This is a genomic window from Streptococcus sp. ACS2 (genome assembly GCF_000525585.1).
GTDB lineage: Bacteria > Bacillota > Bacilli > Lactobacillales > Streptococcaceae > Streptococcus.
In genome coordinates this window covers 115,344-210,575 of the sequence record NZ_JALT01000012.1, presented here as the reverse complement: position 1 = coordinate 210,575, position 95,232 = coordinate 115,344, and the positions used below count along the sequence as shown (strand labels likewise).

At 40.0% G+C, this 95,232-nt stretch carries 95 protein-coding genes and 1 tRNA gene (1 of these 96 cut by a window edge); 16 read left to right on the top strand and 80 right to left on the bottom strand.

Annotated features, from left to right (window positions below; all coding sequences use genetic code 11):
• Positions 1 to 435 precede the first annotated feature (435 nt).
• On the top strand, positions 436 to 735 hold the full coding sequence (locus HMPREF1517_RS02315) for a YbaB/EbfC family nucleoid-associated protein (protein ID WP_002884818.1): 300 nt from the start codon (positions 436 to 438) through the stop codon (positions 733 to 735).
• 118 nt (positions 736 to 853) lie between these two features.
• Here the strand turns inward: HMPREF1517_RS02315 and HMPREF1517_RS02310 are convergent, their stop codons facing one another.
• The gene (locus HMPREF1517_RS02310) at positions 854 to 1,471 is read right to left on the bottom strand and encodes a hypothetical protein (protein WP_037599168.1); all 618 of its coding nucleotides are present in this window, start codon (positions 1,469 to 1,471) and stop codon (positions 854 to 856) included.
• Positions 1,472 to 2,574: 1,103 nt separating this feature from the next.
• Here HMPREF1517_RS02310 and HMPREF1517_RS02305 point away from each other — a divergent pair.
• Both HMPREF1517_RS02305 and HMPREF1517_RS02300 read left to right on the top strand, forming a co-directional pair.
• Positions 2,575 to 3,276: an ABC transporter ATP-binding protein gene (locus HMPREF1517_RS02305; RefSeq protein ID WP_037599167.1), complete on the top strand. Its 702-nt coding sequence runs from the start codon at positions 2,575 to 2,577 to the stop codon at positions 3,274 to 3,276.
• A gap of 14 nt (positions 3,277 to 3,290) precedes the next feature.
• Positions 3,291 to 5,933, top strand: coding sequence for an FtsX-like permease family protein (locus HMPREF1517_RS02300; protein ID WP_037599166.1), 2,643 nt, complete (start codon positions 3,291 to 3,293; stop codon positions 5,931 to 5,933).
• 50 nt (positions 5,934 to 5,983) lie between these two features.
• Here the strand turns inward: HMPREF1517_RS02300 and HMPREF1517_RS02295 are convergent, their stop codons facing one another.
• The 3 genes from HMPREF1517_RS02295 to HMPREF1517_RS02285 form a co-directional block, all read right to left on the bottom strand.
• Positions 5,984 to 6,712 carry a MerR family transcriptional regulator gene (locus tag HMPREF1517_RS02295; RefSeq protein WP_037599165.1) on the bottom strand — a complete coding sequence of 243 codons (729 nt, stop codon included), beginning with the start codon at positions 6,710 to 6,712 and terminating at the stop codon, positions 5,984 to 5,986.
• A 174-nt stretch (positions 6,713 to 6,886) separates the two neighbouring features.
• A complete protein-coding gene (locus HMPREF1517_RS02290) occupies positions 6,887 to 7,477 on the bottom strand; it encodes a 3'-5' exonuclease (RefSeq protein WP_037599164.1) in 591 nt (196 codons plus the stop codon).
• A 49-nt stretch (positions 7,478 to 7,526) separates the two neighbouring features.
• Entirely contained in the window at positions 7,527 to 8,063 is a 537-nt protein-coding gene (locus HMPREF1517_RS02285) for a DUF536 domain-containing protein (RefSeq protein ID WP_002884601.1), read from the bottom strand.
• Between the two features lie 503 nt (positions 8,064 to 8,566).
• On the opposite strand from HMPREF1517_RS02285, the gene HMPREF1517_RS02280 reads away from it, so the two are divergent.
• Positions 8,567 to 8,926, top strand: a complete 360-nt coding sequence (locus HMPREF1517_RS02280; protein WP_037598415.1) for a metal-sulfur cluster assembly factor — start codon at positions 8,567 to 8,569, stop codon at positions 8,924 to 8,926.
• A gap of 157 nt (positions 8,927 to 9,083) precedes the next feature.
• Here HMPREF1517_RS02280 and ilvD read toward each other — a convergent pair whose 3' ends face one another.
• The gene (ilvD, locus tag HMPREF1517_RS02275; protein WP_198017473.1) at positions 9,084 to 10,802 is read right to left on the bottom strand and encodes a dihydroxy-acid dehydratase; all 1,719 of its coding nucleotides are present in this window, start codon (positions 10,800 to 10,802) and stop codon (positions 9,084 to 9,086) included.
• A 112-nt stretch (positions 10,803 to 10,914) separates the two neighbouring features.
• Between ilvD and HMPREF1517_RS02270 the strand changes: the two genes are divergently transcribed.
• Positions 10,915 to 12,096 (top strand): NAD(P)/FAD-dependent oxidoreductase, encoded by a 1,182-nt coding sequence (locus HMPREF1517_RS02270; RefSeq protein WP_037599163.1) that lies wholly within the window; start codon positions 10,915 to 10,917, stop codon positions 12,094 to 12,096.
• A gap of 109 nt (positions 12,097 to 12,205) precedes the next feature.
• Here the strand turns inward: HMPREF1517_RS02270 and HMPREF1517_RS02265 are convergent.
• From HMPREF1517_RS02265 to HMPREF1517_RS02245, 5 genes are all read right to left on the bottom strand, one after another.
• Positions 12,206 to 12,292, bottom strand: a tRNA-Ser gene (locus tag HMPREF1517_RS02265).
• A gap of 58 nt (positions 12,293 to 12,350) precedes the next feature.
• Entirely contained in the window at positions 12,351 to 12,992 is a 642-nt protein-coding gene (gene trmB / locus HMPREF1517_RS02260) for a tRNA (guanosine(46)-N7)-methyltransferase TrmB (RefSeq protein ID WP_037599162.1), read from the bottom strand.
• Between the two features lie 9 nt (positions 12,993 to 13,001).
• Positions 13,002 to 13,793, bottom strand: coding sequence for a cell cycle regulator CcrZ (ccrZ, locus tag HMPREF1517_RS02255; RefSeq protein WP_002884270.1), 792 nt, complete (start codon positions 13,791 to 13,793; stop codon positions 13,002 to 13,004).
• Positions 13,794 to 13,850: 57 nt separating this feature from the next.
• The gene (locus HMPREF1517_RS02250; protein WP_037599161.1) at positions 13,851 to 14,888 is read right to left on the bottom strand and encodes an ABC transporter permease; all 1,038 of its coding nucleotides are present in this window, start codon (positions 14,886 to 14,888) and stop codon (positions 13,851 to 13,853) included.
• On the bottom strand, positions 14,885 to 15,616 hold the full coding sequence (locus HMPREF1517_RS02245; protein ID WP_037599160.1) for an ABC transporter ATP-binding protein: 732 nt from the start codon (positions 15,614 to 15,616) through the stop codon (positions 14,885 to 14,887). Before HMPREF1517_RS02245 ends, HMPREF1517_RS02250 begins: the two co-directional genes overlap by 4 nt.
• Positions 15,617 to 15,680: 64 nt before the next feature.
• On the opposite strand from HMPREF1517_RS02245, the gene HMPREF1517_RS02240 reads away from it, so the two are divergent.
• The gene (locus HMPREF1517_RS02240) at positions 15,681 to 16,100 is read left to right on the top strand and encodes an HIT family protein (protein WP_037599159.1); all 420 of its coding nucleotides are present in this window, start codon (positions 15,681 to 15,683) and stop codon (positions 16,098 to 16,100) included.
• Positions 16,097 to 16,396: a hypothetical protein gene (locus HMPREF1517_RS02235; protein WP_014634939.1), complete on the top strand. Its 300-nt coding sequence runs from the start codon at positions 16,097 to 16,099 to the stop codon at positions 16,394 to 16,396. The genes HMPREF1517_RS02240 and HMPREF1517_RS02235 overlap by 4 nt, the downstream gene beginning before the upstream one ends.
• A gap of 180 nt (positions 16,397 to 16,576) precedes the next feature.
• Here HMPREF1517_RS02235 and HMPREF1517_RS10550 read toward each other — a convergent pair whose 3' ends face one another.
• From HMPREF1517_RS10550 to HMPREF1517_RS02120, 25 genes are all read right to left on the bottom strand, one after another.
• Entirely contained in the window at positions 16,577 to 16,744 is a 168-nt protein-coding gene (locus HMPREF1517_RS10550) for a hypothetical protein (protein WP_014634940.1), read from the bottom strand.
• Positions 16,745 to 17,318: 574 nt separating this feature from the next.
• A complete protein-coding gene (locus tag HMPREF1517_RS02230; protein WP_002884297.1) occupies positions 17,319 to 17,927 on the bottom strand; it encodes a DUF4230 domain-containing protein in 609 nt (202 codons plus the stop codon).
• A gap of 17 nt (positions 17,928 to 17,944) precedes the next feature.
• The gene (locus HMPREF1517_RS10705; RefSeq protein ID WP_002884447.1) at positions 17,945 to 18,070 is read right to left on the bottom strand and encodes a hypothetical protein; all 126 of its coding nucleotides are present in this window, start codon (positions 18,068 to 18,070) and stop codon (positions 17,945 to 17,947) included.
• A gap of 435 nt (positions 18,071 to 18,505) precedes the next feature.
• Positions 18,506 to 20,611, bottom strand: coding sequence for an AAA family ATPase (locus tag HMPREF1517_RS02225; protein WP_037599158.1), 2,106 nt, complete (start codon positions 20,609 to 20,611; stop codon positions 18,506 to 18,508).
• A gap of 701 nt (positions 20,612 to 21,312) precedes the next feature.
• Positions 21,313 to 21,567 carry a Txe/YoeB family addiction module toxin gene (locus HMPREF1517_RS02220; protein WP_021143706.1) on the bottom strand — a complete coding sequence of 85 codons (255 nt, stop codon included), beginning with the start codon at positions 21,565 to 21,567 and terminating at the stop codon, positions 21,313 to 21,315.
• A gap of 3 nt (positions 21,568 to 21,570) precedes the next feature.
• On the bottom strand, positions 21,571 to 21,825 hold the full coding sequence (locus HMPREF1517_RS02215) for a type II toxin-antitoxin system Phd/YefM family antitoxin (protein ID WP_060971904.1): 255 nt from the start codon (positions 21,823 to 21,825) through the stop codon (positions 21,571 to 21,573).
• Between the two features lie 141 nt (positions 21,826 to 21,966).
• Positions 21,967 to 23,058, bottom strand: a complete 1,092-nt coding sequence (locus HMPREF1517_RS02210) for a nucleotidyltransferase (protein WP_037599157.1) — start codon at positions 23,056 to 23,058, stop codon at positions 21,967 to 21,969.
• A gap of 22 nt (positions 23,059 to 23,080) precedes the next feature.
• Positions 23,081 to 24,838 (bottom strand): ATP-dependent nuclease, encoded by a 1,758-nt coding sequence (locus HMPREF1517_RS02205; protein WP_037599156.1) that lies wholly within the window; start codon positions 24,836 to 24,838, stop codon positions 23,081 to 23,083.
• A gap of 27 nt (positions 24,839 to 24,865) precedes the next feature.
• Entirely contained in the window at positions 24,866 to 25,612 is a 747-nt protein-coding gene (locus tag HMPREF1517_RS02200) for a class I SAM-dependent DNA methyltransferase (RefSeq protein WP_230309987.1), read from the bottom strand.
• A 441-nt stretch (positions 25,613 to 26,053) separates the two neighbouring features.
• Positions 26,054 to 26,404 carry a ribosome silencing factor gene (gene rsfS, locus HMPREF1517_RS02195; protein WP_002891669.1) on the bottom strand — a complete coding sequence of 117 codons (351 nt, stop codon included), beginning with the start codon at positions 26,402 to 26,404 and terminating at the stop codon, positions 26,054 to 26,056.
• Between the two features lie 14 nt (positions 26,405 to 26,418).
• Entirely contained in the window at positions 26,419 to 26,919 is a 501-nt protein-coding gene (locus tag HMPREF1517_RS02190; RefSeq protein WP_037599154.1) for a cysteine hydrolase family protein, read from the bottom strand.
• Entirely contained in the window at positions 26,920 to 27,516 is a 597-nt protein-coding gene (gene yqeK / locus HMPREF1517_RS02185; RefSeq protein WP_037599153.1) for a bis(5'-nucleosyl)-tetraphosphatase (symmetrical) YqeK, read from the bottom strand.
• Entirely contained in the window at positions 27,513 to 28,145 is a 633-nt protein-coding gene (locus tag HMPREF1517_RS02180; RefSeq protein ID WP_037599152.1) for a nicotinate-nucleotide adenylyltransferase, read from the bottom strand. Before HMPREF1517_RS02180 ends, yqeK begins: the two co-directional genes overlap by 4 nt.
• A 107-nt stretch (positions 28,146 to 28,252) precedes the next feature.
• Positions 28,253 to 28,570 (bottom strand): ribosome assembly RNA-binding protein YhbY, encoded by a 318-nt coding sequence (gene yhbY, locus HMPREF1517_RS02175; protein WP_002884193.1) that lies wholly within the window; start codon positions 28,568 to 28,570, stop codon positions 28,253 to 28,255.
• A gap of 238 nt (positions 28,571 to 28,808) precedes the next feature.
• The gene (yqeH, locus tag HMPREF1517_RS02170) at positions 28,809 to 29,927 is read right to left on the bottom strand and encodes a ribosome biogenesis GTPase YqeH (protein WP_002884381.1); all 1,119 of its coding nucleotides are present in this window, start codon (positions 29,925 to 29,927) and stop codon (positions 28,809 to 28,811) included.
• Positions 29,927 to 30,454, bottom strand: a complete 528-nt coding sequence (locus tag HMPREF1517_RS02165; RefSeq protein ID WP_002884676.1) for a YqeG family HAD IIIA-type phosphatase — start codon at positions 30,452 to 30,454, stop codon at positions 29,927 to 29,929. The genes yqeH and HMPREF1517_RS02165 overlap by 1 nt, the downstream gene beginning before the upstream one ends.
• A 137-nt stretch (positions 30,455 to 30,591) precedes the next feature.
• Positions 30,592 to 31,509 (bottom strand): DMT family transporter, encoded by a 918-nt coding sequence (locus tag HMPREF1517_RS02160; protein ID WP_037599151.1) that lies wholly within the window; start codon positions 31,507 to 31,509, stop codon positions 30,592 to 30,594.
• A gap of 76 nt (positions 31,510 to 31,585) precedes the next feature.
• The gene (locus HMPREF1517_RS02155) at positions 31,586 to 31,969 is read right to left on the bottom strand and encodes a hypothetical protein (protein ID WP_037599150.1); all 384 of its coding nucleotides are present in this window, start codon (positions 31,967 to 31,969) and stop codon (positions 31,586 to 31,588) included.
• A gap of 89 nt (positions 31,970 to 32,058) precedes the next feature.
• Entirely contained in the window at positions 32,059 to 33,405 is a 1,347-nt protein-coding gene (gene celB / locus HMPREF1517_RS02150) for a PTS cellobiose transporter subunit IIC (RefSeq protein WP_037599149.1), read from the bottom strand.
• 60 nt (positions 33,406 to 33,465) lie between these two features.
• The gene (locus tag HMPREF1517_RS02145; RefSeq protein ID WP_004183299.1) at positions 33,466 to 33,972 is read right to left on the bottom strand and encodes a hypothetical protein; all 507 of its coding nucleotides are present in this window, start codon (positions 33,970 to 33,972) and stop codon (positions 33,466 to 33,468) included.
• Positions 33,973 to 34,001: 29 nt separating this feature from the next.
• Positions 34,002 to 34,316, bottom strand: a complete 315-nt coding sequence (locus HMPREF1517_RS02140; RefSeq protein WP_003096270.1) for a PTS cellobiose transporter subunit IIA — start codon at positions 34,314 to 34,316, stop codon at positions 34,002 to 34,004.
• 9 nt (positions 34,317 to 34,325) lie between these two features.
• Positions 34,326 to 36,308 carry a BglG family transcription antiterminator gene (locus HMPREF1517_RS02135; RefSeq protein ID WP_198017472.1) on the bottom strand — a complete coding sequence of 661 codons (1,983 nt, stop codon included), beginning with the start codon at positions 36,306 to 36,308 and terminating at the stop codon, positions 34,326 to 34,328.
• A gap of 157 nt (positions 36,309 to 36,465) precedes the next feature.
• Positions 36,466 to 36,780: a PTS cellobiose transporter subunit IIB gene (locus HMPREF1517_RS02130; protein WP_003096262.1), complete on the bottom strand. Its 315-nt coding sequence runs from the start codon at positions 36,778 to 36,780 to the stop codon at positions 36,466 to 36,468.
• Between the two features lie 131 nt (positions 36,781 to 36,911).
• A complete protein-coding gene (locus tag HMPREF1517_RS02125; protein WP_004183305.1) occupies positions 36,912 to 37,151 on the bottom strand; it encodes a SemiSWEET transporter in 240 nt (79 codons plus the stop codon).
• A 54-nt stretch (positions 37,152 to 37,205) separates the two neighbouring features.
• Complete coding sequence (locus HMPREF1517_RS02120; RefSeq protein WP_037599147.1) at positions 37,206 to 38,642, bottom strand: 6-phospho-beta-glucosidase; 1,437 nt, start codon at positions 38,640 to 38,642, stop codon at positions 37,206 to 37,208.
• A 157-nt stretch (positions 38,643 to 38,799) separates the two neighbouring features.
• Here HMPREF1517_RS02120 and HMPREF1517_RS02115 point away from each other — a divergent pair, with 157 nt between their 5' ends.
• Complete coding sequence (locus HMPREF1517_RS02115; RefSeq protein WP_037599146.1) at positions 38,800 to 39,165, top strand: hypothetical protein; 366 nt, start codon at positions 38,800 to 38,802, stop codon at positions 39,163 to 39,165.
• Between the two features lie 101 nt (positions 39,166 to 39,266).
• Here HMPREF1517_RS02115 and gatB read toward each other — a convergent pair whose 3' ends face one another.
• The 11 genes from gatB to HMPREF1517_RS02060 form a co-directional block, all read right to left on the bottom strand.
• The gene (gene gatB, locus HMPREF1517_RS02110) at positions 39,267 to 40,709 is read right to left on the bottom strand and encodes an Asp-tRNA(Asn)/Glu-tRNA(Gln) amidotransferase subunit GatB (protein WP_003018306.1); all 1,443 of its coding nucleotides are present in this window, start codon (positions 40,707 to 40,709) and stop codon (positions 39,267 to 39,269) included.
• On the bottom strand, positions 40,709 to 42,175 hold the full coding sequence (gene gatA, locus HMPREF1517_RS02105; protein WP_037599145.1) for an Asp-tRNA(Asn)/Glu-tRNA(Gln) amidotransferase subunit GatA: 1,467 nt from the start codon (positions 42,173 to 42,175) through the stop codon (positions 40,709 to 40,711). Before gatA ends, gatB begins: the two co-directional genes overlap by 1 nt.
• Positions 42,175 to 42,477, bottom strand: coding sequence for an Asp-tRNA(Asn)/Glu-tRNA(Gln) amidotransferase subunit GatC (gene gatC / locus HMPREF1517_RS02100; RefSeq protein WP_002884769.1), 303 nt, complete (start codon positions 42,475 to 42,477; stop codon positions 42,175 to 42,177). Before gatC ends, gatA begins: the two co-directional genes overlap by 1 nt.
• A gap of 139 nt (positions 42,478 to 42,616) precedes the next feature.
• A complete protein-coding gene (locus HMPREF1517_RS02095) occupies positions 42,617 to 44,089 on the bottom strand; it encodes a glycosyltransferase (protein ID WP_037599144.1) in 1,473 nt (490 codons plus the stop codon).
• A complete protein-coding gene (locus tag HMPREF1517_RS02090) occupies positions 44,070 to 45,368 on the bottom strand; it encodes an accessory Sec system glycosyltransferase GtfB (RefSeq protein ID WP_037599143.1) in 1,299 nt (432 codons plus the stop codon). Before HMPREF1517_RS02090 ends, HMPREF1517_RS02095 begins: the two co-directional genes overlap by 20 nt.
• Positions 45,369 to 45,418: 50 nt before the next feature.
• Positions 45,419 to 46,300 (bottom strand): glycosyltransferase family 2 protein, encoded by an 882-nt coding sequence (locus HMPREF1517_RS02085; RefSeq protein WP_037599142.1) that lies wholly within the window; start codon positions 46,298 to 46,300, stop codon positions 45,419 to 45,421.
• A gap of 3 nt (positions 46,301 to 46,303) precedes the next feature.
• The gene (locus tag HMPREF1517_RS02080; RefSeq protein WP_037599141.1) at positions 46,304 to 47,512 is read right to left on the bottom strand and encodes a glycosyltransferase; all 1,209 of its coding nucleotides are present in this window, start codon (positions 47,510 to 47,512) and stop codon (positions 46,304 to 46,306) included.
• A gap of 218 nt (positions 47,513 to 47,730) precedes the next feature.
• Positions 47,731 to 49,170 (bottom strand): 6-phospho-beta-glucosidase, encoded by a 1,440-nt coding sequence (locus tag HMPREF1517_RS02075; protein ID WP_037599140.1) that lies wholly within the window; start codon positions 49,168 to 49,170, stop codon positions 47,731 to 47,733.
• A gap of 156 nt (positions 49,171 to 49,326) precedes the next feature.
• Entirely contained in the window at positions 49,327 to 49,878 is a 552-nt protein-coding gene (locus HMPREF1517_RS02070) for a cysteine hydrolase family protein (protein WP_014634960.1), read from the bottom strand.
• 65 nt (positions 49,879 to 49,943) lie between these two features.
• Positions 49,944 to 50,729: a GTP-sensing pleiotropic transcriptional regulator CodY gene (codY, locus tag HMPREF1517_RS02065; RefSeq protein ID WP_002884784.1), complete on the bottom strand. Its 786-nt coding sequence runs from the start codon at positions 50,727 to 50,729 to the stop codon at positions 49,944 to 49,946.
• Between the two features lie 267 nt (positions 50,730 to 50,996).
• The gene (locus HMPREF1517_RS02060) at positions 50,997 to 52,211 is read right to left on the bottom strand and encodes a pyridoxal phosphate-dependent aminotransferase (protein WP_004183315.1); all 1,215 of its coding nucleotides are present in this window, start codon (positions 52,209 to 52,211) and stop codon (positions 50,997 to 50,999) included.
• Positions 52,212 to 52,574: 363 nt separating this feature from the next.
• On the opposite strand from HMPREF1517_RS02060, the gene HMPREF1517_RS02055 reads away from it, so the two are divergent.
• Positions 52,575 to 53,027: a universal stress protein gene (locus HMPREF1517_RS02055; protein ID WP_002891687.1), complete on the top strand. Its 453-nt coding sequence runs from the start codon at positions 52,575 to 52,577 to the stop codon at positions 53,025 to 53,027.
• Between the two features lie 78 nt (positions 53,028 to 53,105).
• Here the strand turns inward: HMPREF1517_RS02055 and HMPREF1517_RS02050 are convergent, their stop codons facing one another.
• The 4 genes from HMPREF1517_RS02050 to HMPREF1517_RS02035 all read right to left on the bottom strand — a co-directional run bounded on the left by HMPREF1517_RS02050 (position 53,106) and on the right by HMPREF1517_RS02035 (position 57,335).
• Positions 53,106 to 53,858: a hypothetical protein gene (locus HMPREF1517_RS02050; protein WP_002891688.1), complete on the bottom strand. Its 753-nt coding sequence runs from the start codon at positions 53,856 to 53,858 to the stop codon at positions 53,106 to 53,108.
• 69 nt (positions 53,859 to 53,927) lie between these two features.
• Positions 53,928 to 54,728 (bottom strand): pyruvate formate-lyase-activating protein, encoded by an 801-nt coding sequence (gene pflA, locus HMPREF1517_RS02045; RefSeq protein WP_002891689.1) that lies wholly within the window; start codon positions 54,726 to 54,728, stop codon positions 53,928 to 53,930.
• A 186-nt stretch (positions 54,729 to 54,914) separates the two neighbouring features.
• Positions 54,915 to 55,649 (bottom strand): LPXTG cell wall anchor domain-containing protein, encoded by a 735-nt coding sequence (locus HMPREF1517_RS02040; RefSeq protein ID WP_037599139.1) that lies wholly within the window; start codon positions 55,647 to 55,649, stop codon positions 54,915 to 54,917.
• 354 nt (positions 55,650 to 56,003) lie between these two features.
• Positions 56,004 to 57,335, bottom strand: a complete 1,332-nt coding sequence (locus HMPREF1517_RS02035; protein ID WP_037599138.1) for a hemolysin family protein — start codon at positions 57,333 to 57,335, stop codon at positions 56,004 to 56,006.
• A 109-nt stretch (positions 57,336 to 57,444) separates the two neighbouring features.
• Between HMPREF1517_RS02035 and HMPREF1517_RS02030 the strand changes: the two genes are divergently transcribed.
• Positions 57,445 to 58,227, top strand: coding sequence for an ABC transporter ATP-binding protein (locus HMPREF1517_RS02030; protein WP_037599137.1), 783 nt, complete (start codon positions 57,445 to 57,447; stop codon positions 58,225 to 58,227).
• Positions 58,228 to 58,325: 98 nt separating this feature from the next.
• Here HMPREF1517_RS02030 and HMPREF1517_RS02025 read toward each other — a convergent pair whose 3' ends face one another.
• Entirely contained in the window at positions 58,326 to 59,489 is a 1,164-nt protein-coding gene (locus HMPREF1517_RS02025) for a hypothetical protein (RefSeq protein ID WP_037599175.1), read from the bottom strand.
• Between the two features lie 256 nt (positions 59,490 to 59,745).
• On the opposite strand from HMPREF1517_RS02025, the gene HMPREF1517_RS02020 reads away from it, so the two are divergent.
• The gene (locus tag HMPREF1517_RS02020) at positions 59,746 to 60,066 is read left to right on the top strand and encodes a hypothetical protein (RefSeq protein WP_037599136.1); all 321 of its coding nucleotides are present in this window, start codon (positions 59,746 to 59,748) and stop codon (positions 60,064 to 60,066) included.
• Between the two features lie 90 nt (positions 60,067 to 60,156).
• Here HMPREF1517_RS02020 and HMPREF1517_RS02015 read toward each other — a convergent pair whose 3' ends face one another.
• The 15 genes from HMPREF1517_RS02015 to dinB form a co-directional block, all read right to left on the bottom strand.
• Positions 60,157 to 62,145 (bottom strand): LPXTG cell wall anchor domain-containing protein, encoded by a 1,989-nt coding sequence (locus tag HMPREF1517_RS02015; protein WP_037599135.1) that lies wholly within the window; start codon positions 62,143 to 62,145, stop codon positions 60,157 to 60,159.
• A 150-nt stretch (positions 62,146 to 62,295) separates the two neighbouring features.
• Entirely contained in the window at positions 62,296 to 64,362 is a 2,067-nt protein-coding gene (locus HMPREF1517_RS02010; protein ID WP_037599134.1) for a cation:proton antiporter, read from the bottom strand.
• Between the two features lie 8 nt (positions 64,363 to 64,370).
• On the bottom strand, positions 64,371 to 64,613 hold the full coding sequence (locus HMPREF1517_RS02005; protein WP_002891697.1) for a hypothetical protein: 243 nt from the start codon (positions 64,611 to 64,613) through the stop codon (positions 64,371 to 64,373).
• A complete protein-coding gene (locus HMPREF1517_RS02000; protein WP_037599133.1) occupies positions 64,610 to 65,158 on the bottom strand; it encodes a tRNA (mnm(5)s(2)U34)-methyltransferase in 549 nt (182 codons plus the stop codon). Before HMPREF1517_RS02000 ends, HMPREF1517_RS02005 begins: the two co-directional genes overlap by 4 nt.
• Positions 65,155 to 66,099: a TIGR01212 family radical SAM protein gene (locus tag HMPREF1517_RS01995; protein ID WP_037599132.1), complete on the bottom strand. Its 945-nt coding sequence runs from the start codon at positions 66,097 to 66,099 to the stop codon at positions 65,155 to 65,157. The genes HMPREF1517_RS02000 and HMPREF1517_RS01995 overlap by 4 nt, the downstream gene beginning before the upstream one ends.
• Before the next feature lie 85 nt (positions 66,100 to 66,184).
• Complete coding sequence (locus tag HMPREF1517_RS01990) at positions 66,185 to 67,261, bottom strand: SepM family pheromone-processing serine protease (RefSeq protein ID WP_037599131.1); 1,077 nt, start codon at positions 67,259 to 67,261, stop codon at positions 66,185 to 66,187.
• On the bottom strand, positions 67,239 to 67,736 hold the full coding sequence (gene coaD, locus HMPREF1517_RS01985; RefSeq protein ID WP_037599130.1) for a pantetheine-phosphate adenylyltransferase: 498 nt from the start codon (positions 67,734 to 67,736) through the stop codon (positions 67,239 to 67,241). The genes HMPREF1517_RS01990 and coaD overlap by 23 nt, the downstream gene beginning before the upstream one ends.
• Before the next feature lie 32 nt (positions 67,737 to 67,768).
• A complete protein-coding gene (gene rsmD / locus HMPREF1517_RS01980) occupies positions 67,769 to 68,317 on the bottom strand; it encodes a 16S rRNA (guanine(966)-N(2))-methyltransferase RsmD (protein ID WP_231910681.1) in 549 nt (182 codons plus the stop codon).
• 139 nt (positions 68,318 to 68,456) lie between these two features.
• Positions 68,457 to 69,377: a thioredoxin-disulfide reductase gene (gene trxB, locus HMPREF1517_RS01975; RefSeq protein WP_002884706.1), complete on the bottom strand. Its 921-nt coding sequence runs from the start codon at positions 69,375 to 69,377 to the stop codon at positions 68,457 to 68,459.
• 65 nt (positions 69,378 to 69,442) lie between these two features.
• Positions 69,443 to 69,667: a DUF4059 family protein gene (locus HMPREF1517_RS01970; RefSeq protein WP_002884393.1), complete on the bottom strand. Its 225-nt coding sequence runs from the start codon at positions 69,665 to 69,667 to the stop codon at positions 69,443 to 69,445.
• A gap of 212 nt (positions 69,668 to 69,879) precedes the next feature.
• Positions 69,880 to 70,623, bottom strand: coding sequence for an amino acid ABC transporter ATP-binding protein (locus tag HMPREF1517_RS01965; protein ID WP_014632672.1), 744 nt, complete (start codon positions 70,621 to 70,623; stop codon positions 69,880 to 69,882).
• The gene (locus HMPREF1517_RS01960; RefSeq protein WP_096832659.1) at positions 70,623 to 71,369 is read right to left on the bottom strand and encodes an amino acid ABC transporter permease; all 747 of its coding nucleotides are present in this window, start codon (positions 71,367 to 71,369) and stop codon (positions 70,623 to 70,625) included. The genes HMPREF1517_RS01965 and HMPREF1517_RS01960 overlap by 1 nt, the downstream gene beginning before the upstream one ends.
• Positions 71,370 to 71,965: 596 nt before the next feature.
• Positions 71,966 to 72,796 carry a transporter substrate-binding domain-containing protein gene (locus HMPREF1517_RS01955; RefSeq protein WP_037599129.1) on the bottom strand — a complete coding sequence of 277 codons (831 nt, stop codon included), beginning with the start codon at positions 72,794 to 72,796 and terminating at the stop codon, positions 71,966 to 71,968.
• 216 nt (positions 72,797 to 73,012) lie between these two features.
• Positions 73,013 to 73,903 carry a hypothetical protein gene (locus HMPREF1517_RS01950; protein WP_021143678.1) on the bottom strand — a complete coding sequence of 297 codons (891 nt, stop codon included), beginning with the start codon at positions 73,901 to 73,903 and terminating at the stop codon, positions 73,013 to 73,015.
• A gap of 116 nt (positions 73,904 to 74,019) precedes the next feature.
• Positions 74,020 to 75,126 carry a DNA polymerase IV gene (gene dinB / locus HMPREF1517_RS01945; protein ID WP_037599128.1) on the bottom strand — a complete coding sequence of 369 codons (1,107 nt, stop codon included), beginning with the start codon at positions 75,124 to 75,126 and terminating at the stop codon, positions 74,020 to 74,022.
• A gap of 267 nt (positions 75,127 to 75,393) precedes the next feature.
• Here dinB and pflB point away from each other — a divergent pair, with 267 nt between their 5' ends.
• The 3 genes from pflB (at position 75,394) to HMPREF1517_RS01930 (ending at position 79,291) form a co-directional block, all read left to right on the top strand.
• Complete coding sequence (gene pflB / locus HMPREF1517_RS01940; RefSeq protein WP_004183340.1) at positions 75,394 to 77,706, top strand: formate C-acetyltransferase; 2,313 nt, start codon at positions 75,394 to 75,396, stop codon at positions 77,704 to 77,706.
• A 264-nt stretch (positions 77,707 to 77,970) separates the two neighbouring features.
• Positions 77,971 to 78,753: a carbonic anhydrase gene (locus HMPREF1517_RS01935; protein WP_037599127.1), complete on the top strand. Its 783-nt coding sequence runs from the start codon at positions 77,971 to 77,973 to the stop codon at positions 78,751 to 78,753.
• 85 nt (positions 78,754 to 78,838) lie between these two features.
• Positions 78,839 to 79,291, top strand: a complete 453-nt coding sequence (locus tag HMPREF1517_RS01930; RefSeq protein ID WP_037599126.1) for a GNAT family N-acetyltransferase — start codon at positions 78,839 to 78,841, stop codon at positions 79,289 to 79,291.
• Positions 79,292 to 79,307: 16 nt separating this feature from the next.
• Here HMPREF1517_RS01930 and HMPREF1517_RS01925 read toward each other — a convergent pair whose 3' ends face one another.
• From HMPREF1517_RS01925 to HMPREF1517_RS01915, 3 genes are read right to left on the bottom strand one after another with little or no spacing between them, the layout of a single operon-like run.
• Positions 79,308 to 79,982, bottom strand: coding sequence for a hypothetical protein (locus HMPREF1517_RS01925; protein WP_037599125.1), 675 nt, complete (start codon positions 79,980 to 79,982; stop codon positions 79,308 to 79,310).
• Positions 79,966 to 80,913, bottom strand: a complete 948-nt coding sequence (locus HMPREF1517_RS01920; protein ID WP_037599124.1) for a serine hydrolase domain-containing protein — start codon at positions 80,911 to 80,913, stop codon at positions 79,966 to 79,968. The genes HMPREF1517_RS01925 and HMPREF1517_RS01920 overlap by 17 nt, the downstream gene beginning before the upstream one ends.
• On the bottom strand, positions 80,913 to 81,668 hold the full coding sequence (locus tag HMPREF1517_RS01915; protein ID WP_022495893.1) for a CppA family protein: 756 nt from the start codon (positions 81,666 to 81,668) through the stop codon (positions 80,913 to 80,915). The genes HMPREF1517_RS01920 and HMPREF1517_RS01915 overlap by 1 nt, the downstream gene beginning before the upstream one ends.
• Before the next feature lie 266 nt (positions 81,669 to 81,934).
• Here HMPREF1517_RS01915 and HMPREF1517_RS10150 point away from each other — a divergent pair, with 266 nt between their 5' ends.
• Positions 81,935 to 82,513 carry a CPBP family intramembrane glutamic endopeptidase gene (locus HMPREF1517_RS10150; protein WP_232219553.1) on the top strand — a complete coding sequence of 193 codons (579 nt, stop codon included), beginning with the start codon at positions 81,935 to 81,937 and terminating at the stop codon, positions 82,511 to 82,513.
• 89 nt (positions 82,514 to 82,602) lie between these two features.
• Here HMPREF1517_RS10150 and gla read toward each other — a convergent pair whose 3' ends face one another.
• Positions 82,603 to 83,466 (bottom strand): aquaglyceroporin Gla, encoded by an 864-nt coding sequence (gla, locus tag HMPREF1517_RS01905; protein ID WP_037599123.1) that lies wholly within the window; start codon positions 83,464 to 83,466, stop codon positions 82,603 to 82,605.
• A gap of 120 nt (positions 83,467 to 83,586) precedes the next feature.
• On the opposite strand from gla, the gene HMPREF1517_RS01900 reads away from it, so the two are divergent.
• A complete protein-coding gene (locus HMPREF1517_RS01900) occupies positions 83,587 to 85,854 on the top strand; it encodes a Xaa-Pro dipeptidyl-peptidase (protein ID WP_037599122.1) in 2,268 nt (755 codons plus the stop codon).
• 200 nt (positions 85,855 to 86,054) lie between these two features.
• On the opposite strand, the gene HMPREF1517_RS01895 is transcribed toward HMPREF1517_RS01900, so the two are convergent.
• From HMPREF1517_RS01895 to HMPREF1517_RS01850, 10 genes are all read right to left on the bottom strand, one after another.
• Positions 86,055 to 86,351: a bacteriocin immunity protein gene (locus HMPREF1517_RS01895; protein ID WP_021143666.1), complete on the bottom strand. Its 297-nt coding sequence runs from the start codon at positions 86,349 to 86,351 to the stop codon at positions 86,055 to 86,057.
• Positions 86,352 to 87,119: 768 nt separating this feature from the next.
• The gene (locus tag HMPREF1517_RS10765) at positions 87,120 to 87,521 is read right to left on the bottom strand and encodes a hypothetical protein (RefSeq protein WP_002891731.1); all 402 of its coding nucleotides are present in this window, start codon (positions 87,519 to 87,521) and stop codon (positions 87,120 to 87,122) included.
• 684 nt (positions 87,522 to 88,205) lie between these two features.
• Entirely contained in the window at positions 88,206 to 88,295 is a 90-nt protein-coding gene (locus tag HMPREF1517_RS10415) for a ComC/BlpC family leader-containing pheromone/bacteriocin (protein WP_141760019.1), read from the bottom strand.
• A gap of 389 nt (positions 88,296 to 88,684) precedes the next feature.
• Positions 88,685 to 88,864 (bottom strand): Blp family class II bacteriocin, encoded by a 180-nt coding sequence (locus tag HMPREF1517_RS01880; RefSeq protein ID WP_002891738.1) that lies wholly within the window; start codon positions 88,862 to 88,864, stop codon positions 88,685 to 88,687.
• A 159-nt stretch (positions 88,865 to 89,023) separates the two neighbouring features.
• Complete coding sequence (locus tag HMPREF1517_RS01875; protein ID WP_002891739.1) at positions 89,024 to 90,772, bottom strand: ABC transporter ATP-binding protein; 1,749 nt, start codon at positions 90,770 to 90,772, stop codon at positions 89,024 to 89,026.
• Positions 90,762 to 92,522: an ABC transporter ATP-binding protein gene (locus tag HMPREF1517_RS01870; protein WP_037599120.1), complete on the bottom strand. Its 1,761-nt coding sequence runs from the start codon at positions 92,520 to 92,522 to the stop codon at positions 90,762 to 90,764. The genes HMPREF1517_RS01875 and HMPREF1517_RS01870 overlap by 11 nt, the downstream gene beginning before the upstream one ends.
• A 63-nt stretch (positions 92,523 to 92,585) precedes the next feature.
• Complete coding sequence (locus HMPREF1517_RS01865) at positions 92,586 to 93,032, bottom strand: hypothetical protein (RefSeq protein ID WP_002891741.1); 447 nt, start codon at positions 93,030 to 93,032, stop codon at positions 92,586 to 92,588.
• A 102-nt stretch (positions 93,033 to 93,134) separates the two neighbouring features.
• The gene (locus HMPREF1517_RS01860; RefSeq protein ID WP_037599119.1) at positions 93,135 to 93,662 is read right to left on the bottom strand and encodes a VanZ family protein; all 528 of its coding nucleotides are present in this window, start codon (positions 93,660 to 93,662) and stop codon (positions 93,135 to 93,137) included.
• A gap of 1 nt (position 93,663) precedes the next feature.
• A complete protein-coding gene (gene rlmN, locus HMPREF1517_RS01855; protein WP_096832658.1) occupies positions 93,664 to 94,773 on the bottom strand; it encodes a 23S rRNA (adenine(2503)-C(2))-methyltransferase RlmN in 1,110 nt (369 codons plus the stop codon).
• A 63-nt stretch (positions 94,774 to 94,836) separates the two neighbouring features.
• Positions 94,837 to 95,232, bottom strand: partial view of a YutD family protein gene (locus HMPREF1517_RS01850; protein ID WP_037599118.1) — the 3' portion only. Its footprint extends 333 nt past the window's final position; only the last 396 of its 729 coding nucleotides appear in the window; the start codon falls outside the window, past its right edge; it ends in the stop codon at positions 94,837 to 94,839.

The window sequence follows — 95,232 nt, the reverse complement described above, 5'->3', positions numbered from 1 at the left end:
AGGAGCTTCACTAGTAGCCGGTGTTGTGATTTTAAATTAATAAAGGTAAATAAGCTCATTCCTAAGACTGTAACCAACCCTATAAATAGTCCTACAAAAATCCCTAAAATATTGCTTTTTTTCATCGTCATCTTCTCTTTCTTTTTCTATCTCCAATCGAATTTTTGACCGGATTAACAATAAACCATTGTACACTATTTTTAACAAGTCTCATAATTTAAGGATTGGTGGCTTTGTAACTGAACTAACATTTTTATGAACAAGAAAAATCAAGTCTTAACAAATTCCTCCAATACTTCTCCTTACTTTGTTAATCAAGCTAAACATGGTATAATAGTTAAGATTTTTATACTACTTATTTCTGGGCAGAAGTGGGCAGTAAAATTTAAGAAACAGGGGCTAAACCCTTGGTATGAAAGGAATCTAGAAAATATTATGATGAACATGCAAAACATGATGAAGCAAGCTCAAAAGCTTCAGAAACAAATGGAAAAAAGTCAAGCTGAATTGGCTGCTACAACCTTCACTGGAAAATCAGCCCAAGACTTGGTCGTTGCTGAATTAACTGGTGACAAAAAAGTAGTTAACATCACTTTCGCTGATGCTGTCGTAGATCCTGATGATGTGGAAACACTCCAAGATATGACTGTTCAAGCACTTAACGATGCTCTTGGACAAATTGACGAAGCGACTAAAAAATCAATGGGTGCCTTTGCAGGTAAATTGCCATTCTAAAAAATAAAAAGGAATCTCGCGGTTCCTTTTTCTATATACTCATCTAGCAACTCAGTCATAACATACAAAAGACTTGGACAAGAAATCCAAGTCTTTTTGTGTTAGTCATATAAAAATTTTATTCTTCAACCAAGGCAAGACCTGACTGTGCGTCTTCTTCGTTTGCCAATTTATAACGATTCTTTTGACCTAAGTAAATACTCGCTGAATCCAATGAACTTTCTAAAGTAGGGTAATTCACATCCTCATTCGCTGTTTGGGAAGGTACAGGTCCTGAGATCAATAGTTCATCATCATTCTTGACATAAATCTGGTATTCTCCAACCTCGCTAGTTTGAGCTAAAATCTCATTCAACAAGTCTGGGTCAAGCGTTTGAGCTACTCCATCAACCACTTGATTAGAGTCTTGCTTATGCTCCGACGAATCCACTACCTCGGTGATAACGATGTAGTCAGGAGTTTCCTCATCTGTAGTCTTAGATTCTTCAGTTTCTGGCTGTTTTTGTCCAGGTGTTTCCTGCTTCTTCGTATCCTGAGCTTGCCCATCATGATTCTTCAAGTCCTCATCACTAACGGTTTGAACCTTAGTCATATTGGCATCTAAATCAAGTTTAGGAGTTTCTTTGACGTCAGCCGAGGCCCCACTGGTACCCATGAATAGAGCCAGAGTCCCCAAAGTAGCAATCAAGCTGATTATTGCTTTGCCGATAAAACCATTATCTTTGTTCTTAATCATAAATCCCTCACTATTTATTTGGTTAGCTCTAACTGGCTAACAAGGCGTCCTATTTACTGCTGTAGGAGGCAAAAGGTTGGTTGAGCTGTTTGACCACCCCTTCACCCAGATAACAATATTAGCATGCAATCCCCTTGATTTCAAGCGTTTCTTTAATTTTTAAGCATTTTAAACAAATGACAACTTCATGTCTTAAAATTGGTGCTAATCTATTATCAGATTAGCTTTTTTACGCTATGCAAATGGTAATTTCTTTAAGTAGTACTTAGGGAAATAATAGTTGTTTTTTAGACAGATTCTTCAGAAAGCACTTTTGCTGACTTATCTCCAAAAAAATTTTATCGGATAAGAAAATTTTGTCAAAACACTTTAAATGTAACTATAAAAAAGAATTCTTGAGACAGGAAGTCGAATTCTCAACATCCTAAAATAAGATTAGGAACTATAATTCCTCTATTAGTCAAAAGAATGCCACAACAAAAGGATTTAAGGGTAACTTTATGGAATACCCCATAATAAATAACTAATCCTAAAGATGCACATCTCTCATTTAGATATATATTTTTAAGGTGTTTACAACTTCTTTAAAAATAACTAACACACAAAAAATCATTACGAAAAGCTCTCTATTTCCCCATAAATAACTTTCCCAATATAGAAAATGTGTCCTCCAAATTCAAAAAAATGTCCGTATTCTGGATATGTCATTGCTAGAAACTATGAAAAAACTCTTTATCTATCATCAACTTTGACGGAAAACTAGATCCCCTTTGGCACCCCTATGATGAAGTATTTACCGACCTAAACTCTCCTATAATTATGGAAATTGAAAAAAATAGTATATCCACTCCGTAAAAGACTAAAAATAACCTAACTTTATAACTATTTCACCAAATCTTCACCTTACTCAAAGCTCATTTGAAATAGTATTTTCTCATATGTAAGCGCTTCGTCCACATTTCTGTCACATGTAAGAAGAACTTCTCCACTTTTAAACCTTTTTTTCCCTCAAAACCTAGATATTCCAAGGAAAATCCGTTACAATAGAGTACGGAAAGATAGGTAATTATCAGCATCATTATTTTCGTATGAAAGGGAAATTCATGGCTTATATTCAAATGAAGCATAGCTATAAACGCTATAAAACCGGTGATCTGGAAATTATCGCAAACAACGACGTAAGCTTTGATATCGAAAAAGGGGAGCTTGTCGTTATTCTTGGTGCCTCTGGCGCTGGGAAATCAACTGTTCTTAACATCTTGGGTGGTATGGACACCAATGACGAAGGCCGCGTCATTATTGATGGTAAGGATATCTCTGAATACACAGCCAAAGAACTTACAACCTATCGTCGTGAGGACGTTGGCTTTGTGTTCCAATTTTACAACTTAGTTTCTAACCTTACGGCCAGGGAAAACGTCGAACTAGCATCTGAAATCGTTCCAAACGCTAAAGATGCTACTCAAACACTGGTCGAAGTCGGTTTGGGAGACCGCTTAGACAACTTCCCATCACAACTATCTGGTGGGGAGCAACAACGTGTCGCTATTGCACGCGCCGTTGCCAAAAATCCAAAGATTCTTCTTTGTGATGAACCAACAGGGGCTCTGGATTATCAAACAGGAAAACAAATCCTGACCCTCCTTCAAGAAATGGCTCGCAAACAGGGAACAACTGTTATTATCGTGACCCATAATGCTTCTCTAGCTCCAATTGCCAATCGTGTCATTCGAATGCACGATGCCAAGATTAAGAGTGTGGAACTTAATCCTAATCCACAAAAAATCGAGGACTTGGAATACTAGAAAGGAGCAACGTCATGAAAAAAACAACTTATTGGAAAGATGTTTGGCGAACCTTTGTAGCTTCTAAAGGGCGTATGCTCTCTATTGCCTTACTTATGGCACTGGGATCCTTTGCCTTGATTGGTCTTAAAGTAACTTCTCCTAATATGAAGAAAACTGGAGAACACTTCTTCAAGACTCATCAAACAGCTGACTTGAGCTTAATCAGTACTTACAGTATCAACCAAACCGATCAGGACCTTCTCAATACAATTAAAAAGAAGAATGTAGACATCGAGTATGGTTATTTCAAAGATGCTGTCGTCAAGGGGACGAATACGGCATTTCGTATCTTCTCTAAACCTAAGAAAATCTCCACTTACGACCTTATTGAGGGGAAACTTCCTACCAAGGACGGGGAAATCGCTCTTTCCTCAACTTATAAAGAAGAATATAGCGTCGGAGATAAGATTAACTTTTCTGAGCCAGTAGATAGCTCAGGGCAAAAACAGTTAAAGGAACAAACATATACCATTACTGGTTTTGTTAATTCCTCTGAACTTCTCTCTAGGAACCGTCTTGGTAATGCCAGCGCTGGTACGGGGAAACTAGATGGCTACGCCATTGTTCCAGAGACGAACTTCACCTCTAACGATTACATGATTGCCCGCATCCGCTATAAGGATTTGGAAAATGTTAGTCCTTTTAGTGAGGAATACGCAAATAAGATTTCTGAACGAAAGGCTGAACTTAAGAAACTCTTTAAAGATGAACCTGAGAAACGCCTAACTGAGATCAAGTCTCAGTCTCAAGCTCAAATTACTCAAGCTAAACAAGAACTTGAAACAGCTCTCGCACAGACCCAGCAAATGGCTACAAGCAACGCTGCTGAAGTTGCTAGTGTCAAAGAAGCTACTACCAAGATTGAAGCCAAGCAAAAAGAACTCGAAGAAAGTCAAGCAATGGTTGATAATTTACCAGCGCCTAGCTATCAATTCTACTCACGTCGAGAGATTCCGGGTTCCGAGGGATATGTTGCTTATGAAAGTAATATTAACATCATTCACGATGTGAGTAACATCTTCCCTGTCGCTCTCTACTTTATGGCAGCTTTGGTTACCTTTGTAACCATGGGACGCTTTGTTGAAGAAGAGCGTGGTAAGGCTGGTATTTTCAACGCCCTAGGCTACAGTAATTCGCGAATTATCCATAAATTCGTCATTTATGGTTTGATAACGAGTATTACTGGTACAACCGCAGGTGTTATTACCGGTCATACACTACTTCCGATTCTAATTCACAACACTTATAAGAGCGATTTGCAGCTTCCTGCTTTTGAATTGCACTTCTACTTAGGACTTACCCTTGTGGCCTTCCTTTTAGGTCTCTTATCTGCTGTGCTACCTGCCTTTGTGGTTGCCAAGAAAGAGCTCTGGGAAAAACCTTCCCAACTCCTCCTTCCAAAACCACCTCGAGCAGGAGCTAAGATTGTCCTAGAGCGCATCACACCGCTTTGGAAACGTCTCAGCTTTACGGAAAAAGTTACCATGCGTAATATTTTCCGCTATAAGCAACGGATGTTTATGACCCTCTTTGGTGTCGCAGGTTCTATTGCGCTTCTCTTCGCAGGTTTAGGAATTCGATCTTCTGTATCTAACCTTAACCAGCAACAGTTTGAAGACATCATTCACTATGATATGATTGTTGCCAAGCAACCAAATGCGTCAAGTGCTCTGGATGAGGAACTCACTAAACTCCTCGATAGCAAAGACGTCAAAGAATACTTGAATGTCCATTTTGAAACCTTGCAAAAAATTGCCGGTACCAATAAGGACACCCAAGAAATCTCAACTCTTGTCTTTAACGACCGTGACGAAAAACTCATTGACAGTTACGTTAGCTTACATGACCGAGACCGCAATAAGACTCTCAAGCTATCTAATGACGGAGCAATTATCTCTGAAAAAATGGCAAAACTTCTAAACCTCAAGGTCGGAGATACCATTACTGTGCAAAACAGTCAGGATGAATCTGTCAAGATTAAGATAGCTGGTATCACTGAAATGTACATGGGGCATTTCCTCTTTATGAATGCTAGCTACTACCAAAAAGCTTTTGGGACACCTTCAGTGAATAATGCCAACCTTGTTACTCTCGCTGAACCAACTAAGCAAAATGTTGAAAATATGGCAGCCAAATTCATCAACTTGCCAAATGTTTACGGTGTTGTTCAAAACAACAACCTTAAACTGCAAATTAGCACTATGGTCAATTCATTGACACAGGTTATTGGTATTTTGATAACGGTTTCCATTCTCCTTGCTGTGGTTGTTCTCTATAACCTAACTAACATCAACGTTTCAGAACGTATCCACGAACTTTCAACCGTTAAGGTTCTTGGTTTCTACAATAATGAAGTATCCCTCTACATCTATCGTGAAACTATTTACCTGTCTATCATCGGTATCTTCGTAGGGTTTGGTCTTGGACAAGCACTCCACCAATATATGGTAAGCATCATTCCGCCAGATCGTATCATGTTTGATCCATCTATCGGTTTGGCTACCTACCTTTTACCAGCTGTTCTTATCGGCTTCATTCTTATTATCCTTGGCTTCGTCGTTAACAAACGCCTTGCCAAACTAAATATGCTCGAAGCTCTAAGTTCAGTTGAATAAGCTAAAAACGCCTGAGAAGCAATTCTCAAGCGTTTTTATATTCGATAAATTTATTTCGTTTTAGTCTTAGCCAACTCCAAACAGTAGGTCTTTACATGACAATGAGGACAAGTCAACTTACGAGTCCTTGGTGTATGTCCGGCAATGGCAAATTCTTTAAAACTTGGATCAAAGGTCCTATGACAATTAGGACAGAGGTATTCAAACTGCTTTCTATAGTGAAACATCACTAAATTCACTACTATAATATAAGCAGGACAGACAACAAACAAACCTCTAGGATCCTTAAAATAATAAATGACTATCAGTAGGGCTATGATATAAAGAAGACTCGCTAGACTGATGCTCCCAAATATTCTCAACTGCAAATGACGCCATGATTTTTGATTTTCCATAAGACGTGAAATGTCTGACAAATCTTCTAGTGAAAGTTGACGCCACTTAGCAGTTGCTTTTTGCAAGTGACGGGCACGTTTTAGTTTGACCTCTATTTCCTCTGAAGACTTTTCCAAGCTCTCGATTTGATCTGTCAACAAAAGCTCTAAAACCTGTTCCCTATTCTCCTCTTGCAAGAGTTTCTTGATTTGTTTGATTGAGAAGTCCAAATCTCTTAAGAAACAAATGACTTGCAGGCGTTCCAAGTCTGATTCGTGATAGATTCTCCGGCCACCTTCTGTGACTTCAGATGGCGTCAAGATACCTCTTTGATCATAGTACTGGACAGTCCTAACTGACACTTCTGCTGCTTTAGCCAACTCTCCTGTTGAAAACTGCGACATCTCAGTCACCTCCTTTTAAGATTTTCTATCAAAGGAGGACCTTGGCCACCCTTGATACCTAGATTCTACCTTATAACGCAAGGTAATATGCAAGCCCTAACCCTAGAGGATTTTCTTTTCTTACAGAAAAAGTTAGCTATCACTCTTTACACCCTTTACAGCTTCTGTAAAGCCCTAGTCGAAAAGGCCACCCAAACCTAAGGCAGCAAAAGGATTGTTACTGACTTCTTCCTGTTGCTCCAAAAGTTTGGCATTCTCATCTAATTCGAGAAACTTCTCGTAAATCTGTGCGGTCATACGAGCATCCTCCAAGCTGTTATGACCGTGTCCCTTGATTCCAAAGAAATCTGCCACGCTAGTCAACTTGAGGTTAACAATACCGTTCAAATCAGAAGCACGACGGTCAAAGGCCTCATCGAAAACATCTAAAGCATATTGCTCTTCCAAGTCTAAACCATTTTCAGCTAGAATAGGCAAATCTGATTTAAGAGCATTGTAGCCAATAAGTGGAGTGTCACCAACAAATGATTTAAAATCCGCTAAAACAGACTCTAGCTTTGGTGCCTTGGCAATCTTATCCGCTGTAATTCCAGTCAAACCATTGATAAAGGATTGCAAAGGAACATCCGAATAGACGAAAGAATCAAACTGGCCCACTTCCTCATGCTGATTCAGCTTAACAGCCGATACTTGGATAATATGGCTAATACCATCCACCGTGTTAAACTCCAAATCAAAGGCAATATAAGTTTCTAAATTTTCCATTTTAATCTCCTACAATAGTTAAAGCTGAGACTGAGTCCCAGCTTCTTTTTTATTTTCCAAATAGACGTCCAAAGAAACCTTTTTTAGAAGCTTCTTCTTGTTTGGTCTGGATTTCTTCCACTTGGGCCTTGGCTTCGTCAACCTCAACCTTAGCCTCATCAAGTTCCAGTTTAAGCTCTTCCTTGTCCTTCATAGCAGTCAAGGTCAATTGCTGCTGTTGATCAATTTGCTTGTCCTTTTCGGCAATTTGAACGTCTTTAACACGCAATTGGTCATCCATGTTAGACAACTGCTCGTCCTTAGCTTTCAACTGAGCATAGAGACGGGCAATCTCAGAGTTTTTCTCGTCTACAAGAATCTCCAACAACTCACGTTGTTTTGTTTCTTCATCGATTGGCTCATCGTCAAAGATGGTTTTCTTGTAAATTTCCTCCAACTTAATTAAGCCACTGCGTTTAACGACAGTAACCCCTTTAGCATTTTTTTCTAGATCTTCTTCTGGAAGTTGTTTGACACGATTATTGACTGCTTGACGACTAACACCAAGGATTTCAGCAATCTCGCTGACTGTCTTTTCAATACTCATAATAGCCTCATTTTCTCTTGAAATGTCTTACTATGAGAATATCACAATCACTCCTTTCTGTCAATTTGACTAGTTATTCTGGATATCTGAAGGACTTTTTTCCTTTCACTCTTCAAACAATTTACTTGATTGGAAGCTAAGCTTTTGGTAAACTATGTGTGGGTATAAATGTATATAGAAGGAAAGTCTTTGACTTAAACAATCGGTACTTCCAAATTGGGTTTGGTCGGTATCAGATCTGTTGTATCTAGGAATGGTGGGAACAATTCCACAAGGTTTGGGATTTTCATTCTTGCTCCAATTTTTGATGGTATTCGAGCAACCTTGGTTGCAAAACGACTTGATATTGAAGCATAAATCACATTATCTTCAACGGTTTGACTGTTGGAGTTTTTTTATTGTTACTTTACTCGCTTACTAAAGCCTCATATTGCCATCCGAGATTGAAAAAAGCCCTAAATTATGCCATAATAAACAAAAGCAAAATAGAAAGAATGAGTCCTATGAAAAACTTCCGTGATGATATTAAGGTCAATGATTTGGCCCAGCCCTTCTTAGAGCCAATCGTCGAACAAATGACCACTGTATTCGATCCTGAGATTGAGCTAGACATTTACAACCTTGGTTTGATTTATGAAATCACTGTCGATGAAAATGGCCACTGCTACTTCCTTATGACCTTTACTGATACTGGTTGTGGCTGTGAAGAGACTATGCCTTATGAAATCGCTGAAAAGCTAAAATCCATTGACGGTATTAACTCTGTCAAGGTGGAAACCACTTATTCACCAGTCTGGAAGATGACACGCATCAGTCGTTATGGACGTATCGCTCTTGGTATCTCACCTCGAGGCGGAAAATAAAAGGAAAACCGATTGGACATTTCCAACCGGTTTTTTTGAGGCTAACAGCAGATAGACGATCACTTTTTCATGATGCTGCCATCAACTGTCTCAGGATTTAACACCAAAAAATCACATCGAACAAATGCCCGGTGTGATTTTGTTTTATATCATATCATTAGGCTTTACCTGATTTATCCATGTTCCAGAAGTCGGTAACGGCACCACGTGACGCTGAAGAAACGATGTGAGCGTATTTACCGAGGACACCACGGCTATAAAGTGGTGGCAACTCAGTTTCGGCTTTACGTTTCGCCAACTCTTCGTCTGAAACGTGCATCGTAATTTCTTTGGTATCTTGGTCAACTGTAACCATATCACCTGTACGGAGGTAGGCAATAGGTCCACCAACCTGAGCTTCAGGAGCAATGTGACCAACAACGAGTCCGTAAGTACCACCTGAGAAACGTCCATCTGTCAAGAGGGCAACCTTGTCCCCTTGACCTTTACCAACAATCATTGAAGACAAGGACAACATTTCTGGCATACCAGGACCACCCTTAGGACCTACAAAACGTACAACAACTACATCGCCATCAACGATTTCATCAGAAAGAACTGCTTCAATGGCATCTTCTTCTGAGTCAAATACTTTAGCAGGACCAGTGATGTTACGAACTTTAACCCCTGATACTTTGGCAACCGCACCTTCTGGAGCCAAGTTACCTTTCAAGATAATCAATGGACCATCAGCACGTTTAGGATTTTCAAGCGGCATGATGACTTTTTGACCTGGTGTCAAATCATCGAAGGCCTCCAAGTTTTCTGCAACAGTCCTACCAGTACATGTGATACGATCACCGTGAAGGAAACCATTCTTAAGAAGGTACTTCATAACGGCTGGTACACCACCAACATTGTAAAGATCTTGGAAGACATATTGACCTGAAGGTTTCAAGTCAGCCAAGTGAGGCACACGCTCTTGGAAATCGTTGAAATCTTCAAGTGTCAAATCAACGTTAGCTGCATGAGCAATAGCGAGCAAGTGAAGTGTCGCATTTGTTGAACCACCAAGTGCCATTGTGACAGTGATGGCATCTTCAAAGGCTTCACGTGTCAAGATATCTGATGGCTTAAGACCTAGTTCAAGCATCTTAACAACTGCACGACCTGCTTCTTCGATATCTGCTTTCTTCTCAGCTGATTCTGCAGGGTGAGATGATGATCCTGGAAGGCTCATCCCCATTACTTCGATTGCTGTCGCCATTGTGTTGGCAGTATACATACCACCACAACCACCAGGGCCAGGGCAGGCATTACATTCAAGATCTTTAACCTCTTCTGCGGTCATATCACCGTGGTTCCATTTACCGATACCTTCGAAAACAGAAACCAAGTCGATATCCTTACCGTTAAGGTTACCTGGTGCAATGGTACCACCATAGGCAAAAATCGCTGGAATATCCATGTTAGCAATGGCAATCATAGAACCAGGCATATTCTTATCACAACCACCAATAGCAACAAAGGCATCGACGTTGTGACCACCCATAGCTGCTTCGATTGAGTCAGCGATGATATCACGAGATGTCAATGAGAAACGCATCCCTGGTGTCCCCATGGCAATACCATCTGCAACAGTAATCGTACCAAATTGAACTGGCCAAGCACCCGCGTCTTTAACACCTTCTTTGGCAATTTGACCAAAACCGTGCAAGTGGATATTACATGGTGTATTCTCAGCCCAAGTTGAGATAACCCCAACAATAGGCTTTTCAAAACTATCATCCGTCATCCCAGTCGCACGAAGCATGGCACGGTTAGGTGATTTAACCATGCTATCGTAGACAGATGAACGGTGTTTCATGTTATTTTCAGACACGATATTTTCCTCCATAGTTAATAACTATTCTAATTTAAACTTCTACTCCTATTCTAACATAAATTATCTAAAAAAACTGACCATTTACAAACTATTCTCCCTTTTTAAATTATGCTAAAATAAAGGCATGAAACATTTTGATACTATCGTTATTGGCGGGGGTCCTGCTGGCATGATGGCGACTATTGCCTCAGCCTTCTATGGCCAACAAACCCTTCTGATTGAAAAAAATAAACGTCTCGGTAAGAAACTAGCTGGTACTGGTGGTGGACGTTGTAATGTTACTAACAACGGGACTTTAGACGATCTTCTAGCAGGTATTCCAGGTAATGGCCGTTTCCTCTATAGCGTCTTTTCACAATTTGATAACCACGATATCATTGCTTTTTTCGAGGACAATGGTGTCAAACTCAAGGTTGAGGATCACGGACGTGTCTTCCCTAAGACAGATAAATCACGGACCATCATCCAAGCTCTGGAAAATAAGATTCAGGAACTTGGTGCTAGCATCCTCACCAATACAGAAGTTGTCTCCGTCAAAAAGGTTGATGAGCAATTCCAAGTTAAGTCTTCGGACCAGACTTTTACCAGTGATAAACTCATCGTCACAACTGGAGGAAAATCTTATCCATCGACTGGTTCAACTGGTTTTGGACATGATATTGCCCGCCATTTTAAGCTCCAAGTCACTGATCTTGAAGCTGCGGAAAGTCCACTCCTAACCGACTTCCCCCACAAGGCCTTACAAGGAATTTCTCTTGATGATGTCACTCTGTCCTATGGCAAGCACAAGATTACCCATGACCTTCTTTTCACACATTTTGGTCTATCTGGTCCAGCTGCCCTACGTCTTTCCAGTTTTGTCAAGGGTGGTGAGATAGCTCATCTGGACTTTCTTCCCAACCAAAGCCAAGAAAATCTCAAGGCTTACTTGGAGGAAAGTCGCGAGAAATCTGTCAAAAACACCCTCAAAGCTCTTGTACCTGAGCGTGTCGCTGAATTCCTAGCAGAAGACAAGGCTGATAGCAAGGTTAAACAACTGCATCCCAAAGACTTGGAAAACATTATCAGTCAGCTTAAGGGCATGGAAATTCCAATCACAGGTAAAATGTCACTTGCCAAATCCTTTGTGACTAAAGGTGGCGTTGACCTTAAGGAAATTAATCCCAAGACTCTAGAAAGTAAAAAAGTCCCTCACCTACACTTTGCAGGAGAGGTCCTTGACATCAATGCCCATACTGGTGGCTTTAACATTACTAGCGCCCTCTGTACCGGTTGGGTAGCAGGGATTCAGAGCCCTTGGGACTAAGGATTGAGTCCTCCTATCATAAAAAGCTGTTAAAACCCTCTTCTTTTTAATTACTATACCTAAAAAGTGTCCCTTCTAAAACGGAAGGGACACTTTGTCTATTTCTCAAAGGAGAGGAGGGGATTCGAACCCCCGAGCCCCGTTAAGGACTACACGCTTTCCAAGCGTGCGCACTCGGCCTCTATGCGACCTCTCCACATCAAACGATTAGCCATCAATAGCTTAATCGTTATTTTTAATCAAGTTTTCAATAATTAATCTTTAAACTGAGCCTCTACTCGGTAGATGACCTGACCTTTTTCTGAAAACTTACGCTCGTACTCAGTCATGACATTGCCCTCATAATCACTTGCATGAAGGTCCAACCAAACTTTGTTGAGAACCATTCCATACTGCGAAAAGCTCGCCAAACTGTATTCGAAAAGTCCACGATTGTCTGTCTTAAAGTGAATCTCTCCGTTTTTAGGCAGAATTTGCTTATAAGTATCTAGGAAAGTCTTGTAAGTTAGACGACGTTTCTCATGACGGCTCTTAGGCCATGGATCTGAGAAATTCAGATACATCATATCCACTTCGCCGTCTTCGAAATAATTGGTCAAGGAAGATCCATCCACACGCAAGAGTTTGACATTTTCAGCACCAGAAGCCAAGACCTTATCCAAGGCGTAACTCAAAACAGACAACTGAATATCAATACCAATGTAGTTGATGTCAGGGTTTTGTTGGGCCATACCAGTAATGAAGGCCCCTTTACCAGATCCTACCTCGATATGGACAGGATTATCATTACCAAAAAGCTCATGCCACTTACCTTTAGCAGCTTCCGGCTCAAGAATAACGTACTGAGGATGGTTAGCTAGGTGTTCCTCTGCACCTTTACGTTTTCTAACTCGCATGTCTACTTTCTAATATCTGTGCAAGGTCTCTCTAAATTTACGAAGTTCATAAATCTCTCGGTTGGCATGTTCCATATCACGGCTATCAAAGAATTTTGAAATCTGTGTCAAATATGAAAATTGCCCATACCAGTAAATCTTGTCCATCACAAGGTCATTGTTCTTATAGCCATAGTATGACAACCACTGTGGCCAATGTGCCAATGGGATATAATGGCTGAGGATCTGCGCCACATCATACATACGATCTGTTAGACGTACAGAATCCCAATCAACCAAATAAATCAATCCTGAGGTTGTGATGACAAAGTTACTATGACGAGCATCTCCATGAACAATTGTTGCAATCTCCGCACGAAACTCTGGAAGATGACGTTTCAAATCTCTAACAACGTCTTGAAGGAAGCCATTCTCACGCAATTGGTAAGCAGCGTTTTCCTCCCACTCGTGTAGAAGATCAAAAGGATTTTCAATATGATAATCCAACTGCAAGAGTTGATTAACCAAGTGTTTAGAGCGGTGCAAATTACCAAGAATTTGGATAATCTGTTTACTGTTCATGTCATGTTTGGTCAAAATACGACCATCAAGCCACTCCTGTGCACTCATCATGTCACCATTTCCCAGACGCTTAGCCCACAAGAGCTGCGGTGCAATCTGTTCCTTGGCAAGAGCTGCCAAGATTGGTGTTGTATTCATCTTCACAAAGACGCGATCTCCGTTTGGGTAAGTTCCCATATAGGCCTTACCACTATTTCCTTTGAGAGGAGTCAGGCTCAAATCTTTATCTGTTGATGTCACCTAGGCATCTCCTTTTTCTTTAGTCATTCGTTTCTATTTTAACTTATTTAATAGGTGTTAGTCAATCATCTTCTTAAGCTTGGCTGGTAGGTAAACAAGGCTCAGAACTAGCATCATTCCAACCAAAATCAGACTAAACTTAAGGTCGAAGAGACAAATAGCCTGTACCAAAGTCAGTACAAGTACAATCTGGCTAATCAAGCGCTTAAGATTGCTTACCTGCATGTCTTTTCCAACTGGCATAAGGTTAGCCATTCTCTGATAAGCAAAGTGCGATTTAAGTGCTGTGAGCTGGAAGAGCAAGAGGTAGTCAAAAACAACCACAAGCACCATAGCCAACCATTTTTCAGGAACCAAAAAGATAACTAGAAGCGTTAAAGCAAAAAGTCGTAGGCTAAGGGCAAAGTAATCTCCAGAACGCAAGAAGGCCCTTAGGTAAAGATTGTACCAGGTATGTTCCTTGTCTTTCTTTGTACGTTTGAGAATAGCATCCAAATAAGAACGGCGTTTAACACTCGACGTAATCCCCTTAACATTGGTAAAGAGTGAAAAGAACTTCAGAATCGATTGTTGACGCTTGTTTTCCGCTGCAATAGCCTCAGTCCAATTCAGGCCAGACTGTCTATAAAAAGGTTGGGCCTTTTTCTGGAAAATAAAATACTTAAGAATAGCCATAGCCACAGCTACAAGGATAACTCCCCAAACTGGAAGTCCCAAGGCTAAAAAGAGAGGAATAACCAAAATAAAAATCAGGGTTTGTACTATTACCCAAAATCTAAAAGCACGCCCTGTTGCCTTCTTAACATGGTCTAGCACCTCTTCTTCCTTAACCAAAAGGTAGTGCTTGTCCGCAGGTTCTAGATAAGTAGCAATATTCCCCCAGAAAGGTAATAACAGACACAGCACAAGCAAGCCAAGAATGATTGCCCACGGATTTTTTGGAAAATGCTTCAGCAACTGGCTATACTGAACTAAGACAAAGCCTAGCAGAAAGAGAAGAACCAAGATAAAATGATCATTAAAAACGTAGCGACTATACTTAGCACAGCGGGTATTGAATCGCTTGCTACGCTCCTTAAATAGCTTAGCTATCATGACAATTCTCCCTTAGTTAACTGCATGTAGATATCGTTAAGACTAGCACTATCGTCGCCAAAAGTCTGACGGAGCTCCTCGAGAGTCCCCTGTGCTAAGACTTGACCGTGATGCAAGATCACAAAGCGATCACACATCTTCTCAGCTGAATCCAAAACGTGGGTAGACATGAGAATCGCCTTGCCCTTAGCTTTTTCCTCAGCTAAAAGCTCAATTAGGTCGGAGATTGCCAAGGGATCCAAACCCAAGAAGGGTTCATCAACAATGAAAAGACTGGGGTTAACAATAAAGGCACAGATAATCATGACCTTCTGCTTCATTCCCTTTGAAAACTGAGTCGGAAACCAGTCCAATTTTTCATCTAATCGAAAGAGTTTGAGGTACTTGTCCGCACGTGCCATCCCCTCAGTCACATCAAGACCATAGGCCATCAACACCGTTTCCAAATGTTCACGAAGCGTCAACTCTTCATAGAGACTTGGCGTTTCAGGAATATAGCCAATCTTCTGACGATAACTTGCCGAATCTTGCTGTATGGTCAAACCATCAATAGCAATCTGTCCTCCATAGGGTGTTAAGAGACCAATAATCTCGTTAATTGTTGTTGATTTTCCGGCACCATTAAGACCAATGAGGCCAATCAATTCACCATCAGCCACCTCAAAAGTCACATCTTTTAGGACGGGAATATTAGCGTAACCACCCGTCACCTTTTCTAATTTAAGCATTATCTTTTCTCTCTTTGGTATGATATAATCTATTATAACAAAAACTCATGGAAAGGTCGTTATTATGGATAATTGTATTTTCTGTAAAATTATATCTGGAGAAATCCCTTCATCAAAAGTCTACGAGGACGACAAGGTTCTAGCCTTCCTCGATATTTCACAAGCTACAAAAGGACATACCTTGGTTATTCCTAAAGAGCACGTTCGTAACATCTTAGAAATGTCTGCTGAGACTGCTGAGACTGTCTTTAGCCGTGTTCCAAAAATTGCTCGTGCCGTGCAAAAAGCAACTAGAGCAATCGGCATGAATATCCTTAATAACAACGAAGAAGTTGCTGGACAAACCGTCTTCCACGCTCATATTCATCTCGTTCCTCGTTACGGTGCAGACGATGGTATCCACATGGGATTTGACGAACACGAACCAGACTTCGCTGCCCTGGCTGACCTTGCTGACAGCATCGCTAAAGAGGTAACAGAATGAAAATTGGACGCTTTCTAGCTCTTGGAGCCCTCGCCTACGGTGCCTACTACGCCTATAAACGACGTGAAGACATCAAAGAGGAAATCCTAGACCTCAACCAATCACGAGAAAATATCTCTCACGATCTGGACAATATCAAACGCAACCTTGACATCATCAAGGAACAAAACCTTGTTCTCGCTGACATCAAACAAGACCTTAACTATAAAACACGCGTCTTCAAGAAAAACCTCGAACCCCGACTCAACATCATCCAAGAACGCTTGAAAAAATATCAGGGTGAGGATAAAGAATAAAGGTAAGTAGCCTGTGCTACTTACCTTTTTTATCAATGATGAAAACTTATAAAAAGTTTATGGATAGTGTAATAGTCACTCAATGTTCCTTTTTTTCACAACAGAAAGTACCATTCAATAATAAAAGGCACCACTAATCAGATTAAAGAGAACACTACTAAACCTATTTTCATATAATTACTATTTCTCTTTTAAAGCATTAATAATAGAACGTGTTGCTGATCTCGTTAAGCCTTGATTTTTAGGATGTGTCCTTAAATAGGAATGGACTTTGGTACCAGTATCTGAACGTGTGTAACCATTTGTATTAACAATCTTATTACTTAACAGTTTATCCAATAAATCCATTCTGCATCTCCTCACAATTAGTAATTAAAATTTATACTAAATGAATTCATTGTATCATAGTTACCATTCTGTATATTAGCAGTCCACCCAATATTTTCACCGCTCTTCATTTTATGCTTATAGTAGTTTGCTTTTTTTGCTTTTTCGTCTGATTCCTCAACTTTCTGTCCTGGATTAACTGCAACAAATTCTGATATAGATACTGACTGCTTTCCTTTCGGATCGATACTAGATTGTGACGAACTAAATGGTGTTGCTTCAATACTATTGTTAATTACAATAGTTGATTCAATATTAATTTCTTTATCCGTTAAGTTATCAATAATAATATTTCCACCAGTTCTTGTTATTTTAATATTTTTATCACTATATAGTTCTTCCGTTTTTGCTACTTTTTTTTCGAACCCGTAATACTTTGTCCTACTTTTGACGTATTATTGCCATTAGTAGAATTTTCATTCGAAGAATCTCTAATAGCCAAAAAAATTATTAACAATGTAAATATAAATCCAAAAACTGCAAATACATAAACGCTAACATTAAAAATTTACTTTAACATATCTTTTCCTTACCTTTATTTTTGAGTTTCAATTGTCACTTTTGCCTCGTGGTCCAAAGATTTAATCATTGTAGAGTAGTACTTCTCGGCTGACTCCTTTAATAATTTTTTATTGTCCTTTATAAAACCTTGTTGTTCCTTATTTGAAAAACCTTCTGCAACAGCCTCACCAGTATCTATGTCTTTAGTCGAATAACTAAGAATCCCTCCACTAGTATCGTAGAGTGTATAAGGTTTGTCTTTATCTAATTCAACACCAATAACTTCAAATTTGGGTAATGTAACTTGATAATTATGATTACCATTATCTTTAATGGTTACATCATTCTTAATACCGAATTTTGCCGTATAATTTAGAATAATGAGTGCTTTCTTTTCTGAACCAGGTATTACAAAGTTACTACCAAATAACTTTGTATTATTTTCTATTGACTTAACTTTTTGAATAGATGCATTGAGTAAAACTAACTCACTGACCTTTTCCAAAGATTTTACATTTACTATGATTTCTGTCTTTGGTTTTTGATTACCAGATGACTCACTCCCTTTATATACGCTAAGAAAAATGAATCCTACGACAATCACTAATAAAATCGCTAAAATACCATATATTATCTTTTTCATACTTTTTTCCTATTAACTCATTTCTTCAAAAACAACTGGATTAACAATCCTGCAATCACAATACCAGCTGCAATTAGGGGGTTCAACATTGCTATTCCTACAAGAAGTAGAATAGCCAAAATCCATAAAACTACTTTTAACATTATTTCTCCTTATCAAATAACAAAAGATTGTAATATTAAACCCAAGAAATCACTAACTAAAATTTAATTTTACACAAAAATTATATAGCGATATGAATGCGTTGTCAACGCTTTCTTGAAAATAGAATATATTTTTAACTATTTACCATATTATCATAATTTAAACAATTTTATCTCATTTTATATTTAAGAATAAATATAAAAGTCACAGCTATACACAATACAAGACTTTCCGCTGTGCTAAAAGTGAGAGAAGCAATAATGTTTCCCTCACTCGGAAGATTTGAGACCCAGGCTCAAATCTTAGGAATGGAATCCGCTAGGAAGTCACTTCCGTCCCTAGCACCCAAGGAAAGTCTAAAAAATTTATAAAAAGAAAAGCAGAGACGTTTAACATCTCTGCTTCATAAATAGGATTAGGAGGCTTTATGCTTTTTATTTAGCATCTTTTTCTTTGATAACCAAGACACCATCTTCCATATCAGCTTCTAGGTGTTTAGCATCAAGGTTATCCAAGTGGAAGTCTGTGACTTTGTCACGGATTTGTTGTTCAACCACACGGCGGAGTGGACGAACACCCATGACTTCGTCGTAGCCTTCTTCAGTCATGTATTCTTTAGCAGCTTCGCTAACTGCCAAGTCAATGTCTTTCTTAGAAAGCGTCTTGTTAACTTCAACCAACATAAGGTCTACAATCTTAGAAAGATCTTCTTTGCTCAAGTGTGAGAATTCGATGACAGCATTGAAACGGTTAAGGAATTCTGGACGGAAGTAAGGTTTCAAACGATCCATAAGTTCTGGTTTATCAGCATCTTCTGTCAAGTTAGCTTCGTAACCAAAGCCAGCGTTTGAAGTTGCGATAATCACAGTATTCTTGAAGTTTACAGTGTTACCTTGACCATCTGTCAAACGACCATCATCCAAAACTTGGAGGAGAAGGGTGATGACTTGAGGGTCAGCCTTTTCAATTTCGTCGAGAAGGACGATTGAGTATGGGTTACGGCGAACACGTTCTGTCAAAGTATTGCTATTGTCATCATAACCAACATAACCAGCTGTTGTACCAATCAATTTAGAAACGGCTGTGCGGTCGCTGTATTCTGACATGTCCAAACGGATGATAGCATCTTTTGTTCCGAACATATCAAGAGCCAATTGTTTAGCCAACTCAGTTTTACCAACACCAGTAGGTCCTACAAAGAGGAAGCTACCAATTGGACGGTTACCTTCGTCAAATCCTGCACGGTTACGACGGATGGCACGTGCCACTGCTTCAACGGCTTTATCTTGACCGATAACCTTAGTTTGCAAACGGTGGCCCATATCTTTCAAACGTTCGATATCAGTTGCTCCCATTTGCGATACTGGGATACCAGTCATACGTTCTACAGATTCAGCCACATCGTTAACAGTTGCAGTGACTTTAAGGTCTGCTGTGTGGTTAGCAATTTTCTTTTCAAGTTCTTCAATGCGAACTTTAGCATTTAGAGCTGCTTCGTAGTCTTCTTTGGCAGCTGCAGCTTCTTGTTTAGCTTTTTCTTCTTCGATTTCATGTTCAACAGCATTCACATCAGTCACTGGGTGTTGAGCAGCCAAGTGAGCCGCTGTTACATCGACAAGGTCGATAGCCTTATCTGGCAAGCTACGTTGTGGAATGTATTGGACAGAGAAATCTACTGCTGCTTTCAAGACATCATCTGGCAAGATAACATTGTGGTGTTTTTCATAAAGATCACGAATACCTTGGAGAATCTTGAAAGTATCTTCTGCAGAAGGAGCATTAACCTTAACTTCGTTGAAACGACGAGCAAGAGCAGCGTTCTTCAAGATAGTGTTACGGTATTCATCCTGAGTTGTTGCACCAATCACTGTCAATTCACCACGTGAAAGAGCAGGTTTCAAGATATCAGCAAGACCTTTAGATCCTTGACCATCACCAGTGCTTCCGGCACCAAGAATTTGGTGGATTTCATCGAAGAAGAGAATGATATTTCCAGCTTCTTTGACTTCATTTACCAAGTTTTGAATGTTTTCTTCAAAGCTACCACGGTATTGCGTACCAGCTTCAAGTCCAGAAATATCAATTGAGATGATTTCTTTGTTCTTGATAGCAGCTGGGACATCACCATTTACGATGGCTTGTGCCAAACCTTCAACTACGGCTGTTTTACCAACACCAGCGTCCCCGACAAGGACTGGGTTATTCTTGGTACGACGAGCCAAGATTTCGCAAGCTTCTTGGATTTCTTTGTTACGTCCGATAACAGGATCCAATTTACCTTCGCGAGCTTCTTCAGTCAAGTTACGACCAAGTTTAGCAAGGATACCATCTTGTTTAGGTCCTTTACCTTGGTGTTGAGTTGAGTTCACTGCTTCACCTTCATTACCAGGCAATTGACCTGTTTGACGGTAGATAGCAAATTCTTCAGGTGTCACTTCACGACCGTTAATCATGTAGCGACGGTTTTCTGAACGGTAACCACCCATGTTACCCATCAATTGATTGAAAAGATCGTCCATATTGTTAAAGTTGTTGTTCATATAATTACCTCGTTTTGTGTTTTCTTGTGAAATTTTTTAAGTGTTATTTTTATGTTAATGTGTTTTTTGACTTTTACTGACCAAAACCCTAAAAATTTTTAGTAGCTTCAACTACTCTTCTAATAATTTCAGGTTTTGCTCTTGGTAGGAGACTGAGAACTTTCACAGTCTTAAATAAATTGTCATTTAGCATAAGAGCCACCTTCTTTCTGTGAATCTCTCAATATAGCTAACTTCCAAGCCTCTTTCAGAAAGAAACTTGTAGATTAAGGAAACCTTTTTCCTTATAGCTTTATCATATACCTTTCATTTGACCAGGTCAAGAATTTAGTTTTGACTTTTACTGACCTTTTAGATGAAAATTTTTGCAGACTAGCTGCAATCCTTTTAATTGGTATATGGGCTATTGACACAGCCTTCATAAGGATTTCATTTCCTTATGTTTATATTGTACAACATTGGTCAGTAATAGTCAATAGTTTTTTTGACTTTTTTTGACCTTTGTTGTAAATATTTTTGCAGGCAAGCTATAATTACCTTTTTACAACGATTTAGGCTAGTCCTGCAATCTCATAAGGAAGCTATTCCTTATGAGATTATCATACACCATTAGTCAGTAAAGGTCAATAGTTTTATTTGATCTTTTTTGACCTTTTTGAAAATAATTTACGGAAAGTAAAAAAAGCCTACCAAAGATAGACCTAATAATGATCTTTAAAAGAGAGAAAGGCGACACTCTTACCATCAATCATATAAATCAAACGATTTTCAGCATCAATTCGTCGAGACCAAGCTCCTTGAAAGTCATACTTCAAGGGTTCCGGCTTTCCAATACCAGAGAAAGGATCCCGTTGAATGTCTTTAATCAGCTTATTGATTCGCTTAAGTGTCTTCCTATCCTGATTTTGCCAATAACAATAATCCATCCATGCATCTTCAGTGAAAGTGAGTAACATTTTCTACTCCTTTAGTGCATGTTCTTGAGTCTCTCCAGCACGTACCTGAGCCATTCCTCTTAAAACCTTGTCTGATAGTTCTTTATTTTGAACAATACGCAATGTTTCTTGAATGCTATCCCATTCACTCTTTGAGACCACTACAATATCTTCATCAGGATTTTTATTGACTACAGCTAGAGGTTCAAATTCATCATTAACCTTTTTCATATAATCCTTCAAATGATTTCGAAACGTTGAATAGACGACTGCTTCCATTAGCATACCTCATTTTCCTCTTTTCTTTTATTATATACCAAAAGTATAAACTTGTACAAGTTCCTGACAAGTTTATACTTTCTACAATATTTATTCGAAAAAAGATTTAAAAAGCCTACCAGAGGTAGACCTTCTATAAAACTATTTTACTCTAATCGGTACACGTCCAAAGTTTTGTTCGCAAAGCTCGGGGTTACCTAATTGATAAACATTATCCGCTTGTTGTGTAAGCATATCCCAAGGTTCCCTTCCAATCCGAGCCACTATATCCACAGTCTTTTTCACAGATTTAAGATGAGACTGCCCTTTTTGAGAAAATCCAAGGACATGAACAGCCTGGGGTAAAGGATTGTCCACAGCTCCGACCAGGATATAAGTCAAAATACGACGTACACGTGCTTTGGTGTAGCGTTTGGTTGCTACCTTATCCACCAGTTCCTCCACAGAAGAAACCTCACGGATAGCAGCCTTTAGACGACTAGCAATCTCTTCATTAACCTGGAAAACACTAGTCAAATCAGAGTTTGTAAGAATCTGATAAACCAGCAATTGGAAATAATTATCCCAAGAAACTTGTGGAGAAGTCTGAAAAAGTTTGCTATTTGGCATGAACTTATCCACAAAATCACTATCTTGCTTGTGGAGACGTAGGCTGGTTGCTGAAGCGAAAGATACTTCCTTATCTGAGGAATGATAGCCGGCCCCTTGTCTCTGAATAGGATTCAACTTAATCCCCTTACCAGCACAAGCTTTGGCATAGGCTAAGCCTAGAATATGGTTGGGTGTATTGCCAGTAAAGGCTACACCAGCAAACTTTTCCCACATTTTTTGTGTCTTTTGTGGATAAGATAAGTCACTCGATAAATTTTCCACAAAGGCTTCCATTTCCTCTGACTTTTCAGCATAAACATCTGCGATAGTCTGATAGTCTAGGACTTCTTCCGTGCCAAAGGTAAGGCTATCGATTCCCAGTCGGGACAAGATATCGACGGCACCAGCAGCAAAATAATCGGCAGACTGGACAGATGTCAAGAAGGGCAACTCAACCACAAGGTCTGCTCCATTTTCCAAAGCCATCTGAGCCCTAGTCCACTTATCCACAATAGCTGGCTCACCTCGCTGAACAAAATTCCCAGACATGGCAACGATTTTTACGCCCTCAGCCTGATCCAAGAGATACTTGTGACCGTTATGAAAGGGATTGAACTCAGCAATAATACCTGTAACTGTCATTTTTTCTCCTACTTTTCAACATTTATGTCTCTACACCTTCTATAAGGTCTGAAATTACATTTTTAACATCCTCATGAATCTCATCTTCATTCATTTCTTTAAACACAATATCATTCGTACAATCTTGATTATATTCTTCTTTTATAAATTCATAAAACTTCTTTCTTAGATTTTTACCATTAATCATCGAAATTTTATTTTCAAGTCCCTTATTCCATGAAGAATAAAATAATTCTTCACATTTATCACGAGCCTTCGATGCCTCCCATTTAGGGTTTAATTCTTTTTCATAACCTGTGCCGAGAGAAACTGTTTTATCATAAAATTTATTAAATGTCTGTTCTCGAAAACTATCACAAATTTCTTCTAGTTTTTTATAAAAATTTTTTCTATCATTACTTTTAGATATCCTAAATAAGACTTCTGGAACCAAAAGATAATTTTCAAATTCCTTTTTCGTCCAAATATGGAGTTTTATTACATCTGATGTCTCATCCCTTATTGAATCTAAGTGAGATTCAGGGTAATAGTCCCTATCCAATACACTAATTACACTTATATTCGAATCAATTTTAGAAAATAATTCAGCTACTTTATTGTATTTCTCAAGATTCGAAAATCCTCCTATTTTTTCATAGAATATATTATCGATTGAAAAATCACTATCAGGATACAACTTCTCATAAAATTTCTTCAGTAAAGACATATCATTACCTTCAAGAAACAGTAATTTCTTATAAGTAAACAACCGTATCAAAGACATATTTTGAATACTTCCAATTTCATCTACAACACCTTGAAGCTTAGACAAATTAAGCGTATACTTCAATTTTTTCTTTTTATTACTAACATTCAGAATATTCTCTGAATCGACTTCAGAAATAATTTCTATAGAATGAGTCGCAATAATCACTTGTTGAAAATTTCTACGAACATATTTCAATAATTTTCGTTGCAAATCGGGGTGCATATATATATCTGGCTCATCTAAAATAACCGTCGTTATACCTTGGTTTTTTGATTTAGTAACAAACCACATCATTTGTAACCACATTTGAAGTCCATTACCAACATATCCTAATTCTGTCATAAAGTCATTCTCTCCTACGACTAAAGAGACCAAAGTATTATCTGAAGAGTATTCAAGTTTTGGAGGATTTATTTGCAGATTTTTCCATGTTTGCTTTATTAATGAAGAAAATTCATTAAATACTTTTTCATCATTAGTCATTTCCAAATAAATCTCGTTTCTGAAGTGCAATGATGCTAAATATGTATCTTTATCTTTCATTACTGTTTCTTTCGACAAATATTTTTCAATTTTTTTTAATGGACCTATTTGAGGTAAAATATTTAACTTAGGAAATCCAGAATTATTAAAAGTACCTTTATTAGTAATAAGTTTACCATTCGAGTCATAAATAAGTGCAAATATTAAATCATCATGGAAGTGAACTATAATTTTATAACCATCATCAAATCCTGCAGTGAGTTTTGGTTTAGAATCTTCGTCATAGTTATGAGGAATCGTACTAGTATTGATTTTTAACATCTTACCATTGACAATAATACATTTAGCTTTTCTAGGAAAATCAAGAACCAAACTCTCAGGAATATTTTTAAAAGTTGGTTTGGATAGAGCATAAGAAATTATTCTTAATGCTTCAATAATAGTTGATTTTCCTGCATTATTTTTTCCAACTGCAATTGTTAAATCCTTAAACTCTAGTTTTGTATCTTTAAAGCAACGATAATCTTCTAAATGTAAAAATTTAAGCATCTAATTAGCATCTCCCTTTTCAAATTTTTAAAATAATTTATTACATACGAAAAACCATCGTTTGCTGGTCTTTGTTGGCTCTTTATCTTCAAAGTCAGCATAAAGTTTGAAAGATTTGAAGCCAGCTTGCTCCAACAAGATATCATAAGTCAAGACCTCATAGGTACGCTCCTCATGGACCTCATCATGGCGACTAAAGCTTCCATCTTCCTCTTGGACAAAGAAGGTTAATTCATGAACAATAGAATGCGGTGCCGCATCCTCATAGGTATCCCAAAGCATGGCAAAGTCTTCTGCATTTTCATGGTAAGAATAGCCAGGGAAAACCTCATCCGTTTGATAGGTTGAGTGCACATCAAAGATGAAGACGCCATCTTCATTAAGGGCATTGTAAACCTCCTTGAAGACGTCCCCAACCTCAACTTCGTCCTGCATATAGCAGATTGAATCTGAGTAGCAGGTCACAAAATCATACTTGCCCGCTTGCGATAAATCCAACATGTTGCCTTCAATAAAGTCAATTTTCTGTTTGGCTGAAGAGGCACGCTTCTCAGCAATTTTCAACATATCAGCACTCAAATCGAGTCCAGTTACATCAAAACCAGCTTGAGAAAAGCGAACAGACTGAATTCCAGTTCCACAAGCCAATTCAAGCAATTTCTTTTTGTCCTTAGTCTTTGGCAAATGACGGAGGGAAAAATCCGTCCACAAATCGTAAAGACTATCATCCATAACAGCGTCGTATACCGCCGCAAAAGTTTCATAAGTAGCCATAATTATGATACCAAGTTCGCCCGTAATCGGAAAGGAAATTAGGGGAGTGAGACAGAACGAATTTTCTTAGAAAAATCGTTCGTTGTCTCACCCCCGCAAGGCTGATTAGGTACTCTTCCGAGCTTAAAAAGCGAATGAAGAGTCCAATCAGCTACTGCGCCAAATAATAAATTTTAATATTAATAATTTAACATAGAGCTATCTATTTTCCGACGATTACAGGACGGGTTCAAATCCTTTCTAAGATACAAAGAGCGTCAAAAGCAAAGAGAAAATAGGAAACTTTCTGCCGTATCACCAGATACAAGGAAAGTTTATCTTTTTCTCATGGCTTTTAACTCGTGTTCAGTTGACAAACCAACCAAACACAAGGCTATATCCTTCCTATTAAATCTTTAGTTTAACCAACAAAACCCAGTTGTCGCCAACTGAGTTCAATTTTTATGCCAAATAAGCTGACACATCCACCATTGGTGCTTCGTGCCAGAGTTTTTCAAGGTTATAGTGAGCACGTTCATCTTCTGTAAAGATGTGAACAACGACGTCGTTAAGATCCAAAAGAATCCAACCACCCTTGTTGTCACCTTCCATGTGACTAGCGTCAAGGCCAGCTTCTTTCACTTTCTCACGGATGTTGTCGGCAATAGCTTCCAACTGACGGCTATTCATTGCACTCAAAATAACAAAGTAATCTGTTAGGCTTGTAAGGCCGTACAAATCAAGGGCAACAATGTCTTCAGCTCGCTTTTCATCAGCAGCTTTGACAACCAATTCAAGTAATTCTTCTTTCATTTAATCCTCTTTCATTAAAAAATCGTTTTGTAATCTAAGACATCCGCAAAACACTCATCCCAAATGTTCTCATAAAATTCATTAATTGTTTCTGCCGGAATGTCATCTCCATCAAAGGTTGTAACAGCACCTTCAGGAATTACTAGCTTGTAGCCGTGTTCAAAAGCAACTTTAACGGATGTATCGACACAATATTCTGTTTGCATACCACACAAGACTAGTTGTTTAATTCCTTGTTGCTCCAAGTATTCTTTTAAACCTGTCTCTTTAAACATACTATTGTATTGCTTCTGAAACACCTTTTCATCAGGCTGTCTCTTTAATAGTGGCGATAATTGCCAATCTTCAGAGGTTAGAGCCTCATTTGTTTCAATATGTTGAATGTAGATGATTTCAATCTGCTGTTTTCTAGCCTGATCTTGTAAATAAGAGATTTTCTCTAACAGCTGTTTCGTTTCAAAACCTGTTTCTACTAAGATATTTTGTACATCAATAATGATAAAAGCAGTTTTCACTCATTGATCCTCTTTCAAGTACTTCACAAAAGCATTATAGGTTTCCAAGGTTTGTGGGAAAATCGGTAGAGCTTGATGGGCCAAGTGTTCTACCGTATGGACTGTCTCAAAAGCGACTGCCTTATCCAAGGATTGCTCTGCTACTTGTCTAGCTTCCTCTACCAAAGGGAAATTACGGTTATGCTCAATATAATCAGCCACATAAACAATCTTATCTAGGGTTGACATTTCATGGCTTCCGACGGTATGAATTTCAATACTGCGTAGAATTTCGGGATCAGTCAATCCCAAATCTTCTTGGATTTTGTAAATCCCAACCATGCCATGCCAGACATTATTCCCCCAATTTTTCAATGCAGGATCAAGCTCATACTTATCGATAAGTTCCAAGAATTCCTGATCTGGAAGTTCCTTGGCATAATCATGAAGCAAACCAGCCAATCCGGCTTTCTCAGTATCATAACCGTACTTTTCAGCAAGAGCAATAGCAGCTCGCTCAACACCCAGAACATGATTGAAGCGTTTAGGGCTCATGACCGCTCGAACTTTTTCAAGAAGTTCTTCACGAGAATAGTCTAGATATTTTTCATAGGTCATTTATAGAGCCCCGCTTTCTTGATGTAGGCAAGTACAGACTGTGGTACCATAAAGTTAGGTGTGCGATCCTTCTTAATGTAGGCTCTGACTACACTTGAACTAATATCCATAAGGGGCACATCCACCCAAATAACTGGGTAAGAGGTTCCAGCCTTATACTTAGGACGCTGAACACCAACAAATTGGACCATCTCGATAAGTTCATCAATACGATGCCACTTAGGTAGGTATTCGACCATATCCGCTCCAATAATAAAGTAATAATCCGTATCAGGATTGGCTTCCGTCAAGAGCTTCATGGTGTCATAAGTATAACTGATTCCCTTACGTTCCAACTCAATGGTTTCGATGTCCAATCCTTCGATACCGTTAATAGCCAACATAAGCATATTAAGGCGGTGTTTTTCATCAATGGTCTCTTTTTTATCGACATGAGGTGGCTCATATTCAGGCATGAGAAGAACTTCATCGAGGCCTAACTGCTGACGCACCTGGTCAGCAACAACCAAGTGGGCATTATGAACAGGATTGAAATTTCCACCTAATATTCCCACTTGCTTACGGCCTGTATCTTTGATTTCTTCCTCTAGTTGAACCTTTGTAAATGGGGTTACGAGATCTAATGCCATGTACGTCTCCTCTATCTCAAGCATTATACAACTGACTTAAGGCTAGCTTTAATGCTTCGAAAGTGTTCCTATACCTTAGTTTGTCCTTCACCAAGCAAAATCAGCAACTATTTTTGGATTGCTTTGACCTTTGGTGACAACTTACGATTTTCTTTTTTAGCTGATTCTTTATAGAGAATCAAGATACGTCCAATCTTAAGGACTGTATCACAGCCAATTTCTTCTTCCAAGATTTCAGCAACCTCATGAATATCTTCCATAGTATTTTGGAGTAGGGTTACTTTAATCAATTCACGGGCATCAAGAGCGTTACGAACGCTAGTTTTGATGTGGTCGTTAAGACCGTTTTTCCCGATTTGTACAATAGGTTTAAGGGTGTGCGCTTCCGATTTGAGGAAGGCACGTTGTTTTGATGTTAATGACATGTTTATTCCTTTTAATTTTTTTGCTGTTTTTCTTAGGTGATACGGACGCTAGCAAACCTTCGGTTTCATAGCTAGTTTTTGAGCCTAGGGTCTCAAAAATTCCGAATCCAAGTAACATAAAATGTTACTTGGATTACTATCACAGCGAAAAACACATCGTTTGCTCATGACCTAAATCTAGGCAAACCTCATGTTCATTGAAAAGACTCTTTTTATACTTTTAACTACTTTATTAAGTTTAAATAATCGCTTTTCGTACGACGACGCCAACACCTTCTGGTGCCCAGGCGGCAACGATGGTTGGTTGGTCAGCTTTTCCTTGGACACGAATCCAGCCTAGTCCTGAGAAGACAATATCTGTCTTATCTTTGACAGTAAATTCGTGACGAACAAGTTTTGGAAAATCAGCCAGATCCTTTGGTCCAGGAGGCATGAGAAGACTTCCAACATGCTTATCATAGAAGGCATCTGCGCCTTCAAGTTTAGTACGATGAAGCTTCAAGTTATTATCAAAGAAGGCTGTAAAACCTTGCTTATTCCCATCAATAAAGTCAAATCGTCCAAGACCGCCTAGGAATAGAGTTTGGCCTGCATTTAACTGGTAAGTTTTTGGCTTAATTTCCTTCTTAGGACTAACGTACTTGAGGTCCTTCGCTGACAGATAGTGTGCCATCTGGTGGCGGTGGATGATTCCAGGTGTATCAAAAATATAAGTACCATCATCCAAAGGAATTTCAATCTTATCAAGGGTTGTTCCTGGGAAACGAGAAGTCGTGATAATATCTTTATCTCCTGTAATTTCCTTGATAATCGCATTAATTAAGGTTGATTTACCAACATTCGTCACACCGACAACATAAACATCACGACTCTTACGGAGTTTTTCAATACGCTGAATCAACTCTTTAATGGCGTGATGATTTTGGGCAGACGTCAACATGACATCCACGGGACGCATGCCTTCTTCATGGGCACGTTCTGTCAACCATTGAGTTACTTTACCATCTTTAACAGATTTAGGTAGGATATCCTTTTTATTTCCGACCAAGAGCACATCATTCCCAGAAACAAAGCGTGACAAGCCTGGAATGATTGATCCATTAAAATCGAAAATATCAACAACATTGACAACGAGGGCATCACTGTCTCCAACTTCATGAAGCAATTTTAAAAACTCGTCATCAGTGATGTGGACATCCACAATTTCATTGTAATGACGAAGGCGGAAACAACGTTGACAGTACAACTCACCTGTTTCTTCAGCTTTTTTTATAGAGCTAGCGGGTGTGTAACCAGCCTTTTCTTTATCTTCAGTTTGAATTTGGGCTCCACAGCCAATACAAAATAATTCTTCCATTAAATTCCTTTGTTAAAGGTCATTGGACCATATGCTTTTTCAATCTTTTTCCACATGCGACGCTCACGCCAACGATTAAACTTGGTTACCCAAGCATCTGATTGCACCAAGGGCTTAACCAAAATCGAGCGAATACCAGCTCGGTGGCTAGCTCTGATGTCAGTCATGAGCTGATCTCCCACCATAACGACCTCGTCACGGTTAAAGTGGTAACGCTCAATCGCTTCATTAATCCCTTTCGTAAAAGGTTTCATGGCACGACTCACGAAATCCACATGGAAATTGGCAACCGCACGTTCAACACGTTCATGTTTATTGTTAGAGACCACAACAACTGGAATGTCAGCCTCTGTCATCTCATCTAACCAAGCACGTAGCTCAGGAGTCCCATCAGGGTTATTCCAAGCAATCAAGGTATTATCCAAATCGACCAAGACAGCACGAATACCGTGTTCACGTAGTTGGTCAGGTTTCAAATCATAAACAGCCTCCACCATAAAATGGGGCCTGTAATCGTCTATACTCATTTTCTCTCCAAAATGTTAGTTTACCTCTTATTTTACCATATTTTTAAGGTTTATGTGTGGGACTTAAGTCCTATTTTTTAAGAACATCTTTGACATGAAGGTATCGAAAAAGAACCACAATCACTTGGGCTCTATCTTTATCTTTGAATTTTCTCTTGTTTTTTAAGGGCTACTAAATCCTTAAGCGAAATGAGGATAACAGCAAGAACAATTAAAATCATTCCAAGCACATCAATGGCAAAGAAGTGGTCACCCATGATTAAGACCGTTAAAATGACCGATGCCACTGGTTCTACCGATGCCAGAAGACTTCCTTTTACAGCGCCAACCATGGTTGTTCCCTTGAGGAAAACTGTATAAGCAAAAACTGTCCCGATGAAGACCAACCCAAAGAGTGCTAAAAGATTTCCACCAGTCAAGGGTAACTCATACTTCCAGGCTTGGATAGCAATTGGAAAGACTAGACCACCGAGTAACATTCCTAGACCGATGACAATCAGACTGCCCCACTTTTCAATAGCTTTAGCAGGCAGTAAGATATAGAGTGCATAGGTTACTGCCGAGAAGAGGCCCCAGCACAAGCCAATAGGTGTGATAGCCAACTCTGTCACCTGACCATGCGTGGCGATAATAAAGGTTCCCGCAATAGCCATGATAATCGCCACTAACTCTGAGACCGTTGGAAATCTGCGGTTCTTTGCACACAAAAAAGCCAGAATAAGGACTGGCGTGACATACTGTAAGACTGTCGCAGTTCCAGCGTTGGTGTACTGAATAGCACTGAGATAGGCATACTGATTCAAGACCAGACCAAAGAGAGCAAATAAGGCGATACTTACTAAGGTTTTCCTATCTTTAATGGCTTGTACTAATTTGTCTCGCTGCCTAAAAAAGACCGAAGCCGTTAGTAAGGTCCCAGCTAGAATCAAACGTAAACTCGTCAAAAGATTGACATTAACCCCATGAGCCATCAGGTATTGACCAGAAACCCCTGAGACTCCCCAGGCAATCCCAGCAGTTATGACCATCAGACTACCTTTAAGTTGTTTAGACATGTGTTTTCCTCGATTATGATAATGCCTATTTATTATAACATAGGGAGTTGTATGTCAGAGGATTACTTCAGAAAAATTAAACTGTTTTTCTTGAGGCATTTTCAAGCCACCAACCGACAATCCAGCCAAGGACTAAAAGATAATTCTCAAAAGCTCCAACAGCATTAACAGAGTGATGGTATTGAAGATAGCTAAGGAAATGATTGGTTCCAATACCTAGGCCTCCTAGAATCAAAGCAATCAGAACAGCTCTCAGATAAAACCAATCGTACTTGAGGTTAACGGCAAGGAGGATGACCAGAACCGCCACATTCCAAATACCAATCTCCCTCTGCCATCCAACTGAAATGCCATATCCTGAATGACTTCCCATATAGGTTGGGAAGAATAGCTGAAAAATAATAGCACCAGTCATGGCTAGGATGACAAGGATAAATAGGACTCTTAAGAATTTGTTCATAGGGTTGCTCCTGTTTAAAATATTCTTTATTGAATATCACTAGTATAACAAAAAAGACCTTAACAAACGTTAAGATCTTTAATCATAAATTAAGCTTCTTGTTCTTCTTTTAACAATTTCTTATCGTAAACACGGATGAATGGGAAGTAAACAAGGAAGGCAGCAACTGCACAGACAAGAGCAACCACAACCGCACGGAGGTCTGCAGTTCCTAAGAAGGCTCCGATTCCAACTGGCGTTGGCCATGGAACTTGTGCAATAACAGGATTAATCAAATGTAATGCATTAACAAAGTAGTAAATAGTAGCTGTAACCATTGGCGCCAAGATAAATGGAATTGCTAATGCTGGATTATAGATAATTGGCAAACCAAAAATCAAAGGTTCATTAATGTTGAACAATGCTGGAACAACTGAGGCACGTCCAATCGCTTTTAGTTGCTCTGACTTAGCAGCAAAAGCAATGTATAGACAAAGGCCAAGAGTTGCACCTGATCCACCAGCGATAACAAACATGTTAGAAAATTCACCAGCTACAGCATAGTGTCCACCAGCAGCATTTTCTGCCATGTTAGCAAGTGCGATCGGGTTAACGAAAGCAAAGATAATGTTCGCGCCATGAATCCCCACAATCCAGAGAAGTTGAGTTAAAAGATAAATAATCATTAATCCAATCCATGAGTTAGTTAGGTTAGCAACAAACCCAAATGGAATAGCAATAACTTTAAAGATGTCAGTTCCCAGCGCTACGAGTGCACCATTAATAAAGATAACTACAAATGCAACGACGAATCCTGGAATCAAGGCTGTAAATCCACGTGAAACTCCTTCTGGAACAGCTTCAGGCATTTTAATAACCCAATTACGTTTTACACATGTACGATAAATAAGGACTGTCACAATAGCCATGATAATAGCTGTGAAAATACCAGTAGTACCAAAGCGAGTAACTCCATTACCCATTGCCCAACCGTCAACAACGACTGCACCTTCTTTTAGGCTACCTACAGCCTTCATCATTCCACCGTCAAAAATGATTTGTGGAACTGTCATAATGAAAGCCATGAGCGCAAGAAGAGCACCGTTAAGAGGATTCATATTTAGTTCTTCTTCTTCTGCATAGATTTTGGTTAACTCATAAGCAAGTGAGAGAACAAAGTAAAGTGAGAGAGAACCCATAGTAGCATAGTTAGCAACCATGTATAGAGAAGTAAACTTATCAAATGAAGCTGAGAAAATATCAGCTACAATTGGCCAGAATGAGAAGGCTTGTGGCAAAATACTAAATACCAAGAACATTGAGCCAACAATAGTAAATGGTACAGCTGCCATACCTGCTGCCGTGATTGCACGTACAACTTTAAACTGAGCAAGTTTCCCCATTGGTCCCATGACATGATTTTCAAGGAAACCAAATAATCCGTTTTGTTGATCCATAATCGGACCTCCTTAATAATAATTATAAATTTATTTCAATAGTTATCCTTTTTCAAGGTGCTATAAGGTCACAGAACTCTTTTCTAACTGGATAAAGCGTTGATAAGCCTTATCTTTACGTTCATATATTTCTTGAATTCTTTTAAGATTTAACAAGCATAGGCCAAAACCTAGTAAAAGAATAACGAAAACGAAGAAACGTGCAGCTTGATTATTTTCAAAAATTGGGAAAAGAGTTGTGAACAAACTCGTCCAAGTTAGAACAAGTAGTCCCATCTGAATAACTGCCTGTGAGCGAATAAACATCTGAGTCACCTTCAAACGTTCATCACGCTTGCCATACAATCGAAACTGCTCAACAGTAGCCAAAATCGCTAATACAATTAATGTAATAGGGAGAACAATAACAAAAGAAGGACGAATAAATTGATTCAAAAGCCAATAAATATTGCCAAAAAAGAAGAGTGCTATTGTATAACGTAGAAGAAGATAGCGATTAAAGAAAGTATTTTTTAATGCTGTCTCCCGACGTTGACGCTCGATTTCTAGTTGTTCTTTTTTTGTCATTGTCTTCCTCCTTGTTTAACTATATATGCTTAGCCAACCTTTCTATGAAGAACCAGCATTTCTTTTGCCACTTCCAATAGAGTCATTGTAGTCATTAAATGGTCTTGAGCATGCACCATAATAATTTCAATCTTGATTTCCACACCACTTGCATAGTCTTGCAAAAGTTTTGTTTGTGCATGGTGTGCTTCTAAAATTTCTTCATTTGAATGGTCTAACTTAGCTTCCGCTTCGTCAAAACGTCCTTCTCGCATATCAGCAAACGCTTCATGAATTTCTGTTCTAGCAGTGCCTGAATGAAGAATAATTTCAAAGGCTGCAACCTGTAGTTCTTCTTGATTCATATGAACCTCCTATGTTATTTTTTCAAAAATTGTAATAAAATCTTCAAAATCCTTGCAATTGATTAATTGCTTTTGTAAGTCATCATTTTCTGTTAAGGAAACTATTTTCTTCGTCACATCCTTCAACCCATCATTACCATATAATGATGGTGATAAAAGAAAAACAAGTTGAATATGTGAACTTTGATTATCCCAAGATATAGGTTCTTGACAGATAGCAACTGAGACTTTAACTTCTTTCCCCAATGGTCTAATGGGATGTGGAACTGCAACTCTTTGGGAAAAGACGACAGAACTTAAGTCCTCACGCTGTTTAATTTCGTAAAGTAAAGATTGTTTGAAATCATCTGATTCACCGACAGATAGACCTTCAGCCATTTCTTCCAATAGTCGTGTTTTATCGCATTTCGTCCATACAAAGAAGTTATCTTGACTAAAGTATTGTTTAAAATTATCGTCTTTAATCCGAGCTACTTCTGAACGATTTCCAATTCTCGAAACTTGCATCTGGTCCATAGCCTGACGGATCTGAGATATTTCTTCGGTTTTAAGAAAAACACTCACTGTAAAAACTGGTATCTGAAAGTAAAGGTTTGATAAATCAACAGCCGATACAATAAAATCAATACCGTCTATTTTTTCTTGGTTCAACTCATAGTAACCTATGACATCAACCACCTCTATACGATTCCCAAGCTCAGATTCAAGACGATTTTTAAGCATTTGAGCAGCTCCAAATCCTGTCGCACAAATCGCCAATACTGAAAATTTATGGTTTTCTTTTCGACGTTCGATAGCAGCCAAGAAATGAAGACAGACATAAACTATTTCATCGTCAGATATAGTAGCCTGTGAAAAAGCTTCCATATTTGCAAGAATTTCCTTGGTCATGAAGAATACATCACTATAATTCTGTTTAACCTCATCTACCAATGGATTACTAAGATTAATATGACTGGCTAAACGTACCTGTAAGGTCATCAAATGAGTTATAAGGCTCTCAATAAGCTGAAAATCCGAAGAAAAGTGATATATATCATCTAACCCTAAGGTTTTAAAGCTTTGGACCACCGAGTCTCTCAGTGCCTCTTTAGAAAACTCTGTTTGATTGTTTTGGGGAAACTGACTTTTAGCTAACAGATGTAGGGTAATATAATCAATCTCTTGAACTGGAAATTCCTGATTGGTTACACTACTGACTCTTGAAAGAATCCTCTTAGCAACCTGGCGTTCAATGTCATTGTCTACCATCTGACAGTCTAAGTTACTAATTTCAAAACCAGACTTGATACGACCTATTGCTAATGCTATATGAACAACTAAATTTTGTAAGACAAAATCCGATAACTTCAGATTAGCTTCCTGACATTCTTCTAAAACAATCTTTGCCAACTCCTCTAATGGAAGATTTTGGTCAAAAAAATTTGACTTCACATAAGTATGCAATGCTTTAAAAAACTGATTTTCCAAGAAATAACTCATAATAAAGCGACGTTTGTCACGTTCTTCACCAGAAACATAGACACCTTTATTCGCTCTACTCTCTATAGTTAAGCTATAGTCAGCTAGCATCTGGCGAATCTTTTTAAAATCATTAGATAAAGTTGATCGACTAACATATAGCTCCTCAACTAAATCATCAAAAAGAACCGGAACCTGTTCAAACAAGAGCTTATTTAAAATGAAGGCTAGACGATCATCACCTTGAGACATAGACGTTTTTGTACTATAATCGTTGCCTAATTCATAGATTAGACGAAAGGTTTGGCAAACTTCTTGACTTTCAAAAATTAGTCGATAGCCTTGTCCTTGTTTTGACACTAACCTAACACCTTGGAGATTTAAGGTTTGATCAATTGATTTCAAGTGATTACGTACAGTTCTATCCGAACAGGACAAGTATTCAGCAAGTTCCTTACTTGTAACATAACGTTCCCTGTGCTTTAACAAGAATTGAAGGATGCCTTTTTCTCTAGTATTTGACACTCTCATATCCTCCTAAAAATGATATTCTCACCTTCCATTATAGGATATTTTCACACCTTAAATTCTTTTTATTGAGCATAAGTCATATTATGAATCATTTATAATTTAGTTAATAGATAATATTAATCAAACCTTGTTATTAACATTATTTCTTTATCAAAGATTAGATGTTTTCTACAATTAAATTAGCCATTTTTTCAATTCCCATTGGAATTGGAATATAAGCTTGCGGTGGAATTTGAACAACTGGTTTTCCGACTTTAGCACCTGCTTCTTCAAACTGTTTAAAATACATTTTTGTTTGAGGACTTACAAGGTACAAATCAAACTCTGATGCTGCAATAGCTTTTCCGCCTTCAGTAGCACTAATAGCGTCAACCTCTATATCCTGACCTTTTCCCTTTAGAAACTCCGTTGTTTTCTTCGCCATGAGTGATGAAGACATTCCTGCCGCACAAATAATCAACGCTTTTGCCATAAGATTTTCTCCTTTAATCTAATCCCATCAAATTGATACCTGATTGGGTTATTTCTTATTTACACTTTAATTATAAAGTAAAGCGCTTACAATTACCATTGCTGATTTTTCCTCAACGATACGGAAAATAATTATTTGTACTTCAATTTATAAATCAAAATAATACCAGATAGCAAGAACGAAACACTATTAGCCAAAATCAAAGGTAAGTCACCAATATGAAGGCCATGGGCAAGCCACAAAGCAATACCAATAACCTGCATAACATACATCCCTAAGGCAATTGATTCAGTATCTTTTGTTTTTACCACACGCACAACTTGTGGTAAAAAGGCAAATGTTGTTAAAATTGCTGCAATGCTACCAATTATATTTATTCTCCTATGTTTACTAAAGAAGCTGGGAATACGCCCAGCTTCTTAATTTTATTCTACCGTTGCACCATTAGATGCAATAACTTCTTTATACCAATTAAATGATTTCTTCGGTGATCGTTCATAACTTCCCTGTCCATCATCATCTTTATCCACATAGATAAATCCGTAACGTTTCCTCATCTCACCGGTACCGGCTGAAACCAGGTCAATACAGCCCCAAGGTGTATAGCCCATTAAATCAACGCCATCTTCAACTACAGCTTTTTTCATTTCACGAATATGGGCACCTAGGTAATCAATTCGATAATCATCATGAACCATGCCATCTGCTTCAACTTGGTCTATGGCACCAAAACCATTTTCAACAATAAAAAGTGGTAGATGATAGTGATCAGTAAACCAGTTTAATGCATAACGTAAGCCCTCTGGGTCAATTTGCCACTCCCACTCAGATGCCTGAACATAATTATTTTTGACCAAATCTTCCGTTTCAAGATAATCGAAATGAGGATTATTCTCACGATGAGAATCGATAGCAAAAGACATATAGTAACTAAATCCAATATAGTCTACTGTTCCTCCAAGTAAATCCTCTTTATCTTGATCTGTAAAATCAACTGAAATTCCTTTACGTTCCCAATACTTGAGAATGTGTTCAGGATATTTACCAAAAACATGTACGTCAGTAAAGTAATAACGTTTTTGCATAGCCTTCATGGCCATTAAAATGTCTTTAGGATTACAAGTTGCAGGATAAATAGGACACATCGCAATCATACAACCAATTTGAAAGTCTGGATTGATTTCATGGCCAATTTTTACTGCTCGAGCAGAGGCTACTAACTCATAGTGTGCTGCTTGATACATAATAGCTTCTCGGTCGTCACCTTCCTCGTATACAATACCTGAGTTCGTAAATGGTGCAAAATCTTCCTGGTAATTGGCCTGATTGTTGATTTCATTGAAGGTCATCCAGTATTTAACTTTATCTTTATAACGTTTGAATACGACTTCTGCAAAGCGAACAAAGAAATCAATCAATTTGCGATTTTTCCACCCACCATATTCTGTAACCAAATGATAAGGCATCTCAAAATGGGATAAAGTAATTACAGGTTCAATTCCATGCTTCAAGCACTCATCAAAAAGATCATCATAAAACTGCAACCCTTCTTCATTGGGCTCTAATTCATCACCCTTTGGGAAAATACGTGTCCAAGCAATTGATGTTCGGAAGCACTTAAATCCCATTTCAGCAAAAAGCGCTATATCTCCTTTGTAACGATGGTAAAAATCTATGGCCTCATGATTTGGATAATATTTACCTTCCAAAACACCCGGTGTAATTTCACGGGCAACTCCATGGCGACCAGCTGTCATGACATCAGCAACACTGATACCCTTACCACCTTCTTGCCATCCACCTTCAAGTTGATGAGCAGCTACAGCACCACCCCACAAAAATCCATCTTTAAAAGTAGTCATCGTTTTTCCTCCTGACTTTGATACTTCTATTATAAACTTCACAAGCGACAATGAAAACGCATTCTTTTTCCATAATACTACGGAAAGTAACAGATTATTTTTTATTTGAAAACGTTTTATAAAAGGAGTATACTATGTCCCATAAGGAGGCAATATTATGAATTTCATACAGTTTTTAATTGCTTTTGCAGGACTTGTTGTTGGAGTTAGTGCTGTTGCTATGCTCTTCTGGTACTTAAGTAAGGCTTTAAAGAAAAACGTCATTGTACGTGACGATAACACCTTTACTATCGTTCATCTTAAGGAGCTAGATCAATACCCTGACTTACTTAAGAATACCGATTTTAAGAAAATGGGAGACTGGACAGCTCATGATAATGGACAGGAATTCCGAGGTACTTCTAATGTCTCTAAAGAAAAACTTCGCCAATGGATTATTGATAAATATCATTTAAAAGCTCATCAAGTTATTGTCACTGTTCCTGAAGAAATGAAGGTTGCTTCAGCTCTTCCTCATTTCTAAAGTCACTTAGTCTTTTTCAAAAACTCCTAACGAGTCGATTCGTAGGAGTTTTTGTATACCCTGCAAAGAAAAAACCAACCTTTCGGCTGGTTGTTTATCTATTACTCTTCTTTCAACTTAGCCAATTCTTGAGCAAGTAGCTTGAGGGCTACTTGTGGGTTGGCTTGGCCTTTGGTTGCTTTCATGAGGAAGCCGGTGAAGGCCTTGTCAGCGTTACGTTTACCTGACTTGAAGTCGGCTACGGCTGCTTCATTGTCTGCAAAGACTTGGTGGATGATTGGGATCAAGACTTCAGGATCTGAAATCTGTACCAAACCAGCTTTTTCAACGTATTCACGCGCACCGCCACCGTTTTTCGCCAAGTGAACGAAGACTTTCTTGGCAATCTTAGATGAAATGGTTCCATCTTCGATGATGGCAATCATTTCGACCAAGTTTTCTGGTGTCAACTTGATTTCTTCAAGCGTTTTGCCTTCTGCGTTCAAGAATTGCGCGACTTCACCTTGGAGCCAGTTAGACACTTGTTTGGCATCTCCACCAAGGGCTACAGCTGCTTCAAAGAAGTCAGAAGTAACTTTCGTCGCTGTCAATTGGTTGGCATCATAGTCAGACAAACCAAGCTCTGCCACGTAGCGAGCACGACGGTCTTTTGGAAACTCTGGCAACTCAGTACGCATTTCCTCAATCCACTCATCTGAGATCTCAAACAATGGAAGGTCTGGTTCTGGGAAGTAACGGTAATCCGCTGCTCCTTCTTTGACACGCATAAGGATAGTACTCTTGTTGGCTTCATCGTAACGGCGTGTTTCTTGACGAATGACACCACCTGAACGCAAGATTTTCGCTTGGCGTTGCACTTCGTATTCAAGACCTTTACGGACGTTTGAGAAAGAGTTCAAGTTTTTCAACTCAGTCTTGGTACCAAATTCCTCTTGACCATATGGGCGAAGGGAAATGTTGGCATCTACACGCATAGATCCTTCTTCCATCTTGACGTCTGAAATACCTGTGTACTGGATGACTTCTTTCAAAGCTGTCAAATAAGCGTAGGCTTCTTCTGGAGAACGCATGTCCGCTTCAGATACGATTTCAATCAATGGAACCCCTTGACGGTTAAGGTCTACGTAAGAGAATCCATCTGTTCCGTGCGTGTTCTTACCGGCATCTTCTTCCAAGTGGGCACGTTCAATCCCGATTTTCTTAGTTGAGCCGTCTTCCAATTGCACTTCAATCCAACCGTTGTAACCGATTGGCTCGTCAAATTGCGAAATTTGGTAGGCCTTTGGATTATCAGGGTAGAAATAGTTCTTACGGTCAAAGTGCATGTGCTGATGGATATCCATATTCAGCGCCAAAGCAGCCTTGATACCAGCATCTACAACACCCTTGTTCAAGACAGGAAGCACCCCTGGGAAAGACCAGTCAATCACATTGGTATTGGCATTTTGCTCGTTCCCAAAGTGGGCAGAGGTTGGTGAGAAAATTTTTGAGTTTGTATTCAATTCAACGTGGACTTCAAGTCCGATGACTGTTTCAAAATTCATTAATTGTCACCTCCGAAAATAAGGGGTTGTTGCTTGTGGTAATCCGTCGTTGCTTCAAAGGCAGCTGCAGCTTGGTAGATTGTTTCTTCAGAATACTTAGGACCAATCAACTGCAAACCAACTGGAAGACCTTGCGCAAAACCTGCAGGAATCGAAATCCCTGGAAGACCTGCCAAGTTGACTGGAATGGTCAAGAGGTCAGCCAGGTACATGGCAACCGGATCATGGTTGAGCGAATCCAAATCAAAGGCCACGCTTGGAGCTGTTGGACCAAGGATAAGGTCGTAATCCGCAAAGACTTTTTCGAAGTCTTGGATAATGAGGGTACGGACTTGACCAGCTTTCTTGTAGTAAGCATCGTAGTAACCAGATGACAAACTAAAGGTACCAAGCATGATACGGCGTTTGACCTCATCGCCAAAGCCTTGGCTACGAGTGTTCACGTAGATATCATCCAAGTTTTTAGCATCTTCCGCACGGAAACCATAGCGAATACCGTCGAAACGCTGCAAGTTTGAAGAAGCTTCAGATGAAGCGATGATGTAGTAAACGGCAACCCCGTATTTAGAGTGAGGCAAGCTGACTTCTTCGACAGTTGCTCCCAATTTTTCAAAGTGTTTGGCCGCATTAAGGATGGTTTCTTTGACTTCTGGGTCGATCCCTTCACCGAGGTATTCCTTAGGAAGGGCAATCTTCATCCCTTTAATGTCTTGACCAATCTTAGAAGTAAAGTCTGCTACACGAACAGGTGCAGAAGTTGAGTCCTTGGCATCTTCGCTGGCAATGACATTGAGCAATTGGGCATTTTCCTTAACCGTTGGTGAGAAAGTACCAATTTGGTCAAGTGAGCTACCAAAAGCAATGAGACCAAAGCGTGAAACTGTTCCATAAGTAGGTTTGAGACCAACAATCCCGTTAAAAGCAGCCGGTTGACGGATGGAACCACCTGTATCTGAACCAAGAGACAAACGGACTTGACCTGAAGCTACAGCTGCAGCAGAACCACTTGAAGATCCACCAGGCACCTTGCTGTGGTCCCAAGCGTTTTTAGTCGCGCCATAGTAAGATGTTTCACCAGATCCACCCATGGCAAATTCATCCATGTTGGTCTTCCCGATGACAATCATATCTTTGGCTTTGGCATTGGCAACAGCTGTCGCATCAAAGATTGGCTCGTAGTTATAGAGCATTTTTGATGCCGCAGTGGTCAAGATGCCATCTGTTGAGATATTGTCTTTGACTGCGAGTGGAATACCTGACAAGAGGTTGTCTGCATCGATTCCTTTTTCATCAATGGCCTTAGCTTGTGCAAGGGCAGCTTCTTCAGCCACCGTTACAAAGGCATTGACTGCTTCTTCACGCGCCTTGATATCATCAAGCGTCGCTTGTGTCAATTCCGTTGCCGAGATTTCCTTAGAGACAAGGAGGTCGTGCAACTCTTCAATGGTTTTATTGTTGAATGACATTAGGCATCTCCTCCATCTTCTAGGATAGCTGGTACCTTGATGTAGTAGTTATCTTTTTCAGGTACATTTTTAAACAAGCGGTCACGGTCAGTCCCTTTTTCAGCAACATCCGGACGCAATACGGTCTTGCGATCAGCCATGGTCGTTGTTGGGGCAACACCTGTTGTGTCCACTTCTTCCAACAATTCCACCATGTCGACAATTTTAGACAAGGTTGTCGCAAACTCAGCTGTCTCTTCTGGAGAGAATTTCAATTTTGAAAGATTGGCAACGTGGGTTACCTCTTCTTGCGTAATTTTCATCTTGCTTCCTTTCGTGAAATGATGATTTTTCAATACCCTCTATTTTACCATAATTTAGCCTATTTTGCTTGGAGGATAAAAAAACTGTAGTAACTTTTTTGTCACTACAGTTTACAGAGATAGAGCTTTTTCAAAACACTTATCGTATGGCTATCAAGAGCTTTCTCCAAGCCTCTAGAATTTCAGGTTTCAAATACTGTTTTGCCAGGTCATATGAAACTTGGTGCATAGACTCAAGATCACTCTCTAAGGCAAATACAATTTTATCCGCCATCTGAGAAACAAGCAGGTCCTCATCCATAGTCTCGCTATAAGTAACCAGATAGCCATTCTCACCATCTTTGATGAAGGTTGGATTGCCGTAACGGGCATCAAAACCAACCAGGGCTAAACCTGCTCCTACCGCTTCCATCAGGGTCAAACCAAAGGTCTCCCACTGAGAGGTAGTGACATAAAGTTCATACTGAGGGTAGACGTCACGCAAATCCGCATGTCCTCTAAGTTGGATGTAATCATTCGCCCCTAAAGTATCAATTAGATCTTGTAGATTCTCTTGCTCCCCACCTTTACCGTAGATGTCAAAGCGAAGGTTAGGCTCTTTTTGATGGGCAAGGGCAACGGCTCTTATAGCCAAATCCAAGCGTTTACGTGGGTCCAATCGCGAAGCCGTCATCAAACTAAGAGGCTTCCTCTGCTCCTCTGGAAAACTAAGCTTATCCAAATGTCCCACTGCTAGGGCATAAATAGCGGCGTCTGTGACACCTTGCTTTTGCAGGGTATTTTCTAAAACAGCCTTTTGTGCTTCAGTAGCTGTGATAAAGAAGTCAAAGCGTTGGGCGTACTTAAAGATGTAATAATACTCATAGTAGAGGTCACCATTTTCAAACTCATGCTCTGAATGAAAAACAAAACCTAGCTTTGCAGGTGAGTCCAGTTCATAAATCGGTCGCATAAATTCCATCAAGGAAGCCCTATCCAGCAACAAGGTATCCTCAGCTGTCAAAGGAAGCCTTGCTAGAAAACGACGCATGACCTCTGTCTTGGTCACTAAAATCTCAGTGCCCAGCCTATATAACCAACTGGCTCCTTGCTTGAGTTCTTCAAAGGCAATGCGACCATCTTTATTATGATAACTTCTTCGGATGATGATGCCTTTTTCAAAGTATTCTGTGACTAATTTACTTGTTCCATACCACTCACGCTTCAATAGCATACCATTGACGTGGTAGTCTACATACCGCACACTACCCTTTTGGTAGGAATCCATCTTGAAGACTAAAGAGGTCCCATCAGAACAGGCATATACAGACTCTATTTCGCTTTGGCTCTTCAAGTCTAGACGTGTCAACTTAAATTTTTGCTGCAGGGCCCCCACTGTCAAAGATGGGATATGACTGCCTTGATCTGTAAAGCTAAGATAGGCATGGAGGAGTTCTTCGTAGCGGTGCCCCAAAGAAAGATAATAATCTAATTTATAGGGTTGTGGCCATGTCGTAAAGACGAATTTAGCTGGCTTATTTAATTCACGTAGCATCAAAGCTCTAGACGCCTGAGCCACATCGACACCATTAGGTTCATAGCCCACCAATAGGTTAAAGGTGTAAATCGTCATCTTTTTCCCCCTCCATTCTAGTAAAGAAAGCTAAGATTTCTTCCCTCTCAGCGAGTTTCAAAACCTCTTTCTGACTTTCAAGAGCCTTAGGGTAAAACTCTGCTTGCTGTATAAGTTGTCGGAACCCCTGCTCTAGTTCCTCTAAGGAAGTATAGACCGTTGGTAAGTCCTTATAGTAGTGACGATGAACCGTTGATTCTAAGCCAAAAAGCAACTGCCCATTTTCAATCGCATCCAAAGTTACATCAGACACTTCACTTCCATAATTCAAGTCTAAATAAATGAAACAATTCCTTAGTAGCTCTTGATATTTCTCCTGACGAATTCCTGGATAAAGATGGACATTTCTCTTATCTTCGAGACAAGTCAACTTTGGTCCCATACTAGTTTGAGCTCCGATATGAAAGTCAATATCCGGGAAAGCATCAACTAAGTCAGCTAGGCCCTCAATATTTTCAGAAGCAGTCATCACCATGGCTTGAGGAGCAAAGGTTTTAATCTCTCTCTGTTCCGCACCAGCTAAATAAATCATGCCTGACTTACGTTCCTCTTGAGGATAATAATTAGTAATCAAAACATGATTCACTTGATTTTGAATAAACTCAAGACCATCATGACTGTCGGAACAGTAGACCAAGCCACCAGAGTTCAGGGTCTGCAAGACTGGGATTAGATTGGAATCCATACAGATGATAGCTTCGTCTGACTTGAGGACCTGAGCCAAAACAGACTTGGTCAATTCTTCCCTACCTGAGAATATCCTATCTCTTCCTTCAGCGCCCTGATCAATCAGGTAACCATCTTGAATATAGTGAAGCAAGACCTCTTCTTGGTTACGATTAAAGTAAATATCCATCATGCCTTGCCCCTGATCATCCAGAAGACGCTGTTTGGTCCGCCAACCATAGCGATTATAGTCGTCTATCGCAAGGACTTTTTCCCCTTGTCCAAACCATTGGACTTGTTTGACCGTACGTTCTTTAAGATTTTCACGAAAAATGATACTGGCACGACGGTCTTGACCATCAAAAATATAGGTTGTAATCCCTAAAGTCCACAACTCCCAATAAAGGGGAACAGACAAATCATTAAAGAAGAGAGGTTTGCCTTGATAATCTTCTTCAGAGGAATAAATAAATGATGATGCTAAACTAATGGTATTCTCATCAAAATCGGTTTCGAAATTCGGGTAAAAGACACGAGACTGAATACCAAAGGAATCTAGTAATCTTCTCAGTTTTTCGGTTGCCTGACTGGGTTCTTGTGCAATAATTAGCATACTTATCCTTTCTGACTGCTTTAAGCAATAAATAGCCTAACCCTCAACCTTTATTGCTCCAAAAATCTCAAGTTAACCTGCGCCGTCTTATAGGTCTCAGTATCTTGAAGATTAGCTTCTTCCATCTTTTCAATCGCCCGTTTTAGACGCGTCTTATAAATATAACGGTGCCAGGTCAAATCATAGCCCAACATACCTAGCAAAGCTAGTTTTTCATTCTTAGCTTCCATCTCATCTAAAACACGCTTCTCAGTCCAGACCTGTGACAGCGTATCCTTACGACCCACTCGGTACCAGTAGATACATTTCTCAGTATGAACCACACGATTGGCCTTTAACAAGAGTTTGTACATCAGGAAATTATCTTCAACATTTTTACCGACAGGAAAACGAAGGTCCTCGAATAAGGAAATCTTGTAGAGTTTCATCATGGCACATGCCCAAGCCATATCTCGTGTCTCTTGAATGGCATCCTGATTTATGATGTCTCTTCCTTCATAGAGGGTTTCAGAATAATCGTTCTCCGTTACCTTAATCAAAAACTTACTTGTACTCTCATTGAACAAGTTATAGTTGGCAATAGAAACATCTGCTTCATACTTTTTAAGCTGAGTGTATAAGGTCTCCACATAATCCTCTGTTACCCAGTCATCTGGGTCTACAAAAGTGATGTAATCACCTGTGGCTAGGTCAATCCCTGTATTTCGAGCTGCAGATAAGCCCCCATTAACTTGTCGCACATAGCGAATACGTTGGTCTCGCTTGAAAAATTCCTTGCAAATCTCCTCTGAATTGTCAGGAGAACCATCATTGACAAGAATGATTTCAAGGTTTGGATAAGTCTGATTCACTATCGTTTCCAAACACTGCTTCAGGTAAGCTTCCACATTATAAATGGGAATCACAATACTCACTACTTCTTTATTTTCCATGGTCTATCTCTCAATCGTATCTATATAGTCTCGAACTACCTCTACCATTTGGTCTACTTGGTCATTCTTGAACACTTGATTTTTTCCAGTGTGGTCATGATTGGTCCCTTCAAAAGAGAAAATTGGAAGCCCCAACTGATGAATCGTTTCTGTGATATGATCAACCTCGTCAAATGGGTTGATATCCAAATAAAAATCTATTTTTTCCAAAACCTTTCGACTGGTCAATGGATCAAAGGATGGATAGAGAATAAGGTTTGGATACTGCTCCAATTTCACCAAATTAAACCCGAAATGAGAATGAGCCAAAACATGAAAAGCTACATCTGGAAGAGCCTGCAGTAAATGTTCCAATTCAAAGATGTCTGCCGTATTAGTATAAATAGCCGTATGGTAAGGAAAATCACCTACCATATCACTAAAGCTAAGCTTTAAGGATGGCTTTCTCAATAAGATGTCTTCCCAAGATAGGGCATAATAAAACCACCAAATATCTCTGAAACGGTTGAAACGCTTAGAGGTCCAAGGTTTATTGTGAGAGGTGTAATGAATAACCGCTGGCACCCCTTTAAAAACATCATACCAATCCAAGTCCCCATATCTGTACTGATCCTTGTCAGAGCCTACTTGGAGATTATAAGTCCATGGAAGTTGGTGCCAGGCGTCTTTAAAATAAAGATTCAAAATCCCTTGATCGCCATAAACATTTTGATGATGTTCCTTAGTTAATTCAAAAAGAGACTCTGTCACCTTGTGTTGTCGCCACCAATCGATGTCAATAATCATCAAACCAGCATTAAAACCTTCTGTCGTCGTCGGACGATCCACTACCGCTCCAATGCCAAATTCGTTTAAATCTACTTCAAAAAGTGGTGACAAATCCTGCGTAAAAATCATATCACAATCCAAATAGAGAACACGATCTTCTTGAACAAACTCAGGAATCGCATAACGGAAAAAAGTCGCATAATGAATATGCGCACTTGGAAGCGAAAATTGTTTAAAGCTTTCTGCAGACACACGACAATTAAGAATTTCAGAATCAATAGCTTCTAAACGACGATTCATCAGCGTAAACCATTCTGTTGGTAAATTCTCATTTAGCACATAAATTTTCCACTGCCCTTTATGTGCACACAAAGATTTAAGAGCTACCTCTAACTTTTCCATATAGGATAGCTCAGCTACAAATACAACTGATTTTTTACCCATGTTTTCTTCCTCTCAAACTCTAACAAGAATATCATTTTTTAGAAAACATTACAATTTCTATCCCTTACAAAAAAAGCCAACCCTAAGGCTGACTTTAAATGGAGATCAATTTTCTCTTAGTGCTCCTTATATGCGTAAAACAGGATTCAGACTAGCACATAGCTTAGAACACCCAACACCTCTCAACTCATAGATGTCATTAGTCGAGAACTCACACCCTATTCTACAGAGGCACCGTTACTTGCGATAACTTCTTTGTACCAGTTAAATGATTTCTTCTTAGAGCGTTTAAGACTACCATTACCATCGTTATCTCGGTCCACATAGATGAAGCCATAACGTTTCTTCATTTCACCAGTTCCAGCAGAAACAAGGTCGATACAGCCCCAGGTTGTGTAGCCCCAAAGCTCTACACCATCTTCATTAATAGCATCACGCATAGCCTTGATGTGGGCTGCCAAGTAGTCGATACGATAATCGTCTTCAACATAGCCATTTTCATCTGGCGTATCCACAGCACCAAGACCATTCTCAACGATAAACATTGGTTTTTGGTAACGATCCCAAATAGCATTGAGGGTAATACGAAGGCCTAGTGGGTCAATTTGCCAGCCCCACTCTGAAGCTTCCAAATAGGGATTTTTAATAGAGGCAAAGATATTTCCAGCAGTCTTTTCATTAACTTCTGGATCACCTGAAGCCACACGACTTGCATAGTAAGAGAAGGAAATAAAATCAACAGTATGCTCTTTAAGAAGGGCCAAATCTTCTTCCGTCATCTCAAGCTCAATGCCATCACGTTCCCACTGTTTCTTAGCATAATTTGGATACTCTCCACGAGCTTGAACATCAGTAAAGAAATAGCTACTACGGTCTTCTTGCATAGCTGCCCAGTAGTCACGTGGATGGGCTGTATTTGGATAATATTGACCTGCTGCCAACATACAACCGACCTTATTTTCAGGGTCAATCTCATGAGCCAATTTCGTCACCATAGCTGAGGCTACCAACTCATGGTGAGCAGCCTGATATTTAACCTGCTCCTCATTCTCACCCTCTTCAAAGCAGAGTCCTGCTCCCATAAATGGGGCATGGAGAATCATGTTGATTTCATTGAAAGTGAGCCAGTATTTAACCAAACCTTTAAAGCGTGTGAAAAGGGTACGGCAAAGATTTTCATAGAAGCCAAGCATCTTACGATTACGCCATCCTCCATACTCGGTAATCAAGTGCATTGGACAATCAAAGTGTGTGATCGTCACCAAAGGTTCAATGCCATGCTTGTGACATTCCTTGAAGAGGTCCTCGTAAAAGGCAAGCCCAGCTTCATTTGGCTCAGCCTCATCACCCTTAGGAAAAATACGTGACCAAGCAATAGAAAGACGATAGGTCTTAAAGCCCATTTCACCAAAGAGAGCAATATCTTCCTTGTAACGGTGGTACATATCGATACTTTCCTTGGCCGGATAAAAATAACCATCCTCAAAATCAAACATCTTGCGACGTCCAGTGATAATGGAAAGGCGATCCTCACCAATTGGCACCACGTCAACATTGGCTAAACCACGCCCATCAGCATCATAGGCCCCCTCACATTGGTTGGCTGCTGTCGCTCCGCCCCACAAAAATCCATCAGGAAAAGTCATTTTTTTAGTCATTGTTCTACCTCTTTATGATTCAAGATTATTTCAGTAATAGTATATACTAATCTGGAATCGTTTTCTTATAGTAAACTACGAAAAACTGATACTATCCTATGATTTTAGACAAAAAACGAGAGTAGGATGTATTCCCACTCTCAATCATAAATCTTCTTACTCCACAATTGTTGCTCCAAGCACATTCTTAAAATGCCCGATAGCAAAGTCATGAGCTTCAGGCGTCAAGGAGGCTGTTGCACTCTCTACGACCTCGATATCATAGCCTAAATTATAAGCATCAATAGCCGTATGTAACACACAAATATCTGTTAAAACTCCCGTCAAAACAACTGTCGTCACACGACGCTCACGCAAACGAATATCCAAATCTGTTCCTGAAAAAGCCGAATAGTGACGTTTGTCCATCCAAAAGACACGATGATCATCCTTGATGGCATCATATACACTAGCTAACTTACCATAAAGTTCTCGCCCAGATGTCCCTGCAATATTGTGAGGTGGAAAGAGTTTAGTCTCAGGATGGAAGGTATCTCCTTCATCATGTCGATCCATGGCAACAAAGATATAATCCCCATTGTCATAGGCTTCTTGAGTTACCTGAGCAATGCGGTCTTCAATGGCTTGGGCAGGCTTTCCAGCCGTCAACTTCCCATCATCTGCCACAAAATCATAAGAGTAATCAATTGATATCAATGCCTTTGTCATATTACTTTCTCCTTTAAAAAAAGTGGGGCAAGTTCCTCCTACCTCACTTTCTTTCAGTATTCTTCTTATTCGTATTCTTTCAATTTATCGTAGATACCTTCGTTAAGGACTTTAAGATAAGTCCCTTTCATACCGAGTGAACGGCTCTCAATAATACCAGCTGATTCCAACTTACGAAGGGCATTAACGATAACTGAACGTGTAATTCCGATACGGTCAGCGATAACAGACGCTGTCAAGCGACCTTCCAAACCGTCCAACTCATTCAAGATAGCTGATACTGCCTTGATTTCTGAGTAAGACAAGGTATTGATAGCCATGTTAATAGCTGTTTGTTTACGAATTGTTTCTTCCAAGTTCTCTGTTTGAAGATTCAACAACTGCAACCCAACTACTGTAGAGGCAATCTCAACCAAGATAAGATCTTCATCTACAAAGTCATGATCGTTACGCCAAATGATGAAAGAACCAAGACGCATACCACCACCATAGATAGGGGCAATTGTAGTCAAACCATCTGGGAAGTCGTCTTTTGATTCCACAGGGAAAATGGTCAAGTCACTGTCAATACCAATGTTTTCTTGAGTGTCATAAACACGGCTGATACCACGTGTGTATTCTTCTGGAAGTTGTTTGGCTTCAAAAAACTCTTCCACACGATCATTGTTGGTTTTGTACTTCATGGCAAAACCAAGGAGAGCACCACCACCATTAACGATAGCAGCGTTACAATCAATGATATCCGCCAATTGAGCAGCCATATTGTTATATGGAAGATCTCCTTCCAAGCTGTCTACTGAGCGTTGCAAGATAGATGTAATTTTACGTGTTTTAGCCAGCAAATTTGCCATATTTATTGTCTTCACTTTCTATTGTAATCATAATAATATCAAGCCTTGTACTAATCTTCTGCGTCAAGACCTACTAGCCCTATCATTATAGCACACTTAACCCAGAAATTGCAAACAATTGTCTGAAAATTATTTATTATTTTACTATTCATTATATTATGTATATTATGGCATTTTTAGGAAAAACGTTCGGATTTTACTCAAATACATCCCCTTTTTAGAGACAATAAAAACTGGACAAGCCTTTTTGTCCAGTTTTTTAAGAAATTAACGCTTGTAATATGACAAGACTCGTTCGATTTTGTTACCGAGATCAGCCAACTCTTCAACACGAGGAAGGTAGACAATACGGAAGTGATCTGGTTCATTCCAGTTAAAGCCTTTACCTGGAACTAGGAGAACCTTCTCCTTCTTCAAGAGACGAAGACAGAATTCTTCATCATCTTCAATATCATACATGTTACGGTCAATCCTAGGGAAGATGTAAAGCCCTGCATCTGGCTTAACAGCTGATAGCCCTGGAATAGCGTTTACGGTATTCGTGATAAACTCACGTTGTTCATAGATACGCCCACCAGGAATCAAGAGCTCATCAACGGATTGGTAGCCACCAAGTGAAGTCTGAATAACGTGTTGAGAGAGCACGTTGGCACAGAGACGCATGTTAGCCAACATATTAAGCCCTTCAATATAGCCTTTGACATTCTTTTTAGGTCCAGAGAGAACCATCCAACCCACACGGAAACCACAGATGCGGTGAGACTTAGAAAGACCATTCATAGACACGCAGAAGACATCTGGTGCAAGACTAGCGATTGCAGTATGTTTCTTACCATCCATAACCAAGCGGTCATAAATCTCATCCGCAAAGATAATCAAATCATTTTGTCGAGCAATATCCACAATCTGTTCAAGAACATCCTTAGGATAGAGCGAACCTGTAGGATTATTGGGATTGATGACTACAATTGCCTTAGTATTTGATGTAATCTTTGATTTGATATCATCAATATCTGGATACCAGTTAGATTTTTCATCACATACATAGTGTACGGCATTACCGCCTGCTAGACTGACACAGGCTGTCCAAAGAGGATAATCTGGCATTGGGACCAAGACCTCATCTCCATCATCAAGCAAGGCCTGCATAGATATGGAAATCATCTCTGAAACACCATTACCAATATAAATATCATCAATATCTACATTTGGGAATCCCTTTAACTGGCAATACTGCATAATCGCCTTACGAGCTGAGAAAATCCCTTTACTATCCGAATACCCTTCACTGTTACGAACATTCATAATTAAATCACGAATGACTTCATCTGGTGCTGTAAAGCCAAATTCCGCAGGATTTCCCGTATTAAGACGAAGAATCTTTTCACCGTTAGCAATCATACGGTTGGCTTCATCCAAAACTGGTCCACGAATATCATAGGCAACGTGTTCCAACTTTGATGATTTATCAAATGTTTTCATAAGTTAATCCTTTCAAAAGATACTAAAAGCAGATACATCTAGTAGAAAATAAGAAAATTCAACACCTGATGGGGATTTCCACTTTTATTGACACCAACTTTATTTAGGCTCAGCCATTTGGTATCATTTCTGAAGACTTGTCTTCCTATTGTTTAATTATCATGTTTCTTACGAAGCTAATAACAGATTGTATTATACCTCTTTTTCATGCAATCTTCAATTTTTAGATAATACTGAAATCTTCACATTACTACGGACATCCTAAAGTAAGCAGTCAAAAAAAGATTTCAGAAAATCTATAACAACGCTTTCATTTTTTAGATTAAAGGAGTATAATAAAGCTAAAGATAGGAGGTAGAGCTTATGTCTCAACAATATGAACGTATTATGGTAGCTATCGACGGTTCTTACGAATCAGAACTGGCCTTTATTAAAGGTGTGCACGTTGCAAAACGTAATAATGCTCAGTTACTATTGGTACACGTTATCGATACACGCGCCCTTCAAAGCGTTGCGACTTTCGACTCTTATATCTATGAAAAACTAGAAGACGAAGCTAAAGCTGTTTTGGCTGACTTTGAACGCCAAGCCAGAGAAGCTGGTTTAACCAAGATTCGCAAAGTTATTGAGTTCGGTAATCCTAAGAGCCTCTTGGCTGTTGATATCCCTGATAAGGAAAATGTTGACCTTATTATGGTTGGTGCCACTGGTCTCAATACTTTTGAACGCTTGCTTATTGGTTCATCTTCTGAATACATTCTCCGTCACGCAAAAGTTGACTTGCTCATTGTTCGTGACTCTGAAAAAACACTTTAGTCACCTCTCACAAGCACCTCTGGTGCTTTTTTCATATGAAAAAGAACCGAGATTTTAACTCTCAGTTCTTTTTTTGTTCTATTTTTCAGACTTTGCTGATTCAGACATCACTTCTGACTCTGAAGTTGACTGGCTTTCTTCGACCAAGTCTTCACTAGCAGATTGACTTGAGGCACCTGCTTGCTCCAAAGCAAGGCTAGTTGAAAGGCTCTCACGCTCTGCTTCCTGACTAAGGCTAGCTTCAACAATCATGAGTTCCTTTTGACGTTCTGTTTCACGAAGGTATTCACGTTCTTCTAGCTCTTCCTGGCGACGTCTTTCCTGCTCAAGTCTTTGAGCTTTTTGACGCTCACGCTTAGCATGACGTTTTTGCGTCTCATCAATCAAGACTTTAGTGTTGTCTTTAATATGCATCCACTTAATAAGACGAACCAAGAGTCTCCATAGGAAAACAATTATCGATTCTGCGAATAGAAGAATCTCAACCAGAATAACACCTAGCAAGCTCCAAGCCATGAAGAGTGTAATCAATAATTGCGTGAAAATCTTCTTCAAGTCACCCAAATGATTGTTGTGAATATTAAGAGTCTCAAGGAAAAGATCTAAAATTCCTTGCAAGAGGTGTGATTTAACAGATTTGTCTCCCTCTAAGCTCAAGTCCGTTTGAACTTCTGCTGGAGTAACAACGGTCAAGTCCCCATCTTGGTAGACATCAATACGGTCTCCTAATTTTATATCAAAATCAAAAAGCTTGCGATCTATTTTCTTAAGTCGCCCGTCAGGATGACTGAGATAAACAAAGTCATCATCAAATTTTAAAATACGAAACATAATTTACCTGCTCTTTATTGCTCCTTAAATAATAGCAAAGTTAAAAAGCCCTTGTCAAGAGCTTCTTTTTCAATCCAAGGTTTTAACACCGATACGATTTTTATACTCTTGATACGTTTCAGTGTGCATGAGAGCTTTGGCATTTTTGACCCGATCTGCTGTTGGTGGTTTGACCCCTTCCAAAGGATATGGAATACCGAGCTCACGCCATTTGAACTCACCCATTGTATGGTAGGGAAGGATTTCAAATTTATCAACATTTTTCAAGGTCTTTACAAACTCGCCGAGCTTAATCAAGTGTTCGTCAAAGTCTGTCAAACCAGGTACCAAGACATGGCGAATCCAGACTGGAACTTGTTTATCAGACAGATATTGAGCAAATTCCAAGATATTCTTATTAGGTTGACGGGTCACAAACTTGTGTTGTTCAGGATCAATCTCTTTGATATCCAGTAGAACCAAGTCAGTTACAGCCAAAAGTTTGTCAACAACTTCATGATACTCAGGAGTATTGCGGTAAGCAAACCCACAAGTATCAAGCGTACAGTGAATTCCTAGCTTCTTAGCCTCTGTAAAGAGGGCAGTGACAAAATCAATCTGAAGCATGGCCTCACCACCTGATACAGTGATACCACCATGCTCACCCCAGAAATGACGGAAACGAAGAGCCTCATCTAAGACATCTTCAACCGTACGTTCAACAGCCTTATTTGACTCCATAGCCCAAGTATCTGGATTATGACAATATTGGCAACGCATCTTACAGCCTTGCATGAAAACAATAAAACGGATACCCGGACCATCTACGGATCCAAAACTTTCGGTTGAATGAACAAGTCCAGTCACCTGACTGTAATCAATTTCTGCCATGGCAGCCTCCTTGTAAACGCTTTTTACATGTTTTTATTATACCTCTTTTATCGGAAACATGCTCCATATCTGCCTGAATTCAAGCAAAGGTTATACTATAATACATCTAAAATTAAATGATATCTATACTATACCAGAAGAAAAACAAAAAAACTGGAAAAATCCAGTCTTTTATCATCTATATTATTAGGCACGTTTCTTAAGACCCAAAAAGGCTGCAACAGCAAGGAAGAATGTTCCTGCCAATGTCAAGATTACTGTTGATGCTTCACCAGTCTTAGGAAGTGTAACTTCCTTACCTTTAGCATCTTTACCAGTCAATGTACCGTCAGCATTCACTTTGAATCCTACTGCTTCAGGAGCGACGACACTTGTTGTACCATCAGTGTTAGCGATGACAATTTGGCTGTTTTGTGTAGACACAATTGTTTGACCAGCTGCAGTGACAACTGGAGCTGTTGGCGTTACGGTAACAACAGGTTGTCCATTAACGTTCACTGCTGGAGTTTCAGGAGTTTGTGCTGCTTCACTTGTCCCTTTATCAGTTGGTGAGGCCGGTTCTTCTGTCTTATCGGCTGGTTTCTCAGTTGGTTTATCAGCTGGTGTTGTAGATGAATCAGCTGTTGGAGCCGGTGTCGCAGGTGTTTCTGGAGTTGCTGGTGTTGTTGGTTCAGCTGGTACTTCAGGAGCTGTAGGTGTTGTTGGCGTTGCCGCACCTGTGTTTGAATCATTGCTACGAGCCAAGTCACCATCACTTGGGGCTGTTGAAGGACCTGTTGCTGCACGATCTGTCGTTGGTTGTGTAAGAACAGCATCATTTGTCGCAATACCGTCGTCCGCAAAAGAAGTTACTGGTACAAAAGCTCCTAGGGTAAGGGTGAGTAAAAGCAAGCTACTATATATAGATTTTTTAGAAGCCATTAAGATTCTCCTTTTTTTCATTTATCAGTTAATTTATATTCTACCATAAAAAAGTAATAAAAGACTGTTTTAATTAAAATCTTATTTATTTTTATTCTAAATCTATCAATACGCTAAAATATGTTAGAGTATCTCCAAAATTATAGTTCCTTTTATGACAAAGTCTAGCAGTTTGGATAGGTAAAAAAGGCTTTATAACGTACTTTATAGGCATTTTCTAATCTTATTATTTTGATAAGCGGATATTCCAAGATAGATAAGAAAAAGAACTTTCACTCATAATGAGAGAAAGTGCCTAATTAGTAAATAGTCGCTTTTAAGTTTCAATATTTTCTAATAAAAACATGTAGAAAACTATTCTTCTGCCTCTTCTGGAGCTGCCGTGATGATTACCTTAAGTTTGGTTACGCGACCATCCTTAACCTTATCATTGATAAATTCGAGGTGTTTGTCCTTGTTGATAACTGCATAGTGTTCCTTAACTTCTTGAGTTGGGATGGCCCCCACACCAGTCAAATAATAACCTGCGATAGTATCAACGTCATCACTCTCAAGTTCTGTATCAAAATGTTCATTGAAGTCATTAAGAGTCATAGCTCCTTCGACAATATAAGTATTCTCACCAATTTCACGAACTTCCACACTAGTTTTATCTGTTTCGTCGTCAATCTCACCAACGATTTCTTCCAAAAGGTCCTCGAAGGTAACAAGACCAGCAACACCGCCGTATTCATCAAGCAAGATAGCCATCTGATTATTGGTGTTACGAAAGGCCGCCAAGAGATCATCTACGAAGATAGTCTCTGGAACAAAGAGAGGTTCGTTCATGATTCGACGAAGTTTGATATTTTCAAAACCAAGTTCAAAACCTGCTTTTAGAAGGTTTTTAGTATGAATGACACCGATAATCTTATCCTTGTCATCCTCGTAAACTGGGATACGAGAGAAACTTTCCTTGAGAATAGCTTGGATATTTTCTTGAGTATTGTCTTCGATATCAATCATGAAAGCATCGGTACGAGGGACCATAACCTCACGTGCCATCAATTCATCAAGAGAGAAAATCCCCTGGAGCATTTCAATTTCTTCAGCCTCAAGTGTATCTTCACTCTTGGCCAACATGTACTCAATCTCATCCCGAGTCATCTGCTCATCCGCATCATCAAAGGTCATAGGCGTCAAATGAGACACAAGATTTGTCGATGCTGAAAGAATCCAAACAAAGGGACTAACAATCTTACCAGTAACAATAATAACTGGTGCTGAGTAGATGGCTAGATTTTCCTTGAGGTTCATAGCAATACGTTTAGGATAAAGTTCCCCAAAAACAATCGAGATATAGGTCAAGACAACCAAAGAAATCATGCTACCTGCTGTCTTAGCCCAGGCTGCATGACCAAACCAAGTCGCTATCACTGCACCTAGTGAAGCGGAGAGACTAGCCCCTTGTAAGAGACTGATAAAGGTAATACCAACTTGAATGGTTGATAAGAAGTTATTTGGATTTTCAAGAACCTTGAGCAGGCGAATAAATTTCTTGTCGCCTTCTTCAGCCTTTTGTTCCACACGTGAACGGTTTAGTGATACTAAAGCCATCTCTGATGCTGAGAAAAATGCCGTAAGCAAGGTTAATATTAGTAATAAAATAGATTGAAATAATAAGGACTGACCACTGGAGTCTTCCATTTTTTCTTCTCCTCTAAAAAAATTCTGACTTCCATTATATCACAATTTCCCAATATAGGTTCCTATTTTATGCTATAATTAGAGTAATTTATCATCGAAGGAGAGACTTATGTCACTTATACGCTTAGAAAATGTCAGCTTGGCCCGCCAAGGAAAAACACTTTTGTCTGGCCTTAACTGGACAGTTGAAAAAGGTCAAACTTGGGCTATCCTGGGACTTAACGGTGCTGGAAAATCAACTCTCTTACGTTTGTTGACAGCTGAATTCTTCCCTTCTGAGGGAAAGGCTGAGATACTAGGCTACACCTTTGGGAATGGAGACATCACAGGTCTTCGTCAACATATCGGTATCGTCAGCTCCTTCATCACTGAGCGTCTTCCTCAACATATGACAGCTGAAAAAATCGTCCTTACTGGTAAATACAAGAGCTCAATCCTCTACAAGGCATATGGGGATAAGGAGTTGCAAGAAGCCAAGGACATGCTGACCTCACTTGGTGCTGGAGATTTGATAGGTCGTAAATACCATGGCCTGTCTCAAGGAGAAAAACAAATTTGTTTGATTGCTCGCAGTCTCATGGAAGATCCTGACATCATTATCCTTGACGAAGCGACTGTTGGCTTGGACCTATTTGCCCGCGAAAAACTCTTACGTCAGATTGACCGTATCACCTCGCTTCCACATGCTCCATTGGTTCTTTACGTCACCCACCACGCTGAAGAGATTACTGAAAAAATGGACCACATTCTCCTACTCCGTCAGGGAAGAATCGTGGCACAAGGACCAAAAAACGATATTATCACACCGGAAGTTCTAGCTGACTTCTACCAAAATCCTGTTCAAATTATCCCAATCGACGACCATCGTTTTTACATTAACCCTCTTTTATAGAGACAAGTCATAAATTAACTTGATTTAGAGCCAATTCTAAAACAACATCAAAACAACAAGTCCCCCAGATAATGTCTAGGGGACTTGTTCTTTTATCACTACTCCTCTTTTATTTTCGATACGCCGTACAAAATTAAGGCTGGAACGATGAGCTGTTCTATAGAGCTTCTTGCAACTAAAATAAATAACATAGCAACTATATATAGACGGTTTTTGTCAGCAGTTCTTATGGCATTTGGAAGCATCACAGTAGGAATAATAATTAATGGAATCATCACGATGAAGTACATAAACCAACCGATACCTGCTAAGGGATTGGTTTCATCAGTAGGATAATTGAAAACTGCAATTATATTAAAAACTAAATTCCTCAAGGATAGAATAAAAGCTGTCCAAAGCCAAGGAGAATGAAGACTTTGAGGATTTGGTTGTCTTTGGCTCTCCGCATAATCATAAACCTTACGCTTTTCAATGACTGGTTTGGTTCTTTTCTCCACCAGCAGATCATCTTCACTCAACTCAAACCCATACTTCTTCTGCCATTTTTCAACTAGTGTGGAAGTGTTGCCGTTTGTACGATAGACAAGATAGGATGATACTACTAGTAGAAAAAGAGAGACATCAGTAATGATATGGTCAACCAAGAAACCATAAACCAACTCAAGTAAACTAGTAACTATGATAAGGATTGAAGAAATTCTTAATTTCTTTTGGTTTTCTTCAGTCATCAATATAAGGAGTAGGAAGATACTTGCACACTCTAATATTGGATACAGTATGTAAGTAAGACTACTTAAATCATCTAAATCAATATTTATATAGTGTGTGCTCCATACCACAGCAACCATCCCTAATCCAAGAAGGGGAACAGAGGACTGCCAAGCTGACGAACTCTTAAGAGAGGCTAAGAGTGTTGGAAGCTCTGTCTTCCTAATCGTAATGACAAGCCAAATTAGGCACATAATAGTTAAAACTGGGGAAACCAACCAAGGCTTAAAAATGGAAGCCGGTATGATGAAATAGGTAACTAGCTGACAAATATGGAAGGCAAGCACAGCTAAGACGCCCTCAGCTTTCCACTTGTCCTTCAAAAGCCTAAAAACAAACCAGACTAAAAAGAGTTGCTGTGGAAATTGAGAACTTAGTAAGGATACAGAATTGAGCGTTTCATACTCAAAATGCAAACCATAAGACCTAAGCATAGAAAGAGCTAACAATACTTCAAAAAAGATAAGTATATAATACCAAGTTTTTCTGGACATACAACTACCCCACCTTTCATTTAATCTTAGAGAAAACATCTTTCAATATCATTATACTCCTTTTTATGTAAGCGTTTTACCTTTACAGTAAATCATTTCCACTTTTCTTTACTTGATTACAAAACAGTCCTTTTTGACCGAATAGATTCTAGAATTAACCACATAGACAAATGATATTGTCCGCAAGTTAACCTTTTGATAACTTAGTAGGTGTTAAAACAAAATATCTTTCAGACATAGAAAACGAGGTAAAAACATGACTAAAGTAATAGGCTTTGGATTAATCGGTACAGCAGTAACAGTTATCATTTACAGTATTCTCAGCTTCCCAAAAATGGAGGTATCCCTTTGGCCACTCTTTCCAGTCGCTCTTTTTGCTTTCTTTGCAATAGAAAATCTTATCAAAAAAGATTATAAATCTAGCCTCATGAGTACTTTGATTGGTTTAATGATTGCTAATGCAATCTATGACTTGCTCCCTATCTCAAACAGTATCCTGATTGTTGCAGGAATCCTAACATGCCTAGGACTGGGCTTTCTTTTTCCAAACCACGATAATGAAAAAGAGAGACATTAAAAAAACGAGGAATCCGTTTATGTAAAAACAGATTTCTCGTTATTTTTTTCTACTTATAGTCTTACTATTAACTTGACTATTAGCACTTATCTATTTTGAACGTCTGTGACGACCTTTGTAAACTAAACTTGTCAAACCAAGTCCTACCAAAACCATACCTAGCATACCAACTTTAGTGTTTGTATCTCCTGTTTTTGGTAAATCGTGACCTGTCAATTTTCCATCAGCTTCCGATTTAATTCCTGCATTACGTGTTTGTGTAGATGAAGAAGTGACAGAATTCATGGAATGAGTGTCTTTTGAAGTCACTAGACTAGTCGCCGGCGTTGTGCTAACTGCAGGAGCTTCACTAGTAGCTGGTGTTGTGCTAACCGTAGGAGTCTCGCTAGTAGCAGGCGTTGTGCTGTTCGCAGGTGCTTCACTAGTAGCTGGTGTTGTGCTAACTGCAGAAGCTTCACTAGTAGCCGGTGTTGTGCTAACTGCTGGAGTCTCACTAGTAGCTGGCGCTGTGCTGACCGCAGGAGCTTCACTTGTAGCAGGTGTTGTGCTGACTGCAGGAGCTTCACTTGTAGCAGGTGTTGTGCTAACTGCAGGAGTCTCACTAGTAGCTGGCGCTGTGCTTACAGCAGGAGCTTCACTAGTAGCTGGCGTTGTGCTGACCGCAGGAGCTTCACTTGTAGCAGGTGTTGTGCTGACCGCAGGAGCTTCACTAGTAGCAGGTGTTGTGCTAACTGCTGGTGCTTCACTAGTAGCAGGTGTTGTGCTAACTGCAGGAGCTTCACTAGTAGCCGGAGTAGTGCTGGTCGCTGGTGTAGAAGATGTATCGGTCACTTTAGGAGTACCATCTCCGTTATGAGTATGGTAGTCATACTGCCAAAATTCATAAAGCGTTTTACCAGCTTTTACTCTGTCATAGCTAACTTCGTAAAAGGATGGTGTACCGCTAATGACTGGAAAGGCTACGGCACCTTTACCGCCAAGTTTTAAATATTTTGTCTCACCAGGCTCTATCGTATATTCTACAGAACGCGAATCCTCACCAGTAAAATGATAAATAACAGTATAGGTTAACGGACCTTCAGACTGAGATGATGGTTTTGCAGATGGAGTTAAACTATCTTTAAATGCTGTCTCACTATTGTTCTTTTTATAAAGGAACATGGCCATTGGTGTTCCAGTATTATCAGTAACAAAATATGAGGAAGATAACATCAACGTATTATTAGGAATATCAGAACCAGTTTCGTATTTATTAGCGCTATCTAAAGTATAGCCTGGTATAGTTTTAGCGCTTACTGTTACCTGCTTATCCAAAGGTACATCAACAGTGTCATAAGGTGCGATATCAATTACTGCTGGAACACCATATTTACTATTTCTCTCAAAAACACCATAACGAACATGAAAAGAAATAGAATCTCCATGATGCCATGAAGGTCTAATGACTGGGTTCACGATAATGTTCCCTTCTACAGAAGGTTTATTTTTATAGTAGGTATATGTTATAGGATTGTCATCAAAATTAGGATGATTTAAAAGTGGACTATCATAAGGTATAACATCTCCAGGTTTAAAACTCTTTCCATCATCTGACGTGATTGTATAGTAAGAATACCTATAATCAGTTCCCTCAGGAATAACGAAGCGCCCATCTTCATTAGCGCCGTAGACACCAGTCCCCGATTGTTCGACACCACTATCTGTATGCTCTACATAAAGAAAGAAAAGTGACTTATCACTTGAATTTTCACTTGGCGTTGTACTTGTCGGTGAAACTATATCAGTTGGAGTTACTGCAAGACCTCCATCTTCTGAATATAAAGCACTTGTTTCAGGAGCTTCGCTATTTTCTGAAGCCAAAACTACTGCTGGTGCTTCACTCGTCGTTGGCATTGTACTAACGTTTTCGCTAGTAGCAGGTGTTATGCTTGGGACTTCACTCGTTTTTGGCGCCGTACTAGCAATTTCATCGGCATACACTTTTGAAGACGACTGACCGAATTGGGACTGTGCTACAGTCGCAACTGTAATAGCTGCAACTAAAACAATTCCATATTTAGAAAACTTATTAATAGACAAAATAAACCTCCAGAGGAACATTATATAATTTTTAGAAAAATGAATTCTTCGCTGAAATTATACCCCTAAAAAAACAAAAAGTCAATATTTTTTCTAAAAAATTGACTTTTTTGCTCATTTAGCTACAAGCTGTATACTCTAAACGCCTGCTTAAGCTCGACCTCGAGCCAAATTAATCATATCATAGGTTAAAGTGTTGCTAGTTTCTTTGAGAGAGTAATCCTCCAAAGTATTGACTTCCTTACGAAGCTGCTTGGCATAACGGCGAGAGATAAGCTCGGCCTGCTCGTACTCGTTAATAACCTTACGTTCCAAATAGTAGCCTCGTAACATTTCATCGATATTGTCTGGATGAAGGTGGGTGATAACCCGCTCAACAAAGGCACCTGATTGAATAATCTCAGCCTCTTGAAGTCGATTGCGCTTCAAATAAGACAAGAGATCTGAATGATAAACACCTTCCAGATTACTCAAGGCTTCTAAAATCTGCTCCGTATTTGTTAAATAAAGTTCAGCCATATGGTCACGGTTTTCTTCCGTCAACCTAGGCCCCCTCCTAGTTTCATCCTGATTAATACAAAACTTGAAAGTAAGAGCCAAGTGCAACAATCTACGAAGGCCACGCACAAAGACAGCTAGAGCGTAAGAAAGACTAGAGACAAAACCACGGTTAATACGACGCTCTAAGCTCTTGATATAACGTTGGTAGAGATTGTATTCGAGTTCTGAAATCTTGCCCTTCTTGTAGGCATATTCCAGACCCTCACTCTCAATTTCCATAATCATGACTCGGATATTGGCCAACTCTTCTTTGACATCATTTGATTCCTGCTCCAAGATTAAATCTTCCAAGCGTTGATTGTAGTTGTCAATAGTAGCATAGACAGCTCCTTGATTAGTTGACTGTTTTAGATCTTTTTCCAACTCACCGACCACATCATTAAGAATGGCAATCTGCATATAATGGTTGGTTGTGTGCGCTGGTCCAGTGGCTAGCTTAGGTAGGACTAAGATACCTGTTAAGAAACTTAATAAAGTGACACCCGCTACCGTAAAGAGCAAGAGACTATGTTCCAAAGCTGTCATATTGGCAACCGGAAGCAAAAGGATGGTTGCTATTGAGACCGTTCCTTTGACCCCAGAAAAGGTTAAAAGAGTTGCACCCTTCCAGATTTTTTTCAGTGATCGTTTGGCCCTCCAAGCTCTTTGGGCAAATACCGCACTAATCATAACAAAACGAATGCCAAACATGGTCGCTGTTAAAAGGACGATAGCAAGAAGCATCCAGAGATTATCGTAGGTAGTGCTACGCAGTACTGGGGCTGCTAGGGTTGGAAGTTCTGTTCCCAAGAGGAAAAAGACCATGCCATTAAGCATGAAGGTAATGGTTCCCCAAATCGTATGAGAAACACTATCCAACTTAGCATCAAAAACGGTGATTTTTTTAAAGCGACTGGCAAGTGAAATCCCTGCTACGACAACAGCAATAATTCCGGAAGCATGAATTTCCTCGGCTACAAAGTAAGAGGAAATCGGTAGTACCAACTCTAGTAAGAGAGCACCTGTGACATCTGCAGCATCCATATTGTCCAAAATGGTCAAAAAAAGACGATTAAGTAGGGCCGTAATCAAGCCAACTAAAAAACCACCAAGCACAGAAATAACCAAATTCCAGCTCGCATCAAGGAGGGAGAAAGCACCCGTTGTCAAAGCGGTCACCGCCACCTGAAAGGCAACCAAGCCAGAGGCATCGTTTAGAAGTCCTTCACCCTGCAAAATATAGCTAATCCACTTTGGAAAACTGAAACGTTTAGAAATAGCGGAATAGGCAACCAAATCTGTTGGTCCAAGGGCAGCACCGATGGCTAGGCAGGCAGACAAGGGTACCGAAGCAGGCAAGACGGCCTTAGCAAGATAACCGATTCCCAAGGTAGATACAAAGATAACTGGAAAAATCAAAAATAGAATAAGTTTCCAGTTACGTAAAATACTGGTAATATCACTTTCTTCACCCTCACGAAACAGCAAGGGAGCAATAATGAAAGCTAGAAAAAGTTCCGTTTCAAGCTCGAAAGCACGTTCCTTAAAAAGAAAACCGATACCCACTCCAAAAATAATTTGAATCAAGGGTAGGGGAAGACGTGGAAAGACACGATTAATAACGTTCGATAAAATCAAGCTGAAAAGAAGAACAAGCAAAGCTAACGATAGATGCATAGCTCCTCCTACCCTTCCTTATGACAACAGTTTGAGAATAGTTCTTTTTGCTTACTAATTTTTTTATCAATGGCAGTGACATCTTCCTTGGCTAAAAGTTTATGGCAACGTTCGACCTCAAGACTAGCTAACTTTTTCTTGATCTTAGCCGTTTTACGATTATCAACCTTTTTCAAAGTACCCTCGGCACTCTGCTTATCAATATATTTGGCCTGCATATCTGCAAGTTTTTCTTTAATATCTGTAATCATTGTAATTTCTCCAACATCACCAAAAATGGTGGGGTATTAATTTGATTAAGGGGTTGGTAAAGCATGGCTGTAAAATCACGCTGGTCCAAACCAATAACGTACTCTATCACAGCATCCTTCTCCATATCGCCACCATCATGACCGTAGTAAATCATAATAGCCAAGCGTCCACCCACCTCTAAGCGGTCAAGAATCTTCTCAATAGCTTCAAGAGTCGTGTGAGGTTTGGTGATGACACTCTTGTCTGCAGATGGCAGGTAGCCCAGATTGAAAATAGCTGCTCGAATAGATTCCGTGACATAATGGTCCAGATTTTCGTGACCATCTAAAATGAGTTCCGCATTTTCAATTCCCAGGTCTGACAAGCGTTGACTGGTCTTTTCAAGCGCCTGCTCCTGCACGTCAAAGGCATAAACCTTCTTGGCAAGGCCAGCCAGAAAGGCTGTATCATTGCCATTTCCCATGGTCGCATCGATAGCTATACTCTCATCATCCAGCACTTCTGCTAGAAAGTCATGAGATAGATGAATGGGGCGTTTAATCATGCTTTTTCCTCCTTGTCGCTAACTACTTTACACCCTTGCCATGAGTCACGACGTTCCATCTCTCTGTCAATGGCATTAAGGACTTCCCACTTGTTGAGACTCCACATAGGCCCAATCAGCATATCTCGCGGCGCATCACCAGTAATCCGATGAATGACGATATCCTTAGGGATGATTTCCAACTGGTCACAGATGATAGACACATACTCTTCCTGACTCAGCAATTTAAGACGCCCTTCGTGGTAGTCTCTTTGCATACGCGTATTGGTCATCAGATGGAGCAAATGGAGCTTAATTCCTTGAATGTCATTATCAGTCACACAACGGCGGACATTCTCCACCATCATCTCGTGAGTTTCTCCTGGCAAGCCATTAATCAAGTGCGATACAATTTCAGCCTTGGGCGCACGCTCACGCACACGCTTAACCGTCTCTACATAGAGATCATAGCTGTGTGCTCGGTTAATGAGCTCTGACGTTTCTTCATAAGTCGTCTGCAAACCAAGTTCAACAGTCACATGCATACGTTCTGTGAGTTCTGCCAGATAATCAATCACATCATCTGGCAAACAGTCTGGGCGAGTTCCGATATTGATGCCAACCACACCAGGCTCATTGATAGCCTGTTCGTAGCGGTCCTTGATAACTTCAAGCGGAGCGTGGGTATTGGTAAAATTTTGAAAATAAACCAGATATTTCTGAACTTCTGGCCACTTACGGTGCATAAAGTCAATCTCATGGTAAAACTGCTCACGAATCGGCGCCTCAGGAGCTACAATGGCGTCCCCAGACCCCGATACCGTACAAAAGGTACAGCCACCGTGAGCCACTGTGCCATCACGGTTGGGACAATCAAAGCCCGCATCTATAGGAAGTTTGAAAATCTTTTCGCCAAAAATTTCACGATAGTAATCATTGACTGTTCTATAACGTTTTTTCATAAAGACTATTATAACACTTTGATCTTAAAAAGAGAGTAAGACTAGGACAAAAATCATGGATTTCTGCCTGTCCTACTCTCTCTTCTTACTTAGTCTTTTTCAAATAATCAATGGCTTCTTGAGCTGTTTTGACAGGGACGATTTTCATCTTGGTCCCCAGTTTCTTGGCAGCTTCCTTGGCCTCTTGATAGTTAGTCTTGGCATCCGGATCAGCCTTTTTCATTTCCTTAGTTACTGGATTATTTGGCACGAAGAAAATATCTGCACCACTATCGGCCGCTGATTTCACCTTGAGGTAGGCCCCACCGATATCACCGACAGCCCCATCCTTTTCAATAGTGCCTGTTCCAGCAATTTTACGGCCAGCCTTGAGGTCTTGACCAGACACCTGATCGTAAATAGCCAAAGTAAACATAAGCCCCGCACTTGGTCCACCAACACCATCAAGTTTAAACTTCACGTTTTCAGGACTCTTGACCTCAGTATGATCCGTCAAACCAATACCGATACCATTTTTACCATTAGCAATCTTAATAATCTTACCAGTAGCAGTCTTTTCTTTGTCATCTGTCGTATAAGTGACCTTAACCTTTGAACCCAGCTTAAGTCCTTGAACGTATTTAATCAAGTCAGTAGAATTATCAAAGGTCTTGCCATTGACAGCTGTCACCGTATCCGCAATATTAAGGACACCCTTGAAACTAGAATCATCAGCCACCTGAAGCACATAAACACCCATATACTCCAAGCTAGCCTCCTTACCAGCCAGAGTCAAGCCCTGATAAATCGCCTGGTTTTGGGAAGTCTCCATGTAGAATTGATTGATACGCATGAAATCTTCATCAGAGTAATTTCCAGTCGCCTCTTCAGCTGTTTGAAGCTTTGCAAAATCATTAAGCTGAGCATAGAGCATCAAGGCCAAAGTCGCCTTGGTTTGAGCCACCGCCACAAAATTGTAGGATCCTTTTGAATCATCAGCTTTCTTATCTACAGTCAAGACTTCCTTGGTGTCAAAAGCACCACCTGGAAGCTCAACATAATAATTATTTAGCGGGAAAAAGAGGGCAAAGAGGAGGAAAAGTACCGTAAAAATACTTAACAACCACCACTTAATCCGCCAAAGTTTCCCTAATAGTGATTTAGATTCGTTCTTGTTTGCCACGCTTGGCCTCCACTTCCTTAACAACTGCTTGAGGAACATAGGAACTAATGTCCCCCTCAAAATAAATCAACTCACGCACACGACTAGAAGAGACTGGTGTTACCTCATGACTAGCAATCAAATAAACTGTTTCTAACTCAGGTGCCAACCCCTTATTGAAATAATCCATATTGGCCTCATAGTCGAAATCTGTCGCATTACGAAGGCCTCGAACCAAATAAGTCACCCCAAGATCTCTAGCGACATCTACAGCCAGACTATCGTGGGACGTTATAATCTTGACATTGGGAAGATCTGCCACAACCTCTTCCAGGATACACTTGCGAGTCTCCACATCCCAGAAGCCCTGCTTATTTTTATTATAAAAGAGACCGATATAAAGCTCATCAAAGAGCTTGCTAGCTCTGGCAATAATATCCATATGCCCATTAGTAATCGGATCAAAAGACCCCGTAAACATAGCAATCTTTGTCATAGCATTCCTTTCTACAACTTCCCTATCAAAGGCTAACGCACGTAAACGGTCACCTTACTGATACCATAGGTTTTCTGTTTCCAAATCCCAAAGTTTGAAATTTCTTCAGGCAGGTCCACAGCCTTATCCGTCTCACAAACCAACATAACTTCCTCAGCCAAGAGCCCTTGCTCCTCTAACTGAGTAATATTGGCCACAATCTGCTCTTTGGCATAAGGCGGATCTAAAAGTACCAAGTCAAACTTTCCTGTCAATTGTGTCAGCGCACGTGCTGCATCCATCTTCAAAAGCTGGAACTGTTTCTCACTCTTGGTCATCTTAATATTTTCCTGGATAACAGCCTGTGCCCGACGATCCTTTTCCACGAGGACAGCAGAAGACATGCCACGACTAATTGCCTCAATGGCCAGACTACCGCTCCCCGAGAACAAATCCAAAACACGCCCTCCATCAAAGAAAGGACCAATCATATTGAAAATGGCACCCTTGACCTTGTCCGTTGTTGGACGAGTCGTTTTGCCTTCTAACGTTTTAAGCGGACGTCCGCCAAATTCACCTGCTACAACACGCAAGTCGGTCACCTCGTTTTTACTGATTTTTAGTAAGACTTTTCTATTATAACAAAAAACACGCATAGATGTTGGTCCAAAGGGGACTAGACAAGCTAAATCCCCCCAAGAGAACACAAAAAACTCGAGAACATCCCGAGTTTTTATTATTTTACTTATCACCAAGTGCAGTCACGTAGTTGTAGGCTTCGATACCAGCTGTGGCACCATCACCTACGGCTGTTGTAATTTGGCGAAGGTCTTTCTGACGGACATCCCCAATGGCAAAGATACCAGGAATACGTGTCGCCATCTTATCATCTGTAATTACCCAACCGTCTTGGTCAGTGATGTCGAGACCTGTCAAGTAATCTGAAACAGGATCAAGTCCCACATAAACGAAGACACCGCCAAATTCGTGGTTAGTCACCTCACCAGTTTTAACATTCTTGATATCAACACTGCGAACCTTGATGTCATCACCCTTGATTTCTTCAACGACTGAGTCCCAGATAAACTTAACCTTTTCATTGGCGAAGGCACGGTCTTGAAGAACCTTTTGGGCACGCAATTCATCACGACGGTGAACAATGGTCACACTATTGGCAAAGCGTGTCAAATAAATTCCTTCTTCAACGGCAGAGTCTCCACCACCAACAACCAAGAGGTCTTGATTACGGAAGAAGGCCCCATCACAGACCGCACAGTAAGATACCCCACGGCTGTTGTACTCTTCTTCGCCAGCAACACCGATGTGGCGATGTTTGGCACCCGTCGCAATGATCACTGTCTTGGTTTGGTACTCCTCATCACCAGTTTTGACAACTTTATAGTCACCCTTGTCTTCGATACCAGACACGATACCATAAAGATTTTCAACGCCTAATTTTTCCAAAGGTTCGAACATCTTCATTGACAATTCTGGACCAGAGATACTTTCAAAACCAGGGTAATTTTCAATATCAGACGTGTTATTCATCTGTCCACCAGGAGCGCCTTGCTCCAAAGTTGCCACTTTAAGGTTGGCACGTGCTGCATAGAGTGCTGCAGTCATCCCCGCAGGACCAGCTCCAATAACAATTGTATCGTACATGAGTAACTCCTTACATGATTTTCTTGTAGAAATATCTTACACCTAATGTGCCAACAAAGCTAGAATTATGCATTCAGCACGATAAGAATCGCCATAAAAGCAAATGCCAAAACGGGAATCGAAACCATCGACATCATAATAGCATCATAGAGGGCACCTTGACGCTCCTTAACAGTTTTGTCTGCACGACGTAAGGCACGCCATCCAAGCCAAATGGCACCAATCACCAAGCAAACAAAGAAAGCAATCACAAGGCCTAAGAGGTAAAATTTAAAAATATTTAATAACATAAATCATCCTAAAGTGAGAAATAGAAAAGGCTGAGATAACATTCTCCAACCTCTAAATTCGACTAGTAATAACTGCACGATGCAGTATCTGACTGGACACTTAGTCACCTTTGACGTTTTCAAAAGCTTCTAATCATCCTAGTGGGACTTTGACTATGGGCTAAAATGTCGTCCACTCCCACTACCTTTTCTATTGTAACAAAAATCCCATCTTAAAGATATTGTTTTGAATAAGAAGCGAAAAATTCTTTTGTTCGTTCTTCTTTTGGATGGTTAAAGACTTCGTCAGGTGTTCCTTGTTCAAGGATACGACCTTTTTCAAGAAAGAGCACCTTGTCAGCCACTTGATAAACAAAGTTCATGTCGTGACTGACCAAAATCATAGTTTGACCTGACTTAGCTGCATCAGCGATTGATTTTTCAACCTCACCAACCAACTCAGGGTCAAGAGCAGATGTTGGTTCGTCAAGCAAGAGCACATCAGGCTTCATTGCAAGGGCACGAGCCAAGGCCACACGTTGCTTTTGACCACCCGACAAGTGACGTGGGTAATGATTTTCACGATTAGAAAGCCCAACCTTAGCGAGCTCTTCTTTCGCAATCTTGGTAGCTTCTTCGTCAGAAAGTTTCTTAACAATCTTAAGACCTTCCTTAACATTATCCAAGGCAGTGCGACGTTCAAAGAGGTTGAACTGTTGGAACACCATGGCCAACTTACGGCGAAGTGTAAGAATTTGTTCTTTAGTGATAGTCTTAAAGTCGACTTTAAAATCATCAATGGTAATGGTACCAGAATCAGGTTGTTCCAAATAGTTTAAGCTGCGAAGAATTGTTGATTTCCCTGCACCAGAGGCACCAACAAGAGCTACAACTTCACCCTTTTCAATGTCAATATCAATACCATCGAGAACCTTTTGACCTGAAAATTCCTTGGTCAAATTTTTGATACTAATCATTAGCGGTCACCTCCAATTCCAGAAATGTCAGTCACTTCAGGCGCCTTAATAGCCATGTGATTTTCAACTGAACGACCAATGTACTCAATCAAGATTGAGATTACCCAGTATACAAGGGCAACTGAGATATAACGTTCAAAGTAACGGTAGTCGGCACCACCCAAGATTTGAGCCTGAGCATACATTTCGACGATACCAGCACTAAAGGCAAGTGATGTTCCCTTAGTCAAGCCAATCAAACTGTTAATCAAACTTGGTGTCGCAATAACTGCCGCATTTGGAATAATGACACGACGGTAAACCTGTGCTGATGTCATCCCAAGAGAACGGGCAGCTTCGATTTCCCCGGCATCAACAGCCTGAATCGCTGCACGAATGGTTTCACTCATGTAGGCTGCTTCGTTAAAGGCAAAGGCCGTAATCGCGAAGATAGCTGGTGGAATCTCATTAATATTCCAATCCAAACCAAATTCACCATTCAAATAACGAAGGAAGAGTGGAATACCATAGTAAGTCAACATGAGTTGTACAAGGATTGGTGTCCCACGCAGGAAGCTCACAAAAACTGCTTGAATTGGATAAAGGATACGTACTCGATTGATCTTAACGACCGCAAAGACAAGGGCCAAAATCAAACCGAAGAAAGCACCTGCAATGGTCAATCCCAAAGTCAAAGGCAAGCGTTCCACAATCTTAGGAACAGCATCAAAGACTGCCTTCCATGAGAAGAGCTTACCAGCTGGCATCCAAGATGAGATCCACTTGAAGACAATTGTAATCAATTGCAAAACATAGCCCCAAAGAATTTCTACTAGCCAAGACAAGGGAATGGCTAAAGCAACTGCTACTGCCAAACCAACCAAACCAATGATAACTTGGAGATACCAAGGTGACCGATTAAATGCTTCTATACTCTTTTTCACAATGTCGCCCTTTCTTTCTAAAAAAGTAGGTTAGCCTAGTGCTAACCATTCAAATATCTTATCATAATTTTATAGTATTCATTTTAGCACGACTCAGAAAGTCTGTGAAATAGTCTTTTCTTATCATAGTGATAAGAAAATCGTATCACTGATAATAATACCTTGTTAAGACCAAAAAGATTTGAACTCATTCCTTATTTAACGAACAAAGTGAGCATAAACCGAGGCTTTCCGGCGTGAGAAAAACACCTGAAACTTTAAAGTTTCAGGTGTTCGGAAGTTTTGAGACCTTAGGCTCAAAACTTAGTCATGGAGCTTCGACGAAGGTCGCTGACGTCCGTCATCACCTCAGGAAAGCCTCAAAAGAAAGCTTTGTGTTAAATCCAAAGCTGAGACAGCAGTCTCAACTTTTAACAGTCTTATTTCAAATCACTGACGTAATCGCCACCGAAGTATTCCTTACTGAGTTTGGCAAGGGTTCCATCCTTCTTGAGCTCTTTGATACGCTTATTAACAAAGGTCTTGAGTTCCTTACCTTGCTTATCATTTGAGAATAGAAGATATTCAAGACCATCAGTCTTCATACCGATATCGTCTTTAATCTTGTTTACAGCTAGCTTATAGCCTTGATCTTTGACAATGTACTCAGACGAAATCGCATCGTAAAGGATAAAGTCAATTTTTCCTTCTTGAATGTGTTGAATACGTGTTGAAAGACCCGTTGAGCTAGAAGCATAGTTGATAGTAATTGGTGTCTTGTCCGCATTGGCATGGTTCCAATTTTCAAGCAACTGAGCATAGTTAGAGCCAGGAAGCACCTCTGTCGTCTTACCAGACAAATCGTCTAGGCTAGTATACTTGGTACCCTCAGCACTAGTGATGGCATAGTTAGAACGTGAAATCGGATCTGAGAAACCATATTTCTGAGCACGTTCTTCATTGTAGTTGAAGTCGTTAGCCGCAATCTGATAACGTCCAGAATCCACCCCTGTCAAGATGGAATCAAAAGGTGTCGTCACAAACTTGACCTCATATTTGTCTGAATCCTTGAAAATAGCCTTGACCAAATCAATATCATAACCCTTGAAGTCGTCACCTTTTTTGAAAGTGAAAGGCGCCGTATCAGAGTCTGTCGCAACAGTAATCGTCTGCTTCTCACCAGATGCCTTACCGTCACTCTTGTTTCCACAAGCAGCCAAAGTCAAAACTGACAAGCCAAGAATTCCTAAACCTGCAAGCCATTTTTTCATATCTATATTCCTCGATACTTTCATTAATAGTTAGTGATAACAGTTTACCATCTTCATCCCAACTCGTCTAATAATAAAAACCTAAGTGGTGATAGATAAAGGTTATAGGAGGAATGGGTAGAAATAACAAGATAGAAAAGAGTTGCCACTGATGTGACAACTCTTTTCGTCCAAAACAGCTTTCCATACATGTTTAACATCAAATCCACTAAAACTCTACTTATCCTTATCTGATGACTTACTGCTTGAGTCGCTACTATCTTCAGGTTGATAGTCTGACAAATTCTTATGGATACGTTCGGCGTAAACGGCTCTGCTTCCTGATTCGTCATGGTCGACCAAGGCTTCGGCAAGCTCTTTATAATCTTCTACAGAAATAGTCCAGTTTCCACCATCATCTTTGGTAAGCTTGAAGGTCTTTTCCAGATTATCAGCACCTGTCAAAGGTGTATAGGACATTTCTTTATCAATGTCCTTAAATTGTGTCAAATCTCCGTTAAAGTTTTCACCATAAAGGAACTTCGTTGTGAGATCTTTGGCTTTCCCCTTTTCCACGTCGTTGTTATCAGCTTGATTCCATTGTTTCAACTTGTCAATGTCGTTGTCATAGAGACTCATAAGGAGAGTACGAACAGCAGCTGCAGCTCCATAGGCACTAACAGAACGCGAAGTAAAGGTAACTGTCGCATCATTTCCCTTAACTTTGACATCCTTCAGCTTATAGTCCTGAATCTTACCAATCATATTACGGCGGACCTTGAGGAACTTAGAAAGCACTTGAGTTGGAGTCTTGGCATCATAGCCTTCAATGTATTTAAACGTATACTTTTCTTCCGGTGTATACCCCTTTTCTTCGATAGTGTCTGCAACCTGTTTTTCAAAGACATTCGTTTCAGTCCATGTTTCGTAATTTTCTCCGTAGAGTTTTGAAAAACCGTTACTTGATTTTCCAAGCATGGTGTCAATCAAAATCGTCGCATCAGCCTTGGCACGCTCTGTCGGAGTTGGTGTCGCCTTTTTCTTCTCAGCTGGTTTATTGGAAGCACAGGCTACAAGAACCAAGCAGGTTGCTAAAATCAAGCCCAGATAAGTAAAAACTTTTTTCATTACTTTTATTCCCTCATTTCTATTGGTTACTATTTAAGATAGCATAGGTCTGATGATTCTTCAAGGTCACTTTTCAGGGTATGAAGCAAAACTCTTCCTATTATATTGTTTTTAAATCATGACTCCAAATCATCCAAATCTAACTGCCTGCCCTCTTGGTCCTCTAAACCTGTCAGGGTGACACCTAAGAGGCGAACACCACTGCTATTTTCCTCCAGTTGATCAAAAATGGTATGAGCAATCCTTTCGATGGTGTCGAAATCCTGGGTCGATTTGTCCAAGGTCATACGCTTGGTTAAGGTTGAGAAATCCGAATAACGGACCTTGATGACAATAATTCGACCGACTTTTTTAGTTTTCTGAGCACTTTCAGCTACTCGCCTAGCATTCTTAGTCAACTCAGCCTTGATGTCATCTTCATTATAAAGAAGCTTGCCGTAGGTTCGCTCACTTCCGATAGATTTACGGACACGATTGGGCCTAACAGGACTATTGGAAATCCCCCTAGCCTTTCGAAAGAGATCAAATCCAAAACGTCCAAAACGATCAATCAGAGTCATCTCAGGAACCTTCAGAAGATCGGCACCGGTGTAGATGTCCATGTCATGAAGACGTTCAACTGACTTTTTACCTACCCCATGAAACTTTTCAATAGGGAGCTTTTCCAAAAATTCCTGAGCCTCCTCTGGAAGCACCACCGTCAAACCAGCAGGCTTTTGAAAATCAGAGGCTAGCTTGGCGATAAATTTATTATAGGAAACACCTGCTGAACAAGTCAGGTGAAGTTCCTGCCAGATATCATACTGGATAAGCTTGGCTACCTTAACCGCCGATTTGACACCAAGCTTATTTATCGTCACATCAAGATAGGCTTCATCGATAGACATAGGCTCAACCAAGTCAGTATAGCGTTTAAAAATCTCACGAATTTGCATCCCTACCTCTCGGTAATGGCTATAATTTCCTGAGATAAAGACAGCATTAGGACAACGTTCATAGGCTTCCTTAGAAGACATGGCTGAATGGACACCATATTTTCTAGCCTCATAATTACAAGTTGATACCACACCACGTCCCCCTGTTTTTCTAGGATCATGACCGATAATAACCGGCTTGTCCTTAAGACTGGGGTCATCCCTCATCTCGACCTGAGCAAAAAAGGCGTCCATGTCAATATGGATGATTTTCCGACTGATATCATTTATTAGAGGAAACTCTAACATGGCTCCCTGCCTCCTTTCTCAGATTTATCTCATTGTAAAGCTTTTCACATAAAACTTTGGGACTACAAAGCATTCTCCTCTTATGATACCAAAATCTATCAAAAAACAGTAATTTATAATACAGATTTGTCGTTTTCAAAACTGTATTATAAAAGAATGTCTCTAAAAATGGAGTTTTAAAGTTGTGTAAGCGGTTACTGTGTGATAGAATACTTCTAGAGAATGTAACAGATGATTTTGTTACTAGAATTATAGGAGATCCAAACTATGGCAACGGTTAAAACTAACACAGATGTTTTTGAAAAAGCGTGGGAAGGCTTTAAAGGAACTGATTGGAAAGAAAAAGCTAGCGTTTCACGTTTCGTTCAAGCAAACTACACACCTTATGATGGTGACGAAAGTTTCCTTGCAGGACCAACTGAACGCTCTCTAAAAATTAAAAAAATCGTAGATGAAACTAAAGCAGGCTATGAAGCTGAAGGACGCTTCCCAATGGATACTCGTCCAACTTCAATCGCTGACATTGACGCAGGGTACATTTCAAAAGAAGATGAACTTATCTATGGTATCCAAAATGATGAGCTCTTCAAATTGAACTTCATGCCTAAAGGTGGTATCCGTATGGCGGAAACTGCTTTGAAAGAACACGGTTATGAACCAGACCCAGCTGTACACGAAATTTTCACAAAATACGTGACTACAGTTAACGATGGTATCTTCCGTGCTTACACTTCAAACATCCGTCGTGCACGTCACGCTCACACAGTTACTGGTCTTCCAGATGCATACTCACGTGGACGTATCATCGGGGTTTACGCTCGTCTTGCCCTTTACGGTGCTGACTACTTGATGCAAGAAAAAGTTAACGACTGGAATGCTATCAAAGAAATCGACGAAGAAACTATCCGTCTTCGTGAAGAAGTTAACCTTCAATACCAAGCACTTCAAGATGTCGTTCGCCTTGGTGACCTTTACGGTGTAGATGTTCGTCGTCCAGCCTTCGATACTAAAGAAGCTATCCAATGGACAAACATCGCCTTCATGGCAGTATGTCGTGTAATCAACGGTGCCGCTACTTCACTTGGTCGTGTGCCAATCGTCCTTGACGTATACGCAGAACGTGACCTTGCTCGTGGTACTTATACTGAATCAGAAATCCAAGAATTCGTTGATGATTTCGTTATGAAACTTCGTACAGTTAAGTTTGCTCGTACAAAAGCTTACGACCAATTGTACTCAGGTGACCCAACCTTCATCACAACTTCAATGGCTGGTATGGGTGCTGACGGACGTCACCGTGTTACTAAGATGGACTACCGTTTCTTGAACACTCTTGACAATATCGGTAACTCTCCAGAACCAAACTTGACAGTTCTTTGGACTGACAAATTGCCTTACTCATTCCGTCGCTACTGTATGCACATGAGCCACAAGCACTCTTCTATCCAATACGAAGGTGTTACTACTATGGCTAAAGACGGATACGGTGAAATGAGCTGTATCTCATGTTGTGTATCACCACTTGACCCAGAAAACGAAGAACAACGCCACAACATCCAATACTTCGGTGCTCGTGTTAACGTACTTAAAGCCCTTCTTACTGGTTTGAACGGTGGTTACGACGATGTTCATAAAGACTACAAAGTATTTGACATCGATCCAATCCGTGATGAAGTTCTTGACTTTGACACTGTTAAAGCTAACTTCGAAAAATCTCTTGATTGGTTGACTGACACTTACGTAGATGCCCTTAACATCATCCACTACATGACTGATAAGTACAACTACGAAGCTGTTCAAATGGCCTTCTTGCCAACTAAACAACGTGCTAACATGGGATTCGGTATCTGTGGTTTCGCAAATACTGTTGATACATTGGCAGCAATCAAATACGCTACAGTTAAACCAATCCGTGACGAAGATGGCTACATCTACGACTACGAAACAATCGGTGAATACCCACGTTGGGGTGAAGATGACCCACGTTCAAACGAATTGGCAGAATGGTTGATTGAAGCTTACACTACTCGTCTTCGTAGCCACAAACTCTACAAAGATGCAGAAGCTACAGTTTCACTTCTTACAATCACTTCTAACGTTGCTTACTCTAAACAAACTGGTAACTCTCCAGTTCACAAAGGGGTATACCTCAACGAAGATGGTTCAGTGAACTTGTCTAAATTGGAATTCTTCTCACCAGGTGCTAACCCATCTAACAAAGCTAAAGGTGGATGGTTGCAAAACTTGAACTCACTTGCAAGCCTTGACTTCGGTTATGCAGCTGACGGTATCTCACTTACTACTCAAGTATCACCTCGTGCCCTTGGTAAGACTCATGACGAACAAGTTGATAACCTCGTAACTATCCTCGACGGATACTTCGAAAATGGTGGACAACACGTTAACTTGAACGTAATGGACTTGTCAGACGTTTACGAAAAGATCATGAGCGGTGAAGATGTTATCGTACGTATCTCTGGATACTGTGTAAATACTAAATACCTCACTCCAGAACAAAAAACTGAATTGACACAACGTGTCTTCCACGAAGTTCTTTCAATGGACGACGCTTTGGGATAAAAACGAATAAAGAGCTCGCAATTGCGAGTTCTTTTCTTTTTGTAAAACACATATTTTCATTATATTTTTCTAAATCTACTATAATTTATATTTGACTTTTTCTCAGATTAGCTATAAAATAAAAGCGTTTCCGTTTGGTTTCTCCAAACACTTCCTTCTCAGAAGCACCTTAGAGAAATGACACTCTATCACTGTCTAACTGCTAGTTTACAAATAACAGGTCAACTAGTATGACAATAAAATAAAAGAGTATAAGGAAGAAAGATGAATAAGAAAAGTTTTAAGCTAATTGGATTAGTAGCTCTCGTAGCAAGTACAGTCCTACTCGTAGCCTGCCAATCCGAGACAAAAACCGAAAACTCAAAGTCCAAGGACGTTCAATGGGGTTATACTGGCTCTACTGGTCCAGACCATTGGGGTGACCTTTCGAAAGATTATGAACTCAGCAAAAATGGTAAAGAACAATCTCCGATCAATATCACCGGAGCTGAGGACGTTGATGTTCCTGAACTAAACCTTAATAATCAAGAATCAGAAGCTCAAGTTGAAAATAATGGGCATACTATTGAAGTCAGCTTCAAAAATCCAAAGAATACCCTAACAATTGGTAACGAAGTTTACAAGTTGCAACAGTTCCATTTTCACGCACCAGCTGAGAATGAAATTGATGGTCAGACTTATCCTCTAGAGGGGCACTTCGTCTATAAAACAGATAATGGGAAAATCACAGTTGTCTCCGTTCTCTATAATTATGGCGATGAAAATCAATCTTTAAAACAAATCTGGGACAAAATGCCTCAGGCGGCCAATACTGAAACTGAGCTTTCTCAGGCCATCTCACTTGATGATTTCTATCCTGAAGACAAGGACTACTACAACTTTGAAGGTTCCCTAACAACACCTCCATGTACTGAAGGTGTTAACTGGATTGTCTTCAAGAATCAAGAAACTGTCAGCAAGGAACAAGTGGAGAAATTCACTCAAACCCTTGGATTTGAAAATAACCGTCCTATCCAAGATACAAACGGTCGAAAGATAAATGAATAAAACAAGATAAAGAGCTTGATGACTACTCCTCTCATCAAGCTTTTTTTCGTTGACGATATACTAGAATCTTTGTTACACTGGTTCTATGATTATCAAACATACAAGAGATACACTTTCAGAGACTTATCTAGATGCTGTGGCTATTCGGAACACCGTTTTCGTTAAAGGGCAAGGAGTTCCTCACTCTATCGAGATTGACGCAAATGAAGCCTACTGTATTCACTTTGTTTTATACGATGATAAAGACAAGGCTGCAGCAACCGTACGCCTACTGCCTAATAAAGATTTGACTCAGCTTACCCTCCAACGTATGGCGGTGCTCGAGGCCTACCAAGGCCAAGGTCTGGGAAGCATTCTCTTGAAAGAAGCTGAAGATTTTGCACAAGAGCAAGGCTTCCAGACTATTTCTCTCCATGCTCAACTCAGGGCACTTAAGTTCTACCTCAATAATGGCTATCAGGAAGTCGGTAAAATCTTTGAAGAGGCTGGTATCCAACACATTACTGTTGAAAAATCATTACTAAGTAAAAAAGCTTAAGCAGTAGGTCAACTGCTTAAGCTTCTTCTTTTGTCGCAGATATAGGATAGCCATGCTCGACAGCAAGAACTGATACATATTCTCTTTTCTTTAATGTCTCTACGATCTTTTTCCAGTATTTCTGCCCTTTAAAAAGAAGGACAAACACTCCCATGCAGACCAAAAAACCAAGAAATTGTTTATATTCAGAAGATGACAGTTTTGATTCTAGTTCTAGGAGCTCAAACAGTCCTCTCAATAGAACTGTAAAGGTAATCATTATAAGGCTAAGTCCACTAAAGTATCCTAAACATATAAGCAAATACCCTATTTGAAGCTTCTTGGAACGCTTCTTGTAGAGTAACTTATAGTCCTGACTGTACTTTTCAAATACAGGAAAGTGAATATCAAATCCTCTCCTCATACGAATGACTTTCAAATCAGGTTGGGCACGATAACTAAGGCAATGAATCAATTTGTATAGTATCTCTCTTATCAAGATATAAGAAGAAGCGATTATAGGGACTACTATACAAGAAAATACAAGAACACCTAAATAGAAGGAATCTTTATCAAATGCCAACAAGTCGACCATCACCCCAAAAAACATACCACAGACAAAGAGACTACTCCCGTTAAGCACACAAAAGAGGAGACTCAAAAACCAAGGGACAAGTTTGCTTTCCTTAGAATGTCTACTCGACCGTTTCACGAATCAGCTCCTTCTTCATTATCTCAATTAAAACATCTCTGTCTTTAATCCATTGAGCTCTCTCATCCTTGTAGTAAGTACGATTACTGAGGAAAATAGCTGCACGTTGAGCTGGGATATTGATAAGCACAAAGGTACCTGTATAACCAGTATGAAGAATCCAATCGCCTTGAAGGTCCCAAGCGACACTGCGCTCCTTATTGGATTGGCTGATATTCTGCGTCAGATTTTTAGCAAAATCATCCGTCAAATAATGGTCAACAAAGATTTCTAAGTCCTTTAGGGTTGAAAAGAGGCCTGCTGAACCTGTATGCTCTTTGAGCACTCGAGCCTTGGGATCGTGAACAGTTCCTCCCGGAATTCCCTCAACAGTTGGAACAGCAACCTCAACTGGCCCAAACCGTGTTTCAGTCATACCAAAAAGTTGAAAAATTTCGCTGTCAAAGAGCTTATCCAGTGTTTGTCCAGAGACTTTCTCAAGCATCAAGCCTAGGAGAATAAAATTAATATCGGTATACAAGAAAGGTTTATCATCCTTAACTTTGATGGCATTAATAGCAGAAATCAAGCCAGCTTGGTCTAACTCATCACGGTTTGGAATAAAAGGATCAATGCCGCTACTGTGAGAAAGAAGCTGACGAAGAGTTAGCGTCTTATCCACTACTGCAGGATAATAGGTCGATAGTTTCTCGTCCAAGTCCAATTTTCCCGCCTGCAAGTAGAAAAGACAGAGGGTCCCTACTCCTACCACCTTGGAAACACTAGCTAGATCATAGGTCAGTCCTGGAACTACCGGAATATTTCCATCCTGAGTTCCTAGATAATGCTCCTGCCAATCTTGTCCGTCATAAAGTGCAAGGCTGGCACCCGGGAAGATGTCAGCCTTGATGTAGTCTGTAATTGTTGACAATGTTTGTTTAAAATTAGTCATTATTTTGTTAGCCAAACCTCAATATTACTCATATCAGTCAGTGCGAGTAGGCTTTCTTTAGTATCTAGATAACTTGAGAACTGTTCCTTTTCAAGTTTCTCATGCAAGGCAACCAAGTCGTAGTCTTCAGCTACCTTAAATTCTAGAATTTCCAAATCCCAAGTCTGGTCTGGACTCACTTGGAGGTCAGGACCTTCTGCTTTCTCAAAGTGGATAGACAAAGGCAATTCTTCACCAAAAAGATTGTCGTAAAAGAAAGCTGCTTGAGCTGTATCAACAACGTTCAAGGTCAAAGACTCGACCGTAAAGTCTGACACTCCTTTGAAATCTTCTTTTTCTTCAACATCTGCGTACTCGACTGTCTTGAGAGTAGACAAGTCATCTTCGGCATGCATCAAAATAAGACCATTCTCAGGTGAGATTGTTTCAAAAGCATACCCTTTTTCCCCTTGGAAAATAGCCTTGGCTTGGTGATCATCACGCGCCAAAAGGTACTCAATCTCAAGTGGATCTGAAACCTTGATAACCACTTTATTAATTTTCTTAGGGCCTTCAACCGCACGGCAACGGTAAGCTGGTGACTCCTCAATCACAAAAAGTGAGTTACGGTCTGTCCAATCTGTGAAGACCGCAAGGGCATTTTCCTCAGTCAAAAGCTTAAATCCTAATGTATTTTGGTAAAAATCAATATTTTCTTGTCTGTTATTCACACGAAAGATTGGTGTGTGAAACTTAAAATTCCCTGATTGCGTCATGACAACCTCCATTCTTTTCTATTTTATCCGAAAAGAGCCTGTGTGACAAGGATTTTCCTAAGAAAAAACAGGATTGTAATTTTTTCACATTCTTTCACATAAATTATGAAAATCATTATATTATATTTACCTTAGGACTAGCTATTTCCTCATTTTAGAGTATAATAGAGACTATGAAAACTCTCGTCAATCATTTGGCGTTTAGACATACCTATCAGGGATTCTTTTTACTGCTGATGATAGCTATCCCAAACCTGGCTTTAGGTATGACAACGTCATATAACAATCAGACTGGGTTGACCTTCACTAGCCTTGAAAGCTGGGGAATTATCGCTGTCAATCTCATTATTTTTTATATTACCTATCTTTGGGCTAAAAATGAAGGTTTGATTACTCACTTTAGACTAGACCGAAAGGATACTAAAGCTATTATCTGGGGCTTTGTGCTTATTTTTCTGATGGGAGTTATTGGGAGCAATCTTATGCTACTGACTCACACCAACTACCATGCAGAACTTCAAAGAACCCTTACGACAACGCCTATCCTACCAGTAGCGATTGGTATGATGACTACAGCCTTCTTACAAGAACTGCTCTTTCGTAAGTGGATTTTCACTTGGTTGTCTCCTTATTCGACAGTTGCTGTTTTAGTGAGTACCGGTCTCTTTTGTCTCTTCCACATGCCTACCAATCTTGCCCATCTCCTCCTTTATATCGGAATGGGTTTGGCCCTCTCTATGGTCTACCAAAAAAGAGAGAACTTATCTACAAGTATCACACTTCATGTTTTGTGGAACCTTTACACCTTAGGTGCTACAATTCTGGTTATGACTACTCCTATGTAACTGAGAATGCTTTCTCAGTTTTTTTGTTACGTTCAAAATTTTAAGCATAAAAAAATCTGAAGCATTGGCTTCAGATTTTTTATTATTGATTAAAGATAGAGGGCTTTGAACAAGTATACTCCCAAAAGTCCTGCAAGGATTGGCGCCACAACTGGAACCCATGCATACCACCATTTAGAATCACCTTTGTGCTCACCAAGAACTGATGTTGGCAAGATGTGGTGAAGAAGACGTGGCATCAAGTCACGGGCTGGGTTAAGGGCTGGTCCTGTAGGTCCACCAAATGAAAGAACCAAGGCACAAACCAAGAAACCAACACCGATGTGAGCTGTTTCAAGAGCTCCGTGGAATTGTCCGTCAACCATTTCTTTAGTGTAACCAACAGCAAGAGCTTGTTGAGCAAGCTTGTGACCAAAGTAGTTATTCGTCAAAGCAAGGGCACCAAAGAAGAGAAGGAATGAACCAGCGAACTCGTTAACAAAACCGTTAAGGAGAGCACGGTTACGATTTTCTGGTGTGTCATCATGAGTGTCAACTGCTGAAATCGTTGAGAAGGTACCAAGAATATTGTTTGGATTCTCAGTTTGTACATAGTAAGGTTGGTGAACCCAAACCACGATAGCTTGACCTACAAAGGCACCAAGAAGTTGTGCAATAAGGTATCCAGGAACACCTACCCATGAGAACAAGCCAGATGCAGCAAGTCCAAGTGTGAAGGCAGGGTTGATGTGGTTACCAGAAACATCACCAAACATAAGGGCTGGCATCATAACACCAAAACCATAACCAAAGGCGATTACAATCCAACCAGATTTGTTACCTTTTGTTCCCTTAAGCTCAACGTTGGCAACGGCACCATTACCAAGGGCTACAAGAAAAGCAGTCGCGATAAACTCAGTGAGGTATTTCAAAACCCATTCACTGGTGAACGCTTCTTTTAGAAAATCATTCATTTGTCTCTTTATTTCCTTTCGATTTTACAATAATTTAGACATCTATCATTTTATCAAGTATAATGTCTGATGTAAAGATATTTCTGAAATGTTTACGTATTATTTTTGAGGTTTTTGAATATGAAATTTAATCAGTTTAGTTACATCCCAGTTAGTCCTGAAATAGCTTGTCAGGAACTCCGTTCTTTGGGCTTTGAAGTCTCTCTAGATGCTAGTTCCAAGGCCAATTTTGAAGCCTTTGTTCGCAAGTCCTTCCTTTTCTTTGAAGATACTGATTTGGCTTTGAAAAATTGGATTGCTGATTCAGAGACTGACCTCCTAACCTTCTTCCAATCAGATGGTCCTTTGACTGCTGAAGTCTTTGGCTTGGTAGCCCTTCAACTGCTAGGCTTTGTCCCTAATGTGGACTTTACAGACAGTGCTGCTTTCCTAGAGAAAATGGCCTTTCCAATCACTTTTGATGGTAGTCTTAACAACCTGCATCAATTGTTGGCGACACGCACACAGTCTGGCAATACCTTAATTGATCAGTTAGTAGCTCAGGATTTAATCCCTGTAAGTAATGACTACGTCTTCTTTAATGGTAAGAGCTTAGCAACATTTGACACTAATCAGCTTCACCGTGAAGTGGTTTATGTCGAAACACCTGTAGATACTGATAAAGACGGGCAGTTAGACTTGGTCAAGGTGACTATCCTACGTCCTGATGTGGACTTCCCAGTTCCAGCCATGATGACCGCAAGTCCTTATCAACAAGGGACTAATGAGCCTGCTTCAGATAAGCTCACCCACAAGATGGAGGGAGACTTGCTCGTCAAACCAGCAGGTAAAATCTCTCTTAAACAACCTGAAATCAAGGTACCAGAGGCAGACCTTACGCCTATCAATCCTGTCACAAAGACTCAGGAGCGTTTTGCTCACACAGATACCTACACACTTAACGATTACATGTTAGCTCGTGGTGTGGCCTCTATCTATGTATCCGGTGTCGGTACCTTCAACTCAGAAGGTTTCATGACCTCTGGAGACTATCAACAAATTCTGGCCTATAAAGCTGTCATCGACTGGCTCAATGGTCGTGCACGCGCCTTTACTAGCCGTAGCAGACAGCATACAATCACTGCTGATTGGGCTTCTGGTAAGGTGACTACTACTGGACTTTCATACTTAGGTACCATGTCCAACGCCCTTGCTACAACTGGCGTTGAAGGTTTGGAAATGGTTATTGCTGAAGCGGGTATTTCTTCTTGGTACGACTATTACCGTGAAAACGGCCTCCTCGTTAGTCCTGGAGGCTACCCTGGTGAGGATCTCGATACCTTGACTGAATTCACCTACTCTCGTGCCCTATTGGCTGGAGAATACCTACGCCACCAAAAAGACTACGAGGCCTACCTTAAGGAGCTAAGTACGGCTATTGATCGTAAGCATGGAGACTATAACCAGTTTTGGCATGACCGTAACTATGTGCAGTTCGCAGACCGTGTCAAAGCCACTGTTGTCTTTACACATGGTAGCCAGGATTGGAATGTCAAACCGATTAACGTCTATCAAATGTTCAATGCTCTTCCATACTCTCTTGAAAAACACCTCTTCTTCCACAATGGTGCCCACGTTTACATGAATGCCTGGCAGTCTATTGACTTCCGAGAAAGCATGAACGCCTTGATTTGTCAGAAACTCCTTGGTTTGGAGAATGGCTACACACTACCTACTGTTATCTGGCAAAATAACCAGTCTGAGCAGACCTGGGAGGTTCTCGATAACTTTGGTCATGAGAATGCTAAACACATTCAGCTTGGTCAGGCTGAAGCTAGCATCGCTAACCATTACGAAGAGGAAACCTTCACCAAATACGGTAAAGCTTACCAAAGCTTCAAGGATTACCTCTTTGCAGACAAAGCCAATGCCATTACCTTGGACTTTGAACTGGACCAAGATATCCAGATTAATGGTCGTGTCCACCTAGAGCTCAAGGTTAAGTCTAATACAAACCGTGGTCTCATTTCGGCCCAAGTTCTAGAAATGGGTGACAAGAAGTATCTCGCACCTATTCCCGCACTCAAACGCATGAATCTAGATAACGGCCGTCTCTTCAAGGAAGAAGCCTTACGTGAATTGCCATTCAAGCAGGCAAAATACCGTATCATTACCAAAGGACACCTTAACCTGCAAAATCGCAAGAACCTCCTTAGCATTGAGAATGTCACTCCAAATGAATGGATGACTATCGGTTTGGATTTGCAACCAACCATCTACAAACTCAACAAGGGCGACAAACTCCGACTTGTTCTCTATACCACAGACTTTGAGCACACTATTCGTGACAATAGCGACTATGAATTGACCGTGGACCTAAGCCAAAGTCAGATGACATTGCCTTATTAGCTTTTTATCACAAAAAAATCCCATAGGATGAGAACTCCCATGGGATTTTTTTATTGTGTGGAAATAAACAAGATTTAATCTTCAATTTTTACGATTCATTTTAATGTTATTTAAACAAATGATGTAGCCAAGACAGTGAAATAAGACAAATTCTCAATGAACAACTCAACCTTAAAACCAAGAAATCCTCCCTAATGACATCAATAGCCATAACGAATCGCTAGCAATTTTCGCAAATCTGCCATTCGCTCCTCGATAAAGGGAGACAAGGTTAGCTGGTCTTTTCTGACCACTTCGGATATTTCCAGTGACATCCTGCTTAAGATATAGGGAGTGGCTGAACGAGAGTCTGCAAGTTCCGTTCGGTAGGAGTGCAGGACCTGCTTCAAATCAGCATAATCTGGCTTATCTCCAATAGTTTCAATTACTTCATCGATGATAGCTACTGCTTGTTCTCGTCTCTCTTTGCCTCCTGCAAACCATTTAAGTCCTGTCATTAAGAAAACCTCCTTATTTCTTTTAACTAATTTTTCAATCACATCTTTAGTATAGCACCCTGATAGTCATTTAAAAGCCAGCGTCCCAAAAAATAGCTATAGGTCCTAAATGGTAGCCAAATCCAGATTGGATGCTGACTAGATAGAGGATTTAAAGCTATATTCCCAATGACTACTCCTAAGATTGCTGATACGACACGTAAAGAACGTAACACAGCAGAACTAATTTTTTGTAATATCACCATGGTAATTCCTTTTCTACTAGAGTCATTTACATAAACTACTAGAGCGTTATCTAAAGAATGATTGGCTATTATTCTGAATCTAGCATGGCTAAAGACACGAATCTGTCACTTTCCATGCTGCTTAAAACAAATACATCACTTCTCATTTCTAAAAATCAGCTGACTAAGATCATCAGAGAACGATAAAGAAACATAAAGTGACAAGATATAAAATAAAAATGTTCTTTCTTGATGCCAGAAAAATGTTATCACACATTGAATACAGACAGCCAAGATAACTTGTAGGATAAATATTATGTATTTTCTAGAAAAAACAGATTGTTCCAATAGTAATCCTCCTTTCATGACATTTTTGAAAACCCAGACACTGTAAGTTTTGTCTATACGATAGAAGAACTTCTTTCAAGCCATAGAAATCCTACTCTAATTTTCACATTTTTCATTAATCACTTTCTTATTATAGCGCTTTTATGCACTTTATGCAACGTAAATTGAATAATGTCACAAATGGTTACTATATTTTCTATCTTTTAAAATATTTTTTGACTTGCAAGTAAGCTAGAAAATCACAGAGAATTAACAAAAGCATTAATACGACTAGTACTATGCGGTCTGTGGTATCACTGAATGTTAGTAAGGTGTAAAACTCTACACAAAGCACTAGAAATGAGATGACCAGAAAGACAATGAAGGACTGCCATATTATTAACGGATTTACTGAATCGGAACGCTTCTTAAGCATACAGTAGAGCAGCCCATTTACAAAAATGACTACTAAAGCTAGTGCTCCGACTGCTAACCAAATCTCTGGAGAAGTCTTGCTTTTGTAGAGAGAAATACTGGTACTTATAAGGAAAACTGCCAATATAGCAGTAGCGACCCTAAAAAATCGCAATACTCTCGGACTAATATTCTTTAACTTCATGATAAAACAATTAAGCTATGAATAACCTCAGTCAGTCTTGTAGACTGAATAAGCTATTACATTTAACGCTATTCCTTTCTGTATTTTATTCTACTGTTGTAAGATCTCAAGTAAGTCCTTAGCGATTAAATTCTACTGGAGATGTAATACAGTAGTGTCATTAGTACAGATACTTTAAATAAGCGAATATACATATCTTTGTCTTTTCTATTACAAAGAAAAACAATCAAATATAATACAATCTCCGCTATCATTAGCAAGAATAATTTTACTTCGGGAACATCAAAAATAAGCATTTACAAGGACCTCACGTTCAAAGGGGCCAAAAGTTACTTTTTAAACTGTACCCATTTTTTAAAAAGAAGACTATAAAGAAGCAAGGTTAGGCCTAGCAAATTAATGGTATGATGGACTGCATCCAAACTTCTAAATAGATTAGCGAGGCCCATTCCTATGAGAATGGTAGCCAGTAAATACGGTTTTGAGTTTTTGAACATACTTTTCTCCTTAAAGTGTTTTTAGCTTTCTGTGCAAAGCTATTCACAGACTAGCAATTGACAAGGTATCTCAATTAGAATTTCTTTTTAGCGGAATTGGTAACTTTGTGTTTTTCAAGAAATGACATAATAGGCTTATCTAAAAAACTCATCACAGCCATGAAAGCCATCCCTAAAATATAACTTTTCAAATCAAACATAATCCATCACCACCTTCAACGTTTGCAAGTGCCTCGAGATCGAGTGTTTCAAAAGTGTTATTTGTTTGCCTTATCATTCTAACAACCTCCTAAACTATTTTTAGCTCTTTCTTTCAAGCTATGATTTTATTATAGGGTGATAGGCCACAAAAAAGTAGTGACATAAATGTCACTACTTTTTTCCGATTTCTTTTAGCTGATGTCAGAAAAACAATATCCATAAATATAATTTTTCAGTTGACACAACTTACCAATTCCTAGATGATTACTGACAGGAATCCACCTATTTTTTGAGTCGCTCCCATTTACTAAAAATCAAACTATAAGTGATTAATGCCAACCCTACCAAATTAATGATATGATGTACAAAATCTAAATTTCTAAAAAGGTTAGCAATGCCAAATCCTAAAAGGAAAATGGCTAATAAATACATTTTTTTATCTTTAAGCATAGGGTCATCTAAATATTAGCAGAATGTGGCATAACCAACTAAAGCTCCTCCCCAGTAACCTACTGGGCCTCCAGCTGATCCTACTAGAGCAGATCCGATTGTGCCGGCATAACACTTAACCCATCCGCCACCTTCAACGTTTGCAAGTGCCTCGAGATCGAGTGTTTCAAAATTGTTCATTGTTTGTGTTGTCATTCTAACAACCTCCTAAAATATTATTTTTTAGCTTTTTCTCTCAAGCTATGGTTTTATTATAAGTTGTAGGCCAACAAAAAAGTAGTGACATAAATGTCACTACTCGATTTTGATTTTTAAGAAATCTTTTCGAATATAAAATCTATGGTCTAGATTAGCTTACGCTCCTTCCATTGCACCTGCTTGTAGGCTGTACATCTTATGATAGGTACCACCAAGGGCTAGGAGTTCCTCGTGGCTACCGTGTTCGATGATGCGGCCCTTGTCTAAGACATAGATGCAGTTGGCATCTTGGATAGTCGATAGGCGGTGGGCAATGGCAATGGTTGTACGTCCTTGACGCATTTTTGCTAGAGAGTTTTGGACAATAGCCTCTGTCTCCGAATCAATATTGGCTGTCGCTTCATCCAAAATCAAGATTTTAGGCTGACTAGCAACGGTCCTAGCAAAGGCTAGAAGCTGACGTTGACCGGTTGAAAAACTTGAACCTCGTTCGGAAACTGGAGCTTCATAACCTTCTGGAAGTTTGTCGATAAAGTGGTTGGCATCCACAAACTCAGCAGCGGCTTTGATTTCTTCATCAGTTAAATCTTGATACATGGCAATATTGGATTTGATTGTACCATGATAGAGAAAGGGTTCCTGAAGGACAAGACCAATGTTCTTACGTAGCTCTGCCTGACTATAATCGCGAATATCCACACCGTCAAGAAGAACTCGTCCTGATTGGAACTCATAGAAACGCATAAAGACATTGATAATAGAGGATTTTCCGGAACCTGTAGAACCGACAAAGGCGATGGTTTCTCCTTTATTGACAGAGAAGGAAATACTATCTAAAATCTGGTGCTTGCCATCATAGGAGAAGGAGACATTTTCAAAGCGAATATTCCCCTCAGTAACCTTGGCATCTGTGCCTCTCTGCTCAGGTTCATAGGTGCGCTCGTCGATCAAGGCGAAGACCCGACCTGCTGAGACCATCGAGGTTTGCAAGGTTGAGAAGTTTTGTGTCACTTCAATCAAGGGATCAAAGAGGCGGTTAATGTACTGGATAAAGGCATACATGGTCCCCGCTGTGATGCCCAAATAGATACCTCGGTAGCCAAAGTAGGCCATGAGAACAGCATAGCCCAGGAGCTTCAGTAAACTCATGGCTGGGCGTAGAAAGAGAGAATCCAGTGACATGGAACGGCTGGCGTAAATCAGGTGTTCCTCATTAATGGCATCAAACTCTTTTTTGAGGCGTTTCTCTTGGTTAAAGGCCTGAATGATGCGAATCCCTTCGATACTCTCTGACAGTTTGGCATTTATATCTGAAAGCAAGGCTCTGGTCTTTTCAATGATGACCACTGATTTTTTGCGGTAGAGATTAACCAAAAGAACAATCAGAGGAAGAAAGAGCACAATAAGCCCGGTCAGACGAATGTCCAAGATCATCATGGTGTAAAGGGTGGTAACAAATATAAAGATAGCCGAAATAAAGCTAGACAGAATCCCTGAGAACATCTCACTAATAGTCTCTGTATCATTGGTCAAGCGGGAAACGATAGAGCCTGCTGGAGTTTTGTCAAAGTAAGACATGCCTAGTTTCTCCATATTGGCAAAGGCATCTCGGCGAATATCCCTGACAATGCTGTAGGACACACGCGCAAAAAAGAGATTTCCCAAATACTGAACTAGTGTCTGCAAAAGATAAAGACCATAGTAACCAATCAGAATTAAACTTGCCGCCTGATTCATATCATGAAGATAGTGGTCAATAAAATAAGAGGCCACAAGGGGAATAATACTCTTGATAACCGTTGTGGACAAGAGGAAGGCTAAAGCTAGAAAGGTCAAGAATTTGTAAGGCTTGAGATAGGTCAAGAGACGCTTAAACACAGACCATTGGTTTTGATTAGGCATCATCTTCTTCTCCTCCTTCCATTTCTAACTGTTGAGACTCATAGGTCTTGGCATACCAACCACCCTGAGCTAGCAAATCCTCATGACGGCCACGTTCAATGATACGACCATCCTGCATGACTAAGATAAGGTCAGCGTGCACCACCGCACTCAGACGATGGGCGGTAATGATAGTTGTCTTGTCCTTGCGGGTATGTTTGAGATTGTCAATAATAGCATATTCTGTCTTGGCATCAACCGCAGATAGGGAGTCGTCCAAAATCAAAATATCTGGATCCAAAATCATGGCCCGACTCATGGCCAGACGTTGTTTTTGACCGCCTGATAGGCTGACACCCTTTTCACCAATGATTGTTTCAAAGCCTTCAGGCATATCCTTGATGTCATCATAAACTTGAGCTAACTTAGTCGCTTCTTCTACCTTGTCAAAGGAGAGATCCGGATTACCAAAGCAGATATTGTCTAAAATGGAGCTGGCAAAGAGAAACTGGTCTTGAGGAACATAGCCCATCAAGCTACGCAAGTCTGATAGGCGATAATCTCGGATGTTATGACCATTCAAATAGATGGCTCCTTGATTAACATCGTGCTCCCGCAAGAGCAACTTGACAAGGGCCGTCTTTCCTGAGCCAGTCTGTCCAACCAAACCAAGGGTTTGCCCCTTGTCCAAGGTGAAATGAATATCTCTCAAAGTATCCTCATCCTCAAAGGCAAAGCGGTCAATCGCATATTCTAAGCGACCATTTTCAATACTTGGGAGAGGGTGCGCAGGATCTTGAACATCTGATTCCTGCTCCAGAAGATTTTCAATACGTTGGTAGGACACATTTCCTCTCTGTGTGATATTAAAGAGGAAGCCAATGGCCATTAGAGGCCAAACCAGCATGTCCAAATAGGTAATGAAGGTTACCAAATTTCCGACCGTTATCTGACCAGCCTGAATCATAAAGGCACCGACAAGAAGGGTCAAAACATAGGATGAGCCAACAAAGAGTAAGACCAAAGGATCAAAAAGGCTATCATACTTCATGGTATGCATATTCTTTTTAAAGGTCATCTTATTGGTCTCTTGGAAGGACTGAAGCTCAGCCTCCTGATAGCCAAAAGACTTGGTTACCTTGATACCTGATACCGACTCTTGGACCTTATTATTAAGTTCTGAAAAGGCTGCCTGGGATTCTCCAAAAGCTTTATGGGTCTTGCGTCCTAAACGACTAGTCGCAAAAGCCATGAAGGGGAGGGGTAAGACAGCCACCAGTGTCATCTGCCAGGAAATGCTGAAAAACATGGTGATTAGGGTTACCAAGGCTGTGATAGAGGCATCCACGGCTGACATGACGCCCCCGCCAGCCAAGCGGGTTAAAGAGTTGATATCATTGGTTGCATGGGCCATGAGGTCCCCAGTTCGGTACTTTTGATAAAAAGAAGGCGACATCTTAGTAAAATGCTCAAAAAGGCGTGAACGCATAATCTGGCCTAAGCGATAAGAAGTCGCCAAGATATACATGCGCCAAACATAGCGCAAATAGTACATCCCCAGAGCTGCCAAAAGCAAATATACGAGATTCAGAAGCAAGATCTGATTGGTCAATTTTCCCGATGTGATAGCATCAATGACCCGCCCCATAACCATAGGAGGAATCAGATTGAGAACCGAAACCAGACTCAGTGCCAAAATCCCGACAATATACCGGCGTTTTTCTAACTTGAAAAACCACCAAAGTTTTGCAATGATTGATTCTTTAAAAGACAAGTTACTCCTCCTATCCTTACAAATGGTTAATAATAGACCTCGTATAAGTCTCGTATGATAAGGTTACTTCCAATAGCGATAGATTGTGCCATCTTCTAACTGAAAGTGACCAATATAAGATAACTTCCCAAAATCAGTAGACTCTGGCAATTGATAAGCAAAGGAATCAAAATTATAGACCTTGTGCCCATCATCCATAGAGTAGCTATCCTTATCATGGATAACGGATTCATCTTTCTTAGGGTTCCAAATGCGTCTGATTTCATCAGATGTCTTATACTCTCTGACAAAATTGTACAATTCAAAGTTAGTTGCCTCACTGAGATAGCGACCATCGGTGTTGTAGTTAGCTAATTGAGGCTCTCTCTTAGCCTCAGAATAATTCCAAACCTGTCCTCTTTCTCGCATGATATCGGCATCACGGCCACTTTGATAGGTATCTGCCTTAACCATCGTCATTGTTACTCCTAACGTTAATACGGTGACTACTGTCATCATTAAATGTTTCATTATTTCTCCAAACGTGTTTATTCATTTTTCCCTCTTTTGAATGTGTTGTATTTGTATGATAGAAAATAAGTGAAACCTGAGACGCGTAAGCTCCCAGGTTTTTTACTCTTTAAAATGCGTTTGAATCAGTTTTACAAGAAGGCGGTAGGCACCTAGTGCCACCAAACCACCCAAAGTATTGGTCCATAAATCATCTAGCTCAAAGACACGATTAGCATCAATGAGAAGGTCTAGAATCACTTGTCCGACCTCAATCGCCAAAGACATGGCAAAAGTCGCTAAAAGGACCTTTTTCCAAGACCTGAATCTTGGGTACAAGGCTAAAAGCCCTAAAATCAGCGGACTCAGCAAGAAAATGTTGGTCACATTTTGCCCAAGCACAAAGACAATCTCTTTAAGACTATCTAGCTGATAAAAGTTGGTCAAACTATTGAATGGGGTTAATAGGACCACGACACGACCAAAATGTTGAATACCAGGGGTTTCAACACCTTCAACTAGCCCGTACTGGGGTGTCCAACATAGGAGCACTAAACAAAGGAGATAAGCACAGACCAAAACTCGGCTTAGCTTTCTTCCTTTTGGTGTTAGTTCTCCATCCTTATCTACCCAAGTCTTAAGCTGAAACATCTTACTTACCTTCTGATTTACCAGAAGCTTCTGCCACTGCCTTTTGACGGTCGCGTTTCATAGTGTTTGAACGCAATTGTCCACAAGCAGCATCGATATCTGTACCGTGCTCTTGACGAACCACGCAGTTAACCCCATTTTTCTTGAGCACATCGTAGAAGGCAGCCACACGTTCTTTCGTTGAACGGCTATATTGGTCGTGCTCTGATACTGGGTTATATGGAATCAAGTTGATGTATGACAACTTACGGATTTTCTTAGTCAAATCCGCCAACTCTTGTGCATTTTCAGGATGGTCATTGACCTCATTAAGCATGATATACTCAAAAGTTACACGACGGTTGGTTGTTTGGATGTAATACTCGATAGCTTCAAAGAGTTTTTCAAGTGGGAACGAGCGGTTGATACGCATGATGCTTGAACGAAGGTCATTGTTAGGCGCGTGAAGTGACACGGCAAGGTTAACTTGAACACCTTCGTTAGCAAATTCCTTGATTTTTGGTGCCAAACCAGATGTTGACACGGTAATGTGACGCGCTCCGATAGCAAGACCATTGTCATTGTTAATGGTACGCAAGAAGCGAAGCACATTGTCATAGTTATCAAATGGCTCACCGATACCCATAACAACCACGTGGCTGACACGTTCACCGTCGCCACGGTCATCAAAGTATTTTTGTACCAACATGATTTGCGCCACAATCTCACCAGCAGTCAAGTCACGTTGTTTCTTAATCAAACCACTGGCACAGAAAGTACAACCGATGTTACATCCAACCTGAGTTGTCACACAGACAGACAAACCATAGTGTTGACGCATCAAAACCGTCTCAATCAACATACCATCTGGCAATTCAAAAAGATATTTAACGGTACCATCTTTAGATTCTTGAACGATACGTTGTTTCAATGGGTTTACGCAGAAATTCTCATTCAATTTAGCAATGAAATCCTTTGAAATGTTGGTCATTTCTTCGAAAGATTGCACACGCTTCTTGTAAAGCCAATCCCAAATTTGAGTAGCACGGAATTTCTTTTCACCGTGTTCCATAGCCCAATCAATCAACTCGTCACGAGTAAGACCATAAATAGAAGGTTTGTAGCCTTCCATATCCTCTAACTTCTGACGTTTACGGCGTTCTGGTTTTGCTTGTGTTGTTACTTCTGACATAGTTTAATTTCCTTTTTTTCTGATTGTGAAATGCTGACCATCTGACTTGGTCTGGCTTTGTTTCTTCGATGGGGTGTTTTGACCTTTAGATTTTGGAGCTTGCTTCTGACTCTTCTTGAAGTTAGGCTTACGCTCACGACCACCGTCCTCGGATCTAGATTTGAACTTAGGGCGACGCTTGATTTTCTCAAAGCTTGGACCCTCTTGATCCCTATCTCTTCGTTTGGACTTGTCTGGCTTTTGCTTAGCAGAAGCTTTTTGCCCCTTATTCTTTTGAGAAGCATTGCGCTCTCTATCTCTAGATTCCTGAGAAGCATTACGACGATTATTAGAACGACGGCGCTTGCGACGAGGCTCCATCTCCTCTTCAAAGACGATTAACTGCGGCTCTTCATTTTT

Excerpts from the sequence above, each read along its gene's own strand:
- celB (WP_037599149.1), bottom strand. The coding sequence starts at position 33,405 with ATGGATCAACAAAACGGATTATTTGGTTTCCTTGAAAATCATGTCATG.
- yqeH (WP_002884381.1), bottom strand. The coding sequence starts at position 29,927 with ATGGAAGAATTATTTTGTATTGGCTGTGGAGCCCAAATTCAAACTGAA.
- HMPREF1517_RS02005 (WP_002891697.1), bottom strand. The coding sequence starts at position 64,613 with ATGATTACAGATATTAAAGAAAAACTTGCAGATATGCAGGCCAAATAT.
- gatC (WP_002884769.1), bottom strand. The coding sequence starts at position 42,477 with ATGAAAATTACGCAAGAAGAGGTAACCCACGTTGCCAATCTTTCAAAA.
- HMPREF1517_RS01965 (WP_014632672.1), bottom strand. The coding sequence starts at position 70,623 with ATGATTAGTATCAAAAATTTGACCAAGGAATTTTCAGGTCAAAAGGTT.
- HMPREF1517_RS02075 (WP_037599140.1), bottom strand. The coding sequence starts at position 49,170 with ATGACTAAAAAAATGACTTTTCCTGATGGATTTTTGTGGGGCGGAGCG.
- HMPREF1517_RS01995 (WP_037599132.1), bottom strand. The coding sequence starts at position 66,099 with ATGAAAAAACGTTATAGAACAGTCAATGATTACTATCGTGAAATTTTT.
- HMPREF1517_RS01900 (WP_037599122.1), top strand. The coding sequence starts at position 83,587 with ATGAAATTTAATCAGTTTAGTTACATCCCAGTTAGTCCTGAAATAGCT.
- HMPREF1517_RS02120 (WP_037599147.1), bottom strand. The coding sequence starts at position 38,642 with ATGACTACTTTTAAAGATGGATTTTTGTGGGGTGGTGCTGTAGCTGCT.
- HMPREF1517_RS02030 (WP_037599137.1), top strand. The coding sequence starts at position 57,445 with ATGTCACTTATACGCTTAGAAAATGTCAGCTTGGCCCGCCAAGGAAAA.
- pflA (WP_002891689.1), bottom strand. The coding sequence starts at position 54,728 with ATGGCAGAAATTGATTACAGTCAGGTGACTGGACTTGTTCATTCAACC.
- HMPREF1517_RS10415 (WP_141760019.1), bottom strand. The coding sequence starts at position 88,295 with ATGATAAGGCAAACAAATAACACTTTTGAAACACTCGATCTCGAGGCA.
- HMPREF1517_RS01950 (WP_021143678.1), bottom strand. The coding sequence starts at position 73,903 with ATGAAAAAAGTTTTTACTTATCTGGGCTTGATTTTAGCAACCTGCTTG.
- HMPREF1517_RS02215 (WP_060971904.1), bottom strand. The coding sequence starts at position 21,825 with ATGGAAGCAGTCGTCTATTCAACGTTTCGAAATCATTTGAAGGATTAT.
- gatA (WP_037599145.1), bottom strand. The coding sequence starts at position 42,175 with ATGTCATTCAACAATAAAACCATTGAAGAGTTGCACGACCTCCTTGTC.
- trmB (WP_037599162.1), bottom strand. The coding sequence starts at position 12,992 with ATGCGAGTTAGAAAACGTAAAGGTGCAGAGGAACACCTAGCTAACCAT.
- HMPREF1517_RS02010 (WP_037599134.1), bottom strand. The coding sequence starts at position 64,362 with ATGCATCTATCGTTAGCTTTGCTTGTTCTTCTTTTCAGCTTGATTTTA.
- HMPREF1517_RS02235 (WP_014634939.1), top strand. The coding sequence starts at position 16,097 with ATGAAAATTGGACGCTTTCTAGCTCTTGGAGCCCTCGCCTACGGTGCC.
- HMPREF1517_RS02290 (WP_037599164.1), bottom strand. The coding sequence starts at position 7,477 with ATGGAAAATTTAGAAACTTATATTGCCTTTGATTTGGAGTTTAACACG.
- HMPREF1517_RS02000 (WP_037599133.1), bottom strand. The coding sequence starts at position 65,158 with ATGATTAAACGCCCCATTCATCTATCTCATGACTTTCTAGCAGAAGTG.
- HMPREF1517_RS02230 (WP_002884297.1), bottom strand. The coding sequence starts at position 17,927 with ATGAAAAAGATAATATATGGTATTTTAGCGATTTTATTAGTGATTGTC.
- HMPREF1517_RS02280 (WP_037598415.1), top strand. The coding sequence starts at position 8,567 with ATGAAAAACTTCCGTGATGATATTAAGGTCAATGATTTGGCCCAGCCC.
- HMPREF1517_RS02250 (WP_037599161.1), bottom strand. The coding sequence starts at position 14,888 with ATGATAGCTAAGCTATTTAAGGAGCGTAGCAAGCGATTCAATACCCGC.
- rlmN (WP_096832658.1), bottom strand. The coding sequence starts at position 94,773 with ATGGAAGGCTACAAACCTTCTATTTATGGTCTTACTCGTGACGAGTTG.
- HMPREF1517_RS10550 (WP_014634940.1), bottom strand. The coding sequence starts at position 16,744 with ATGGATTTATTGGATAAACTGTTAAGTAATAAGATTGTTAATACAAAT.
- HMPREF1517_RS02085 (WP_037599142.1), bottom strand. The coding sequence starts at position 46,300 with ATGGAAAATAAAGAAGTAGTGAGTATTGTGATTCCCATTTATAATGTG.
- HMPREF1517_RS01960 (WP_096832659.1), bottom strand. The coding sequence starts at position 71,369 with ATGCCAGCTGGTAAGCTCTTCTCATGGAAGGCAGTCTTTGATGCTGTT.
- HMPREF1517_RS02270 (WP_037599163.1), top strand. The coding sequence starts at position 10,915 with ATGAAACATTTTGATACTATCGTTATTGGCGGGGGTCCTGCTGGCATG.
- HMPREF1517_RS02315 (WP_002884818.1), top strand. The coding sequence starts at position 436 with ATGATGAACATGCAAAACATGATGAAGCAAGCTCAAAAGCTTCAGAAA.
- HMPREF1517_RS01865 (WP_002891741.1), bottom strand. The coding sequence starts at position 93,032 with ATGAAACATTTAATGATGACAGTAGTCACCGTATTAACGTTAGGAGTA.
- HMPREF1517_RS02165 (WP_002884676.1), bottom strand. The coding sequence starts at position 30,454 with ATGAGTATAGACGATTACAGGCCCCATTTTATGGTGGAGGCTGTTTAT.
- HMPREF1517_RS10705 (WP_002884447.1), bottom strand. The coding sequence starts at position 18,070 with ATGTTAAAAGTAGTTTTATGGATTTTGGCTATTCTACTTCTTGTAGGA.
- HMPREF1517_RS02140 (WP_003096270.1), bottom strand. The coding sequence starts at position 34,316 with ATGAATCAAGAAGAACTACAGGTTGCAGCCTTTGAAATTATTCTTCAT.
- HMPREF1517_RS02305 (WP_037599167.1), top strand. The coding sequence starts at position 2,575 with ATGGCTTATATTCAAATGAAGCATAGCTATAAACGCTATAAAACCGGT.
- HMPREF1517_RS02095 (WP_037599144.1), bottom strand. The coding sequence starts at position 44,089 with ATGACGATTTACACCTTTAACCTATTGGTGGGCTATGAACCTAATGGT.
- HMPREF1517_RS01875 (WP_002891739.1), bottom strand. The coding sequence starts at position 90,772 with ATGATGCCTAATCAAAACCAATGGTCTGTGTTTAAGCGTCTCTTGACC.
- HMPREF1517_RS02180 (WP_037599152.1), bottom strand. The coding sequence starts at position 28,145 with ATGGCATTAGATCTCGTAACCCCATTTACAAAGGTTCAACTAGAGGAA.
- HMPREF1517_RS02025 (WP_037599175.1), bottom strand. The coding sequence starts at position 59,489 with ATGTCCAGAAAAACTTGGTATTATATACTTATCTTTTTTGAAGTATTG.
- HMPREF1517_RS01920 (WP_037599124.1), bottom strand. The coding sequence starts at position 80,913 with ATGACTAATTTTAAACAAACATTGTCAACAATTACAGACTACATCAAG.
- HMPREF1517_RS02310 (WP_037599168.1), bottom strand. The coding sequence starts at position 1,471 with ATGATTAAGAACAAAGATAATGGTTTTATCGGCAAAGCAATAATCAGC.
- coaD (WP_037599130.1), bottom strand. The coding sequence starts at position 67,736 with ATGACAAAGATTGCTATGTTTACGGGGTCTTTTGATCCGATTACTAAT.
- HMPREF1517_RS01880 (WP_002891738.1), bottom strand. The coding sequence starts at position 88,864 with ATGACAACACAAACAATGAACAATTTTGAAACACTCGATCTCGAGGCA.
- HMPREF1517_RS02245 (WP_037599160.1), bottom strand. The coding sequence starts at position 15,616 with ATGCTTAAATTAGAAAAGGTGACGGGTGGTTACGCTAATATTCCCGTC.
- HMPREF1517_RS02200 (WP_230309987.1), bottom strand. The coding sequence starts at position 25,612 with ATGGCTACTTATGAAACTTTTGCGGCGGTATACGACGCTGTTATGGAT.
- HMPREF1517_RS10765 (WP_002891731.1), bottom strand. The coding sequence starts at position 87,521 with ATGAAGTTAAAGAATATTAGTCCGAGAGTATTGCGATTTTTTAGGGTC.
- gla (WP_037599123.1), bottom strand. The coding sequence starts at position 83,466 with ATGAATGATTTTCTAAAAGAAGCGTTCACCAGTGAATGGGTTTTGAAA.
- HMPREF1517_RS01860 (WP_037599119.1), bottom strand. The coding sequence starts at position 93,662 with ATGTTTCAGCTTAAGACTTGGGTAGATAAGGATGGAGAACTAACACCA.
- dinB (WP_037599128.1), bottom strand. The coding sequence starts at position 75,126 with ATGTTAGAGTTTCCTCTAATAAATGATATCAGTCGGAAAATCATCCAT.
- HMPREF1517_RS02055 (WP_002891687.1), top strand. The coding sequence starts at position 52,575 with ATGTCTCAACAATATGAACGTATTATGGTAGCTATCGACGGTTCTTAC.
- HMPREF1517_RS02135 (WP_198017472.1), bottom strand. The coding sequence starts at position 36,308 with ATGAGAGTGTCAAATACTAGAGAAAAAGGCATCCTTCAATTCTTGTTA.
- HMPREF1517_RS01895 (WP_021143666.1), bottom strand. The coding sequence starts at position 86,351 with ATGACAGGACTTAAATGGTTTGCAGGAGGCAAAGAGAGACGAGAACAA.
- HMPREF1517_RS02115 (WP_037599146.1), top strand. The coding sequence starts at position 38,800 with ATGAATTTCATACAGTTTTTAATTGCTTTTGCAGGACTTGTTGTTGGA.
- gatB (WP_003018306.1), bottom strand. The coding sequence starts at position 40,709 with ATGAATTTTGAAACAGTCATCGGACTTGAAGTCCACGTTGAATTGAAT.
- rsfS (WP_002891669.1), bottom strand. The coding sequence starts at position 26,404 with ATGAAAGAAGAATTACTTGAATTGGTTGTCAAAGCTGCTGATGAAAAG.
- HMPREF1517_RS02225 (WP_037599158.1), bottom strand. The coding sequence starts at position 20,611 with ATGAACAACAACTTTAACAATATGGACGATCTTTTCAATCAATTGATG.
- HMPREF1517_RS02090 (WP_037599143.1), bottom strand. The coding sequence starts at position 45,368 with ATGCTAATTATTGCACAAGAACCCAGTCAGGCAACCGAAAAACTGAGA.
- HMPREF1517_RS10150 (WP_232219553.1), top strand. The coding sequence starts at position 81,935 with ATGACAACGTCATATAACAATCAGACTGGGTTGACCTTCACTAGCCTT.
- HMPREF1517_RS02070 (WP_014634960.1), bottom strand. The coding sequence starts at position 49,878 with ATGACAAAGGCATTGATATCAATTGATTACTCTTATGATTTTGTGGCA.
- HMPREF1517_RS01930 (WP_037599126.1), top strand. The coding sequence starts at position 78,839 with ATGATTATCAAACATACAAGAGATACACTTTCAGAGACTTATCTAGAT.
- HMPREF1517_RS02145 (WP_004183299.1), bottom strand. The coding sequence starts at position 33,972 with ATGACAAAAAAAGAACAACTAGAAATCGAGCGTCAACGTCGGGAGACA.
- HMPREF1517_RS02050 (WP_002891688.1), bottom strand. The coding sequence starts at position 53,858 with ATGTTTCGTATTTTAAAATTTGATGATGACTTTGTTTATCTCAGTCAT.
- HMPREF1517_RS01955 (WP_037599129.1), bottom strand. The coding sequence starts at position 72,796 with ATGAAAAAATGGCTTGCAGGTTTAGGAATTCTTGGCTTGTCAGTTTTG.
- yhbY (WP_002884193.1), bottom strand. The coding sequence starts at position 28,570 with ATGTCATTAACATCAAAACAACGTGCCTTCCTCAAATCGGAAGCGCAC.
- HMPREF1517_RS02220 (WP_021143706.1), bottom strand. The coding sequence starts at position 21,567 with ATGTTACTCACTTTCACTGAAGATGCATGGATGGATTATTGTTATTGG.
- HMPREF1517_RS02300 (WP_037599166.1), top strand. The coding sequence starts at position 3,291 with ATGAAAAAAACAACTTATTGGAAAGATGTTTGGCGAACCTTTGTAGCT.
- HMPREF1517_RS02020 (WP_037599136.1), top strand. The coding sequence starts at position 59,746 with ATGACTAAAGTAATAGGCTTTGGATTAATCGGTACAGCAGTAACAGTT.
- HMPREF1517_RS02040 (WP_037599139.1), bottom strand. The coding sequence starts at position 55,649 with ATGGCTTCTAAAAAATCTATATATAGTAGCTTGCTTTTACTCACCCTT.
- HMPREF1517_RS01915 (WP_022495893.1), bottom strand. The coding sequence starts at position 81,668 with ATGACGCAATCAGGGAATTTTAAGTTTCACACACCAATCTTTCGTGTG.
- HMPREF1517_RS02035 (WP_037599138.1), bottom strand. The coding sequence starts at position 57,335 with ATGGAAGACTCCAGTGGTCAGTCCTTATTATTTCAATCTATTTTATTA.
- HMPREF1517_RS02155 (WP_037599150.1), bottom strand. The coding sequence starts at position 31,969 with ATGAACAAATTCTTAAGAGTCCTATTTATCCTTGTCATCCTAGCCATG.
- HMPREF1517_RS02160 (WP_037599151.1), bottom strand. The coding sequence starts at position 31,509 with ATGTCTAAACAACTTAAAGGTAGTCTGATGGTCATAACTGCTGGGATT.
- HMPREF1517_RS02295 (WP_037599165.1), bottom strand. The coding sequence starts at position 6,712 with ATGTCGCAGTTTTCAACAGGAGAGTTGGCTAAAGCAGCAGAAGTGTCA.
- HMPREF1517_RS02285 (WP_002884601.1), bottom strand. The coding sequence starts at position 8,063 with ATGAGTATTGAAAAGACAGTCAGCGAGATTGCTGAAATCCTTGGTGTT.
- ilvD (WP_198017473.1), bottom strand. The coding sequence starts at position 10,802 with ATGGAGGAAAATATCGTGTCTGAAAATAACATGAAACACCGTTCATCT.
- HMPREF1517_RS02240 (WP_037599159.1), top strand. The coding sequence starts at position 15,681 with ATGGATAATTGTATTTTCTGTAAAATTATATCTGGAGAAATCCCTTCA.
- HMPREF1517_RS02060 (WP_004183315.1), bottom strand. The coding sequence starts at position 52,211 with ATGAAAACATTTGATAAATCATCAAAGTTGGAACACGTTGCCTATGAT.
- HMPREF1517_RS02080 (WP_037599141.1), bottom strand. The coding sequence starts at position 47,512 with ATGGGTAAAAAATCAGTTGTATTTGTAGCTGAGCTATCCTATATGGAA.
- codY (WP_002884784.1), bottom strand. The coding sequence starts at position 50,729 with ATGGCAAATTTGCTGGCTAAAACACGTAAAATTACATCTATCTTGCAA.
- HMPREF1517_RS02205 (WP_037599156.1), bottom strand. The coding sequence starts at position 24,838 with ATGCTTAAATTTTTACATTTAGAAGATTATCGTTGCTTTAAAGATACA.
- HMPREF1517_RS01935 (WP_037599127.1), top strand. The coding sequence starts at position 77,971 with ATGAATAAGAAAAGTTTTAAGCTAATTGGATTAGTAGCTCTCGTAGCA.
- pflB (WP_004183340.1), top strand. The coding sequence starts at position 75,394 with ATGGCAACGGTTAAAACTAACACAGATGTTTTTGAAAAAGCGTGGGAA.
- trxB (WP_002884706.1), bottom strand. The coding sequence starts at position 69,377 with ATGTACGATACAATTGTTATTGGAGCTGGTCCTGCGGGGATGACTGCA.
- HMPREF1517_RS01970 (WP_002884393.1), bottom strand. The coding sequence starts at position 69,667 with ATGTTATTAAATATTTTTAAATTTTACCTCTTAGGCCTTGTGATTGCT.
- yqeK (WP_037599153.1), bottom strand. The coding sequence starts at position 27,516 with ATGACCTATGAAAAATATCTAGACTATTCTCGTGAAGAACTTCTTGAA.
- HMPREF1517_RS02210 (WP_037599157.1), bottom strand. The coding sequence starts at position 23,058 with ATGACAGTTACAGGTATTATTGCTGAGTTCAATCCCTTTCATAACGGT.
- HMPREF1517_RS02130 (WP_003096262.1), bottom strand. The coding sequence starts at position 36,780 with ATGGCAAAAGCGTTGATTATTTGTGCGGCAGGAATGTCTTCATCACTC.